Raw genomic sequence first — 115343 nt, 5'->3', positions numbered from 1 at the left:
GCGCGTCCCTGAACTAAGGCGGGCTTTTCTCCTAACCATTCCATTGCTGACGCTTCATCTGTGATAGCAACACCACTAGCGAGCGCCTTCGTCAATGCTTGTGTTAGCGGCTGAGCTTTAAACAGTTGTGGAGTAAGTGCATGCCACAATGCTTCTCTTTCGACAGTATGATCAATATTTTGCTCACTATCCGCTCGTTTCATCGTATCTCGCACTGGCGCCGCGAGAATACCACCTAACTGATTGTTATCAGCTTCTCTCATCAAACGATCGACATCTTCTAGTGCGAAACATGGCCGCGCCGCATCATGTACTAACGCCCATTCGGCGAGTTGATTTTGCTCGATGTACTGCAAAGCGGATAACACGGAATCTGCCCGTTCTTTACCACCTGATACTCGAATGACATTCGGGTGATCTGCTAAAGAAAGCTCTGGATAGTATGGGTCACTGGCTGTGATAGCGACGACCACTTTATTGACCATAGGATGGAGCAAAAGTTTTTCAACAGTATGCTCTAATACTGTATGACCTTGGATCTTGAGGTACTGCTTAGGACGATCCGCTTTCATGCGACTCCCCACACCAGCGGCGGGGACAACAGCTACCACAGACATTTGACGGGTCGAAGACATTTAATTGTCCTCCCCAACGATACGATAGAAAGTTTCCCCTTCTTTGATCATACCAAGCTCATGGCGAGCGCGTTCTTCAATCGCATCAAGCCCTTGGCGTAAATCATCAATCTCCGCAAACATTTCATCATTGCGAGTTTTTAAGTTGCCATTAACTTGGTGCTGAACTTGGGTTTCAGCATTCACGGCCTGAAAATCGGAAATACCATTTTTGCCGAACCACAGTTCAAATTGTAGCCAGCCTAAAACTAAGGTTAGGGTCAGTGCAAAAATCCGCATACCGTCAATCAAAGAAGAGAGATAAAGAAAGACCACATATATATCACAATGTCGCGGTTCAAGCGAGATTGGACTATGTGGTCTAGGTAAAGATTGTGTATCTGTTTGAAAGACTTAGTTCATCATTAAAAACGCGAACAAGCCGACACCTAAAATCAAACGGTAGATAACAAATGGTGTCATGCCCATGCGCGAAATAAGCTTCAAGAAGAAGTGGATACAGATGTAAGCACTAATAAATGAAGTCACAATCCCTGTCAGTAAAAAGCCTAAGTGGATAGGTTCTCCACTCGTCACCAGCTTAAGACCTAGATAACCGCCCGCTAACAAAATGATTGGAATCGACATTAGAAAAGAAAAACGTGCCGCCGCTTCACGGGTAAAACCAAGATACAGAGCCGCAGTGATAGTTGCACCAGAGCGAGACGTGCCAGGGATCATTGCCATTGCTTGAGCGATACCAATAAACAACGCTTTCTTCCAATCTGCTTGATACTCATCATCGGCCAACTTAGAATTTTTATCGACATACCAAAGCAGTAAACCAAAGACGATAGTGGTCGTCGCAATAACCCAAGCACTACGTAAATACAGCTCGATAATGTCTTTCATCAGCAAGCCAAACACACAGGCAGGAATGGTCGCCAAGATAATCATCCACGCTAACTTAGCTTCTTTGCTTCGCTCGCCTCTAAAAATAGAGCCTAAGAATGCTGAGAGTAAGCTGATCACTTCTTTGCGGAAATAGATCACCACCGCAGCTAAAGTACCAACGTGCACTGCGACATCAAACGCTAGCCCTTGGTCTTCCCAACCCAAAACGGCCGACGGTAGAATCAGATGCGCAGAACTAGAAATAGGCAAAAATTCGGTTAGTCCTTGAATCAAAGCAAGAACAAAAGCTTCAAAATAACTCATTAAAATCTCATAACGTCTTCAGGTCTTGTGACCTTAGTTAAACCATAAGGGAATGGCTTCTAAATCGGTATCGAACGAGGTCTGCTGCCAAATTTGCTCAATAGTCCGTCCATCTTGAGGGACAACTAATTGTGGACAAAGCTCAAACAGTGGCTTAAGTACAAAGGCATATTTAAAAATATCACCACGCGGTATCTCAGGCTTAGATGAACAGGTTTGATCACCAAACAAGATAATATCGAGATCGACAGTACGAGGCTCAAACTTGCCAGCGTTCTCAGCTCGCCCCCATTTGAGCTCAATTTTACGCAGCTGTCGTGAAAATTCCGTTAAAGTTAACGATGTTTTCATTTCTACGACAAGGTTGTAAAAAGCATTACTCTCAAAGCCAATAGACTCGCACTCATAAATCGTCGATAGACGAATATCGCGACCGAGCGTGCCCAGTTCAGTAATGGCAGCTTGGATATGTTTGCGCCTGTCAATGTTTGAACCAATACCTATATAGGTGGTGATCATGCAGTGCCTCTTTCAATCACCACACCTACGCCTGCTGCTTGAGGGACTGCCCCCGGTTTAGTAAGACGAATTTTAATCCAAGGAACATTGAAACGAGACATAATCAGTTCAGCGACTTCTTCTGCAACACGCTCGACTAACAGGAATCGACCACCTTCAATATGAGAGAGCACCGCTTGGCTAACCTGAGCATAATCAAGCGCATCAACCACATCATCGCTTTTACCCGCAGGACGGTTATCGTGAGCCATTTCGATATCAAGCACCAGTTTTTGCTTAATCTCTTGCTCCCAATCGTACACTCCAATCGTAGTAATCACTTCGAGTTGCTCAATAAATACTTTATCCATTTGTTGCTTCCTTTAGAGGTCGGATACCCAATTTAAGTAAAAAGTCGTACTATTTGCAGCTCAAACTAGACTGATTTTGTAGTTTGAGAGCGTCAGGCGCGATATGATATCAGTTACTTGCTTGGCTAACACCTGTTTCGGACGAGTTACTCTACTATGACCCCACTAGCACTGATCATGATCATCTTTGCCTATATGCTAGGCTCGATATCGAGTGCTGTGCTTATTTGTCGTGTACTGCGTTTACCGGATCCTCGTGGTGTTGGTTCAAACAATCCTGGCGCGACCAACGTATTAAGAATTGGCGGAAAGAAAGCAGCGGTTGCAGTTCTTCTATGTGACATGTTGAAAGGCACCATTCCTGTCTGGGGCGGTTACTTCCTTGATATTGATCCTATCATTCTTGGCGTTATCGCGATTGCAGCCTGCTTAGGTCATATGTACCCGCTGTTCTTTCACTTTAAGGGCGGCAAAGGGGTAGCCACAGCCTTGGGCGCTATTGCTCCGATTGGATTGGATCTAACGGGTATGATCATCGCAACTTGGCTGAGCGTAGCGTTTTTGTTCCGCTACTCGTCTCTGGCAGCCATTATCACTGTGTTACTTGCACCGTTTTATACGTGGATGGTTAAGCCGCAATACACACTGCCAGTAGCCATGCTGTGCTGCTTGATTATTTTCCGTCATCACCAAAACATTAAGCGTCTATTTGAAGGAACGGAACCTAAAGTAGGTGAAAAGAAGAATGGATTAAATAAAGCCTCATAATTATGAGGCTTTATAGAGGTTTTCTAGTCTAATTAAGAGTATACGCGCTCTAAGAAACTCTTAAGCATCTCAGTAACGAAATCCGCTTGCTCTAGGTTAGAGATATGACCCGCTTTCGGAATCTGAATGAGTTCAGAACCTGAAATTGTATCGTGCATCAGGTATGACTCTAGAACTGGGCGAGGTTTATCTTCTTGGCCTACCGCAATCAAAACGGGTAGAGCGAATTTTTCGATCTCTTCAATTTGGTCGCGACGACCAAATACCATGCGCCCTACACGAGCGACTTCAACCGCTCTATCACCTTTTAAGCTGCGCAAAGATTCAGTGAATCTCTTGACCAATTCAGGGTTATCTTGCTGTGCGTTATTGGCAAAAAACAGTGGCGTCACCGCTTCAACCAATGGTTCTGGTACCGCTTGTAGCTGGCTGATGGTATCGAGCATACCGAAGTATTTCGCATGGGTAACTTCAGGCTCTAGACCAACAAAAGTATCCATCAATACTAGCGACTGAACGCGTTGTGGTACTAGGCTAACCACTTCAGTGCCCCACATTCCGCCCACCGACAGACCGACAATTGAGAAGGATTCGATATCAAGATGATCCATCAATGCCACTATCTGCTTAGCGTAATCCGTTAAAGAACGCGTCGACTCTGGTGCAAAGTCTGATTGGCCATGCGCCCATAGCTCTGGAACGATACAGCGGTAATCTTGGCTCAATGCAGCGACTTGTGGCGCCCACATCTCGCTATCCCAAAGATAACTGTGGCCGAGAACAATCACTGGACCTTGACCAATATCTTGGTACGCCATTTCACGCCCGTCGATCGCAAACTTATTCATCTCTATTTATCCATTTGTTTTATAAAGTCCAAAGCGTAGCACTTTTTACATCGTTAACAGCTCGGAGCTTAGATACAAAAAAGTCGCCTTACTGGGCGACTCTGCTCTTATTCGGCAATTGGTTCTAGTTGATCGATAGGCCAACGTGGTGTCGCTTGAACCGAAAGATCGGCCACTTCACCATTTTTTAGTCGCTGCATACCTGCATACGCGATCATTGCCCCATTATCTGTACAGAATTCCGTGCGTGGGTAGTAAACTTCGCCACCAATTTTCTTTGCTAGCTGCTCAAGATCAGCGCGCAGACGACGGTTGGCGCTCACTCCCCCAGCAATCACGATACGCTTAAAACCTGTTTGCTCTAGCGCTCGCTTACATTTGATCGTTAGAGTCGCACATACGGCTTCTTCAAACGCTAACGCGATATCCGCGCGGGTCTGCTCATCATCACCATTGGCGGCAATCGTATTGGCAGTAAACGTCTTTAGACCTGAGAAACTCATATCAAGTCCTGGTCGATCCGTCATAGGACGTGGGAACTTAAAGCGACCAGGCGTACCTTTTTCCGCAAGTTTAGACAGCAAAGGGCCGCCCGGGTAATCTAAGCCCATTAACTTAGCAGTTTTATCAAATGCTTCACCAGCCGCGTCATCGATTGACTCGCCAAGGATCTTGTATTCACCAATACCTTTCACTTCAACCATCATCGAGTGACCACCAGAAACCAATACCGCAACAAACGGGAAAGGTGGTGGATTGTCTTCAAGCATTGGTGCTAATAAATGTCCTTCCATATGATGGACAGGCACCGCAGGCACACCCCAAGCGTAAGCGATACTGCGGCCTATGGTGGCACCAACCAACAGGGCACCCACAAGACCTGGACCTGCGGTATAAGCGACGCCATCAATATCTTTTGGCGTCAGATTCGCTTCCGCCATTGCCGCTTTAATTAACGGAATCGTCTTTTTAACGTGATCGCGTGAAGCCAGTTCTGGCACTACACCACCATAATCAGCGTGCAGTTTTACCTGACTATATAATTGATGCGAAAGCAGTCCTTTCTCATCATCGTAAATAGCAATTCCTGTTTCATCACAAGAGGTTTCGATACCAATAATGCGCATGGTTTACCTTGGATGTCTCTGTCTAGTATTCAAAATTGGCGCAATCTTACCGCGCCTTCGCTTCTCAAACAAATTTTGTGCAAACTCTACCCAACAAAATACTTTACAAAGCCAGTGTGATCAGATTAAAATTCCGCACCATTTTTGATCAAGCTGATTGTAGACCTAGCTGCTAAGCTAAGTACTGTGAAGTCAGCATTAACGAATTAACCCCTGAGGTGAAAGGCATATGCCAGTAGTTAAAGTACGTGAAAACGAACCGTTCGACGTTGCTCTACGTCGTTTCAAACGCTCTTGCGAAAAAGCAGGTATCCTTTCTGAAGTGCGTCGTCGTGAGCACTACGAAAAACCAACTACAGTTCGCAAACGCGCTAAAGCAGCAGCTCAAAAGCGTCACGCTAAGAAGCTAGCTCGCGAAAACGCTCGTCGCGTTCGCCTGTACTAATAACTAAGTCCTAAAGGATTATAGTTATGGCTCTGATTGACAAACTCAAAGAAGAGCAAAAATTAGCGATGAAAGCCAAGGACAAAATGCGCCTTGGCACTATTCGTTTAGCTCTGTCAGCAATTAAGCAACGTGAAGTCGACGAACGGATCACTCTGGGCGAAGATGACATTCTTGCTGTGTTGACCAAAATGGTTAAACAACGTCGCGACTCTGTGGCTCAATTTGAATCAGCAGGTCGTCAAGATCTTGCAGATGCTGAGAAGGCTGAAATCACTGTACTTGAGGACTTTATGCCTCAACCGCTTACTGACGAAGAAGTCGCTGCGCTAATTGATAGTGCAATTGCTGAATCTAGTGCTGCGGGCATGCAAGACATGGGTAAAGTGATGGGCGTTCTTAAGCCTCAAATTCAAGGGCGCGCAGATATGGGTAAAGTTAGCGGTTTAGTTCGCGCTAAACTGGCTTAATAACCCAACCCAATTGCAACAAGCCGTGCTATCCTTCGGAATGCGCGGCTTGTTTGTATCTACCCTTTCTTATTGTTAGTGCATTTTTCTAAGGTTTTATGGCAGGACACATCCCTCGAAGTTTCATTGATGATCTCCTTGCTCGACTTGATATCGTCGACATTATTGACGCTCGCGTAAAACTTAAGAAAAAAGGCAAAAACTACGGCGCTTGTTGCCCATTCCATAACGAAAAGACCCCATCATTTAGCGTTTCTCAAGAAAAGCAGTTCTATCACTGTTTTGGCTGTGGTGTACACGGTAACGCCATCGATTTTATGATGGAGTATGAACGTCTCGATTTTGTTGAGGCGATTGAAGAATTGGCTTCTTACTTAGGCTTGGAAGTTCCGCGAGAGCAACGCCAAGGCGGCAGCTTTCAATCCAACCAACCCAAAGCTAACTCCGAACAGAAGCGCAATCTGTATGACTTAATGGGCAGCATTGGTCAGTTCTACCGTGACCAACTTAAGCAACCTAAAAGCAAGGTCGCGATTGATTATCTCAAAGAACGTGGCTTGTCTGGTCAAATCGTTCAGAAGTTTGGTATTGGCTATGTAGCCGATGAATGGGACCTTGTACGCAAGAACTTTGGTCAAACACCGCAAACGCAAGAGATGTTAGTCTCTGGCGGTATGCTGATTGAGAATGACAAAGGTAACCGCTACGACCGTTTCCGTGGTCGTGTGATGTTCCCTATCCGTGATCGTCGCGGTAGAGTGATTGGCTTTGGTGGTCGAGTGATTGGTGACGGTACACCAAAATACCTTAACTCTCCTGAAACACCTATTTTCCACAAAGGTAAAGAGCTCTATGGCCTTTACGAGGTAATGCAAGCCTATCGCGAGCCTGCGCAAATCCTCGTAGTGGAAGGCTACATGGACGTGGTTGCGTTGGCGCAATATGGCGTCGACTATTCAGTTGCCTCACTGGGTACTTCAACTACAGGTGATCATATTCAGCTGCTGTTCCGTCAGACCAATACCGTGGTTTGTTGCTACGATGGTGACCGAGCAGGTAAAGAAGCCGCATGGCGAGCGTTAGAGAACGCTCTGCAATACCTAAAAACCGGTAATACGCTTAAATTCTTGTTTTTGCCCGATGGTGAAGACCCAGACAGCTATGTCCGTAAATTCGGCAAAGAAGCGTTTGAGCAACAAATAGAACAAGCAACGCCGCTTTCGAGCTACTTGTTCGACAACTTGATTGAAATCCACAATCTGAATCTTGGAAGCAATGAAGGTAAATCCGCACTTCGAGCTCATGCCAGTGCATTGATTGATAAAATTCCTGATCCTTACTTCCAAGAACTGCTCGAAAAACTATTGGATGAGCGTACCGGCTTTGACAATCGTCTACGCCAGACACGTAAGAAAACCAGCGAAACTCGACCTCAACCGCATAAAGAGATCAAACGTACGCCTATGCGCGAAGTGATCGCTTTGCTTATTCAAAATCCGAGCTATGCTGAAATGGTACCAGACCTCTCTACTGTGAGAGAGTTAACAGTACCGGGACTAAGTTTATTTGTTGAGGTGCTTGATTATTGTCATCAGCATCCCAATATCACTACGGGTCAGTTATTAGAACGCTGGCGAAATAGTAGCCATGAGGCACTTTTATCTCGTCTCGCTGGGTGGGAAATCCCCCTCGACGAAGATAATCAACAAGATATATTTTTAGATTCATTGGACAAGATTCTTGCCCAATGCGTCGAAAAGCAAATTGAAAACCTGCAGGCCAGAGAAAGAAGTGTCGGTTTATCAACCGAAGAAAGAAGGGAGCTGCTAGCTTTGATGCTAGATTTAAAAGCGTAACCCTGTTCGAATAGTCAGCAATAAATAAATTTGTTAAGATGTGTGGTTTGCAACTCGCATACTAATTCCTTCACCAGATACTAAGTTGGATACCGTCTATGGATCAAAATCCGCAGTCACAGCTAAAACAACTTGTCATTAAAGGCAAGGAACAAGGCTATCTGACCTACGCAGAAGTAAACGACCACCTGCCAGCAGAAATCGTCGATTCAGAGCAGGTCGAAGATATCATTCAGATGATTAACGACATGGGCATTCGAGTAGTAGAAACTGCTCCAGATGCTGATGATCTAGCGCTGAACGATGACGATACAATTACCGATGAAGATGCAGCGGAAGCTGCTGCTGCTGCGCTTTCAAGCGTAGAGAACGAAATCGGCCGCACCACTGACCCAGTACGTATGTACATGCGTGAAATGGGTACCGTTGAGCTATTGACTCGTGAAGGCGAGATCGATATTGCAAAACGTATTGAAGATGGTATTAACCAAGTTCAAAACTCAGTGGCGGAGTATCCAGGTACTATCCCATACATTCTTGAGCAATTTGACAAGGTTCAAGCTGAAGAGCTACGTCTAACTGACCTAATCACAGGCTTTGTAGACCCAGACGCTGATGAGACGGCTGCTCCAACAGCAACTCACATCGGTTCTGAGCTTGCTGAATCAGATCTTGAAGATGAAGATGCTGAAGAAGAAGACGCGGAAGAGTCTGAAGACGATGAAGAAGAAGAGGAAGATACAGGCATCGATCCTGAGCTTGCTCTAGAGAAGTTCACGGCTTTACGTAACACATTCCAGAACTACCAGCTTGCTTGTAACGAGTACGGCAATGAAAGCCCGAAAGCGACACTGGCTCATGAGATGGTTATCGACGTCTTCAAAGAGTTCCGTCTAACGCCTAAACAGTTCGACTACCTAGTTGAAGAGCTACGCACTTCTATGGAACGTGTACGTACTCAAGAACGCTTAATAATGAAAGCGTCTGTTGAGTACGGCAAGATGCCGAAGAAATCGTTCATCACGCTATTCACTGGCAATGAGTCAAGCGAAGCATGGCTAGACGAAATCCTATCTTCTGATAAGCCATACGCTGAAAAGATTCGTCGCAGCGAAGACGATATCCGTCGCTCTATCGCGAAACTGAAAGTGATCGAAGAAGAGACATCACTAACTGTTCAGAACATCAAAGACATTAGCCGTCGTATGTCTATCGGTGAAGCGAAAGCTCGCCGAGCGAAGAAAGAGATGGTTGAGGCGAACTTACGTCTAGTAATCTCTATCGCGAAGAAATACACCAACCGTGGTCTACAGTTCTTGGATCTGATCCAAGAAGGTAACATCGGTCTGATGAAAGCGGTAGATAAGTTCGAATACCGTCGTGGTTACAAGTTCTCGACTTACGCGACATGGTGGATCCGTCAGGCAATCACTCGCTCAATCGCAGACCAAGCTCGTACGATTCGTATCCCAGTACACATGATCGAAACGATCAACAAGCTTAACCGTATCTCTCGTCAAATGTTGCAAGAGATGGGTCGTGAGCCGCTACCGGAAGAGTTGGCTGAACGCATGCAAATGCCGGAAGACAAAATCCGTAAAGTACTGAAGATCGCCAAAGAGCCGATCTCAATGGAAACACCAATCGGTGATGACGAAGATTCGCATCTAGGTGATTTCATTGAAGATACGACGCTTGAGCTACCACTAGACTCTGCAACTGCAGGCAGTCTAAAAGTAGCAACCAAAGACGTTCTTGCGGGTCTTACACCACGTGAAGCGAAAGTACTACGCATGCGTTTCGGTATCGATATGAACACTGACCACACTCTAGAAGAGGTGGGTAAGCAGTTTGATGTAACACGTGAGCGTATTCGTCAGATCGAAGCTAAAGCGCTGCGTAAACTTCGTCACCCTAGCCGTTCAGAAACTCTGCGCAGCTTCCTAGACGAGTAAACTCTTCAGTTTTGCTAAGATTGATGAAAAGGTGAGCACTGGCTCACCTTTTTTATTGCCTATCGATTTAAGTGGATAAAATCTAAGCGCATTTACCCTAGATAGCGTCTAGACAGCTAGATCTGCATCCCCTATAATCATTGCCCTACACGGCCCCTTAGCTCAGTGGTTAGAGCAGTCGACTCATAATCGATTGGTCCGCAGTTCAAGTCTGCGAGGGGCCACCATATACAGAAAGGCCTGAGAGCGAATCCGCTTCTCAGGCCTTTTGCTTTTTTAGCTGCTGTGTAGCAAATATGTAGCAGATTTTTCAGCTCAAGTAGAAAAGCGTGTTTAGAGTAGCCCAACACACCCTTCTTAGTTTTACTGCCGAAATTGGAAAGAAGCTACTTTCTTGATTTCAGGCAAGTATTCATATTAATCCTCACACCTATATCTGCTTCTTAATGTAGAATATCGCTCGTTATTAGATAGCTTATCACGAGTGAAAATGAAAATTACATACACTGAAGTTCACGATAACCTGCGTCAGTTATCGACAAGCATTACGCCTGAATCATACGTATATGATTTCCTAAACTGTTTTGGCACAGCAAAAGCATCGATCACTCGATTAAAGAAGAAGTTTGCTGATAGCGATGAAGTTATCTCTAACGGACAAATACACTTTAAGAAAGCCAGCAGTAACCTAGAGCAAGAGCTTGATGCCCTGTCACAACAAAAGTCACTCAAGAAGAACAAGATCCGTTTTGTTTTTGTTACTGATTTTAAAACCGTGTTTGCTCGTGATGTCAAAGCTGACGACACGATTCAACTCAAGATCGAAGAATTACACGATGAGTTCGAGCTCTTCTTACCCCTAGCAGGGATGGAGCGTGCTAGCCTAGCTACAGAGTCAGTTGCGGATGCTAAAGCAGCCGAGAAAATGGCAAAGCTTTTTGACTTACTAAAAGTCGAAAATGCTATCGAAACAGAAGAACAGATCCACGCAATGAACGTGTTTCTGTCTCGTGTATTATTCTGCTTCTTTGCAGAAGATACTGGGATATTCGCCAAAGATCAGTTTACTAAAACACTTGGCTCGCTTTCGCACGATGACGGTTCCAATGTTCATACTGTAATGGAAGAGCTGTTTAATGTTCTCGACACTACCAACCGTGAAAACTGCTCAAATAACTTCAAATCTTTCCCTTATGTAAATGGTGGATTGTTTGCTGAAACGATTTCGATTCCTCACTTTAATACTCGATCTCGTAGGGCGCTTATTGAGTGTGGCTCGTTAGACTGGTCTGCAATCAACCCAGATATTTTTGGTTCAATGATCCAAGCCGTAATGGACGTAAAAAAACGTTCAGAGATGGGGATGCACTACACATCTGTTCAAAATATTATGAAGGTGTTAAGCCCTCTCTTTTTGGACAAGCTAACCGAAGAGTATCTAAAAATCCTAGATACTGACGTTAAAGATGAAACCAAGGTCAAAAATCTAAAAGCTCTTTGTGCAAGGCTCTCGAAGATAAAAGTCGGAGATATGGCTTGTGGTTCAGGTAACTTCCTGATCATTGCGTATAAGGAGCTGCGTCAGCTAGAGATGAAGATCCTTAAAGCGATTCGCCACCTTGAAGGTACTGACGACCAAATGAACCTTATGTTCGGTGCTCCACAGTGTGGAATCTCCCTCGGTCAGTTCTATGGTATCGAGTATGATGATTTCGCTTGTAGTATTGCAATACTCTCTCTTTGGCTTGTTGAGCACCAAATGAACCAACAGTTCAACGAAGAGTTTGGAGCTAGTGAAGCGACCCTCCCTCTAAAATCATTCAATAACATCATTCATGGCAATGCCTTACGCATTGACTGGAATACGGTGATGCCAAATGAAGGAGATGTATATCTTGTTGGCAATCCACCATTTTACGGAACATCCATGCAAACTGCCGAGCAAAAGGCTGATATGGATATTGTTTTTGGTGAAATAAAAAATATCAAAAAATTGGACTATGTCAGTTGTTGGTTCAAAAAGGGTCACGACTATCTACTTGCAAACTCAACATCCAAGTGTGCGTTCATATCAACAGATTCCATTTGTCAAGGAGAGCAAGTTGCTCTTCTTTGGCCTCACATTCTTAAAGTTCCAATAGAGATTGACTTCGCTCACCGTTCTTTTAAGTGGTCAAATAACGCTAAGTATAATGCTGGCGTATCTTGTATCGTTGTTGGGTTAAGAAATACGTCTTCAGACAATAAATACATCTATCAAGGTCAGATAAAACTGAACGCAAAAAATATTAACGGGTACCTTCTTGATGGTAGCAATGTATTTGTAGGGAAAGAAAAAAAGCCTCTCTTTGCTCTTCCTTCAATTGATTATGGAAGTAAAGCAACAGATGGAGGTCATTTGATTATGTCGACAGAGGAGAAAGACGAAATCATTAACAAATATCCTCAATCTTCCCTGTTGATCAAAAAATACCTAGGATCAGACGAGTTGATAAAAGGCAAAGTGAGATGGTGCCTTTGGATATATGAATCTGATCTTGAACTTGCCAAATCAATACCACCGATAGCACAGCGCATTGAATTAGTTAGGCAAATGAGATTAGCAAGCTCAAAAATACAGACACGAAAGTATGCTGAAACAGCATTCCACTTTGAACAAGATAGGTATCAACCTGAGACAGCTCTTTTTATACCCTCAGTATCCTCCGAAAACCGCTTGTATATCCCAATGGAATATCAAGATAAAAACACTGTAGCTAGTAATGCTAATTTTGCTGCGTATAACCTTCCTGAATATGCTTTTGCCATATTAAGTAGTTGTTTACACACCCTTTGGGTAAAAACTGTGGGTGGTGCATTAGAAACACGGCTAAGGTATTCCAATACCTTATGCTACAACACTTTTCCAATACCCACACTGTCAGATCTTGATAAAGAAGAATTGCGTTCATATGCAACCCGCATTATTAGGTCTCGAATTATGAACGGTGGGACATTAGCACAACTATATGATCCAAAAAAGATGCCTGATGACTTGTGCAATGCTCACCGAGAGTTAGACACTTTTGTTGACTCTCTATACCAAAAAGCCACAAATCGCTCGAAGCCTATCACTACTGACGCTGAACGTCTTGAAGTACTATTCAAAATGTATGCTGAAATGAAGGAGCAACAATAATGACTACAAACTTTGTTGAAGTTACATATCAAACAAGCTCCGATAGCGTAAATACAAACACAATGGGTATGAGGGAGATGCAAGCTCGAGCTTATGAAGCTCGTCAGTCACAATACCTATTGTTAAAGTCACCGCCAGCGTCTGGTAAGTCTCGTGCACTGATGTTTATCGCTCTTGATAAAATGCAGAACCAACACATCAAGAAGACGATCATTGCCGTTCCTGAAAAGTCCATTGGTGGTTCATTTTCAGATACCGACCTATCAACTTACGGCTTTTTCGCTGACTGGACTGTCAAAAAAGAAAACAATCTATGTATAGACGCTAGCGATACATCTGGCACTTTCAAAAAGTTTATGCTGTCAGGTGACGATGTTCTAGTTTGTACTCATTCAACCTTACGCAACTCGTTCAAATCTCTTGAACCTTCGGACTTTAACGATTGTTTAATCGCAATTGATGAGTTCCATCACCTGTCTGCAAATGACGACAACATTCTAGGCGGTGTTCTGCAAGCTCTAATGAACTCCTCTAATGCACATATTGTTGCGATGACAGGTTCTTACTTCCGAGGTGATGCAGAGCCTGTTTTACTTCCAGAGTATGAGAATCGTTTTGATAAGGTGACTTACAACTACTACGAGCAGTTAAATGGTTATAAGCACCTAAAATCATTGGGGATTGGCTACCATTTCTATCAAGGTTCTTATCTCTCTGAGATCGAGCAAGTTCTTGATACTGATAAAAAAACCATTCTTCATATTCCTAACGTTAACTCAATGGAATCAACAGGCAATAAGTACCAAGAAGTCGACTATATCATTGACTCAATTGGTGAAATTATTGATGCTCGAAGTATTGACCCTAAAGCCTATGATGCGGGTGTAATTTTTGTTGAGCGCAAAACTGATGGGAAAATTATTCGTGTAGCTGACTTGGTTAATGACAACCCTAAAGAACGTGAAAAAATCCAAGGTTTTCTCCGTGATATATCAAGTGTCGATGATATGGATCTCATCATTGCGCTTGGTACAGCAAAAGAAGGTTTCGACTGGGCGTATTGTGAACACTCGCTAACCATCGGATACAGAGGCTCACTGACTGAAATTATTCAGATTATCGGGCGATGTACCCGTGACTCAGAAAACAAGACTCACGCTCAGTTTACTAACCTCATTGTAAACCCCGATGTTAGTGACACTCTGATCAAAGATTCCGTAAACAATATGCTAAAAGCTATCACTTGCTCTTTGCTTATGGAGCAAATCTTAGAGCCAAGGCTTAATTTCCGCTCTCCACAGTCTAAAGAGAACTCTGACGATAGCATTAACAAAGACAAGTTCGACAACGACTATAAAAAAGAGCAAGAAGCACTCAAGAAATTAAATGAGCAGAAAAAATCTGGGACAGTTGAAATTAAAGGATTTGCAGAGCCATCTACAGACAAAGTTAAGCAGATTATTCAAGAAGATATAACTGAGCTTCAAGCCGCTGTATTGCAAGATAATGTTATGCAGAAAGCAATGGCAGGCAGCATTGACGCTGAAGTAGCAAACCGAGTCCACCTACCTCGAATCATTGCTGAAAAATTCAAAGGGCTAGGCCTATCGGATGAAGAAGTGGAACAGATTCGTCAACACTTTGTCGCAGAAGCGCTGATAAAGCCGTCACGCATTAAAGAGCAGAAAAATGCTGATGGAACAACATCTAGATTCATCGAGATGGCAAACAAGCGATTTGACTTAGATGATTTAAGCATTGACTTGATTGATTCTTGCAACATTTACGAGAACGCTTTTGACGTGCTATCTAAATCTGTTGATGCTCCTGTGCTTAAAGCAATCAAGAATGAAATCGACTCACAGAAAATAACCATTACTAAAGAAGAAGTTCTTATCCTCTTCAAAGAGCATAAAATAGAAGAATTCATGGCGACCCATCAAAGAAAGCCTTCTCTAGAGTCAAGTGATCCGCTAGAAAGAAGGCTTGCAGAAGCAATTGTATTTGTTGAAAAAATGCGCCAGCAACACGGGAGATGATAAATGGATGATTTGTCATTTCTCGATGCTGTGTTAAATGCAGATAAATATGGCTGGATATCTAAGCCCAAAGAGAAAACAAAAGCGGTTAAATCTACCGAATTGGATAGTTTTCTAGAAATCATAGAGTTTTATCGTGAACACCAAAGAGAACCGAACGAATCAGGGGATATGATCGAGTTTAAACTAAGCATAAAACTCGAAAAAATCAGAGGCGACATCGGTAGCCACGAATCCTTGAAAGAATATGATGAGTTCAACTTGTTAGGTGAAAGTGGTAGCTCTGAAGAGGTGTTAGTTCAGGAAGTAGAAGAGTTTGATACGTTCGAAGATATATTGAACTCAAAACTACTAGAACAACTTTCCCCATCGAGTTCTGTTTCAGCGAGTATTTTTGATATTAAAAATGTAACTGATCCTGAACGCATTCGAGAACGCAAAAAAGCGGAACAAGTTGGGCAAACAATGCCTTGTCCAAACTTTGAGGTTTTCGATCCGCTTTTCAAGGACGTTCACAAAGGGTTAACTTCTGAGACGAAAGGCTTAGGTACTACAGCAGAATCAGAATTATCCGTATTTGAGTTCCAAGAAGGAAACTTCTATCTACTTAAAGGAATGTTGCTATTCATTGATCATATGAGTGAAATATTCCGTGGCACTGATCGAGATGATAGAAGACTACTCATTATTTTTGAAAATGGTACTCAATCTACAATGCTCCTCAGATCCTTAACCAAAAGGATACGAGAAGATGAAGGCGCAAAACGAATCTTAAATACTGATGGCTCGGTGTTTAACGCAAAACGTGTGAAATCAGCGGAAGAGTCAGATCCTCGAATGCAGATATACTCTCAGTCGAAATCTACTGGTTACATATACATTGCAAAAACTAACAAGCCCGATTTAAGAGATAAGTACAAACATTTGTACAAAATAGGTTTAACTAAACGAGATGTTAGCGCCAGATTCAAAGAGGCAGCAAAAGATCCAGCTTTTTTGATGTATAGCGCAGAACAGGTCAAAGTTATCCCTCTGAAGGGGCTGAATCTCAACTCAGTGGAAAGTGCATTGCACGCTCTATTTGGGCGAGTCCGTTTAGATATTGATGTTGTAGGAAACGATGGTAAAGCATACAAAGCGAAAGAGTGGTTCAATGTGCCAATTCAAGCTATTGATGATGCTGTGACGCTCATACAAGACCTAACAATACATTTATATCGCTACGACCGAGATTCTCAAAAGCTAGTAAAACGGTAAAGCGAAACCTGACAAAATTATACTACGTACACTTATTCACAGAACTCCAAGTAAAACACCCCTCATCAATGATGAGGGGTGTTTATGTTTACAACTACTTTTTACTAATTTTGGTTAGTGGAAAACAACGAGAAGAACAAACCAAGCTAGTGGTAGGTATTGCGCACTAAAAGCAACCCGCTCTGACGTTCTCTTTGCTACAGACATAACTTTTCACCGTTCTAAGTAACATGAACAAGTAAATACTAAATCTTTAACCAAACCATTTATGCGTACAAGTGCATATAAAACTAATAAGTAAATATTATTTATCGCACTTAGGTGTCTATAGAGCTTGACGCTGTACACACTCGCGCCACTCAAACATTCTTGTCATTAACTCCAAGCCACCGACTACAACGCCCTTTAAAGAACGTATGAGTTCTTCTGAACAGTAACGAGAGGTTTTAACGAGCCCAGTGTCTGTATCAACCGAGAACTCATAATACGGTTGGAATAGTTGCTGTTTTCGAAGGCAAAATACTCCGCCCATGCCTTTGGTGAATTCGCACCAATCACCTTTATCAGCAGCCTCAACTACCTTACGAGCTGGTTCTGGTAGCTGCATAAGTTCTCTGAGTCTTCGTAGCTCTCTCCAGACTGTTACTGAACAACCACCCAGTTGCTGGAACTGCCTTATTCCCCAACACGAAGCCCAAGCGTCAACTCTAGCCGCAGCATCGGTTGGATCCTCTCCATATACTCCAAAATCCAACCCTTCACCATCAATATTCTTCGAGACATATTTAGCGATATAACCTGTAGCCGAGCCCTTGTCTGGATCTATTTTTACTTCCTTGAATCGATGCTCATTAGCACCTAATTCTTCGCGGTCTTCGCGCAATGAGTAATGCCGGATAACGTCCACTAACTTTTGATAGTTTTCTTGCTCAACGAAAAGTAACAAATGCCAGTGAGGCGTACCGTCATGTTGTGGTTCGGCGACACGAAAGCCATAAAATCGAACTTTAAGCCGATCTAACTTCGCACGTATTTGCTGCCAAAGCGTATTTAGGTAGTTTTGCCCATCTAGTGGATTCATACCGTCCCATGAAGGGTTCTTATCACCACTCGCTGAATAACACCGATGGTATTTGGACGGGCATGTGATAGTTAAAAACGTCGCCATGTGCCCGAGCTCTTTCGCTAAATCTTCAAAGCCTCTCGCTCTTACCATAAGCTCTGCTTTACGTAATTTAGGATTGGAGACACTCTTTTGAGATAGTTCGAGCAAGGAAAAAGTTTGCCCGAACTGGTTAGTAACATAAGAGGCTCCTAAAAATTCTTTTTGAAACTCCTTTTGTCTAATTCGAGCACGAAGTGTATTCCTCGAGCAATATAGCCCTTTAATCCGACTAATTTGGTTCATGAGATGGAAAACCGTTTCAACGTGCCTTCTCTGAGTTCGTCGAATCTGTCTTAACCACCATTGCTCATTAGATAATCGTCCTATCTGGCCTCTATGGGAAAAGCTTTCCAACTTTTTCGTAGGAATTCCCTTTTTGCGAAGAAGGGCCTTGATTCCCTGAAATAACAAGTCACTACCGTCAGAGTATAAACGTCGAAGAGAAAGGCATGTATCAACACACCTTTTTGCTTCTTTTCGTAGCTCTTCTTCTGACCAGTCCAGTGAGAGCTCTTTCAAAGGCAGGGTTAGTTTACTTTCTATGGCTTGAATCGTTTCTCGCAAATGACAATTACGCTCGAACTTGTTAGCTATAGAAAGATACTCTTTGAGTAACAAGCGTCTTAATTCCTGGGGGAATGGATTAATCATGTCTCGAACAAACCCCTTATCATCCCAATCAACTTGAGCTAAAAGGTTCGCTACTTGTTCCATGTTCTCCCCCTTTCTGTCAGAGAAAACCTATCCCACCTTATGCCGTGTTTTCTTTGAGTGGTGTATTCAGCAAAACCTTCCTTGATGAGTTTGCATCGTGTCTTTTCAAAGATTCGATGAGGAGGCGGAGAAGAGCAATAAAGTTTCCCCCAATGACTGCAATGTTCACTACAGACTTCAAAATAGTTTCCCTTTTGAAGCCAAATCATGATGGCTTGCTGTTTAGGATTAAGCATGATCACCTCCATTGCATGGGAGATGCTGCAACTTCACCTGTTCACTTAACCATTGATCGAGATCTTCACGCAGATATCGAACTGCTCTTCCTATTTTTATAAATGGTGGGGCAACCTTACGATTATTCCGAATGCCTTCCATTCTTGCTTGGCGCAGATAAGAGCGGCTCATGCCTATGTATTCCGATGTCTCTTCTTCGTTCAGTACACGCTTATCTAAGTTGATAGTTGTCATAATGTGTCCTCCGTTTGACTACGAAAGACACCTTAGAACATTAAAAACGTCACGTGACGCTGAGCGTGACATTATTTTCTTTGAGTTACTTGGAAGCTAAAAACTAGCACCTAGATACTCATTTTTATGTTTCCTCGGATACCGAATACCCAAGCACTGTCTGCCTGAGAGTTAAACGGAAGTGTATTTAGGTACTGAACATTGGGTGTTACCGAGACAAACCCAAACTTCATTCGATAGTAAAGTTCAGAATTGTAGGTATCATCAAACGAGGCGTTAGGCTTAACCCATCCTACAGCTAAGCCAAGAGTTCCTGGTCCTAACCCCAGATAGCCCGTACCAGCTACAACAGACGATTTATAGAGCGCTTCTGGCCCTTTTGCGACACCTGCTCTGAAGAAGGGAACCCAACTCCCCACTTTATAAATCGTTGACCAATTGGCCCCATAGTTCTCAGTGGATTGAGCTTTAGGCCCGTCACTATGCCAAACCGTCAAGTGAGAGTTCTGCATATAAAATGAAGCTTTGCTAGGCACCCACCCTATTTCGAGTGATTTAAAATACTGGTTGTCGCTAAAGAAGTTTTCGAACCCTTCAAACGGTTCGGTTGAGTCTGCTTTTGCATCCGAGAAGCTTAAGTAGGCGTAATAGTTTTCGGACATCATGTGTCGAACAGAAACCCCGAGTGTCGATTCATCAGGAATCGCAATAGAGCCTGAGCCCGTGCTGAATTGGATGTTAGAAAAGCCAGAGTAGGGATTACCAAGCGCGTAAGTATCAATGTAGTCAGTGCTATCTAGAAAACCGACCATCACCTCTGTATCTTGCGCATTAAATTCCTGTTTCCAATATAGGTTAGTCAACCTTAAACCTATGTCACTAAAAGCGGGTTGTATTAAGCCAAAACCACCGACATTCCCCATAACAAACTTAGAAGGAGCATCGTCAGTATAATCATGCTTATGATCGACTCTCAACCTAAATGACCCCGTATCTAAGTCAGTCTTATCCTGATAGGCCAACCAATCGATGGTTACCCTAGCAATCCCAGCCGCAGCACTACTGTCTTTTCCTGAAAGAGTTTCATTGGAAGCTAGTCCAAATACATAGTAGTCACCGGTAACGCCAACAGTTTTCTGTTCCGCACAGCGGGCTTCACTGGTAATAGTTAGTGCAATTGCGGCTACGAAAGTCGTCAGCAATTGCGGTTTTAGTAATAAGTATTCTCTCATTTCAATAGCTTCCTATATTAGCTACTGAGTTGTACGACTTAGCTCAACCGTATTGTTTGAATAAAAAGAAGGACCATTTTGCAGACGTGCAAAATTCAGAGAACATTACAAATTGGATGGACGTGTAAATCCCTTAATTAATACTTAATTAATCATTGGGGTTCATCAGAGTTTAACAATATCTATAGAAGGTTTTTGCAGGGTTCTATTAGATGTGTTTAAGAAAATAATCTTCCATTTCTAAAATTGCGGCTAGCTAGGTACTAGGCATAAGCACTCTAGGTACTTTGCTAACTTAGCAATACACAAATAAAGTCAAGTGTTGGGAAATACCCTAGTTGAGGGGTTAAATTTACTAATGTCAGTTCAGTGACACTCAACAGAACACCAACCATTTCTGATTGGAGTTCTATTGTCGAGACTCTGGATTTAAATTTCTAGAGATTAACCGTTGCGTTTTAGGTACTCACGTTTTATGCGTTCGCGAGTTTGTTTTGAAACACGTTTGCCATCGAGTGATTTATCACGTTTTTTTGCGTAGTCACTATTTTTGATTGCATTAGCCTTTTGTTTACCCGACATGTCATTAAACGTGTTGAATTTTGTTTTTTGCTCTTTGGTACCTAACCCCCAACCATTAACCAATTGGTCTAGGACTGAATCATAACCACCATATTTATTGTTAACACTAATGTTATTCAGAGCACCAAATGCTTTGATTTTGTCACCGCTGGACATAGAACTAATGTCTTTTTGTAAGCCCTGCATTAGCTCCTTAAGCGCTGCATTGCGATCAACATTTGGATCAGCATACTCACCCTGCTTTTCCATAATGTCATGAAACTCTTGAACGCGAGTTACATCCCAACCCAAATCTGCTAACTGTTCATATGCTTCTTTGTCTTTTTTTGACAAAAGAGGTTTTAGATCTAGTTCGTGTTCAAGTGGAACACCACCTACATCTCCATTGTTTAACTTTACGTACCCCTTTACGATTCCCACTATAATTTCTTCACGCGGTGGCAGTTCTGGGTCATTCGGTAGACCTGGCTGAACTGGTACAGGTAACGTTGGCTTTGGCTTTGGCTTAGACCTAGCTTTGTCGCTTGAATTGTTATCAGAAATACTCATAGGAAAAACAAGCGAACCTTTAGCATTGTATGCAATTAACTCTTCACCTACGAGAGCGTAACAAACGTCTGTGTAATAAGTGGCAGTTGGACAGCCCTCACTACCAAACTCACCGACAGTCTCTGTTGTTTTAAGGTCTGCACTCATCGATAGTGAAGATACAGAAAGAAATGCTAAAGCAAAAAGAGATTTATTCATCACACCCACCATTGCATACATGTACGCATAAAGTTTAAAATTTTGGGGAACCGCTTGCTTTGCAGCTCCCCTTCGACATAGCGCATCTTACTTAATTCATACATGTACGCAAGCTTTTTTTTGATTATTTTTTCTCCAATACATACAGTATTGATTTTCCTAGACAAATTTCTAATGCTTCTTGTACTTCTTCTTTTGATATTCTCTCTGACATCAACCTCATAAAGTTCCCTACACCAATTTTTGCACCTTGTTTTTCTCCCGATGCAAAGGCATTCTCAATTAACATACGAACGACCATCATAAACAACTTATCATCCAATGCTTTCATCCATGATTGAATAAAAGCCTCCTTCGAGGATAGATCTAGTTGTTTGATTAAGTGGGGGGCAACCTTTCCCTGCAACGAGCGACCGAAATCAATACGCGATGGGTAATAGCGCTGTAGCGTTGACCTAGGCAGTTTCTTTCCGCCCTCACTCAACTTGTTTGCTACATTTTGGTATGTGACGGCATCCCAACCCTCTGTTATGAAAATTTGATAAACAACTTCATCATACTTTTGCTTGTTTGCTTCCCTCTGCTCAGAAGATATATACGCCATTTCAAACTCCTACATTCATACTTGTACGCAACAGTATAAAAAATGGTCTTCATTGTGAAGTCCTAGTACATTTATTCGATAAATAATCATGCCTGTTGTAATGTGACAGAATAGCAAACTATTGGACAATAGTGGGTTAACTGGAAGTTATACCGGATTGAATTGCGTACATTAGACCACCATGCAATATCAACGCTGCCAGCTTTTGATTGACCTAGTAGAACTTAAAATTTTTCTTCACTTCCACAAGTAAATTTCTAAATCGTCTCCTACCTGTAGTAACAGTACTTTCTCCATCCAAAGAGCGCCTTACTATCTCATTTTGATCCATGCACTCTATAACAAAGTCAGTGTCGTAAATCCGCTCATCCTCATTTTTGACATCAACCCTCAAACATCTCCATACCTGATCTGACGACAAGTCCTTACCTTTATCCTTGAGAATACGCACCATGATCTGCTCTATCGGATTCGTGACAATTCTTTCCTCAGAACCTTTTAGGTTTGGTAACTGCTTATCTTCGGTTAACAAACCGCTTTTTAAACTGTTGGGTAACCGAGAGTGAGCAGTTTTCAAACCACTTGCTAAACCAACATCCAAACCGAAATGCTCGGTTAACTTATCTAATTTAAAGCGAAGGTTTTGCGGTTCTAAAGCCATCTGCACTATATGAACAGATTGCTTATCATCAGCATTTACGTTTTCGAAAAAATCACTAAATGTCCCTGCTGGCTTTTTAGTCGCACGTTTAAGAGCGCCGAACAAATCTTTACCAACCTGAACTTCTCCACATGCATAAAAGGGCTCTTCAGGTAATAAATAGTTATCCTGAACAAATTCAAAATCAGATCTAGAGTAATCCTCAAGGGCTATATACGGCTTTCTGAAGTTTGAGCAACGCCAAGGTTCTTCAATTAAAAAATACTTAACACGTGATTTTTTCTCACGAACTAATAGATCAAATGAGTTTTCTGCACTTAGCTTGATTAACCCCTTGTATGTGAAGTGACCTCGAAGTACCACACTTTGGCCTACTCCTTTCTTAGTCCAGAAATGGACGTAGCCTAAGTTTTCCGCTTTTATCCATGCATGAAGAGATAACCCTTCATTCTCTACTGCATGCTTCAAGTCGCCCAATGTTATCTGGGCAACATCTGATAACTCATCAATTCGATAGTAAGCTCTATTTCTCATCGTAGCCTCTCAGCCTATTAGGTTTACAGCAGCATGTTTATGTTCGGGAGCTAGGTGGGCATACCTCAATGTCATCTTGAGATCAGAATGCCCCAACAGTTCCCGAACTGTATTCAAGTCCACTCCTGCCATTACCAATTTGCTTGCGAAATGGTGCCGCAAGTCATGAAACTTAAAGTCTGATATCTGAGCTTTGTTAAGCAATCGCAGCCATGGTTTTTTGATGTCGCTCAGTGGAGCATCAACGTGGCTTGGAAAAACAAAAGTTTTGTTGAGGTTTTGGCTACGCCATTGCATCAATGCTGAATAGACCGAGTCATTAAGAGGGACAATACGAGTCTTCTTACTTTTGGAGTTTTTAGACGCTACGGAAAGGTATCGCTGATCCAAATTAATATCACTCCAGACGAGTTGTAATAGCTCTCCTCTTCGCAGTCCTGTATTCATCGCGGTTAAAACCAGAGGTTCAACATAATCAACAAACTCTTGAGCGTTAAAAGAGGGAAACAGTTTCTTTCTTCGAATGCTTCTATGCTGGTTCGCTGACTCGCGCTTTCTAACGATCTCTTCATTTCGTAGCTGGATAGCAGATAAGAGCCTCATCTCTTCTTCAACAGATAAGTAGCGAATTCTCGTATTATCAAACTTCAGAGACTTAACTTTCGTTAACTCGTGGCTTTCAATAATCTGCCATTCAACTGCCCTTGATAAAGCACCTTTCAAAGAGTTAACTGCATAGTTGATTGTTGCAGGAGCTCTACCCTGTTTGGTTTTCTTATTCCGCCACAATTCAATGTCCCATGCAGTAATAGCTGTCAGCTCTTTATCGAGGAAATCTCTGAAAGAGGAGCGGATATCTTTAATAATTTTTTCTGCGGTCTTTGGGTTACGTGTGAGCAGGAATGGTTGATACCTTTCAGAGAGAAAGCTACTTAACTTTAGAACTCTCTTTTGGTTTAGAATCGCTTTCTCTTCAAATTTTAGACGTTGAATATCAACCCCTTTGACAACCTCGGCTAACTTTTCTGTTGCAAGATCTCTTGCTTGTGTTGGAGTCAAAACTGAGGCTGGGCCAAGAAAGTAATTTACCTGTCTTCCTTGTATTCGATAGTAGAGATAATATTTAACAGCACCACTTTTTGAAATTCTGGCGTGAAAACCACTAACCACTGTATCGTTAAGACGCTTATCTTCAGGACTAAGCTCCTTAATCGTTTTTGTAGTAATTTTCTGGTTCATCACCATGCAACTACTCCTTGGACACGTTTTCTGTGTAGCAAATATGTAGCAGAAATAATAGAAAGTGATGTACTTCAGTGAATACTAATGAATGTTAATTTATAAAAAACAAAATAAAAAACAACACGTTAAACATCACCATGTAACATGGTCGTTCACCGTAATTTCGCTAAATTATAGACTCATAATCGATTGGTCCGCAGTTCAAGTCTGCGAGGGGCCACCATATTAGAAAAGGCGTAGCAGGTTAATTCCTACTACGCCTTTTTTCATTTTTCCAGTAAGTACCATTCTCTAATACAGCCCTTCTAATGGGTCTCTCTCTGGATAACGTTGGATGATCGTATCAAGTTGGGCTTGGTGCTTACGTAAAGCGTTGACACAATCCGTATCTAGTTTGTTATCAAAAACCATTTTCTCCAGCTCTAAAAGAGCGTAAGGCACGGAACAAGCCTGTTTATAGGGTTTATGGGTGGTAAGGGCATCAAATATGTTAGCAACACACACTATCTTCGCACTGATAGGAATCGCTCCGGCACACAATTGATGAGGGTAACCGCTCCCATCTAAAAATTCGTAGTGAAAAGAAACAATATCGCGAAACAGCTGAGCACTGCGGTGATTGTCAGCTTCAAGCTCAGTGATAAATTTCGCTACTAAATCTTCACCATAGATAACATGGCGACGTAACTCAGCGACTTCTTCCGCTGCAAGCGCTTGCTGCTTACAAAGTAATTCAGGTGATATCATTACTTTACCCAAATCATGATATTGAGAGAACAAAGTTAAGTGTTCCACAAACTCATCGTCAAAGTCGTATCTATCCGCCAACTCTAAAGCAATGAGGTTGGTGTAGCTTGAAACACGCTGCTTATGGCTAATTGATTCTCTTTGATACACAGGAGAGCGCGCCACTAGTTTGTTAGCTTTTTCAACTAACCGGTCAACCAACTGATACTCTGAAAATATGGTCGCTTCAAGCATGTTAAGATAAGGCTTAACAGCTTCAATCCCATTTTCATTAAATGCGTCTTTGTGATGAGAGTTGAGGAAAACAAAACCTCTAAATTGCTGAGCATTAAACGCAGGGATAGCGACTGAAGATTGATAACCGTCTTCGACAAGTGAATTGATATAAGGGGACGAACGCAAACAATCGATATCTGGCAGGATCGTCACTGTTCTACTTTCTATACACTGTTTAAGATACGGTAGTGAACTCAGTGGAGCTTCAAAATGTATCAGACTCAAGGACAGAGAAGAGCTATCGGCATAACTTCTAAGCAGATGATCTCGAGTATCATAAAGTGCAAAACATATTTTATCTAATTTCGGTAGATGGACTTTTATTCGCTCCTGGAGGTGAGCTAACTGCCGATTAAGCAGGTGATGACAAGTGATGTTTGCCTCTACTTTCCTAGTTGTTACTTCCATTGTTTCTAACCGCTCTAGCTTCCATTCAAAGGTAAGTGTAGATGCAGTTTTCTGCTCCTTACCAAGAAGATGCTGCCTAATCTTAGACTAAATTGATCCAACACAAAAAGCGTCATAGAAAGAGCTTCAATAACTAACCATCTAACCGATTAAAACATCGATATATTCGATGATATTACTGTGAGGAAGGGAACAAGAGAGTACTAATTCGTACTCTCTGGGGGGATTTTATGAGTATAAACTAGCAGCGCTCAGAAACCTTTCGTTTTCTTAATCAAATCATAAGCGTTCTGAATTTCTTGCGCTTTTTCTTTTGCAACATTCATCATCTCAGGTGGTAAACCTTTTGCCATCAGTTTGTCTGGGTGATGTTCATTCATCAGCTTACGATAGGCTCGTTTGACTGTTTTCGAATCTGCACTGCCGTCCACGCCCAGCAGCTTAAAGGCATCGCTGAGCTGATCTGCGGTAGAGGCTTGTTGCCAACTGCTCCCTGAGTGATGAGAGTGTTCACCACTCGACTGACCACCAAACCCTCCTTGCTGGAATCGGAACGCCGCTTCCTGCATACGTAAACGTTGCTCAAGTTGCTCTGAGGAAAAGCCAAGCCCGCGAGCAATTTTATGCAATACATTACGTTCACTTGGGTGAATATCGCCATCAGCAAAAGCTGCAGAAATTTGTAGCTCTAAGAAGAATTGCATCAGATCAAAGCGACCAGCAGATGAAATTCGCACTCTTTCTAATACAGTCTCAAGTGGGAAGTCGCTTTCTTTACCTTCTCTGAAAGCATCTTGAGCAGCTTTTCGTTGTTGACCATGAAGATTCATGCGCTCCATCATAGTGGTCGCTAGCTGAATTTCCTCTCGGGTCACTTGCCCTTTCGCTTTTGCGACATGGCCCATCACTGCGAATGCAGCTTTAAAAAACTCTTCCTGACGCTCAGCCTGACTTGGCCCGCTGCCAAAGCTAGAATTAAAGCCCGCTTGACGTAAACGGCGCGCTTTATCGAATTGGTGGCCTATAAATAAACCGAATACAGCACCAAATGGGCCTCCAAATAGGAAACCAAAGAATGTGCCGAGAATTTTGCCAAAAATATGCATTATGTGCTCTCAATCTCTGAATTTTTTCTTCGTGTCGCGGTCTGATAGTGCCGTAAGCTGTAAATTACTTTATTATAAGGGCCGATTTATTTTACGTTCGGTCCCTATTCACCGGATATATCAAGTTCAACAGGATAGTAAAACTCGATGTTACGTTTTCCCCGCACCTTGCTAGCCGCTTCAATCAGTGCAGCTTTCGTAGTGCCTCAGACTCAAGCAGAAACTATATCAGACGATAGTGTGCAGGAACTGCCCACTATAGATCAATGTTTGATCAACGAACCTGAAGCAGAAAATCCAAATCAACTGCCTGTTAACGTTGAAGCAGACAGCTTAGAAGCCATTAACGGCGATAAAGCGACCTATCGTGGCAATGTAGTTGTCGTTCAAGGCAAAAAACGCATGTTGGCTGATAATGTCACCATGCATCAACAAGAAAACATTGTTGTCGCAGAAGGGAACGTAACCTTTAGTGATGGTGAAGTTAAAACCATCTCAGAGAAAGCCACCAATAACCTCAACACCGAAGAAGTCACGCTAGAAAATACCAACTATAAGTTCCTATGTGAACCGGGACGCGGTGAAGCAGTATACGTTGCGAAAACGGGCAAAGCAGTATACGAAATCGAAGATGGCACTATCACTTCTTGTCCTGAAGGGGATAGCTCATGGCGTATGCGCGCATCGAGCATAGATATCGACCAAAATGAAGAAGAAGCGATTTTCTACAATCCGAGATTTGAGATCGTCAATGTCCCAGTGTTCTATCTCCCCTTCTTAACAGTGCCGATTGGCGATACGCGTAAAACAGGCTTCCTATACCCGAAAGTCTCCTACGGTTCTAAAGACGGCTTTGAGATGGAGGTGCCTGTATATTGGAACTTAGCACCCAATTATGATTTGAAGACCACCTTCAAGCATATGCAAAAACGTGGTAACCAGTTGGATAGTGAATTCCGCTATTTGTCTGATTTGGGTTACAGCACGATTAAGTCTGAATACCTGGTTGATGATAAGAAAAACCCTGAGCTCGGCGATCGCTGGGGATTTCAATGGCAACACTCAGGCATTTTCCAGCAAAACTGGAAGTTTGAAATTGACTACTCAAAGGTCAGTGATATTAGCTATTTCTCGGATATGGATTCGAGCATTGGTAAGCAAGAAGATGGTCAACTTATCCAAGAAGGGCGTGCGTCCTACCGATCTGAAAATTGGGATGCATCGCTTTTGGCACGAGATTTTCAAGCCCTAACCACAGGTGCAACTCCGTATCGATTGTTGCCTCAGCTGAGCTTTAATTACTATGCGCCAGAGCTGATGCGCTATTTAGACTTCGATATGATCAGTCACGTTTCGCGTTTCGATACTGATGCCAAAGGTCAACCCTCTGCGACTCGTGTCCATATTGAACCTGGCTTAACCATTCCCGTCGGTACAACTTGGGGGACGTGGACCACAGAAGCTCGCCTACTAGGGACTTACTATCAGCAAGATTTAGAAGGGGTGGATACGACCAACAAACGAATCTGGGATGATTCCTCTAATAAGTACGTAGACAACCCTTACTACGGTTTAGAAGAAACCGTTTCTCGTGTTATTCCGGAGTTTAGAACTCATGCTGGAATTGTCCTAGAGCGAGATACGGTTATTTTTGACAATTATACTCAGACACTCGAGCCTCAGGTTCAATACTTATACGTGCCTGAAAAAGATCAAACCAGCATTGGTAAGTACGATACCACTTTGTTGCAAACCGATTACTATGGGTTATTCCGTAGCCGTAAGTATAGTGGTGTCGATGAAATCAAAGATGCTAATCAATTTAGTTACGGCGCTTCGACACGCTTCTTTGATGACGCCTACAAAGAACGCCTTAATCTCTCGTTTGGTCAAATATTCTATTTGGACCGAGAAAACAAAGCCCCAGGTTCAAAATCTAACTTCTCTGCATGGGCGGTAGAAATGGACTTCAACTACGATGATTACCTTTTCTACCATGGTGGCATTCAATATGATATTGAGTCTAGTGAACTCCAACTCGGTAACAGCACCTTAGAATACCGCTTTAGTGATGGTTATATCCAAGGAAACTACCGCTACGTAACAAGAGAGTATATCGAGGCTACGCTAGGAGATAGTATTGGCAATCTCGACAGTATTACTAAAGATGGTATTTCTCAAGCTGGCTTCTTGGCTGGCTATCAAATTACCCGCAAATGGAATGCCAGCGCACAATATTTTTACGATCTAACAACCCACAACTCCCTTGAATGGTTGGGGAGAATTAACTATACCTCTGACTGCTGGTATATCGGTTTTACCTATAGTAATAAGTTAAAAGCGTGGAATAACCTTAATGACAACGGTTTTCCTAGCTCACCAAATGCGACGCCAGAATATGAAAACAACTTTAGCTTAAACTTTGGTATTATTGGTTTTGGCACCAGAATTGGTGCGGGATCAGGTTTGGCTGGTCTCGATGATGCTGGTAACTCTCTTGGTTATGGCCGTCCATTCTCTTTAAGTAACTAATTGCGTAGCTCGCTGTCTAACCGTAGCGAGCTATTTATTTTTTATAGGATTTTCAATGAAATTTTGGAAACACACTTTACTTGCATTGCTAACGGCGAGTGCAATGAGCACAGTACATGCCGAGCCTGTTCCTCTAGACAAAGTGGCGGTGATCGTTAACGAAGGCGTGGTACTGCAAAGTGATATCGATGTATCAATTAAAACGCTCAAAGCCAATGCAAAGAAGAACGGCCAACAGCTGCCTGATGAAGATGTGTTGATCGAGCAAGTTACCGAGAAACTTATCGTTGATACAATTCAACAACAAGAAGCGGAACGCATTGGTGTACGTATCGATGACAACCGCCTCAATGAAGCGATTACTGAGATCGCCAAAAACAACGACCAAACCGTTGAACAGCTTAGTACTTCAATAGCGGAGGAAGGCTTAAGCTACGCGGAGTTTCGTGAACAAATTCGTAAAGAAATAGCAGCCAGTGAAGCACGTAATGCACTGGTACGTCGCCGCATCAATATCTTACCTGCGGAAGTAGACAATCTAGCGAATATTCTTGCTCAAGAGACGAATGCAACGGTTCAATACAAGATCGGTCACATTCAGCTACGCGTCGATGACGGTGATGATAAGTCAGCGATTGAAACAGAAGCTAACCAACTGGTTAAAGAGTTAAAAAATGGTGCAGATTTTAGCACTATGGCTTACACCTACTCAAAAGGTCCTAAAGCACTGCAAGGTGGTGATTGGGGCTGGATGCGTAAAGAGGAAATGCCAACCATCTTTGCTGATCAAATTAATCTACAAAACAAAGGCAGCATTATTGGTCCATTTCGAAGCGGCGTTGGTTTCCACATTATCAAGATCGAAGATGTTAAAGGCCTAGAGACTGTCGCGGTTACCGAAGTCAATGCCCGCCATATTCTTATCAAACCAACCGTCATTCTTAGCGATGAGGGTGTACAAAACGATCTCAACGAGATAATCCGTCGCATTAAAGCTGGTGAAACAACCTTTGGTGAAATGGCGCAGCAATACAGCCAAGATCCTGGTTCTGCTGCTCAAGATGGTGAGCTAGGCTACCAAACTTCTGATCTCTACGTCCCTGAGTTTAAGCACCAAGTTGACACTTTACCTGTCGGCCAGATTAGTGAACCATTTAAAACGGTTCATGGTTGGCACATTGTTGAAGTTATCGATCGCCGTGAGGTTGACCGTACTGACTCAGCTCTAAAGAACAAAGCTTACCGAATTCTGTTTAACCGCAAGTTCAATGAAGAAGCGAGTGCTTGGCTGCAAGAGATCCGTGCAAGTGCCTTCGTCGAAGTGGTTGAGGAAGACGATCAAAATGACCGTTAAGCGCATTATTGTTACTGCAGGTGAACCTGCAGGCATTGGCCCCGACTTGGTTCTTGCTCTTTCCAAAGAAAATTGGAGCCATCAAATCGTGGTCTGCGCAGACAAACAGATGCTAGCTGAGCGTGCAGCTCAGCTTGGTATTTGTGTCGAACTAATTGACTATCAAGCCAATAGTGACGTGGTCGCTCAAAAAGCGGGAACACTAGTGGTTGACCATATCCCTTTAACTAATCCTGCCGTTGCAGGTCAGCTCGATGAAGCTAACGGTCAATATGTATTAAAAACATTAGAAAGAGCCGCATTAGGCTGTATGAATAATGAATTTGATGCTATTGTCACCGGCCCTGTGCATAAAGGGGTGATAAATCGCGCTGGTGTGGCATTTAGCGGTCATACAGAATTCTTCGCCGAGAAATCCAACACACCACTTGTGGTAATGATGTTAGCGACCGAAGGGCTCAGAGTGGCCTTAGTCACCACACATATCCCACTTGCTTATGTATCGCAGGCAGTTACAGAAGAAAGATTAGAGAAGATCATCAACATCCTAAACAAAGATTTGGTGGAAAAATTCGCGATATCTTCGCCTAAAATCTACGTTTGTGGCTTGAACCCGCATGCAGGAGAAGATGGTGTGCTCGGCATGGAAGAGATTGAAACCATCACTCCAACCCTAAACAGACTGCGCCAAGAGAAAGGTATCAACCTCATTGGTCCTTTGCCTGCAGATACCATCTTCAATGAAAAATATTTGCAAGATGCCGATGCAGTGCTCGGGATGTATCACGATCAGGTACTTCCTGTATTAAAATATAAAGGCTTTGGCCGCTCGGTGAACATTACCTTGGGCTTGCCGTTTATAAGGACCTCCGTTGATCACGGCACCGCACTTGACCTTGCAGGGACTGGCAATGCGGATACAGGAAGCTTTAGAACGGCTTTGGCTCATGCGATAGAGCTAGTCGATAAGAAATCGAATTAATTTGAGAATACTATGAGAAACGATGTCCACTTAGGACACAAAGCAAGAAAACGCTTTGGTCAAAACTTCCTAAATGATCCTTACATCATTGATGGAATTGTCTCTGCAATCAACCCAAAACCTGGTCAGAACCTAGTTGAGATCGGTCCTGGCCTAGGTGCTATAACTGAGCCTGTAGGTAAAGAAGTCGACAAGTTTACGGTTATTGAGCTTGACCGCGATCTGGCAGAGCGTCTACGCAACCACCCTGATTTAGGTGACAAGCTGACTATTCATGAAGGCGATGCAATGCGCTTCGACTTCACTCAGCTAGTAAAGCCAAACAACAAGCTGCGTATTTTTGGTAACCTGCCGTACAACATCTCTACGCCATTGATGTTCCATCTATTTGAGTTTCATAAAGATGTGCAAGACATGCACTTTATGCTGCAAAAAGAGGTAGTTAACCGTTTAGCAGCAGGCCCTGGGACTAAAGCTTACGGCCGTTTAACCGTAATGGCTCAATACTTCTGTAAGGTTGTTCCTGTACTAGAAGTTCCACCTACAGCATTCGTTCCGCCACCAAAAGTGGATTCTGCTGTGGTACGCCTTGTTCCTTACGAAGAGATCCCTCACCCAGTGACAAGCTTAAAATGGCTTGATCGCGTGTGTCGTGAAGGCTTTAACCAACGCCGTAAAACAGTTCGCAACTGTTATAAAGCACTACTTAGTGCTGAGATTCTTGAGCAACTCGGAGTTAACCCGAGTATGCGTCCAGAGAATCTCACCCTAGAACAATTTGTCGATATGGCAAACTGGCTAGACGCCAACCACAAATAAGCGCTATATATTAAGGGTGATAAATTGCAGATTTATCACCCTTTTTTTGGCTTTGCATAGGAGTTTACATGGAAGCTACCCCTTGTATTAAAGTCCAAGTCCATACCAAATACATTCCCGACCAATCTCAACCCGATGCAAAACGCTACGTTTTTGCCTACATCATTACGATCAAAAATCTTAGCCAACAAACAGTACAACTCATCAGCCGACGCTGGCTGATTACTGATGCCAACGGCAAACAAATGACCGTTGAGGGAGAAGGCGTGGTTGGCCAGCAGCCTGTTATCCCAGCAAGTGACGAATACACTTATAACAGTGGTACGGTGATCGAGACTCCTGTTGGCGTGATGCAAGGGCAATACATTATGCATGACCAAGATGGCAATGAGTTCATCGCTGAGATTGAACCATTTAGGCTCGCCATCCCCAATATTCTTAACTAAGGTACATCCGTGGCTACATACATTGTCGGTGACCTACAAGGTTGCCTTGATGAGCTCTTATTATTGTTAGATAAAATCGCCTTCGACTCGGAGCACGACACGCTGTGGATTGCTGGCGATCTCGTTGCCAGAGGACCAAAATCGCTTGAGGTACTGCGCTTTGTTCGTTCTTTAGGTTCCTCTGCCAAGGTCATTTTGGGCAACCATGATTTGCATCTTCTTGCGGTCTCGCTAGGGTTATTCAAAGTTAAAAACAAAGACAAAACTGCGCCTATTTTTGCTGCCGATGATAAACAACAACTGCTTGACTGGTTAAGAGAGCAACCCCTGTTAGCCGAGCACGATGAGTTTGTGATGTGTCATGCAGGCATCTCCCCTCAGTGGTCTTTGGAGCATGCTCGCCAAGCAGCAAGTGAAGTGGAAACCATATTGCGTAGCGAAAAATGGCCTTGGCTGATTGAAAACATGTACTCCAATCAACCAGACCTGTGGCAAGACTCTTTACAAGGTATCGAGCGTTATCGATACATTATTAATGCCTTTACCCGGATGCGTTTTTGCTCAGCAGATAGCCGACTAGATATGGACTGCAAACTTCCACCGAGCGAAATAAATAACGACAATCTCGTGCCTTGGTTCAAGGTGAAAGACAGAGTGCCGCTCGAAAAGACTGTACTATTTGGTCATTGGGCAGCGCTTGAAGGTTATGCCGGAGAAGAGGTGATTGGTTTAGATACCGGCTGTGTCTGGGGCGGTCATCTGACTATGCTGCGATGGGAAGATAAGCAGTTCTTTACTCAAAAGGCGTTAACTAGAAAACTAGAAAACTAGAAAACTAGAAAACTAGAAAACTAGAAAACTAGAAAACTAGAAAACTAGAAAACTAGAAAACTAGAAAACTAGAAAACTAGAAAACTAGAAAACTAGAAAACTAGAAAACTAGAAAACTAGAAAACTAGAGTTTACAACAGCAGTCAACTCTAGTTTTTACTAATGTTAATCCGTTCCAATCAATTTCTCTCAAGCACGACAAAACGCATATCGTAAGCATTCTTCTCATCGGCAGAATACGACTCGGAGTAAGTTTCTTTAAACTCATCACTCCATGCCGGGAACTGGGTATCGCCTTGAACCTCGGCTTCAATATGAGTGACATATAATTTATTGGCTTTAGGTAGGCAAGCCTCATAGATAGTACCACCACCAATGATCATCACTTCCTCGACATCCCCTGCCACTTGCAGTGCTTCTTCAATAGAAGTTACCGTATCAACGCCTTCAATCTCTAGAGATGCATCACGGCTAATCACAATATTTTGTCTGCCCGGTAACGGACGTCCAATTGAGTCATAGGTTTTACGTCCCATCACAACCGGTTTGCCCATTGTTGAGCGCTTAAACCAAGCGAAGTCAGCCGGTAAATGCCATGGCATCTGATTGTCTTTGCCGATAATGCGATCATTGGCCATTGCGGCGATCATGCTGATGATCATTGAGTAACTCCTTGGATTCTAAACGATGGGTTTGCGGCGATAGAATAGCAACCCAGGCATGGCTAAGCCAACTGCTAGTCCCGCGATAATGAACATTGCTTTAAGGAAATTCTCCATCAACATCGCGACAAGCTCAGGACTGTATCCTCGATGGTTCAATTCAACTAAAGCAATCATGGCTTTAAAGGCAAATACACCAGGTACCATTGGAATCAGAGCCGCGACAGTAAACACTTTCGGGTGAGCCAAAAAGCGCGCTGACCAATGAATACCGACCATACTGACGATCATAGCCGCAAAGAAAGTCGCCCATTCAATGGGAATACCAAAATGCATCATCAAATAACGCGAACCATGACCAATAGATCCCCCCAAAGCACAATAAATTAACGCCTTTTGCGGCACATTAAACACCAAGGCAAAGCCGACAGCAGGAATGGCAGCAAACAACATGTCATTGAGTAAGCCCATTGTTAGCTCTAAAGAGATCATGCTACCCACCCCCATACACCCACTAAGCTCATCGCTGCAACGATACCGAGACTTGTTGCCAGAGTCAGTAAACTCGCCATCACAAAGCGTGCTATGCCCATGTTGATATAGCCCTTAAGCATATCTGCGACTGAGTTAATTAGAGGGAAACCGGGGACGAGCATCAAAACCGAAGAGGCCATGACCAGTGAAGGAGAATTACCCAGCTCGTAGATAACCGCTTGCGCTGAAACTACCGTGGTGACAAATGCCGTTGCGGTAAAGTTCATTAATGGATTGAAATGGCGATGACCAATTTCTTGTCTTACTACCATACCGACCGATGAAGCAATAAAAGTCATCGCAAACACGACCCAGTCACCACCCGCTAAGTGACTGAATGCAGCGCATGACAGCCCGATCATAAACACAACTAACCAGCGGTTGTATCGTTCAGGGCTAATCTTATCTAGCTGCTGCTGCGCTAAAGAGTAATCAATAATGCCACGTTCGAGCATAATGCAGATTCGTTGCACCTGAGTAATTGCTCGCATATTAATACCGCGATCAGGGCAACGACGGGCGGTGGTAATACAGTGTTCTTGGTAAACGGTGGTGACGACTAATGAACTTGCAGATAATGAAACTTCAACTTCATCCATACCTGCGGCGAAACCGAAGCGGCGCATAAGATCGCCAACGAGGGTACTTTCAGCGCCATGTGCCAAAAGCATTTGCCCAGCTTGGGCGATTAAACGAGACACCGCCCGTTGTTTAGATGCCATGATTCTATCCTACTCCTTTAGAATGCTCTTTATTGTGCAGAGAAATTCACTGTAGTGATTTGATTTAGACACAAAAAAACCGCAATAGATATTGCGGCTATAAATTTTATGCACTGTTATTCGCGGACGTAGACAACGTGACCGTCATCTTCTTCATCGTCCCAATCATCCCAGTCGTCATCATCTTCAGTGATAACATCGTCACCTGCGATTGCATCTTTATGGTAATCATCCCACATGAAGTCGACTTTCTCTTCTTCAGAGATTTCTTCCTCTTCGCGCGGTAGGCTTTCCATAAAGTCAGCCAGTTTATAACAAAGCTCTTTGGTACCCTGTTTATTCACTGCAGAGATCTTGTAGTAATCCTCTTCCCAGCCTAAAGCATCGATAATATTTTGAATTACTTCGTTCGCTTCTTCTTCAGGCATCAGATCAACCTTGTTGAAGATCAGCCAACGCGGCTTGTCTGCTAGCTTCTCGCTGTATTGCTCTAGCTCATCAATGATAGTTAGTGCATTTTGCACAGGATCGCTTTGATCAATCGGCATAATATCGATCATATGCAGCAGAACGCGACAACGCTCTAAGTGCTTCAAGAAACGGATACCAAGGCCAGCACCATCAGCAGCACCTTCAATCAAACCTGGAATATCCGCAACAACAAAGCTCTTCTCTGGAACAACACTCACTACACCAAGACTCGGGATCAGCGTTGTAAATGGGTAGTCCGCCACTTTTGGCTTCGCTGCAGATACTGAGCGAATAAATGTCGACTTACCTGCATTCGGCAATCCAAGCATACCCACATCAGCAAGTAGCAATAGCTCTAAACGAACTTCGCGAATTTCACCTTTAGTACCTAACGTCTTTTGACGTGGTGCTCGGTTTACTGACGATTTAAAGCGGGTGTTACCCAAACCGTGCCAACCGCCTTTTGCCACCATGACTTTTTTGCCATGTTCAGCAACTTCAGCAACGATTTCATTGGTGTGAATGTCAACAGCACGAGTACCAACAGGCACGCGAAGCACTTTGTCTTTACCACGCTTACCCGTACAGTTACCGCCACGACCATTTTCACCACGCTCAGCTTCATAGAAGCGCTGGAAGCGATAATCAATTAGCGTGTTAAGGTTTTCATCTGCTTGGATGTATACATCACCACCGTCACCACCGTCGCCACCATCAGGGCCACCTTTCGCAACGAATTTCTCACGCCAGAAACTCACTACACCGTTACCGCCATCACCGGCTTGAACTTTTACTACCGCTTCATCAACGAATTTCATCTCTTACTCCGCCCTTGTGCTACTTATCGCAGCTGCGTTGCAAATATCATCTCAAAACACCCTATTTTTTAGGGAGAAGTGAATGATATAAATTCTAGCAGATTCCATTTTCAGATCGATCACCTTGATCTTCGATCGTTCTGCCAACTAGGAATACATATTGAGGGACTTTTTTCAAAGTGCCTTAGTATAGATTCCACGTTTCAAAGCTATCTCTTGAGCTACCATAAATAAAAAACCCCGCCGAATCGGCAGGGCTTTTGAATTCAGCTTGAAAGCTAATAAGTGATTTAAACTAGGTTTAAATTACTCAGCTTCGATGCTAACGAATTTACGGTTTTTAGGACCTTTCACTTCGAACTTCACTTTACCTTCAGTAAGAGCGAATAGAGTGTGGTCTTTACCGATACCAACGTTAGTACCAGCGTGGAACTTAGTACCACGTTGACGAACGATGATGTTACCTGCAAGAACAGACTCACCACCGAAACGCTTAACACCTAGACGTTTGCTTTCTGAATCGCGGCCGTTACGAGTAGAACCACCAGCTTTTTTGTGTGCCATTGTTAAACTCTCCTAATCGATTAAGCGTTGATACCAGTGATTTTCACTTCCGTGAACCACTGACGGTGACCTTGTTGCTTACGAGAGTGCTTACGACGACGGAACTTAACGATTTTAACTTTATCGCCACGACCGTGTTGTACAACTTCAGCAACTACTTTACCGCCCTCTACTAGAGGAGCACCCACTTTAATGTCTTCACCGTTAGCAACAAGAAGAACTTTATCAAATTCAACAGTTGCACCAGTTTCAACGTCTAATTTCTCTAAACGAAGAGTTTGACCTTCGCTTACACGGTGTTGTTTACCACCAGATTGGAAAACAGCGTACATATCTTACTCCGCTTTTTCCGCACAGCCGTATGCTATTTGAGCATCAAGGGTGTGCGCTAAACTAATCATCAATAGGGCGCAGATTCTACAGAAAGGTCGCACCTATGACAAGCCATATTTTGAAAAAATTGGCGAAAAGCTAATCGCCAATGAAAAGTGCCCAGATGATGCCCTTTAACCATGTATTAATCAACGTTTTTTAGTGTATTATTCAGCAATTAAAACAGATAAGAATACCTTACTAGTTCTAACTTCAGCCGGAATTACAATGGATTTTAAAGCTATCCAAGCACTCACCGCCGATGACATGGCAAAAGTGAATGAAACAATTCACGCACAACTCAACTCTGATGTCTCTTTAATCAATCAACTGGGTTTCTACATCGTTAGCGGTGGCGGCAAGCGTATACGTCCTCTTTTAGCTGTTCTGTCAGCTAAAGCACTTGGCTATAAAGGAGAGGCTCATACCACCGCAGCCGCTTTTATTGAGTTTATTCATACCGCGACTCTACTGCATGACGATGTCGTCGATGAATCAGACATGCGACGTGGTAAAGCCACAGCCAATGCTGCCTTTGGTAATGCCGCGAGCGTTTTGGTGGGCGACTTTATATATACACGCTCATTCCAAATGATGACGGAGCTAGGATCATTAAAGATCCTTAAGCTAATGAGTGACGCGGTAAACGTCATTGCTGAAGGTGAAGTTCAACAACTGATGAACTGTAACGACCCTGACACCACCGAAGAAAGCTACATGCAAGTGATCTACTCTAAGACGGCTCGCTTGTTTGAAGCGGCAACCCAGATTGGTGCCATCCTAAATGAAGCACCTGAAGAGGTAGAGCTTGCCTTACAGAATTACGGTAAATACCTCGGAACCGCATTCCAGCTGATTGACGACGTGATGGATTACACTTCTGATGGTAAAGAGATGGGCAAGAATGTTGGGGATGACCTTGCTGAAGGTAAACCGACCTTACCTCTTCTTTATGCAATGCGTAACGGCAGTGCAGAACAAACGGAGATGATTCGTGAAGCAATTGAAAAATCCAATGGCATGGAACGCTTGAACGATATTCTCGAAGCAATGGAACAAACCGGTTCTTTAGAGTACACACGCCAAAAAGCTTACCAGGAGGCAGATAAAGCCATTGCTGAGCTCAAGGTATTGGAAGAGTCTGAATATAAACAAGCACTCGTCACGCTTGCTCACATGGCTGTTCATCGCACGAGCTAATTTTTGCGACAGTAATATAGCAGCATATACAACAACGGGAACCTCTAGGTTCCCGTTTCTCTCTTTATTAGAGAGAGTTCCAGTTCAGCAAATCGAAGGTAAATTGACTGGTTACTATGCATAGAGTCTTTGCGCTCCAAAGCTTTAATAACCTCACCCGCTATTAAAACCTAGCACTAAAGGTTGATCTTTAACATGACCTTAGTACATTTTGTGAGCAATATATTTTTTAGGACGCTTAAATAATTCATTGTTGCATTCTTTGCTCATCACCTCCCCAAGTTCGCCTTTAGTAATCAAAACGTCATAAGGGGATCATCTAACTCTCATCTCGCTGAAGCCTTTCTGCAACATCCCATACCTATCCTCATTTCGACCCACTAACATTTTGAGGATGCTATGGAAGTTTCTAGTCCGTTTCGTTTACCGAAAAAGACCCCATTTCGCTTAGGAGAGAGCTTTACTGAGTGGGCAACTGGTCTCAATAAGCTCGATAAATTTTATGCCCAGCGCCCTGCTGGCTGTGATACTCAAGCCTTTCTTCGCTTCACTCTTGAAGTGCTGGGTATTGACTATCAGGTATGTAAAGGTTCGCTAAGCCATATTCCACAATCGGGGTCGACTGTAATTGTCGCCAACCATCCGCTAGGCTGCGTCGAAGGCGTGATTCTCGCCGAGTTGCTACTGCAAATACGAAGTGATGTTCAGATCCTCGCCAATCAATACCTAAAAACGGTTCCTGAACTCGATGAGCTCTTTATTGGCGTGGATGTATTCGAAGGACAGAATGCTCACAAGGCCAACCTAAAAGCACTTCGTAAAGCCCACCAGCATTTAGAGCAAGGTGGTCTACTGCTGCTGTTTCCTGCTGGAGAGGTCTCACAGTTAGTCGATAGAAAAGCGCAGCGCCTTGAAGACAAAGAGTGGAGTCGCTCAGTCAGTAGTTTGATTCGTAAATCAAGAGCAACCACCATTCCGGTGTTTATCGATGGTCAAAACTCTCAACGCTTTTATCTCGCGGGGAAAGTACATCCTTTACTGCGCACCTTGATGCTTGGCCGAGAGTTGCTCAATAAAACGCATCAGAAGATTCAAATCTCTATCGGCTCAGCGATCAAATACAAAGAGGTCAATGGGCTCACAGACACTCAAATCGTCAACTACCTGCGCTTAAATACCTACTTGTTACAAAGCAAGATACTGACGCAGCAAAAACAAAGCTTACCCTCTAGCTCTTTTCTACCTATCGCCACTCAACTCCCCATTGATGATCTCGAAGCGGATCTCAGCACTATGCCCAAAGATCATTTATTGCTTTCGAGCGCGGAGTTTGACGTCTACTGTACAACCGCCGAGCATATCCCTTCGATATTGCATGAGATTGGGCGCCTGAGAGAATATAACTTTCGCCAAGTTGGGGAAGGAACAGGTCTGGATCTTGATCTCGACGAGTTTGATCGTGATTACTTACATCTCTTTATTTGGGATAGAGAGCATCGATGCCTCGTCGGCGCTTATCGACTAGGACTGGTAGATCAACTCATTAGTAAGCATGGAATTAAGGGGCTTTACTCGAGAACTTTGTTTAACTTTGAACAGCCTTTTATCGATACCATGAGTCAATCTATAGAAATGGGGCGCTCTGTAATCGATAAAAAGTATCAGAAGAGTATGGCGCCACTATTGCTGCTTTGGAAGGGCATTGCTGCTTATGTAGATAGGAACCCAGAGTATACCCACCTGTTTGGCCCGGTCAGTATTAGCAACGATTATAGTGAACAAACACGGCAATTACTCGCAGAGACCATGACTCTTCATCACTATGACTCCGAAAAAGCCGAGTACGTCACCCCTTCTAACCCATTATCAACTAGCACTCCGAGCTGGAATACAAGCATGCTCACAGCCCTTGCCGATCTGCATCTATTATCACGGGTCATTGCCAGAATCGATGATGGCAAAGGCGTGCCTGTTCTATTGAGGCAATACCTTGGACTAAATGGGAAGCTTGTATCCTTTAACGTTGATCCAGCCTTTAATAACGCACTTGATGGCTTGATCATGGTTGATCTTAGAGATGTTCCACTCAAAACCTTAGCGAGATATATGGGTGCTAGCCAAGCTGAGGCTTACTTAAAATCCCATCATCTTGAGATCTAGAGAAGTCATGTCTCCCTCCCCTAAGTGCTGCGTGACCAAGGCAGCACTTTTGTTATCCAGATTATCTGCTTACAACACCTCACTAATCGTTCGATTGCAATAGAAGCGACCTTTACACCTAGGGAATTGAACTGGATGAGAACACAGTTATAGAGATTAAAACTAAGATTACTTTCAGGATCAGTTACAAATGAGATTGACGAAAAAAACAACAAGATAAAAGCTAGGTGAGATAACAAAACACAACAATAAGGAAGTCGCTTAGTTATGTTGCCATCCAAGCTGAAACTGCGCTCACTATTAGCAGGAATGCTAACATTATCACTTGCTCTTAGTTCATTCTCTGCACTTGCAGCAGAGAAAGTCTATCGCTTAAAACTTGCCGAAACTTGGGGACCGAATACCCCCATCTTAGGTGATGCCACCAAGAACATGGCCAAGCTCGCCGAAGAGATGTCAAACGGTCGCCTAAAAATTCGTATTGATTCCGCTAACAAACACAAAGCCCCGTTAGGGATATTCGATATGGTCAAGTCTGGGCAATACGACTTGGGCCACTCAAGCTCCTACTATTGGAAAGGTAAAGTACCTAACACGTTATACTTCTCCTCCATGCCATTTGGTATGATCTCTACTGAGCAATATGCTTGGTTTTATCGCGGTGGCGGTATGGAGTTAATGGAAAAAGTCTATGCACCACACAACCTTCTTTCTTTCCCAGGCGGTAACTCTGACATTCAGATGGGTGGCTGGTTTAAAAAAGAGATCAACTCAGTAGACGATCTAAAAGGACTTAAAATTCGTATTCCAGGCTTTGCTGGTGAAGTGATGGCAAAAGTAGGTGCAAAACCAACCAACATTGCTCCGGGAGAACTCTATACCTCATTGGAGCGAGGAACCATTGACGCACTGGAATGGGTAGGTCCTGCATTTGACCTTAGAATGGGCTTTCAGAAAATCGCGCCTTATTACTACACGGCGTGGCATGAACCGGGTTCGGAAACTCAGTTCTTAGTGAACAAAAAGAAATGGGATTCACTACCTAAAGATCTACAAACAATATTGGAAACAGCATTCCGAGTGGCAGCATTTGATATGTACACTCAGGCAGTCGATGCAAATGCAAATAGTTGGGCGACAATGAGTGCGGAGTACCCAGATATAAAAGTAAGGGACTTCCCACCAGAAGTGTTAAAAGCGATGCAAACCGCAACCACCGAATTGCTTGAACAGCAGGCTAGCAGCGACGCATTAGCGAAAGAAATTATTGAGTCACAAAGACAATACTTAACTAAAGTACGTGCATGGACTGACATCTCTTCTAAAGCTTACCTAGATACCAACTAACTCAACTTTGTGGCAGAGGAGACTCTGCCACGCGATCTGCCTTAAATAGATACAAACTTGCCTGGCTAGGATGTGTTACTTAGTTACAGAAAGAAGCTCAATGTGACATTAGTCACAACAAAGCACCTTTCCTCCCCACAACAAAATCAAACAGAGATCACATTAATAGTTAATTTGAATAATCAAAGAAGATACAAAGTGATCTAAATCACAAAGAATTGGGATATTAAAAAACCAAAAACAAGACATTGATCGATTAATATTTGTTGACAAAAGAGTGAATTCTAATTTGTAAAAAAGTTACACCCAAAATACTTGAACTAGATCGCTTAAATACTATTAGGTAGAAGTGTTTTATTTGCGACTAATCACAAAAAACCCGTTGTCAGTTCCAAAGTGAATTTGTGTGGTAAATTGATTGGGTACTAAGCAATCAAGCGGTTTTGGCGAACCGTACTACTACAATATTCATCAGAACATCGAACGGGGAACTCTTATGATATCACCAGATGCTAAGATCAAGATACAAAATTTTGGTCGTTTTCTGTCTAACATGGTAATGCCGAACATCGGTGCGTTTATCGCATGGGGCTTTATCACGGCACTCTTTATTCCAACTGGCTGGCTACCTAATGAAACGCTAGCGGCTATGGTTGGCCCAATGATCACTTACTTACTACCGCTCCTTATCGGTTATACCGGCGGTAAACTTGTTGGTGGCGATCGCGGTGCGGTTGTTGGTGCCATCACTACCATGGGCGTCATCGTTGGTACTGATATACCAATGTTTATGGGCGCGATGATGGTCGGCCCTCTGGGTGGTTGGGCAATTAAAAAATTCGACAACTACATTGATGGCAAAGTGAAAAGCGGCTTTGAGATGTTGGTCAACAACTTCTCTGCTGGCATCATCGGTATGCTATGTGCAATTTTGGCATTCATGTTCATTGGACCTTTTGTCAAAGTTCTTTCTGGTGGCCTAGCGGCTGGCGTTAACTTCCTAGTCTCAGCACACCTTCTTCCTTTGACCTCTATTTTTGTTGAGCCGGCGAAGATTCTGTTCCTCAACAATGCGATCAACCATGGAATCTTCTCACCACTAGGTATTCAGCAAGCTTCTGAAGCCGGTCAGTCGATCTTTTTCCTAATCGAAGCAAACCCAGGCCCTGGTTTAGGTATTCTGTTGGCTTACATGGTTTTCGGTAAAGGGACTGCTCGTCAAACTGCAGGTGGCGCTTCAATCATTCACTTCTTTGGCGGTATCCACGAGATTTACTTCCCGTATATCTTAATGAATCCGCGTCTTATCCTAGCTGCAATTGCTGGCGGTATGACAGGCGTATTCGTCCTCGTCATGTTTAATGCGGGCATCGTCTCTCCAGCTTCTCCAGGTTCTATTTTTGCCATTCTATTGATGACGCAGAAAGGCTCTATCGTTGGTGTATTAGCTTCTATTGCAGCCGCTACTGGTGTTTCATTTACAGTTGCTGCCTTGCTGATGAAGACTCAAACCTCAACGGAAGAAGATGGCGACAAAGCGGCATTACAAAAAGCTACTTCGCAAATGAAAGAAATGAAGTCTGGCGCAAAATCAGATTCAGCGGTCAACGCTCAAAACAAAGGCAACATCGACCTTGCAAACGTAACCAGCATTATTGTCGCTTGTGACGCAGGCATGGGCTCTAGCGCAATGGGCGCGAGCATGCTGCGTAAAAAAGTCCAAGATGCAGGTCTAAGCATTGATGTAAACAATCTAGCCATTAATAACCTAACTGAGAGCGCTGATATCGTGATTACCCACAAAGATCTAACGGATCGTGCTCGCAAGCATGCTCCGAATGCCCACCATATTTCTCTGACTAACTTCTTAGACAGTGAAATGTACAACCAACTCGTCACTAAGCTTCTTGCCGCTCAAAAAGGGGCTGCCGCAAATGACGAGCACAACGTCAAAGCCTCTGTACTCGCAGCCAACGATGACAGCTATGAGCCTCAGCAGCCTTCTGTTTTCCAAATCGCACCAGAAAACATCCATCTAGGATTAACCGCTAGCAACAAAGAAGACGCGATTCGTTTTGCAGGTAACAAACTGGTTGAAATGGGCTACGTAGAACCAGACTACGTTGATGCCATGTTTGAGCGCGAGAAATTGGTCCCAACTTATTTAGGCGAGTCTATTGCTGTCCCTCACGGTACCATTGAAGCAAAAGACAAAGTAAAGAAAACCGGAATTGTCATCTGCCAATATCCAGCAGGTATTCAATTTACTGATGACCAAGATGATGTCGCCAAACTGGTTATTGGTATTGCCGCTAAAAATGATGAACACATTCAAGTGATCACTACCATCACTAATGCACTCGATGAACCTGAAGCGATTGAAACGCTAACCAGCACTCAAGATGTGGCCAAGATTCTCAATATTTTAGGGAATCCACAAGCCGCTTAATCCTTCACTCAAAACCTTTGCTCCTGAGAGCAAACGAGGTCGACTGTCACCCCCTATGCAGTTGGCCTCACCCTAGAGTCGTTAATTTTTATTCTTTTATTTGGTAGGTAAATTATGAAAAATGCAGTTCATTTTGGTGCAGGCAATATCGGTCGCGGTTTTATTGGAAAGCTACTTGCTGACGCGGATGTTGAAGTCACGTTCGCTGATGTGGATACTCCACTTGTCGATCAACTCAGTCACAAACAAGAGTACAAGGTTAAAGTTGTGGGCACTGAGTGCCAAATCGAGACCGTTACTCACGTGACAGCGGTCAACTCAGCAAGTGAAGATGTGATTGAGCGTATAGCGAAAACCGATTTGGTCACCACCGCCGTTGGTCCAAATGTGTTGGATATCATTGCGAAAACAATCGCAACAGGTATCACAAAGCGCTTTGAATCTGGTAATGAATCACCGCTTAATATTATCGCCTGCGAAAACATGGTTCGTGGCACCACTCACCTCAAAGGTGAAGTCTATAAACACCTAGATAGCTCACTGCATGGTAAAGCTGATGAGTTGGTTGGCTTTGTCGATTCAGCCGTTGACCGCATTGTGCCACCCGCAGAAGCCGCCAACGATGATCCACTTGAAGTCACTGTTGAAAGCTTTAGCGAGTGGATTGTTGACGAGCAGCAGTTTAAAGGTGAAATTCCCGACATTTCTGGCATGGAGAAAACCGATAACCTAATGGCCTTCGTTGAGCGTAAGTTGTTTACTCTCAATACTGGTCACTGCATCACGGCTTATTTAGGTTGCTTGAAAGGCCACCAAACCATACGTCAGGCTATTGAAGACCCAGAAATTAGAGCGGATGTAAAACAAGCAATGTTCGAAAGTGGTGAAGTCCTGATTCGTCGCTATGGCTTTGATCGCGAATTACACATCGCTTATATCGAAAAAATTCTAAGTCGATTCGCTAATCCATATTTGGTTGATGAAGTCGACCGCGTTGGCCGCCAACCAATTCGCAAATTAGGTGCAAATGATAGATTAGTGAAGCCATTACTAGGTACAATTGAGTATGGCACTGAAAATCAAACGCTTTTAAAGGGTATCGCCGCAGCTCTCAAGTATAAGAGTGAGGATGATCCGCAAGCAGTTGAGCTACAAACCTCTTTGCAAGAACATGGCATTCGCCACACGCTAGCAAGGTACACAGGTTTGGATGAAAACAGCGAAGAAGTTGCGCAAATCGAATCCTTTTTCGCAGCACTATAACAACAAATACGGGGAGGAGAGCTCTCCTCCTCTATCAACAAAAAGTTTTAGTTCAGTATATGGCAGACAAAATTAATGAAACCGACATTATAGAGCGATTAAATAGCGCCCCATCGGTACGCGGCTTTTTTATTGCTGCCGTTGACGTATTTAATGACTCAATTGATGCACTAATGCAAAGAATCTTTCAGAAAGATAACTTTGCGGTGCAGTCGGTTGTTGGTCCGTTGCTCCATGACTCCGGTCCATTAGGCGATTTATCTGTCCGTTTGAAGTTACTGTTTGGCTTAGGTGTTCTACCTAATGATGTCTATCACGACATAGAAGACATCATCAAAATTAAAAATGAACTTAACAGTGACGCTGCTGATTATCAGTTCACTGACCCTAACGTTTTACAACCAATCAAAAAGCTCAACTTGGTTAAAAAAATGGGCATGGTACAGCTTGAAGTCGCCGAACCTGATGACGACATAGATCTTGATTTCTACCAGCTACAGCTTCAACGTCAACAACAGATCATAAAATCAGGGCTCTCACTGGCAATTGTCGAGATATGTAATGAACTCGGCAAAGAGAGCCCATTCTAATAACAACGACGACTACCCCTTGTCAGCCTCCTATTGACTTACAACAGGAGACATCATGTTAAAAGCGGTTCTTTTCGATATGGATGGGCTTATCTTTGATACCGAGTCCATCTACAAACTGAGCTGGCAGTATGCCGCTAGTGAACAAAATCTCGACTTAAGCGACGACTTCTATCAGCAATTCATCGGTGTTCAAGACCCTGAATGCGAACGGATTCTCGCGGAATACTTTCAAGATGCACTCGATCTATCTCGCTATAAACAGGCTCGTGACGCCCATTTTCATCGCTTAAGATCCAATGGCATCGCTTTCAAACCCGGTTTTGACCAACTATTCCAAGACATTAAGCGACGTGGACTCGCAACAGCCATTGTCACCTCCTCACACCTTGCTGAGGTCAAATACAATTTCACCACCAGCGACTACTTGCTTCAATTTGATTTAGTCATCACAGCAGAAGATGTAGAGCGCGGTAAACCTTGTCCTGACTGCTACCAAATGGCTTACACTCGTCTCGGCTTCAAAGCTGAAGAATGCTTAGTTTTAGAAGATTCAAATAACGGAGTCAAAGCGGCATTGGCAGCGGGTTGTCCTGTGGTCATGGTGCCAGATCTGTTACCACCCCAGACAGAAATCATCGATAAGATAACCGTAGTAGAGAGCTTGGAACAACTCATCCCGTTGCTTGATTCATTTTAATCTTCACCAATAACAAAAAGCCGAGGCACATTGCCTCGGCTTAATATCGTTATTTAGACTCTTACTCTACCGTGACCGCTTTCGCTAAGTTACGTGGTTGGTCAACATCAGTCCCTTTAATCAAGGCAACGTAGTAAGACAGTAGTTGCATCGGGATGGTGTAGTAAATCGGTGCCGTGATCTCGCTAACGTGCGGCATAGTGATGATCTTCATTGTCTCATCAGCTTCAAAGCCAGCATCTGCATCGGCGAACACGTACAGTAAACCGCCACGTGCACGAACTTCTTCAACGTTCGATTTTAGCTTCTCTAATAACTCGTTACTTGGCGCGACCACAACAACTGGCATATCTGCATCAATCAGTGCCAGTGGGCCATGCTTTAGTTCACCAGCGGCGTAGGCTTCAGCGTGGATGTAAGAGATCTCTTTTAGTTTGAGCGAGGCTTCCATCGCGATTGGATAAAACTCACCACGACCTAAGAACAATGTATGGTGCTTGTCAGCAAAATCTGTCGCCAACTCTTCAATGTCTTTCTCAAAAGAGAGAGCAGCGTTGATTTGCTTAGGTAGTGCATGCAGCGCTTCAACAATCTCTTGCTCTTTTTCTTTGCTGATACGGTTTTGTTGTTTACCTAATGCAGTCACTAACATCAGCAAAGCTGAAAGCTGAGTGGTAAAGGCTTTGGTTGACGCCACGCCAATTTCTACGCCAGCACGTGTCATAAAGGCAAAATCAGACTCACGAACCAGCGAAGAGCCAGCAACGTTACAGATAGTCATTGCAGCCATATAGCCTTTCTCTTTGGCTAGGCGCAAAGCTGCCAAGGTATCAGCCGTTTCACCCGATTGAGAAAGCGTGATTAACAGGCTGTTAGGACGCGTCACAAATTTGCGGTAACGGAACTCAGAAGCAATTTCTACGTCGCAGCTTACGCCAGCAAGATCTTCAAACCAATAACGAGCGGTCATACCTGCATTGTAAGAAGTACCACAAGCAACGATTTGTACATGCTCGACTTTGCTTAGGATTTCCGCCGCGTTAACACCAATGGCTTCGGTTACTACAGAGTCTGATGTAATACGGCCTTCCATGGTGTTGATCAGTGCCGTTGGCTGCTCATAAATCTCTTTTTGCATAAAGTGGCGGTACTGGCCTTTGTCACCCGCATCATGTTCAGCGTTAGACTCGGTAATCTCACGTTCTACGCGCTCGCCTGAAGCATCAAATACAGTTACTTCGCGGCGAGTGATTTCTGCAACGTCACCTTCTTCTAGATACATAAAGCGGCGAGTCACATTAAGCAGAGCAAGCTGGTCAGAGGCAAGGAAGTTCTCACCAACACCAAAACCAATCACGATTGGGCTACCTGAACGAGCAACGACAATACGCGAAGGATCTTTACGATCCAGAGCCACTGTGCCGTAGGCACCTTCAAGTTGCTTTGCGGTCTTTTGTACTGCTTCTAACAGTGTTTCTGAGCTACGCAGCTCCCACTCAACCATATGAGCGATCACTTCAGTATCCGTTTGAGATTCAAAAACGTAACCGCGAGACTTAAGTAGCTCACGTAGTTCTTCGTGGTTTTCAATAATGCCGTTGTGCACCACTGCGATGTCGCCTGACATATGTGGGTGGGCATTCGCCTCAGAAGGTTCACCATGAGTAGCCCAGCGAGTGTGAGCAATACCTGTTCCGCCGACAACTTGTGCCGAATCTACCGCGTCTGCTAGCTCTTGCACTTTACCAAGGCGACGAACGCGAGTTAGGTTTGACTCTCCATCAACAATCGCCACACCCGCAGAATCATAACCGCGGTATTCAAGGCGACGTAATCCTTCTACTAAAATTTCAGCGACATCTCGTTGTGCAACTGCACCGACGATTCCACACATATTCAACTCCAATTTGTTGATTCCGATAGGCAGCAAGCAAAGGCCAGATTCGGAGAAGTAAGATTAAAAAATTTGTTTAACGTTATGCACAAAGCACTTTGACGCCATGAGATTCAATTTTTGTTTTTAACTCTGGGTCTAAGTCTTTGTTGGTAATTAAGATATCGATGGCATCCCAAGCTAACTCTAAGTTAGGGATCTTTCTGCCGATCTTTTCCGACTCGACCATGACGATGACCTCACGAGACACCTCAGCCATCACTTTACTTAGGCCAACGAGCTCATTGAAGGTGGTGGTTCCGCGCTCAAGATCGACACCATCTGCGCCAATGAATAACTGGTCGAAGTCATATGAGCGTAGAACAGATTCTGCAACTTGACCTTGAAACGACTCGGAGTGTGCATCCCAAGTTCCGCCTGTCATCAATAGAGTCGGTTCGCTTTCAAGCTCATTCAGCGCGTTAGCGACATTAAGAGAATTAGTCATCACAACCAAACCGCGCATACCATCGAGCATTTTGATCAGAGCGCCAGTTGTACTGCCACTGTCGATCACAATACGGTTATGCTCGCGGATCAGCTTAACCGCCGCCTCCGCCAATTCGTTCTTTCGAATCGAAACATTTTCGTTCATTTCATCGCTTACCACTTCTTTCGGTAAGGCAATCGCACCACCATAGCGACGAAGAAGCTGACCATTTTTTTCTAGTGAAGCGAGATCCTTTCTAATCGTCACTTCAGAGGTTTCAAACTGAACAGAGAGTGCTTCTACGCTGACCTCTCCTTTCTCATTAACTAGATTAGAAATAGCGTGTCTTCTTAGTTGAGTGTTTCGTTTCGACATTTAATTCATATATTCAAGTTTCGAACTGAAAGGAATTATAGTCAAGTCGAAACATTTATGTCCATTTATTTCGATCCAAAAAATTAATATTTAGCGCAAAAACCTTGTCCTAAGACAATTGTTAAGCAGTGATATTGAAATCATTAGGTGGTAGAATTCGCACCCTAAAAGAAAAAAAATTACAGAATTGACCGTTATTTTTTTGCAATCTAGCCACTATATCCTAGTGTTGTCACAAAATTACGGCGTTGAACGGCATTAAGTTGGTCATAAAATGACTAAACTATGTGAAAGACTTTCAGTTCTGGAGCCAACTAGATGTAATGCTGTCATGAAGAGTTGGCAGGCACAAAATGCCTATTCGACAGCCTTGGTTTCAGACCAATAACCGACTTTCAAATTGTAACTATTATCGACCGGAGAGTATCTTCCATGAAAAAGACCAAAATCGTATGTACGATTGGCCCTAAAACTGAATCTGTAGAGAAGTTAACTGAACTAGTAAATGCAGGCATGAATGTAATGCGCCTGAACTTCTCTCACGGTGACTACGAAGAGCACGGCACTCGTATCGCGAACTTCCGCAAAGTAATGGAAGAGTCTGGTAAGCAGCTTGCTATCCTTCTAGATACTAAAGGCCCAGAAATCCGTACTATCAAACTAGAAAACGGCGATGACGTTGATCTAGTAGCTGGTCAAGAGTTCACTTTCACAACTGATATCTCAGTTGTAGGTAACAAAGATAAAGTAGCAGTGACTTACGCTGGTTTCGCAGCAGACCTAAACGTTGGTAACACTATCCTAGTAGACGACGGTCTAATCGAAATGGAAGTACTTGCTACTTCTGAAACTGAAGTTAAGTGTAAAGTTCTTAACAACGGTGCACTAGGTGAAAACAAAGGTGTTAACCTTCCTGGCGTTTCTGTAAACCTACCTGCACTATCTGAAAAAGATAAGAACGACCTTAAATTCGGTTGTGAGCAAGGCGTTGACTTCGTAGCTGCTTCTTTCATCCGTAAAGCTTCTGACGTTCAAGAAATCCGTGAAGTACTTGCTGCAAACGGCGGCGAGAACATCCACATCATCTCTAAGATCGAAAACCAAGAAGGTGTTGATAACTTCGACGAGATCCTAGAGCTTTCTGACGGCATCATGGTTGCTCGTGGTGACCTAGGTGTTGAAATCCCAGCTGAAGAAGTAATCTTCGCTCAGAAAATGATGATCGAGAAGTGTAACCGTGCACGTAAGATGGTTATTACTGCAACTCAAATGCTTGATTCTATGATCAACAACCCACGTCCTACTCGTGCGGAAGCAGGCGACGTTGCTAACGCTGTAATGGACGGTACTGACGCAGTAATGCTTTCTGGTGAAACAGCTAAAGGTAAGTATCCAGTTGAAGCGGTAACTATCATGGCTCAAATCGCGAACCGTACTGATTCAGCTCTAAAAGCTGAGCTTGGTTCTCGCCTAGACAGCCCACGTCTACGCATCACTGAAGCAGTATGTAAAGGCGCAGTAGATACAGCTGAGAAACTAGCGGCTCCACTTATCGTTGTTGCAACTGAAGGCGGTAAATCTGCACGTTCAGTACGTAAGTACTTCCCAACTGCAAACATCCTAGCACTAACGACTAACACTAAGACTGCTGCACAGCTAGTTCTAACTAAAGGTGTTACTCCAGTTGTAGTTGACTCTATCGAGAACACAGACGCGTTCTACGTAGCAGGTAAAGAACTTGCTCTAGAATCTGGCCTAGGTAACAAAGGCGACATCGTTGTTATGGTATCTGGTGCACTTGTGGCTTCTGGTACAACAAACACTGCATCTGTACACGTTCTATAATAAAACGCATACAATTGCACATTCTATTAAAGAGGGCTTATGCCCTCTTTTTTTATATATTTTTCTTGCCCACCCATTCCGTACGCTGTATTATCAACCAAAATTCAGTACCACATACCGTTTAATAATTATTAGTGGTGTCTTAGCAGTAGTGTAAGTAGTGAGGAATACATCGTGTCTAGCCCGACGTTAACAGACAAAGTCGCTAAAATGATTGTGCAAGATATTTTGAATGGGCAACTTCAACCAGATGAGAAACTGGTGGTTGCAGAGCTTAAACAGAGATACGACGTCGGTGCCTCTCCTATCAGAGAAGCACTGGTACAACTTTCTTGGAGCAAGTATGTCAGCTTACAACCGCAAAAAGGTTGTTGGGTTGCGCCTGTCTCTATTGATGAACTGAACGATCTCTATGAAAGCTTACGCTTTATCTCTTCCATTCTCCTCAAGCAAGCGATTGAAACTGGCGATGAAGGCTGGGAGTTAGAAGTACTGACTTCATTTCATAAATTGTCGCGCGTACAACACGCTAAAGAGGGCTTTGATTGGCAAGAGTGGGAAGAGCGTCAGCATCAGTTCCATATTTCCCTGCTAGAGGGGGCGCGTTCGAAAAACATGCTTGGTTTCTTCAGCGATCTCATCACTCAAATTAAACGTTATCGCTACTACGCAATCGTTAACGGTTTAGACTATGGCAGATCTTGTCTAGATGACTACGAGCAAATTATGAAGCTGGTATTAGCCAAGGATGGAGAAAAAGCCGCTGAGACACTAGATAATCACTTAGACCAGAATCGACAAAAAATCCAAGCCATTATTGATGAACAAGCCGTCGCTGCGTAACGAAGCTAAACAACAATCGAGCCTATAGGCTCGATTTTTATGCCACCTCTTCGGAGCTAAAACAGACCGACACTCGATTGCGACCGGAAGACTTTGAGTCGTACAACGCAATATCGGCGCACTTATAGCAACGTGTGCTATCAGCAATAAAATCGGTCACACCAATACTAACCGTCACTGGTATATTAACTGCTAAATCGATCGCTATACGTAAGCGCTCCAATGCAAGTTCGGCTTCTGTTATCGATGTATGCGGCATAATAATCGCAAATTCCTCACCACCAATTCGAGCCACAAAATCCGTCTCGCGTAAAGCAACTTCAAGCATCTTAGCCACGTTGGTGATCACGCGATCTCCTTCATCATGACCAAGTTCATCATTGATGCGTTTAAAAAAGTCGATATCAAGTAAAGCTAAACAGGCATTCGAGGTTGATGGATAGCGCTCAATAAGACGGGCATAACGACGCAGCTCTAACTCAAACTTACGGCGATTCCACAGCTGAGTGAGCTCATCTCTTTCGCTTAAAATACGCAGGCGCTCTTCCAGTTCCTTGCGATCACTAATGTCGACAATTGAAGTAATGTAATAGCTAACCCGACCTGATTTTGCCAACACACTTTGGACCCTGAGCAAAGCAGTGACAACTCGCTCATCACCTGTTCTGTGAATGCTAATTTCACCTTCCCATAGCTGTTGGTGGGCCACTTGCTCAAAAATCTCTAGCGATAGCTCAATTTGTTCCTCGCCAAGTAATTGCTTAATGATATTACGTGATTGAATATCACGATGTGCAAGTCCGGTGAGCGCACAAAATTGGTCATTAACCATAATCGCACGGTGATTACGATCGGAGATAATCACCGCAGACATACCACTTAGTGCTGCACGGGCTAATTGACTCTCAATACTGCGCTTACGGTAGTGAACCACAAGCAAGGTGCCTGGAATCACAAACGCAAGCATTAAGACAAACACCAAAGTCGCCTCTTGCATCAAGGCTTCACTTTCATGCTTAGTTATCGTCGCTAGTTCAGGCCCTTCAAGCTCAATCACCAGATACAAGGTCTGCTGAGGCGAAAGGTAAATCTGATTGAAGACAATCAGTCCCCCACTCTCCATCAGGTAACCTGACTTATTGTGCTGCATCATCTGCCAGGTTACAGGGAAAGTGCGCGCAAAATTATGCTCATTACGCTCTTTGACCAGGTGACCATATAACTCGCTTAGGCTTGCACCTGCTAAATAAAACCCCTGTTCACCAATGAGCTCAGGGCTAAATCGCTCATCGGGTGAGTAATTTAACCGAGATGAAAGGTAGCGAACATCAATATTGAGGACCAAGTATCCAGCGCGGCTTCCGGCAACATAAACGGGCGTAAGCAAGCGTAATGCAGGCTGATAAGGCTCGACAAGTTTGCCATGTTCGTATTCTAGATCGATTCCCCATACGCCAATATCATTCTCATTCAGAGTTTGGGCATACTGGTAATAATCTCGTTGTGACTTATCTTGAAGATTTATATCGCTCTCTACCTCAGCGTCACCATTGGTGTAGTTAAGGCGAATCTTCTCCATTCCGTTGACGTCTAAAAAACGAATCTGGGTATACCACTTTTGATTGCTCGCAACCGAAGACCAAACCTCTTCAACAACGGCTTTATTTGTTTGCGTCGGCTCAAGCACATACTCATAAAGGTTACGACTGTGTGAAAGCAACTCAATAATTGAGATAAACTGGCTACGAACGCTTTGATATTCACGCTCACTGTAGGCGAGCTGATGAATCGCCAACTCAGCATTTTGAGCTATGATATCTTTTTCAAGTTGTTGATGTTTATTGAAATAGTAAATAGTGACAAGTGAAAAGAAGATCAGCGTAGTGATGAACAGATATGAGAATATGGATTTACGCTGCATTAGGTGAAAAAGGCTCGGGTCGATGTGGCTGAGCAGTATATCATTTAATCGAAATAGGATTAAAGCCCCTACCGAAAGAAGTAGAATAGGGGCGGCTTGATCAGTAATGAAATCGTTTGTCTGATCAGTCGATCTTATAAATCACATCAACGCTATCGCGGATAACAATGGTAGAGTCTTGGTAACTATTCGATTCTGAACGCGCATCCATAGCCATAGAGCGCATCAAAACAGGTTGGTGACCAGACATTTTATAATCAATACGCCAAACACCGTTGAGATCTTTACCAAAGCCCTCTGCGAGCGACTCAGCCTTGCTGTTGGCATCTTTGATGGCTGCCATTCGTGCCTGCTGTTGATACTTAGCTTGGTCTTTGACTTTTAGTTGAATGTTATCAACTTGATTAATCCCTGAGTTTAAGGCCAGATCTAAGTATTGATTTAAGTCGGCTAAGTCTTCGACCGTCACTGTGATACTGCGTGAAGCTCGGTAACCAACCAGCTCTGGCTTACCGTCTTTAGGATAATGATATTGAGGCGTTATATAGAGGTTTGAACTAGTCACATCCTGCTTCTCTACGCCTTCTTTGTTTAATGCATCGAGAAATGTACGGACAACTTTATCAACCGACTGCTTTGCTTGCTCTGCCGTCATGGTTGACTCTACAACCTTAACCGAGAACTGCGCCATATCTGGCTTGGCGATCACTTCACCATAACCTGTTGTTGATAAATGTGGAAAATCGGGACTATTGGCCAACACGCCAAAACTGCTTAAAGACAGCGATAAAGCTGCAACAACTGAAGAGATAGCTTTCATACTCAATTACCATATGCCATTAACTCAATACATCATAGGCATGGAATAAAAAGACACCAAGATATCGCCATCAGTTCTGACAGAGAATTAACTGAGCATTTACGTGGCTACATATCGGCTATTTCGGCAGTAAATCCTCTGTGTATTCGACAATCGCCTGCGTCACCTGTTTTAGCAGACCAGTTTCAAGTTGCCAATGATGCCAGTAAATACGAAAACTCATAAAAAAGCCCGGCATCAAATCCACTAACTTTCCGGAGGCAAGTTCCTGTTCTATTTGCAGCTTAGGGATCAAACAGTAAGCACAGCCCATCAAAGCTAAGTTTACAAATGCCTCTGAGCTTGCGACATGATGATGCGGCACAGAGTTAGGGGATATATTGAAATGCTGCTTAAGAAAGTCACGATGCAATTCATCATGTTGATCGTAAGAGACGGCAGGTGCTTGTTTTAGCCCTTCTCGCGTGACGCCTGCTGGAAAATACTCCTGAGCAAACTCTGGGCTTGCCACACACACATAATCCATCCGACCAATGTATTTCGCCTCGCAGCCGACCATAGCTTTGGGCTCCATGCTTAAAGCGCCCAAGACTTCGCCATTTTTCAATTTATCTAACGTTCTCGCTTCACCATAAACCTCAAGTTCAAACTGAACCCGGCGTGACTTCATAATTGGCGCTAAAGCGGGCAGCAGCCATGTCGCTAAGCTGTCTGCATTAGTCGCAATCGCTGCGGTTTGTAAGCGCTCAGCCGTCTCATTATCTAGCTCTGGTATCAATTCAGATTCAAGCAGCTGAACTTGTTGGTAGAGCGCAAGAAGCTTTTGCCCAATAGGGGTAGGTCGTGGTGGTTGCTCGCGCACTAAAACGGGTTGAGCTAGAAACTTTTCTAGCTGTTTTAGTCGTTGCGATACTGCCGATTGAGAGACAAACAATGCTTCAGCGGCACGCTCAAAATTCCCACTACTGATCACCGCCTCTAGAGCCTCTATCCATCGATAATCCAAGCCACGCATCTTTTATTCCTCTCAATGCTCACTTCATTAGAATCTCTAATATAGTATAAAAATTATTAAATATACTTATTTTGACAGTTTACTTATCTTCTCGCCATATCAGTTAATTTGTTGGAGAGAAAGCCATGAACTTTTGGCTATTACTACAAGGCTTTGGCCTAGGCGCAAGCATGATCATCCCTATTGGCGCTCAAAACGCGTATGTGCTCAATCAAGGTATTAAGCGCCATCACCACCTTACAACCGCGACGATCTGCAGTGTGCTTGATATTGTTTTTATTTCTTTGGGGATCTTCGGCGGTGGCGCTCTGCTATCACAAAATGAAACCTTGCTCATGTTGGTCACTATCGGCGGCATTGCTTTTCTTGCAGTGTATGGCTCATTATCACTCAAAAGCGCATTTACACCTCAAGAGGAAGAAACTCAGCTCAATCAAACGCTAAGAGGCAAGCGTGCTGTCATTCTAGGCGCGCTAGCAGTGACGGTACTTAACCCTCACCTCTACCTTGATACAGTGGTGATTCTCGGTTCAATAGGCGGCCAATTTGAGGGCCAAGATCGTATTGCGTTTGCCATCGGCACCATGATGGCTTCACTGGTGTGGTTCTTCTCTCTTTCAATTGGTGCGGCCAAACTCGGTCCCACTTTGTCACAACCGCGAGTTAAGCAAGGTATTGATATTGTGGTTGCGATTATGATGTACGTGATTGCCGCCTTGTTGGCAAAAGAGTTATTCAATCAGTTAATGTAGGTGAGATATGAACAAGCTGGATGCTATTTATCAGTTCAACAAACAGCTCTTAGAGCAATTGAATGTTGATTATCAAGAGTGGCTACACGAGCCTATATTAGATTTTGCCACCGACGAGAGGGTAGCAGAGCAATTAGGTTGGACAGGCACTCATAGTAAAAGCCTGTTTCTCAAGCTAAAAGGCTCTGGCTATGCGTTGCTTCTCACCGACAAAGATAGTCGTTTAGACACTAAGGGGATTAAAGCCCTAACCGGGAAGCGACCTTCGATAGTCAGCAATGAGGAAATGATTGAGCAGATTGGTTGCGTACCGGGAGCGGTGTGCCCTTTCGGTCTGCCTACTGAAGTAGAAATTATTGTGGATAGCAAACTGTATCAACACAATGAAATCTTATATACACCGGGTAAACCAGAGGTGACCTTTGGCATCCCAGCCAACCAATTAAAAACCGTCTTAAGCTCGCTAGAAAATAAAGTGCTAGAAATGTAAAAAGCGAGGCAGTTTGCCTCGCTTTGTTCAATCTACGCTTAGAGATTATGCGTCCACTTTGTTCATATGAACATCCATTTGTGGGAATGGAATCTCGATACCTTCTTTATCTAAGCCTTCTTTGATCGCTTGCATCAAATCGAAGTAGACATTCCAGTAGTCGGCGGTTTTAACCCAAGGACGCACGACAAAGTTAACTGAAGAGTCAGCTAGTGTATGCACGCCAACCTGTACACCAGGCTCTTTAAGAATGCGCTCATCTGATTCACAAATCTTTGTCAGTAGCTCTTTGGTCTTCTGTAGATCTGCGCTGTAAGAAACACCAATCATCAGATCAATTCGGCGTGTTTCATGGCGTGAGTAGTTAGTGATTGGGCTACCAATTACACTACCATTCGGCACTACGACCATTTTGTTGTCTGGCGTAGTTAGCACGGTTTGGAAAATCTGGATTGAATCTACCGAGCCTGCCACACCACCAATTTCCACGTAGTCACCCGACTTAAATGGACGGAAAGCAACAATAAGCACACCAGCAGCAAAGTTAGAAAGTGAGCCCTGTAGAGCTAAACCTACGGCTAAGCCAGCCGCACCGATAACAGCAACCACAGACGCTGTTTGCACACCTAAACGACCTAGTGCCGCGATCAGTACAATAACAAATAGAAGGTAACGAACCAAGCCATGGATAAACTCAACAACCGCCTTATCCATCTTCTTCTTGTTTAAAACTTTAGCCACACTATTGGCGACCATTTTAACTATGATGTTACCGATAAATAAGATCAGAACAGCGGAAATAATGTTCACGCCATACTGCACCAAAAGATCGGAATTGTTAGTCAACCACTGCTCGGCATGACCTAAACCATCAACTAAAGGAGTTTCAATCCCTGCTGATTCACCTGCCATAATTTCTATCCTCTCAATTAAATGATTCTATGAACCAAACTGCTTTAAATTACCAATCAGAAACAACATCCCTATACATTCACTGAAGCAATGTCAGCTTTTTGGCACGATATCTCATTTTTGACTATTCGCAAAGCTATGTTTATGCAAATATAGCAAAAACAAAAGCTTATCAGAATTCTCTGATATCGGCATATTACAGGTTACGCAACAAATCTCTGTTGTGCCATAGTTTTAATGCTTCACTTGGTTAGCACTTGGTTAGCACTTGGTTAGCACTTGGTTAGCACTTGGTTAGCGTGAGTAAATGACAAATATAAAAAAACCCGCTCAGGGAGCGGGTTTTTATTTAACTTAGTAAAGACGAATTATAGTACGTCTACTGCGTTAAGGTCAGCGAATGCTTTCTCAAGACGAGTAACCATAGAAGCTTGACCAGCACGTAGCCATACGCGTGGATCGTAGTACTTCTTGTTTGGCGCGTCTTCGCCAGTTGGGTTACCGATTTGACCTTGTAGGTAGTCACGGTTGTCAGCTTCGTACTGACGGATACCATCCCAAGTTGCCCACTGTGTATCAGTATCGATGTTCATTTTGATAACACCGTAGCCGATAGACTCTTGGATTTCTGCTTCAGTAGAACCAGAACCACCGTGGAATACGAAGTTTAGAGCGTTAGGTGCAATACCGAACTTCTCTGCACAGTATGCTTGAGAGTCACGTAGGATAGTTGGAGTTAGTACAACGTTACCTGGCTTGTATACGCCGTGTACGTTACCGAAAGATGCTGCGATAGTGAAACGGTGTGAAACAGCGTTTAGCTTCTCGTATGCGTAAGCAACGTCTTCTGGAGAAGTGTATAGCTCAGATGCGTCCATGTGAGAGTTATCTACGCCGTCTTCTTCACCACCAGTACAACCAAGTTCGATCTCGATTGTCATGTTCATTTTAGCCATGCGCTCTAGGTACTTAGCACATGTTTCGATGTTCTCTTCTAGAGACTCTTCAGAAAGGTCTAGCATGTGAGAAGAGAATAGAGGCTTACCAGTTTGAGCGAAGAACTCTTCACCAGCGTCTAGTAGACCGTCGATCCATGGAAGAAGTTTCTTAGCAGCGTGGTCAGTGTGTAGGATAACTGGCACACCGTAAGCTTCAGCAACAGCGTGAACGTATTTAGCACCCGCTACAGCACCAAGGATTTGAGCACCTTGACCTTCAAGTTTAACGCCTTTACCAGCGAAGAAAGCTGCACCGCCGTTAGAGAACTGAACAACAACAGGAGATTTAACTTTCGCTGCTGCTTCTAGTACTGCGTTTACAGAGTCAGTACCAACAACGTTTACTGCTGGAAGTGCAAATTTGTTCTCTTTTGCTACTTCAAATACTTTCTGTACGTCGTCGCCAGAGATAACACCTGGTTTTACGAAATCGAAGATCTTAGACATGGATTTAATCCTATTTATCTGTCGTTTTAAAAATAAAACTTGTTAAGTTTAAATTCTTGCAAACGTTTGCTCACAACTCGCGCTATTCTAGCAAAAAAGTGTGATGTGCAGCAAACAAGAAAGCGGGAGAGTCACTCCCCCGCTTTCGTTTAATTACTTAGCGCGCTCTTCAAGCATCGCAACCGCTGGTAGTACTTTACCTTCAACAAACTCAAGGAATGCACCGCCACCAGTAGAGATGTAAGAAACGTCAGCTTTAATACCAAACTTGTCGATAGCCGCTAGCGTATCACCACCACCTGCTACAGAGAAACCTGCAGACTGAGCGATTGCTTCAGAGATACCTTTAGTACCCGCTTCGAAGTTCTTGAATTCGAACACGCCTACAGGACCGTTCCAAAGGATAGTTTTCGCGTTGCCGATGATTTCAGCTAGAGCCGCTGTTGACTCTGGACCTAGGTCGAAGATCATATCGTCGTCAGCCACTTCAGAAACGTGCTTAATTTCAGCTTCTGCGTTCTCATCAAATGCTTTCGCACATGCAACGTCAGTTGCTACTGGGATTGAACACTCTTTCATTAGCTTTTGCGCTGTTTCAACTAGGTCAGCTTCGTATAGAGACTTACCTACGTTGTGGCCATCAGCTGCGATGAATGTGTTTGCGATACCACCACCAACAACAAGTTGGTCAGCAACTTTAGATAGAGATTCTAGAACTGTTAGCTTAGTAGAAACTTTAGAACCACCTACGATAGCAACAAGTGGACGCTCTGGGTTGTCCATTGCTTTGCCTAGTGCTTCCAGTTCAGCAGCAAGTAGAGGACCCGCACACGCAACAGGTGCGTTCATGCCAACACCATGAGTAGATGCTTGAGCACGGTGAGCAGTACCGAATGCATCCATTACGAAGATGTCACACAATGCAGCGTATTTCTTAGATAGTTCTTCTTCGTTCTTCTTCTCGCCTTTGTTAAAGCGAACGTTTTCAAGAACAACTAGCTCACCAGTGTTTAGCTCTAGGCCATCTAGGTAATCTTTTGCTAGTTTAACTTCGCAATCTAGAGCATCGTTTAGGTAGTTAACAACAGGTTGTAGAGAGAACTCTTCTGCGTATTCACCTTCAGTAGGACGACCTAGGTGAGAAGTAACCATAACTTTCGCGCCTGCTTCTAGACAGTGCTTGATTGTTGGTAGAGACGCTAGAATACGTGCATCAGAAGTCACTTTGCCTTCTTTTACTGGTACGTTTAGGTCCGCACGGATAAATACACGTTTACCTGCTAGGTCCAGGTCAGTCATCTTGATTACAGACATGTTGTGTCCTCTCAAATTTTCAATAAGTAAAGTTTTCAGTAGCCCGGCAACCCTGCCAGACCTATTAATTCTTCAAACGCTGTTGGTATAGTGGAGATGCTCAATATTTATTTCAAGGGTTAAAATAAACATTTCTCCCAGCTTCTGCTTTACAACTTACTCAGCAGATTGCATTGCGAGCGCTGTATCCAACATACGGTTCGCAAAGCCCCATTCGTTATCACACCAAACGAGCATTTTTACTAAGTGCCCATTACTCACTCGAGTCTGTGTACCATCGACAATCGCACTATGGGGATCATGATTAAAGTCGATCGAAACGAGCGGCGCTTCAGTATAGTCAACAATGCCCTGTAATGTACACTGAGATGCGTTAACAATGGTTTGATTTACGTCATTAACTTTCACATTTGTATTAATTGTGACACTTAAATCCATCGCTGTGACGTTTACTGTCGGTACTCTTACAGAAATTGCTTCAAATTTGTTGGAAAATTTCGGGAAGATTCTTTCAATCCCTTTATGCAACTTAGTGTCCACAGGAATGATCGATTGGCTCGCTGCACGGGTACGTCTTAAATCTGAATGGTAGGCATCTATGACTTGCTGATCATTCATGGAAGAATGGATAGTAGTGATTGTGCCAGACTCAATCTCAAATGCATCATCCAACGCTTTAATGATGGGAACAATACAGTTGGTGGTACAGGAACCATTCGAAACTACATTATGCTCCGCTCTGAGCGTCTCATGATTGACGCCATAGATAATAGTGTTATCTAGATCGTTAGCCCCTGGGTGTGAAAACAAGACTTTCTTGGCTCCTGCTTTGATGTGTTCCTGGCCATCAGCTTGAGTGCCAAATACACCTGTGCAGTCGAGAACTAAATCCACTTCGAGATCACGCCAAGGCAGTAGCTCAATATCATTAAGATGAAGGATACGGACGGAATCAAACTCACCAGTGCCTTGATGAGGAGTATCATGGTGGATATAGATGTGCTCTTGATCGTTGGTCACTTTTCTACCAAAACGACCATGACTAGTATCATATTGAAGTAGATGGGCCATCGCATCCGGTTGCGCCAGTTCATTCACCGCCACTACCTTTATTTGTTGGTTTTTGCCACTTTCATATACCGCTCGCAAAACATTACGGCCAATACGTCCAAACCCGTTGATCGCAACTTTCAGCATAACTCCATCGCCCTACATCATTTTCGTGTCACAAATACTACCCGATAGTAGGCCAAAGCGCATTAAGTTAGTGATGTGTGCCGAACAATTGAAACTGTATAACTTGATTAATAAGCCAGCAATATAGATAGTCACTGTGTGAGGTTGTTTTCCTTATGGCTGTTTCTTATCTAGTTTCATCAACCAAAGGAAATGACTATGTCTGGGTACCCAGCCACTCACTTTTGTAAACAGTGCGAACAAGAAACACCCCATAGTGAAATGCTTGTAAGAAAGACCAGCAGCTACGACACGGATACTTCTTTGTTAGGTAGAGTCAAACTGATGGCTCATGCCTTTATTAATGGTGGTCACTACTATGACATGGACAGATATGTCACGTGTAAAATCTGCGGCCACAAAGAGAAGGATAATTGGGGTAACGAGTTTGAGTAGTCGCTACTTATTCTCAGATTGAACGCATAAAAAACCGAGCCACTAGGCTCGGTTTTCATTGTCCAGCTACTCAAATTATTGGAGCTGCAATTACGCTGCAGCTTCAACTATCAAGAGCATACTAAGCAAGAAGCTCTTTTGCTGTTTTTACTACGTTTTCCGTAGTGAAACCGAACATCTTGAACAATTCACCTGCTGGCGCAGATTCACCGAATGTAGTCATACCGATGATCTTGCCACCAAAGCCAACATACTTGTACCAGAAGTCAGCGATGCCAGCTTCAACAGCGATACGAGCCGTTACGTCAGATGGAAGTACAGCTTCACGGTACTCAGCGTCTTGCTTGTCGAATGCGTCAGTTGCAGGCATAGATACTACGCGTACCTTCTTGCCTTCAGCTGTAAGTTCAGCAGCCGCGTTAACCGCTAATTCAACTTCAGAACCAGTTGCGATAAGGATTAGCTCTGGCTTGCCTTCACAATCTTTCAGGATGTAACCACCGCGAGCGATGTTTGCTACTTGCTCTTCGCTACGCTCTTGCTGTGCAAGGTTTTGACGGGAGAAGATTAGCGATGTTGGACCATCTTTGCGTTCGATAGCCAGTTTCCAAGCGACTGCAGACTCAACTTGGTCACATGGACGCCATGTGCTCATGTTTGGCGTTAGACGTAGAGAAGCCATTTGCTCAACCGGTTGGTGAGTTGGGCCATCTTCGCCAAGACCGATAGAGTCGTGCGTGTAAACTTGGATGTTCTGAACTTTCATCAGAGCAGCCATGCGCATTGCGTTACGAGCATATTCCATGAACATTAGGAAAGTTGCACCGTATGGTACGAAACCACCGTGCAGAGCGATACCGTTCATGATAGCTGTCATACCGAATTCACGTACACCGTAGTGGATGTAGTTACCAGACGCATCTTCAGCAGACACAGACTTAGAACCAGACCACATAGTTAGGTTAGAAGGCGCAAGGTCAGCAGAGCCGCCTAGGAATTCTGGTAGCATAGCACCAAACGCTTCTAGCGCATTTTGCGATGCTTTACGTGATGCGATGTTTGCAGGATTCGCTTGAAGGTCAGCAATGATTGCGTTTGCTTTCTCTTCCCACTGTGCTGGTAGTTCACCGTTTAGGCGACGCTTAAGCTCTGCTGCTTCTGCTGGGTATGCCGTTGCATAAGCATCGAACTTAGCATTCCAAGCTGCTTCTTTAGCTGCGCCTGCTTCTTTTGCATCCCACTCAGCATAAACGTCAGCAGGAATTTCAAAAGGACCGTACTCCCAACCAAGTTCTTTACGAGTCGCTGCGATTTCTTCAGCGCCTAGTGGTGCACCGTGACAGTCGTGTGAACCAGACTTGTTTGGTGAACCAAAGCCGATAATCGTTTTAGTACAGATTAGAGTTGGGCGTGGGTCAGATTTCGCTGCAACGATAGCCGCGTTGATCGCTTCTGGATCATGACCGTCTACTGCTGGGATTACGTGCCAGCCGTACGCTTCAAAACGCTTAGGCGTATCGTCAGAGAACCAACCTTCAACTTCACCATCGATTGAGATGCCGTTGTCATCCCAGAAAGCGATTAACTTACCAAGACCTAGCGTACCGGCTAGAGAACATGCTTCGTGAGAGATACCTTCCATTAGACAGCCGTCACCCATGAATGCATAAGTGAAGTGGTCAACGATGTCGTGGCCTTCTTTGTTGAACTGTGCTGCAAGTGTCTTCTCAGCTAGCGCCATACCAACAGCGTTAGTGATACCTTGACCTAGTGGACCCGTAGTTGTCTCGATACCTGGTGCGTAACCGTACTCTGGGTGACCTGGTGTCTTAGAGTGTAGTTGACGGAAGTTTTTCAGATCATCGATAGACAGCTCGTAACCAGCTAGGTGCAGTAGCGAGTAAATCAGCATTGAGCCGTGGCCGTTTGATAGTACGAAACGGTCGCGGTCAGCCCACTCTGGGTTAGCTGGGTTATGGTTTAGATGTGAGCGCCAAAGAACTTCAGCGATATCAGCCATACCCATAGGTGCGCCTGGGTGACCAGAGTTAGCTTGTTGAACACCATCCATGCTTAGAGCGCGGATTGCATTAGCGAGATGTTGACGAGAAGACATGTCAGCTCCTGAGTGCATTAAGCGAATCGAAATAAAATGGGCGATAATTCTCTCAAAGCGCCACCAGCACTGCAATCGTTTTCCAAGTCAAAAGCTCACAAATTTCCTAGCTTTCGCAGCAAATCGATAAAAGTTACTAATATTTCGTACAATTAAAGCAAACGATTGTCTTGTTAGGTTTTGAAAAAGAGCTTGTAATTCGAGCGATAAAAATTAGAATAGACGTCTAGATGTAGATACACCTACAGATATCAAGATTATTTATAAGTGTTCCACGATTGATAACGGAGCACTCTCTAAAATTAAAAGTGGAGCTCACATGGCTAAGCACCTGTTTACTTCTGAGTCTGTTTCAGAAGGTCATCCAGATAAAATCGCAGACCAAATCTCTGATGCAGTTCTAGACGCAATCATCGAGCAAGACCCAAAAGCACGTGTTGCGTGTGAAACTTACGTCAAAACCGGCATGGTGATGGTTGGTGGTGAAATCACGACATCAGCATGGGTCGATATTGAAGAGCTAACTCGCCAGACTGTTCGTGAAATTGGTTACGTTCACTCTGACATGGGTTTCGATGCTGACTCTTGTGCAGTTCTAAACACCATCGGCAAACAGTCTCCAGACATTAACCAAGGTGTTGATAAAGCTGACCCTAAAGAGCAAGGCGCTGGTGACCAAGGTATCATGTTCGGTTACGCGACTAACGAAACTGACATCCTAATGCCAGCTCCGATTACTTACTCTCATCTTCTTGTTCAAAAGCAAGCTGAAGTACGTAAAAACGGTACACTGCCATGGTTACGTCCTGACGCGAAGTCTCAGGTAACTTTCCAGTACGACCAAGGTAAGATCGTTGGTATTGATGCAGTTGTTCTTTCTACCCAGCACTGTGATTCAATCTCGACTCCTGACCTACGTGAAGCAGTAATGGAAGAGATCATCAAACCAGTACTGCCTTCTGAGTGGATCAACAAAGAGACAAACTTCTTCATTAACCCAACCGGCCGTTTCGTAATCGGTGGTCCTATGGGTGACTGTGGTCTAACAGGTCGTAAGATCATCGTTGATACCTATGGCGGCGCAGCTCGTCACGGTGGTGGTGCTTTCTCTGGTAAAGATCCATCAAAAGTAGACCGTTCTGCAGCATACGCAGCACGCTACGTTGCGAAAAACATCGTTGCTGCTGGCCTAGCGGATCGTTGTGAAATCCAACTTTCTTACGCAATCGGTGTTGCTGATCCAACATCTATCATGGTTGAAACCTTCGGCACTGAAAAAGTATCGCAAGACGTTATCGTTGAAGCTGTACGTCAAAACTTCGACCTACGCCCATACGGTCTACAAGAGATGCTGAACCTACTTCAGCCTATCTACAAGAAGACTGCGGCATACGGCCACTTCGGTCGCGAAGAGTTCCCATGGGAAGCGACAGATAAAGCCGCTCTTCTACGTGAGTTCGCTGGTCTGAAGTAATCTTTGATTAAACTATAAAAATATTGAGAACGTCTGGATTACCAGACGTTCTTTTTTTATGCGCAAAAAAACATCAAGAAATTTGTATTTTTTTGCCATGCGGTCAATAGTTAAAAATATGTTAACGAACAAATCGAAAATCGACTTTGTTTCGTAAGCTGTTTAACTGATGCGCCGCTTACATTATTAGAGGTCGCCAAGCCGGGCATCGAGTTTCGTTCACTGTCGCTCAAGAGCACAGTGTAGGTAGAGAATCGATCAAGGAGGATATATGCCTCGTACGGTGAATCCACACGACTTCGATGACAAGAAAAAAGAAGTCAAAGACTCAGAATACGCCCGCACGATTCCGTGTAATCAGGTCAGTATTTCTGCCCCGTTCCACTGGTTGTCGCTCGGTCTGCATGACTTTGTCCGCATGCCACTTATCAGCGCCTTTTACGGTTTGTGCTTTATGGCCGCCGCAATAGGTATTGTTTTACTTGTCCAATGGCAGGGCACTCACTTAGTCGTGATGCCAAGTCTCGTTGTGTATATGCTTATTGGTCCTTTCTTGGCGCTTGGTCTTTATGACGCGAGCTGGGAAAGAGAAAAAGGCCATAGTGCAAGCCTACTTCACTCAATGAAAGCGATTGGTCGCAACTCCTCTTCTCAATGGGCATTCGCCGTGTTACTGGCGGTATGCATGATCTTCTGGATGAGAATTGCAGCACTTCTACACGCTCTATATCCATCCGTCCAAGGCGCACCGCTAACAGAGTTTCTGCCTTTCTTAGTCATAGGGTCACTGGTTGGTTTTGTCTTAGCATGTGTCGTATTCAGTATCTCCGCGTTTTCCATTCCATTAATGATGGAGCGCCGAGTTGATATGATGACTGCAGTTTTCTCAAGCTTTAATGCAGTGAAATCGAATATTCCAGCCATGATTGTCTGGGCTGCCCTCATTTGTGGCGGTATTCTCGTCGGCTTTGCGACCTATGGAATCGGAATGCTGTTTACCATGCCAATTCTTGGTTATGGTACTTGGCATGCTTATCACGAAACGATCAAGAAAAAGCATCACCCATAAGTCGCGCTCTAAGCTGAACCAGTATATGATTCGCCTCTCACTATAGAGGCGTTTTTATTTGGGGTGTGCGTTGGATTTGGAACTTGAATACCGAGCAAATAAGGTCATGGCTGACTGTATCCAGACCGCATCACAAACATTTAAGCGCTCATTTCCTCTCCCGCAATTGAGCTTCAATCTACGCGGCAAAGCGGCAGGTAAAGCCTATTTACAGCTGAATGAGATTCGCCTCAACCCTGTTTTGTTCACAGAGAACCAGCAAGCATTTTTAGCGGAAGTTATTCCTCATGAAGTTGCTCATCTGATTACCTACCAAGTCTATGGCCGCGTTCGACCACATGGTAAAGAGTGGCAAGGAGTGATGGAAGCCGTATTTAACGTGCCAGCCCGCACCACCCACAGCTTCGAAACAACATCAGTACAAGGGAAAACCTTTGAGTACGACTGTGGCTGTAGCACTTATCCGTTATCCATTCGTCGTCACAACAAAGTGCTACGTAATCAAGCAAGCTACCGTTGCCAGCAGTGCCAACAACCACTCAGCTTTACCGGCAAGCAACTGTCATAATTAAGTAAAGCATCATTAATTTATAGCTAGATTTGCGTGTTAAACTGTAGTTATTACTACTTTTCTAACACTTATTCATGAACAAATCTCTGTGGTTATCTGCTATCGGCTTGTTGTGCACTACTGCTGTACTTGCTGCGCCCCCTTCATCTTTCTCTAAAGCCAAAAAAGAAGCGGTAAAGATTTACGCTGACCATCCAACCAGTTTTTACTGTGGCTGCAATATTTCATGGCAAGGTCGCAAAGGAATACCTGACTTAGAATCGTGTGGTTATCAGGTACGTAAACAGCAAAAACGAGCATCACGCATCGAATGGGAACATGTTGTTCCGGCTTGGCAGTTTGGTCACCAACGTCAATGTTGGCAAAATGGTGGACGTAAGAACTGCACCAAGAATGATAAAGCCTTCCGTATGATGGAGGCTGACTTACATAACCTGACTCCTGCGATTGGTGAAGTTAACGGTGACCGTTCCAATTACAACTTCAGTCAGTGGCATGGTGTCGATGGCGTAAGCTATGGTCGCTGTGAAATGCAGGTCAATTTTAAGCAGCGCAAGGTGATGCCACCGGATCGCGCTAAGGGTTCCATCGCCCGTACCTATCTGTACATGAGCCAAGAATATGGCTTTCGCCTCTCTAAGCAGCAAACACAGTTAATGAACGCATGGAATAAGCAGTTCCCTGTCGACCTTTGGGAATGCGAGCGTGAACAACGCATCTTCAAGATTCAAGGCAATCACAACCCATTTGTGTATCAAGCTTGCCAAGCGTTATAAGTTAGCTCAAAAGAGTTTCTGGTAATTAGTTGGAAACTCTTTCTAACCCTTGTTTTTTAAACCTAAAGCATCCATGTTAGAGAGAACTTCAAATCTCTTGTTGGAAATCGAGACACCATGCGAATCCCACGAATTTACCACCCAGAAGCCATTTCTCAGTTAGGCTCTTTGATGCTCAGTGATGACGCTGCTGGCCATATCGGCCGCGTGCTGCGCATGAAGGAAGGACAAGATATTTTACTGTTTGATGGTAGTGGGGCTGAGTTTCCAGCAACCATAGCGAATGTGTCGAAGAAATCAGTAGAAGTCGACGTCACGGAACGAATCGAACGCAGCTCTGAATCACCGCTCGACCTACATCTTGGTCAAGTCATTTCACGCGGTGACAAAATGGAGTTCACCATTCAAAAATCTGTTGAGCTGGGTGTAAACACCATTACTCCTCTCATATCAGAACGCTGTGGCGTTAAGCTTGATCAAAAGCGTTTTGAAAAAAAACTCGCTCAATGGCAAAAAATTGCTATTAGTGCTTGCGAGCAATGCGGACGTAACACCGTACCTGAAATTCGCCCAATTATGCAGCTTGAAGAGTGGTGCGCTGAAGAGTATGACGGCTTGAAGCTCAATCTTCACCCTCGCGCAAAATACTCAATCAATACCCTACCCGCACCTGTTGAAAAAGTGCGCCTGTTGATTGGCCCTGAAGGTGGGCTGTCCGCAGAAGAAATCTGCATGACTGAAGAATACAAATTTGAAGAGACGCTGCTTGGACCGCGCGTATTACGTACAGAAACAGCGGCTCTCACTGCAATTACAGCCTTGCAAGTTCGTTTCGGCGATCTTGGTTAAACGGAGAAAATACATGATCAAATTAGGTATCGTAATGGACCCAATCTCGTCCATTAACATCAAAAAAGACTCTAGCTTTGCCATGATGCTTGAAGCGCAGCGCCGCGGCTACGAAATTCACTACATGGAAATGCACGACCTACATCTAGATCAAGGTGTAGCCATCGCAGATACCAAAGTTGTTGAACTAAAAGAAGATCCAAACGCTTGGTATGAGTTCAAGTCGGAGCAAACTATTGAACTGTCTGAGTTAGATGCCGTATTGATGCGTAAAGATCCTCCGTTTGATACTGAGTACATCTACGCGACATACATTCTAGAGCGCGCTGAAGAGCAAGGTACATTGATCGTCAACAAGCCGCAAAGCCTACGTGACTGTAATGAAAAGCTATTCACGGCTTGGTTCCCTGAGCTCACTCCGACTACGATTGTGACGCGTAAAGCAGATAAGATTAAAGCTTTCCGTGAAGAGCATGGTGATGTGATCCTAAAACCTCTTGATGGCATGGGTGGCGCTTCGATCTTCCGCGTTAAAGAGAACGATCCTAACGTTTCGGTGATCATTGAAACCTTGACCAATCATGGTCAAAACTACGCAATGGCACAGACTTTCGTTCCTGATATCAGCAACGGCGACAAGCGTATTCTTGTCGTTGACGGCGAACCAATGCCTTACTGCTTAGCACGAATTCCAGCCAAAGGTGAAACTCGCGGTAACTTAGCGGCAGGTGGTACAGGTGAAGCTCGGCCACTTAGTGAGACAGATAAAAAGATCGCTGAGGCTGTAGCGCCTACACTTAAAGAAAAAGGACTGATCTTTGTTGGTCTCGACGTTATTGGTGACAAGCTGACAGAAATCAATGTAACAAGCCCAACATGTATTCGTGAAATCGAGGCTGCATTCGATGTGTCAATTACAGGCAAGCTAATGGATGCCATTGAGCGCCGCTTAAAGGCCTAATCATATTTGGGCAACGCTATTGGTTGCCCTCCTTTTGTAAGTGGGAGTCTTTATGAATTTAACCAACCATTTTTTAGTGGCAATGCCGGGGATGAAAGATCCCTACTTCCAGCGCAGTGTTATCTATGTGTGCGAGCACAATGAAGATGGCGCGATGGGTTTAATGATTAATGCTCCTATCGATATCACCATAGGTAAAATGTTGGAACGAGTCGATGTAGAGCCCTCTCACCCGAAACTTGTGACCGAGAGTTTAGACAAGCCAGTGCTTAACGGCGGCCCTGTCTCTGAAGATCGCGGTTTCATTCTTCATCAGCCTAAAGATGAATATGAATCGAGCATCAAGATGACGGATAACATCTCTGTCACCACCTCTAAAGATATTCTTGGCGTACTTGGGACAGAGGCTGAACCAAACCACTATATCGTCGCTTTAGGTTATTCAGGCTGGGAAGCTGGTCAGCTAGAAATTGAGCTCTCTGAAAACTCTTGGTTAACCGTAGAAGCGGATCCAAACGTGATGTTCGATACTCCAATCAATGAACGTTGGCAGAAAGCGGTGCAAATGCTAGGTATTGACGTCTCGCAGCTCTCAAGTGATATCGGCCACGCATAACAAATAAGATACCTTTTTATGTCTAGAACAATTATGGCCTTTGATTTCGGCACCAAAAGCATTGGTAGTGCGATTGGGCAAGAGATCACAGGCACAGCTTCACCACTAAAAGCATTTAAAGCCAATGATGGCATTCCAAACTGGGATGATATCGAGAAACAGATTAAAGAGTGGCAACCCAATTTACTGGTTGTTGGCTTACCCACCGATCTGTATGGCAAAGATTTAGAAACCATTACGCCAAGAGCAAAAAAGTTCGCCAACCGCCTACATGGACGTTTTGGTCTGCCTGTTGAACTTCATGATGAAAGGCTATCTACCATGGAAGCACGCGCCGATCTGTTCGAGATGGGCGGCTATAAAGCCTTGAGCAAAGGCAATGTTGATTGCCAATCTGCGGTAGTCATTTTAGAAAGTTGGTTTGAAGCCCAATGGGGTGAGTAATCACTTACACCACTATTTGCAAAACGACAAAAGCTGGCACCGATGCCAGCTTTTTCATTCAACTAAGCCTATAAGTCCTGAGCTTCAATCCAAAGTACAGCGTCTTGCGATAGCTCTTTGCCTTTAAACTCGGTATCTGGACCAGAACCTAGACAAGCGAAGCCCCACTTGCCTGCTGTTGGGATGCCGAAAGTGAACATACCGTTGTCGTCTGTAATCGCAACGATAGCAGAAGCTGGAGTCGCACGGTGAGTGTCTTTACCAAACGCATTTGCTTTAGTATCGATATCAGTGTTGAGGAATTCAATCTCACACTCAACGCCAGCTGCTGGCTTACCCTCAGATAGAAGTTGACCAGTGAATGTGCTGCCTGCAAACACTTGGTAAGGCTTGTTCTTAGGAACGATTTCTGTCTTAAGGCCTAGGGGCTCTTCCCAACCTGTTGGCATTGCACCTTTGTTGATGTAGCGTTTAGTGATCTGTTGGATATAAATGTCTTCGCCACCTTCATAATAAGGTGCTGGTACTAGACCAAAGATGTAATCGCCGTTACGACGGATTTTGTAGTCTACCTTGTATGCATCTGCTTTGTTATCGTGTCCAGCCCAAGAGATTTTCTTCAAATCTTTTAGTAGATCTGTCTTTTCACCTTTGAAGCTTACAAAGAACTCTTCTGGTTGACCCATGTCCATCACGTGACCATTTTCCATCGGGTGACCAAACACAAGTTTCATGTCGACAGTTGCTGGTTTTTCAAGCTGAGAAGTTGGTGTATACATCAATTGAAAGTGTGCTTGAGAAACTGCGGATAAAGAGAGTGCTGCCATACCAACAGCTAAAGATAGCTTTTTCATTTTTTATTTCCCTAAATATCAATAACTATTCAACAATATCTTTGCCATCGACTTCGATGGAGTGTCCTGGACCTGCATTAAACAGCACTTTGTAAGCGCCTTCAGGCTTATCAAATTCAATTTCACCATCTTGGTTAATTTCAGTTTTGATTAACTCTGTACCTGAACCATCAACAACTAGGATCTCTACACCAGCAGCAGAGGAACCATCGGAGAAGCCACCTTCACAAAGAATGGTGTTATCTCCGAAGTCATAACAGGAAAATAAAGGAGTATGTGCAAGTGCCATGCTAGGTACAGCTGCACTAATCAGTAGTAGCAGGGTCGATTTTTTCATTGTTAATTCCACTTTAAGCTTACGCAAATAGACAAATATTGAGATTAACTCTCAGCTTGATTGAGTGAAGACTAACGATCTAACCCTTTAAATGAAAGTGAGAATAATTCTTAAACTCACCTTCTTTGATTTAAATCATGTTTTTTAGGTTTATTTTTGATTTAATAACAGCCACCTTAATTACAATATTGAAATGAAACTAATAAAAAATAACGTTTATGGAAACCACTCTAAGCCGACTACCCATTAAGGCGCATGCAACTATCACTGCTCACCAGTCCAGTGGAGCGATTCGTCAACGCTTACTCGATTTAGGACTAATTCCACAAACCACTATTGAATTTGTGCGTAAAGCACCTCTAGGCGACCCACTAGAGTTTCGCGTCGGAGCCACCAGCGTCGTGATCAGAAAAACAGAAGCAGACACTGTAATCGTGCGTTTAGATTAAGCGCTGGTAGTGAGGAAGAGTAATGCAACGGAAAAAAGTATTATTAGCTGGCCAACAAAATGCCGGAAAATCAACCATTTTCAACATGCTGACAGGAGCAAGGCAGCATGTCGCCAATTACCCTGGAGTGACCGTAGACAAGAAAACTGGATACTTCTCTAACGATAATGGTGCCTATCAACTCATCGATTTGCCAGGCACCTACAGCTTAAGCTGCTTTTCACTTGAAGAAAGGGTCGCTCGCGACGCATTGCGAAACGAAGCGGCAGATGTGGTCTTGAATGTTGTTGATTCCGCAAACCTTAATCGCTCTTTACATCTCACCATGCAGTTACTTGAGATGGAACTCCCACTCGCCCTCGCGCTCAACATGATGGACGTCGCACAAGCCGAAGGAATTACTATCGACTCACACTCTTTAAGTCAGGAACTCGGCGTCCCTGTCGTTGAATGTATAGGCCGAAAAGGTAAAGGCGTAGAGGGCATCACTACTGCGTTAGTAGAGGCCCAAATTGGCTCAACACCTGTTGAATATCCTCTCTTAGAGCCAGAGCTTACCTCTTTAACCCAGTGGATAGATACCTATATTGAGCCACAGACCTACAGTAACCGCTGGCTTGCTCTACGACTACTTGAAGGTGATAGCCACATCGGAAAGTGGTTAGAAGATTTGATGCCCGAGCCACAGCTTAAGCAGCTAAGTACTAGAGTTGAACAACACTTAGACAAAATTACACAGACATTGAGTGGGACCGTCAGCGATTATATCGTAGCTCAGCGCCATCAGCGTGTATCAACAATTATTCAGCGCTGCACAACTCAATCCCTACACCAAAGTAATCAGCTTTCACTCACCGACAAAATCGATAGGGTGGTTCTCAACAAGTTCGGTGCCCCGCTGTTCTTAATTGCCACTGTGTCTATCATTTACCAGAGCTCTATTGTCTACGGCTATGAGCTGACCAACTATTGGTGGCCATACCTTGCTGCATTTCGTGAGTTGGTGGCAAGCTTACTTCCCGAAGCGGGCTTCTTGCACGACCCTTATGTTCGCTCACTAGGGCTATGGATCGTCGATTCAGCCAACACTCTACTCAACTACATCCCGATCTTTTTGATCCTTTTTGCCCTAATCGCAATATTGGAAGACTCGGGATATATGGCTCGAATCGCGTTTATTTCTGATCGAGTCTTGAACCGATTCGGCCTCCATGGACAAAGCACCCTACCGATGATTTTAGCCGGCGTATTCGCCGGAGGGTGCGCAGTACCCGGCGTTATGGCAACCAAAGGGATACCGGATAACCGAGCCCGTATCGCGACCATCTTAACGGTTCCTTATATGAACTGTTTGGCTAAAGTTCCCCTGTATACACTACTGCTCGGGATCTTCTTTGTTGAAGATAAGTCGTTGATGACATTTTATATTTCAACAATTTCTATTATTGCCGCCCTACTGGTCGCTAAACTACTGACGAAATCGGTGCTGCGACGTACTGAACAAGCACCATTTGTCATGGAACTGCCGCGCTACAACCTGCCTACAGCTCGCAGTGTCGTGACTCGTGCTATGGAGCGAACTTGGATGTACGTTCGCAAAGTCGGGACCATAGTGCTTGCGGTTTCAACCGTCATCTTCGTTCTGCTCCAGTTCCCGGGTATTCCTCAACAGGAGCTCAATGATTATCAACTACGCGCAGAAAAAGCAGTGGCTCAATTCCAAAAAGCAGCCAACAAAACGCAATATGCTGATGCTTTTAATCAACAGACTTTGACGGATCTGGTCAACTTCTACACCGACTATCGTCAAGCAAAACTGAATGCCAAAGGCGCACAAGCCTCGCAGAAGGTAAACGCCGATTTTCAAGCTAGCAATGAGCTCTACTTTGCGATTACTGCTCGTAAGGGTGATAAAGATGCCAAGAAGCTTAACAAACCACTGCGCAAGCTTGCTTCCGAACGTAAGAAAATTCGTCGCGAAATGAAAGAGCGACGCTTAGAAGCTTCCTTACTGGGTAGTTTTGGTCGCTCCATTGAACCTGTGACGCAATTTGCTGGCTTTGATTGGAAAATCAACGTCGCGCTGTTCTCTTCCTTTGCAGCGCGCGAAAGCAGTGTCGCAACCTTAGGGGTGCTGTTCCAACCAGAAGAGGACAGTAATCAAAAGCTTGAGCAACGAATGGCAGAATCAGATGAACTGGCGGGCCATGGTGAGGTTGCGGCAGTGGCACTTATTCTGTTCTTCATTCTATACCCGCCTTGCCTAGCGACCGTGATGATGATTAAGGTCCAAACGGGTCAGTACAGATGGCTGCTGCTATCGATTTTCTTACCCACTTTACTCGGCTTTACTGTTGCAACAGCGGTGTACACCATTGGGACTCGCTTCGCACTCAGTGGCATTCAAGTCATGTCGCTGACTTACTTCTCCGCTCTATTGGCATTACTTATGGTAGGTATACGCGATAGTGCACAACAGAAAAAGCAGGGTAAACCGATCCCAATTCAGATGATTGAGAAATAGCCATGTATCAACAAAACGTAGAAATGTGGGACATCCTAACCCTAGTGGTCGTTGTCGCCATCGCCGTGGGTTACCTCTACTTCCGTTTGGTGAAAAAGAAAGGTAGTTGTGGCAATGGATGTGGCGGTGACTGCGCCTCTCAAACTAAAAAGAAGTAACAACTTAAACGAGAAAACCCAGCCAGTACGGCTGGGTTTTATTTTAATATCACAGAGTTAAAAATAGTAATCGCTAGAGGCTAGAAGACTAGTCCATATCAATCTTCACGCCACTGAGTGATCCTGAGCTAGATACATCACCACGTTGTGTTTTAAGCATTAGGCGTAAATCATTAGCTGAATCCGCACTGTGCATGGCATCTTCTTCACTGATCTTGTCTTCAACTACCAGCTGATAAAGCGCCTGATCAAAGGTTTGCATGCCAACCTCTTTCGATTTAGCCATGGTCGCTTTGAGCTCATGCAGCTCGCCACGACGGATCAGATCCGACACGCGTGGGCTGTTGAGTAAAACTTCAAACACGCCGTGCCGACCTTGACCATTTTTATCTCGAATAAGTTGCTGACCTATCACACCACGTAGGTTCATCGATAAATCAAATAGAAACTGCTCTTTTTGTTCCTTAGGCACCAGATGGAGGATACGCTCTAACGCTTGGTTGGCATTGTTTGCATGAAGGGTTGCCATACACAAATGCCCAGTTTCAGCAAAGGTCATCGCGTATTCCATCGTCTCACGTGTACGAATCTCACCTATTAAGATCATATCTGGAGCTTGGCGCAGTGAGTTCTTCAACGCCACTTCATAGCTTTCGGTATCTAACCCCACCTCACGTTGCGTCACAATACAACGCTGATGCTCATGAACAAACTCTATCGGGTCTTCCACCGTCAAAATATGCCCTGTCCGCTGACTATTACGAAACCCAGTCATTGCAGCCATGGTTGTTGACTTACCCGAACCCGTCGCTCCAACCACCAGCACCAAACCCCGTTTCGCAATCGATAAGTCTTGCAAAACATCCGGTAACTTAAGCTCATCAAAGGTCGGTATCTTGGTTTCAATTCGGCGAATCACCGCCCCGGGCAATTCGCGCTGATAAAATGCAGAGACACGGAATCGACCAAAGTGACGCACAATGGCAAAGTTCGCTTCCTTGCTCGAATGAAACTCGTGTTGGCGATCATGATCCATAATCCCATCCAACAAAGAGCTCACAACAGCGTGCGATAGTTTGTCCCCGTGTGCACGCAGCTCTCCATCGACACGGTAAAGAATTGGCGCATCAACTGTGATGTAAAGATCAGACGCATTCTGGTCGATCATCTGTTGCAAAAAAACATCAATATCCATAACTCTTTCCGCCTAACTAGAACATTGAAGTTTCAAGTTCGATCTTCTTCGCTACTTCATCTTGATCAACAAGACCTTGTGCAATCAACTGCTTGGCATTTTGCTCCATGGTTTGCATGCCATGTGCCGCACCGGTTTGAATCACAGAAAACATCTGAGCAACCTTGTCTTCACGGATCAAGTTACGGATTGCCGGTGTGGCCATCATGATCTCATGGCACGCGGTCCGGCCACCGCCAATTCGCTTCAGCAGCTTTTGTGCAATAACTGCGCGTAATGACTCAGAAAGCATAGAGCGAACCATGTCCTTATCACTCCCCGGGAAAACATCGATAATACGGTCGATGGTTTTTGCCGCTGAACTGGTATGCAAAGTACCAAACACCAAGTGCCCGGTTTCTGCTGCTGTCAGTGCTAGGCTGATTGTCTCTTGGTCACGCAACTCGCCCACTAAGATCACGTCTGGATCTTCACGCAATGCACTGCGCAGCGCATTATTAAAGCTATGGGTATCTCGGTGGACTTCGCGTTGGTTGATTAAGCACTTATTATTGCTATGAACAAATTCAATTGGGTCTTCAATCGTCAGAATATGTTTATTGTGGTTGCGGTTGATATGGTCAACCATCGCCGCCAAAGTAGTGGACTTACCCGAGCCTGTAGGGCCCGTCACCAGTACCAAGCCTTTTTCCATATTGGAGATGCTTTCGAAGATTTGCGGGGCTGACAATTGCTCTAAGGTCGGAATCTCGGTCGGGATGGTACGAAATACCGCTGCGCAACCACGCGCTTGGTTAAATGCATTAACACGGAAGCGACCAACATTCGGCAGCTCAAAAGAAAAGTCGACCTCAAGGCGCTCTTCAAATTCACTGCGTTGACCATCATTCATAATTTCGAATACTAAACGATGCACATCTGCATGGCTAAAAGCAGGTACGCCAAGCTTTCTTACTTCACCATCTATCCGTACCATTGGAGATACTCCGGCAGAAAGATGTAGATCTGAAGCATTATGCTTTACACTAAAATCCAGTAATTCGGCGATATCCATTTAAAATCCTTAAGTAAAATCTGCTATGACTAGTATTCAACAAAATATTGAACAGATCACCTCACAGATTGAGGGCGCACAACAAAAGTGTGGACGCGGTCGAGACACAGTGCAACTTCTGGCAGTCAGTAAAACTAAGCCAGTCGAGGCAATTTTAGAGGCAGCTCAAGCCGGGCAAGTCTCTTTTGGCGAGAACTATGTGCAGGAAGGCGCAAACAAAGTCGAGTATTTTGCCGAGCACCATCCACAGTTAGAGCTTGAGTGGCACTTTATCGGTCCAATTCAGTCGAATAAATCACGCCATGTTGCTGAGAGCTTTGCTTGGGTTCATACCGTTGATAGAGCCAAGATTGCTAAGCGCCTCAACGAACAAAGGCCAGATGGTATGGCACCAATACAAGTGCTAATCCAAGTTAACACCAGTGGTGAAGATTCGAAGTCAGGCATCAATGATGATGAAATCTTTGAGCTAGCAGAGTTGATTTCTAGCCTGCCCAACCTCACTTTAAGAGGATTGATGTCAATTCCGGCTAACGTCTCAGACTATGCCTCTCAGCTAGACGCCTTTACTCAGCTAGCTCAACTCAAAGAGAAGCTTGCGCAGCGTTTTCCAGAGCAAAACATCGATACCTTATCAATGGGGATGAGCGGCGATATGCAAGCAGCAATTGAAGCTGGCAGTACTATGGTACGTATCGGCACAGCGATATTTGGCGCACGAGATTACAGTAACAAAGCGTAAGCGGTTCACAAGGATCACAACAGTAATGGAACATAAGAAAATTGCCTTTATCGGCGCAGGAAACATGGTTAAAGCCATAGTGTCGGGCTTAGTGGCTGATGGTTATCCAGCGGAGCTCATTACAGCGACTGCGCCGTCAGAGACACGCCGAGTGCCTTTAGAGCAAGAGTTTGGAATTCGTACCACCGATGACAACACCCTAGCTGCGCAGCAAGCAGACGTTGTCGTACTGTCGGTAAAACCTCAAATGATGGAAGAAGTGTGTAAACCACTGCAAGACATCAATTGGTCACAAAAACTGGTGATTTCCATTGCTGCTGGTATTCAAAGTGCTCGCTTTGACCAAATGCTTGATTGTGAACTTAACCTTGTACGCGTCATGCCGAACACGCCTTCGCAACTCGGACTAGGTATGAGTGGCCTTTATGCGCCAGAAAAAGTATCGCAGCAAGACAAAACCTTCGCCGCTGCGCTAATGGAATCATGCGGCAAAGTATGCTGGGTTGAACATGAATCTGGCATCAACAATATTATTGCGGCGGCCGGCAGCGCACCTGCGTATTTCTTCTTGTTTATGGAAGCAATGCAAGCTGAAGCCATCGCTCAAGGTTTTGATAAACAAACGGCTCGCTTGCTGGTACAACAATCGGCTCTTGGCGCTGCTAGCATGGTTGAAGGTAATCCCGATACTGAACTTTCAACCCTGCGTGAGAACGTGACTTCAAAAGGTGGCACCACCGCAGAAGCGCTGCGAACATTCAACCAACATCAACTTTCAGATATAGTAGCCAAAGCGATGCAAGCCGCGGTTTCACGCGCTGAAGAGATGGAAAAATTATTTTAAATGACCAGAGCAATAGTCTCTAGACAATAAGGGTAACCTATGAATTCAATGAGTTTTCTGATTTCCACCCTGTTTGATCTCTACATCATGGTGGTGATCTTACGTATTTGGTTACAAGCTGCCCGTGCAGACTTCTATAACCCGTTTTCGCAATTTATCGTCAAGGCTACTCAACCAGTGATTGCACCGCTACGTCGTGTAATCCCTTCTGTCGGCAGCCTTGATTTAGCGACTCTGCTATTTGCCTATGTGCTTTGTGTGCTTAAATTTGTCGCGCTTATTCTAGTCGCTTCAAATGGCTCCGTTTCATTCAGTGCTGACTTCCTATTCTTAGGCCTATTGTCATTGGCTAAAGCAGCAGGCGGCTTATTGTTCTGGGTGCTATTAATCCGCGCAATTCTAAGCTGGGTGAGCCAAGGCCGTAGCCCGATTGAGTATGTTTTCCATCAGCTAACAGAGCCTATGCTAGCGCCGATTCGTCGTATTATTCCTGCGATGGGTGGCTTTGACCTAAGCGTACTGGTGCTGTTTATTGCGCTACAGTTTGCCAATTTCTTGATGGGTGACCTGATCGGCCCTATCTGGTTCCAACTATAATGTCACAAGCAGCTTGGTTTGATGGTGAAGACCTTGTTATTCGGCTCTATATTCAGCCGAAAGCAAGTCGAGATAAGATTGTAGGTCAACACGGCGAGGAGCTGAAAATAGCGATTACAGCGCCTCCTGTCGATGGTAAAGCCAACGCTCATCTGAGTAAGTATCTCGCCAAGCAATTTAAGGTGGCAAAGGGATTAATAACAATAGAAAAAGGCGAGCTGGGCAGACATAAACAAGTCCGAATCAGCTCTCCATCCCAAATACCTAACGAGATAGAAGCCATCCTGTGATGGCTTTTTATTTGTGTTCATCTAGAGCACACGCCCAATACAAAGGAAGCATTATGAAACAATGGATCACTCTTATTCTTGCTACAGCCTTAGCCCTACCTGCATGGGCAGGTCAGTTTAAAACCATTAAAGATGTTGAAGTACATTATTCAGCCTTTAACTCAACCTTTTTAACCCCTCAAGTCGCGCGCAGCTACAAACTCAAGCGTAACGGTTACTCAGCTATTCTCAATATAAGCGTGTTAGATAACTCTCAAGTGGGCAAACCTGCGATCACCGCAGAGCTTTCTGGCAGCGCAAAAAACCTGATTGGTCAAACGCGCGAACTCAGCTTCCGCGAAGTGAAAGAAGGCAGTGCTATTTACTATCTTGCTGAGTTTCCGATCTCAGACGAAGAGCGACTCACCTTCAACATTGACGTTAGCGCTGGTAATAAAGGCGCAGGGGCATTAAAGTTCACCCAAAAATTTTATGTCGAAGAATAGAAATCGACAGTCGAGAAATAGACAAGGCGATACGATGAAAAGCAATAAGATTGTTCTAGCGACCGGTAACCAAGGCAAAGTTCGCGAAATGGCGGATTTACTGTCTGACTTTGGTTTTGATGTTGTTGCTCAAAGCGAGTTCAATGTGTCTGAAGTAGCAGAGACAGGAACAACATTCATTGAAAACGCTATCATCAAAGCGCGTCATGCTGCTAAAGAAACTGGGCTTGCCGCTATCGCCGATGATTCCGGTCTCGAAGTTGATTTTCTCAAGGGTGCTCCTGGTATTTACTCGGCTCGTTATGCAGGTGAAGATGCGAGTGATCAGCAGAACCTAGAAAAACTGCTTGAAGCAATGAAAGATGTCCCAGAAGAACAACGCACTGCTCGCTTTCACTGCGTGCTAGTGCTGATGCGTCATGAGCACGACCCAACCCCAATCGTCTGTCACGGTAAATGGGAAGGCCGTATCTTAACTAAAGCACACGGCGAGAATGGCTTTGGCTACGACCCTGTATTCTTTGTGCCTGAAGATAATTGCGCTTCAGCAGAGCTAGTACCTGCACGTAAAAAGCAGCTTTCGCACCGCGGCAAAGCATTGAAACAGCTTTTTGCGACGCTATCTGAGCAAGCGGTCTAGGTCATCTTTTTCACCACTATGAATCAGTTAATTCCACCAGCACTGAGTCTTTATGTACACATCCCGTGGTGTGTACAAAAGTGCCCTTATTGCGACTTTAACTCGCACGCGCTCAAAGCAGATATTCCAGAGCAAGAGTACATTGCGGCCCTGCTACAAGATTTAGATGCAGATATTGAGCGCTACCAGATTGCAGACAATCAGCGCCAACTGCACTCGATTTTTATTGGTGGCGGAACGCCAAGTCTGATTTCAGCCCAAGGGATCGCAGACTTGTTGCAAGGTATCGAGGCACGAATTCCATTCAAGTCAGACATCGAAATCACAATGGAAGCCAACCCCGGAACCATAGAAGCAGAGCGTTTTGCTGGCTACCAAAAGGCGGGGGTGACTCGAATATCTGTTGGTGTACAAAGTTTTGAGCAGCAGAAACTAGAAAGGCTTGGCCGCATTCACGGTCAAGATGAAGCGGTAAATGCAGCTAAGCTTGCCCATAAAATTGGCCTCAACAGCTTCAACCTCGATCTTATGCATGGCTTACCGGATCAGTCTGTCGGTCAAGCACTAAGCGATCTGGAAAAGGCGATCGAACTCGATCCCCCACACTTATCTTGGTATCAGTTGACGATCGAGCCAAACACCATGTTCTACTACAAGCAGCCAACTTTGCCTGACGACGATGATTTGTGGGATATCTTTGAGTTAGGGCATAAAAAGTTAGCTGACGCAGGCTATGTGCAGTACGAGATATCTGGCTACAGCAAGCCCGGTTATCAATGTCAGCATAATCTCAACTACTGGCGTTTTGGTGACTACCTCGGGATTGGTTGTGGCTCGCACGGTAAGATAAGCTTTGCGGATGGTCGCATTGTACGTACTACCAAGATTAAGCACCCTAAGGGCTATCTTGCCGCGTACGATAATATGGTTAAGCCTTATCTCAACAGCGAGCAAGAAGTCGCTTATGAGGATCGCCCTTTCGAGTTCTTTATGAATCGCTTCCGCCTGATAGAAGCATGCCCAAAACAAGACTTCTTAGATACGACAGGGCTTGGCTTTGCAGCCATTCAAGAGACCATAGACTGGGCTATTGAGATGGGCTACATCTACGAGAGTGAGACCCACTGGCAGATCACCGAGAAAGGCAAACTGTTCCTCAATGACTTGTTAGAAGCGTTTATGGTGGAAGAGTAGAGCGTAAATAGGGTGCGCGGACTTCGTCCTATGGAGAGCGGAAGAGTTTGAAGGGTTGGCGTTTTGCGCTAGCCCTTTATTTTTTGTCATCCCCAAGAACGAGGAACGAGTGAGTTGGGGATCTCTTGAAGCGAATCGAACTTTTAATGAGATTCCCTACTCGCTCCTTCGTCACTCTATGGAATGACCGATTAATAACACGGAGATTCTCTCGAAGGGCGAAGCCCGTTCCCGATTCTCGCGGGCGCAGCCCGATCTCGGAGCAAAGCGTTCTTCAAACCTCTAAAAAATCGAGCGCCCAATACGCTCTGCTAACAGTTCTAGCGCTTTGGTTCCTGCTAAAGAGTTTCCTGATGGATCCAGTTCTGGTGACCAAACAGCAATCGTCATTTCGCCGGGAACAACGGCCATAATGCCGCCACCGACACCCGATTTACCTGGCATGCCCACTCGGTAGGCAAACTCACCTGCACCATCGTATAGACCACAGGTCGCGAGCAAAGCATTCAGCTGCTTGGTTTGCGTTGGTGTAATCACTGGCTTTCCGGTTTGAACTGAAGTTCCTTTGTTAGCAAGGTAGCTAAAGGTTTTCGCCAAATCGACACAGCTCATCTTAAGTGCACACGCGTGGAAATAGTTGTTTAGTACAGGGATGACTTCATTTTCAAAGTTACCAAACGAGCGCATTAGATAGGCAATTGCCGCATTGCGGTCGCTGTGCATCATCTCTGAGGCAGCCACAACCTTGTCGTAACAGATGTGAGTATCACCAGACAACTGGCGAACAAACTCCAATAAACGCTGGCGAGGAGCCGACAAGCGGCTATTGAGCAAATCCGCCACCACAATGGCTCCGGCATTGATAAACGGATTGCGTGGAATGCCCTGCTCCATTTCAAGCTGAATAAGAGAGTTAAATGCTTGGCCTGAAGGCTCTTTACCAACACGAGCCCAAATCTCTTCAGGTTTATACAAACACATCGCTAGCGTCAGGCTAAGCGCCTTAGAGATTGACTGAATAGAAAAAGCTTCATCCGCATCGCCCGCTTTGATCACTTCACCTTGATTGGTAAAAACAGCAATACCAAATTTTGAAGCTGGTACTTTCGCCAAAGCAGGAATGTAGTTAGCAACCTTACCTTGACCGATAAGTGGGCGAACCTCTTCTAGAATCTCTTGTAATATTTGTTGTGTCGGTTTCATCAGCAACCTTAAAAATCAATCAGTTATTATTATTTTCTTGTAGGGTCAAAAAAGCCAACATAGGCATGTTGGCTTTTAAATTCTATTCGATGCGCTGCTCTCGTCTTCAGAAAGCAGTCATTGCATTCGTTTTGGTTATTTTACGCGTTTAAACTTAATATCCCAAACGCCATGACCTAAACGGTGACCACGTGCTTCAAATTTTGTTAGCGGGCGCTCATCTGGACGAGGTACAAAATCGCCTTGTTCTGCAATATTTTCGTATCCCGGCGCTTCGTTCATCACTTCAATCATATGCTCAGCGTAGTTCTCCCAGTCTGTTGCCATGTGGAAGATACCTTCACCTTCGATAAGCTTCTGACGAACCATCTCAGCAAAGTCTAACTGAACGATACGACGCTTGTGGTGACGCTTTTTGTGCCATGGGTCTGGGAAGAATAGCTGTAGAGTCGCTAAGCTGCTGTCAGGAATCATGTTAGCGAAAACTTCTACCGCATCGTGACACATTACGCGCAGGTTAGTAATGCCTGCGTCACGCGCATCTGAAAGACATGCACCAACGCCTGGACTATGCACTTCAATACCGATGAAGTTCTTCTCAGGAGCGTTTTTCGCCATTTCTACTAGCGACGCGCCCATGCCAAAACCAATTTCTAGAACGACAGGGTTGTCATTACCAAACACTTCTTTCCAATCAAGAAGCTGTTCTTGGTAATCAATACCCATCGTCGGCCAGCACTCATTCATCGCGTTTTCTTGACCCTTGGTCAAACGACCTTCGCGTCGAACAAAGCTGCGAACTTTGCGTATCAGTTTACCGTCTTCGTTGTACTCGTTAGTGGTCACTTCACTCATGATTTTGCCTGTTTAAAAATTGGTCTCGCCTCAAAGGGATTGTGATTATCCAAAGAATTGCTATCGGTGCAAGTTTTTTAGCGAATTTCAGCTTGGTTCGCTTATATCCTTACTCTTTATCGGTTGTACTTTACCCTCAACTTATGATGCAATTTTGTTTAATTACACAACTATAATATTGAGCATATCGTGACCCCATTTGCCAGTGCCATCTTAGATTGGTACGAAAACTATGGACGTAAGAGCCTACCTTGGCAGCAGGATAAAACTGCTTATAGCGTATGGCTATCAGAAATCATGTTGCAGCAAACTCAGGTTGCGACCGTGATTCCCTATTACCAACGGTTTCTAGAGCGCTTTCCGACCGTTGTTGATCTTGCCAATGCAGAGCAAGATGAGGTTCTTCACCTCTGGACAGGTTTAGGTTATTACGCTCGTGCTAGAAACCTGCACAAAGCCGCCAAAATTGTCGCGCAAGAATATGATGGTCATTTTCCATTAGATATCGAGAAGATGAATGCCTTGCCGGGAATCGGCCGCTCGACCGCTGCGGCTGTCCTATCATCGGTTTACAAACAGCCTCATGCTATTTTAGATGGCAACGTCAAAAGAACCCTTGCGCGAAGTTTTGCCATCGAAGGCTGGCCAGGGCAAAAGAAGGTCGAAAATCAACTTTGGCAATACGCCGAAGAACACACACCGGATGTCGATGTCGATAAGTATAACCAAGCCATGATGGATATGGGGGCGATGGTCTGCACGCGCAGCAAACCAAAATGTACATTGTGCCCGGTTGAATCTTATTGCATCGCTAATAAGCAAGGTAACCCACTCGATTATCCGAGTAAAAAACCTAAGAAAGACAAGCCAATAAAAGAAACTTGGTTTGTCATGCTGCACTACCAAGGGCAAGTTTGGCTAGAACAGCGCCCTCAATCCGGTATTTGGGGTGGTTTGTTCTGCTTCCCTGAAAATCCAGATGCAGAGCTTGCGCATCAGCTTGATATTCGAGGAGTGTCTTCGAAAATGATTGAGCAGCAAACTCAGCTGATTGCCTTTCGCCATACCTTTAGCCATTACCACCTCGATATCACACCAATTTTGGTAGACCTATCAAAGCAACCTCATGTGATAATGGAAGGAAGCAAAGGTCTTTGGTATAACTTATCGCAACCTGAAGAGATTGGCTTAGCCGCACCAGTAAAACAGTTACTGGAAAGCTTACCATTCGAACTTCAAAGCTAATTATTGTTAAGGAGTCGTTATGAGCCGCACTGTATTTTGTGCTCGACTACAAAAAGAAGCCGATGGATTAGATTTCCAACTTTATCCAGGCGAGCTAGGCAAACGTATTTTTGATAACATTTCAAAACAAGCTTGGGCTGAGTGGCAACACAAGCAGACCATGTTGATCAATGAAAAGAAGCTCAACATGATGGATCCTGAGCACCGCAAGTTGATCGAAACCGAAATGGTTAACTTCCTGTTTGAAGGTAAAGACGTTCATATCGAAGGCTACACTCCACCAAGCGAGTAACGAATAGCCCAAGTTGAAACAGAGAAATGACATCATTGCCCGCAGTGATGTCATTTTTTTAGGAGAGTTATGAGAAAGTTAGCATACTTTTTAATTGCAGTGACACTGACAGGCTGTAGCCGCGAGTTTGTTGAAAGCCTTTATGATGTCAATTACGAACCGACCAATAGATTTGCAAAGAACCTTGCAGAGCTACCGGGGCAATTTCAGAAAGATACTGCAGCTCTCGATGCGCTCATCAGCAGCTTTTCTGGCAACATTGAAAAACGCTGGGGACGAGGCGAAATTAAATTTGCTGGCAAAAGCAATTACGTAAAGTACATCGATAACTATCTTAGCCGCTCCGAAGTCAACTTTGATAAAGGCTTAATTACTATAGAAACCGTCTCTCCGACTGACCCAAAGAGACATCTTAAAAACGCGATCGTTACCACTCTTCTCACTCCTGATGATCCCGCTAACGTCGATCTGTTTTCTTCCAAAGACGTCAAACTTGAAGGACAACCTTTTCTCTACCGACAAGTGGTCGATCAAGACAAAAAGGCAATTCAATGGTCTTGGCGCGCCAATCGTTTCGCTGATTATCTGATCGCTAATAAGCTAAAAGTGAAAAATGTCGACTTTAAGAAAGCGTATTACGTTGAAATTCCGATGGTCGAAGAGCAATTTGAGATCCGTAGTTACAAATACGCCGACATTGTTCAGCGCGCTTCACGTAAATATGACATCCCAGAAGACCTGATCTACGCAATCATCAAAACAGAAAGTAGCTTCAATCCATATGCGGTTAGCTGGGCGAATGCGTATGGCTTGATGCAAGTCGTGCCAAAAACAGCCGGAAAAGACGTCTTCAAGTTAGTAAAGAAAAAATCGGGGCAACCTTCACCGGAATACCTGTTTAATCCAGAGAACAATATCGATACAGGTACCGCCTATTTCTATATTCTCAAAAATCGCTACCTAAAGGATGTCAGCCACCCACTTTCTTTGGAGTACAGCATGATTTCTGCTTACAACGGAGGCACAGGTGGGGTACTCAATACCTTCAATCGCAATGACCGTAAACGTGCAATGCGCGATCTTAACTCCCTGCAACCCAATCAAGTTTATTGGGCATTAACCAAAAAGCACCCTAATGCGGAAGCACGTCGTTATCTCGAAAAAGTTACCAAATTCAAAAAGGATTTTAACTCAGGCAAAACATAATCATCAAAAACGCCTAAATAATCGGCACTCAACCACTTTTTTGAATTTTTTTCTAAAAACAAGTTGACGGCAAGACCGAAAATCCGTTTAATAGCGCTCCGTCGCCCGGATAGCTCAGTCGGTAGAGCAGAGGATTGAAAATCCTCGTGTCGGTGGTTCGATTCCGCCTCCGGGCACCACAATTTGATTGTTGGTGTCTAAGACATCAATAAGTTAGCAAAAAGAATATTAGTGTGCCGACTTAGCTCAGTAGGTAGAGCAACTGACTTGTAATCAGTAGGTCACCAGTTCGATTCCGGTAGTCGGCACCATTCTTTTGCCTCGATAGCTCAGTCGGTAGAGCAGAGGATTGAAAATCCTCGTGTCGGTGGTTCGATTCCGCCTCGAGGCACCATTATTTGGTGCTTAACAAATAGTGGTCTTAAAGACCTGTTGTTAACACAAATAATTCCCCCTTAGTTCAGTTGGTAGAACGGCGGACTGTTAATCCGTATGTCGCAGGTTCGAGTCCCGCAGGGGGAGCCACTTTCTAGAAGCCAAGTCGAAAGACTTGGCTTTTTTCGTATATCCCCCAAAGTATTCATTTCCCATTGCCAAGATTCACCGTCGTTGTTTCACCTTGGCTTGTCGTTCTACTCAATTCTCTTACTATTAAAATTGCCACCTACGTCGAGTTTATGCTTGTGCTGTCGTAAAAAACGACTTATTTCACGCTAAAAATTTAATCTAAATCATAGTTTGAACTCAGTCTGCTATTAGGTTTAGAGCATCTCAAATAAGATGACAAGAATATTACAATAAGACACCAACTTCGTTTTCGTTCGAAATCGACCTATTGATGAGCAATTTTTATGAAACTTAAGACACAAGCTTATTTATTATCAGGAATTATCTTGATCGCCTTGCTTGCGTTAACCGCAACAGGTCTCTGGACTCTTCGCGTGGCAAGTAACTTAGACAACAAGGCTCGCGTAACAGAATTGTTCCGCAGCGCCTACAGTATCCTTACTGAAGTCGAACAGATGGCGATCGACGGTACGCTTGAAGAGCAACAAGCTAAAGCACTAGCAACACGCTTACTGCGCAACAACATCTACAAAGACAATGAGTATGTTTACGTTGCCGATGAGAAGATGACCTTTGTGGCCACCCCTCTTGATCCGCAGCTTCATGGAACGAGTTTCCATGACTTCAAAGATGGCGACGGCAACAGCGTTGGGCAACTCATTCTCGACGTACTAGGGCGCAAAACTGGACAGATGGTTGAGTATACTTGGACGCAGAAACAACCAGATGGCAGCATCGAAGAGAAACTGTCTATCGCGGAGAAAACACCTCATTGGGGTTGGGTGGTAGGCACAGGTATCGGCTTTAATGAAGTCAATGCTCGCTTCTGGTCTACGGCGCAATGGCAGCTAGTGCTCTGTTTGGGTATTGCGGGCGCTATCTTAGCCACATTAATTGTGTCAATCCGCCGCATGCTCACTCTTCTTGGTGGCGAGCCACAAGAAGTGCGCCGAGCGGTTCAAGAAGTCGCGAAAGGCAACATCCAGACAACGTTTGAAAATCAAGCAGATGATGGCAGTATTTACCAAGCGGTTCAGCAGATGAGCCAGTCTTTAGCTCAGCTAGTAGGTAATCTTGAAAGTTCTATGCATGATTTACGCAGCGAGTTGGCGAGCGTAGAAGATCGCGCGGGAAGTATTGCGCAGCTAACTGATTCTCAGCAACAATCTACTGCAATGATCGCTACAGCAATGACAGAAATGGCCTCTTCAGCAAGCAATGTTGCCGATTCAGCCAGTGATACTGCAAGAAACACCGATGAAGCTGACAAACAGAGCCAACATACTCAGCACCTGATTCATAATACTGTCGATAATATTCAAGGGTTAGCCACTCAATTAGGTACAGCGAGCCAAGCGGTGGCAGATCTAGATAACGATGTAAACAATATCGTTAAGGTTCTCGATGTTATTGGTGATATTGCCGAGCAAACTAACCTGCTAGCGCTTAATGCGGCTATCGAAGCAGCCCGCGCTGGTGAGCAAGGCCGTGGTTTCGCAGTGGTTGCCGATGAGGTTCGTAACCTAGCGGGTCGAACCCAAGACAGCACCAAAGAAATTCAGCAGATGATTAGCAACCTGCAAGAAGGCTCACGCAACGCAATCCAGACTATGGAAGTCTGTGCAGAAACCAGTGAAAGCACTGTTCAAGAGTCGCAAAATGCTTCTGAGGCATTGCAGCAAATCGTTGTCGCTCTAGAGTCTATTACCCAGATGAGTCAGCAAATTGCCACTGCGGCGGCAGAGCAGACTCAAGTGAGTGATGATATTTCTCAACGAATCAACATGATTGAAGAGAGCGGCAACCAGTTAAGTGGCGTCGTTACTGAGAGTCATAACAGCACTCAAAGCCTAGCAAGATTAGCGAATGAGCTAGAAAACTGGGTTAGCAAGTTTACTGTTAAGCACTAATTCCGCTTGGAGTAGCAAAAAGCACGCCTCTTCGCGTGCTTTTTTGTTGTCTAAACTGGACTATTTCACCTATTAGAGCGTATAACGCCTGTTGTCCTCTATACATTTAATATCCAAAATGGATAAAAACAGCCCATTAAGTATAGAAAAACAACAAACGATATTTTTTTTGCATTTTAATGTTGACCTAAAGCACGAAAAGCCGTTTAATACACCTCGTCGCCCGGATAGCTCAGTCGGTAGAGCAGAGGATTGAAAATCCTCGTGTCGGTGGTTCGATTCCGCCTCCGGGCACCACAATTTATTTGTTGGTGTCTAAACAAGACAACAACAAGAAAAGAAATAACGTGCGCCGACTTAGCTCAGTAGGTAGAGCAACTGACTTGTAATCAGTAGGTCACCAGTTCGATTCCGGTAGTCGGCACCATTTCTTTTCCTAATGGACAATTCCTCCTTAGCTCAGTTGGTAGAGCGACGGACTGTTAATCCGCAGGTCGCTGGTTCGAGCCCAGCAGGAGGAGCCACTTTTAGTGTGCCGACTTAGCTCAGTAGGTAGAGCAACTGACTTGTAATCAGTAGGTCACCAGTTCGATTCCGGTAGTCGGCACCATTTATTATCTTTAAGAATTCGTTCTTAAAGCATAATTCCCCCTTAGTTCAGTTGGTAGAACGGCGGACTGTTAATCCGTATGTCGCAGGTTCGAGTCCCGCAGGGGGAGCCACTTTCAAGAAGCCAAGTCGAAAGACTTGGCTTTTTTCGTTTTTAACTGCGACTTACTTGTACCAAGTAAATGTCTCAGAGCTAGCCGCCCGCATTGAGTCCCGGCAGGGGGAACCATATTAGAAAAAGCCTCATCGCAAGATGAAGCTTTTTGTTGTCAGCCCTCCCTCACCTACCCCATTGTCGGTAATTCCTTAAGCACATTGGAAAAAGCCATCTTAGCTTCCTATATTTACTCCATAATATTTATAAGGAAATATCATGGCTAGGAAGCAACTGTTTGTCATTGCTGCGGAGATCTCTGCAGAACTTAATCGTGGTGTACTTATTGCGAAACAGCTCCAGCTTGTTGCAAGCAATGCCCGCGCCTTGGCTTTACGTGCTGGGGAAAGTGCGGCTGGTTTCCACCCTATCACTGATTCCATTGACGAACTTGTACGCCTTACTCTCAATGCTTCTAGCAGCATCAATCTAAAGGCGCAGAGGCTCAGCAAGATAGCCACCGCTGAAGCGCGCTCTCGTACTGTTCTGAATCATTTTGAAACCGTCTATGCGCGCTCACAAGGGGCGGCTTACCTTCATAGCCTTGATACTACCCGCTCTCGATGTTTTGAAGAAGCAGAGCAGCTCAGTCAGACCTTTGTCCAAGACTCTAAAGAACTCAGCACACTTCTTAATACGCTCCATAGCGAGCTGAGAGTTGCCTTAATTATTTCAACCTTGCTAAGCGTTGAAGCCTCACAAGTGGAAGAGCGTTTTAAAGGGCAACTGAACTCTATCGCCGACAGTGTCCAAGAGTCTGCGGAAGCTATCCGTAGCCATGTTCTGCAATCCCTCAAATTATTCTCGTTGTTCGAGTAAAGGAATACTATGCAATCTAAAGTCTTATTTAGAGATGATGAACACCGTTGGATCATGTTTGCCCGCGATCCTCATAAACCGGAAAAGATCATCGATACCAATCAATATATGATCGTCAACAAACAACAAGCGATTCTGCTTGATCCCGGTGGTATAGAGATGTTTTCTTCCATGCTCAGCAGCGTCGTCAAGGAAGTACCGACGGATCAAATTAAGTATTTATTCGCTTCTCACCAAGATCCGGACATCATCTCCTCTCTCGGCTTATGGGATAAAGCTTTGCCAAGCGCAACCTTATACTCTCCTTGGCTATGGGAAGGCTTTATCCGTCACTTTGGTATGGAGTCTATCTCGTTTTCACCAATCAAAGATGAAGGTGGGCGCTTATCTCTTGCTGACATAGACATCGAGTTTATTCCCGCGCACTACATGCACTCATCAGGGAATTTCTCCGTCTATGATCGTAAAGCCAAGATTTTAATGTCGGGGGATATTGGGGCGGCGCTCGATGTGCCCAATGCGCCCTTGTTTGTCGAAGACTTTGAAGCTCATATTCCAAAGATGGAGTACTTCCATCGACGTTGGATGCCATCAAATAAGGCCAAGAGCGCTTGGATTGAACGAGTGCGACACCTTGATATCGATATGATTTGTCCGCAGCACGGTGGGATTTTTAAAGGTGATAATGTCCAGTGCTTCTTAGCTTGGCTTGATGAGCTCGATGTGGGCATTGCGGTGTAGACGATGAGACACAAAAAAGCCAGTCACTCTGGACTGGCTCTCTATTCGCTTGCTCTAGGCTAGGCTTTCACACCTTGCTGTTGGTTTAGCATAGCGACCTCTTTATCAAGCGACTCTAGCTTAGCTTTCATCTGCTCACGACATGTATTCGCGAGTTCACGAACATTCTCTTTGCCGTAATCTTCTACTTGTACTGGAGGCAACATTTCAATAATAACGTGGCCATTGTTCCAACGGTTGAGTTTAACACCACCTGTCGAGCTACATACAATAGGAATGATTGGTAGCTTAGCGCCAATAGCTGCATGGAAAGCACCTGTTTTGAAAGGTAGTAGACCACGGCCTCGCGAACGAGTCCCTTCTGGGAACATCCAAACAGATACGTCACTGTTGTTGAGGCTATCGACTACCTGATCGATCGTCCCTTTTGCTTTAGAACGGTTAGCACGGTCGATAAGAATGTTCCCCGTTAGCCAGTACAACTGACCAAACAGCGGCATCCAAGCTAGGCTCTTTTTACCTACTGTCACAACTTTCGGTGTTACCGCTGATGAGACAGTAAACAAATCCCAGTTGTTCTGGTGGTTGGCGATATAGATATGCTGACCACGTTTATAAGCGTCTTCAGGAATGCGCAGTTCAAGCTTAATACCGAACACTCTCGACATTTTTCCGAATAGACGACCAAAGGTAAACACGTGCTTTGGATTACGTGGGCTCAGTAAGCAATAGCCACAGCCAAAAATAAACATCACAATTGCAAATATCGCAACAGCCAATACACGTAATAGTGCAATCATTGTGGTTCTCCAAAATAGAGAGTCATTTATCAGTTGAGCAGACTCTAACTGATCTATCATTCATAAAAAAGCCGAAACTCGCGTTTCGGCTTACAAGCGTTAGCTGATTCTATCTTTAATCGCGAAAACGTTCAATATTTGCGCCTAAGGCAGACAGCTTGTCTTCAATTTTGTCGTAACCACGATCAATGTGGTAGATACGGTCAACAATGGTTTCGCCATTCGCAATACAACCGGCGATGACCAAACTTGCTGAAGCACGAAGATCGGTTGCCATCACTTGTGCACCGCTTAGCTCATCCACGTCACCACAAATAACAGTATTGCCTTCAATCTCTGCTTTAGCGCCCATACGCATCAGCTCAGGCACATGCATAAAGCGGTTCTCGAAGATATTTTCGGTGATAACACCACCGCCTTTGGCCATTAGATTAAGCAGCGTGAACTGAGCCTGCATATCGGTTGGGAAGCCTGGGTGTGGCGCAGTGCGAACTGTCACCGCTTTTAGGTCTCTACCCGTCATATCGACAGTGATCCAGTCTTCACCTGTTTCAACCATTGCGCCTGCTTCTTCTAACTTAGCCAGTACCGCTTCAAGCAAGTGCGCTTTGGTGTTGCGACACGTTACTTTACCGCCTGAAACCGCTGCCGCGACTAGGAAAGTACCCGTTTCAATACGGTCTGCAACCACTGAGTGCTTACCACCACCTAGGCGCTCGACGCCTTCAATAGTGATGGTATCTGTGCCTGCGCCAGAGATCTTGGCCCCCAGCTTGTTAAGGAAGTCAGCAGTATCAACAATCTCAGGCTCACGCGCAGCGTTATCCAAAACTGTTTTACCTTCCGCCAAAGTAGCTGCGCACATAATTGTAATCGTTGCGCCAACACTGACTTTGTCCATAACAATGTGAGCACCTTTAAGGCGACCATCAACATTCGCTTTAACGTAGCCGTCTTCAAGCGTAATCGTCGCGCCAAGCTGCTCTAGACCGTGAATGTGCAAATCAACCGGACGAGCACCAATCGCACAGCCACCAGGTAATGAGACCTGACCTTGACCGAAACGAGCCACTAATGGACCTAAAGCCCAAATTGAAGCACGCATCGTTTTAACTAATTCGTAAGGTGCGCAGTATTCATTAATACAGCTTGGATCAACATGAACCGAGCCATTGCGCTCGACTTTAGCACCGAGTCGCTCTAGTAGCTCCATCGTTGTGTCGATATCACGCAAGCGAGGCACATTGGCCACTTCAACTGGCTCTTCAGCCAAGATAGACGCAAATAAAATTGGTAGTGCAGCGTTTTTTGCACCAGAAATGGTTACTTCACCTACAAGAGGTTTGTTAGAACCTGTAACTCGAAACTTTTCCATTATTAAACCTTACAGTGACATCAACTTCTTATCACGAGCCCACTCTTCTGGAGTGAATGCCTTGATAGAGACGGCGTGGATGTCATTTCTTTGGATGTATTCCATCAGTGGTGCATAAATTAGCTGTTGTTTTTTAACGCGACTCATTCCATCGAAACAAGCATCAACAGCAACTACTTCATAATGACTGCCTTCGCCTTTCACGTGCAGTTCTTCTAATTTAAGTGCTTCGTTTAAAATCTGTTGTACTTTTGCGCTATCCACAATTCACCCCTGTAGTATTCTTTAAATGCCCTGCAATGAGTTCATCGACATTGCTCAACTGAAATAATGTGCGCAGTTGTTCCGGCACGAAACTGAGCATTATATGACAGTTTTGTTTTTTTGCATTCTCAATTAGATGAATTAGCATCACCATTCCAGCAGAGTCTATTCTTGTTAAGCCCTCAAGCGAGACTTCAACCCGCTCGCTAGCGAGCTGTAACGTTTGAAGAGACAGCCACAGCTTAGGCACAGTATCTCGATTTAGGTCACCGGTTAGTGAGTACTGACCGTCATGATTTTTCTGCCATTTCGGTTCCATCATTGAGTTTTACTCTCAAGCCGAATTGGTTGCTTCGCGAGCTCTTCAAGCTCTTGAGCGACTGACAGAATGCCCTCTTGGCGAAGCTTAGTACTCCACTCTGACTGTTTGCTAGAAAGAAGGCTGATCCCTTCGGCAATCATGTCAAATGCTTGCCACTCGCCACTTTTCTTGTCACGACGTAGCTTAAATTCCAACTTAATGTTTGGTCTTGGTGTATCAACGATGTCGACTTTGATGCTGGTAATGCTCTTTTTAGGGTCAAGCTTTGGCTCTGGACCAAACTCGATCGTCTGATCAGTATATTGGGTCAATACTTGCGCGTAAGAGCTAACTAAGTAGGCTCGAAATGCGACGATAAACTTCCCTACATCCTCACGTTTTGCCCCTTTTAAATTAGGGCCAAGTAGTTTCAAAGCCGCATACTTTTCGTTGACGTAAGGCATTAATTCTTCATCAACAATTACTTTGAGATGATTAGGATCTTGTTGCACCTGATCTTGCTCTGCTTTTAAGCGAGCGAAAGCATGCTCTGATACTTGTTTCATCATCTGATAAGGTTGAGTCTTATCAATTGGCTGCGCAGAAGCATTAAACGCCAAAAACATTGAAAACAGAGTAAGTACTAACTTTCTCAACATCATTCTCTCCTTACTCTTCAGAGCCACCAACGCTATACAAAACTTGTCCAATCAAATCTTCTAGCACCAAAGCGGACTTGGTATCTTCGATATAGTCGCCTTCCACCAGCATTTGCTCATCTTCAAATACAAAGCCCGGCGTTAAACCAATGTACTGCTCGCCAATTAGACCTGAAGTTAAAATCTTCACGCTCGACGTTTCTGGAAACTGGTTGTATGTGCTGTTGATTGCCATAGAAACCACAGGGAGTAAAGATTCACTATTCAGACCAATACTAGTCACGCGCCCGACTACCACTCCGCCTACCTTAACTGGGGAACGTACTTTTAAGCTGCCAATGTTATCGAACTCGGCTTTGAGAGTATAAGTATCGTTAGAGCCGAGCCCCTTTACGTCAGCAACTTGAAAAATCATCACCAGAATTGCGCAAATTCCAGCGAGAACGAAGCTACCAACCCATAATTCAATCTTGCGAGTTTGTTGCATGATTAGTTCCCAAACATCATTTAATTACCAAACATCAAGGCCGTTAGTACGAAGTCTAGACCAAGTACAGCCAATGAAGAGTGGACAACGGTGCGAGTCGTCGCACGACTGATCCCTTCCGAAGTCGGAATCGCATCGTATCCATTAAAAAGCGCTATCCAAGTAACAGTTATTGCGAACACTAAGCTCTTAATCATACTGTTACCAATATCTTGTCCAAGTTCGACGGAAGCTTGCATTGCCGACCAGAAACTACCGTGGTCAATCCCTTTCCAATCAACCCCGACTAACTGACCACCCCAGATGCCGACAGCCATAAAAATCATCGCCAGCAGTGGCATAGAGATAACGCCAGCCCAGAACCGAGGCGCGATGACTCTTTTAAGGGGATCAACCGCCATCATTTCCATACTCGATAGCTGCTCAGTCGCTTTCATCAAACCAATTTCAGCCGTTAACGCAGAGCCTGCGCGCCCAGCGAACAATAATGCTGTTACTACAGGCCCCAACTCTCGAAGCAAAGAGAGCGCAACCATCTGGCCTAAAGCACCTTCAGCGCCAAAGTCGACCAAGATGACATAGCCTTGCAGACTCAACACCATACCGATGAAAAGACCTGACAAAACAATAATAATCAGAGATTGAACGCCAACGCTGTAGAGTTGTTTAACCAGTAGAGGTAAATTTTTGAGCGGCTGGGGCCGACTCGCTAATGCGCCAAACAGCATCAAGCTTGCTCTACCAAATGCTTCACACACCGACATAGTGCGGCGGCCAATCGAAGCTACGAAATTCGCTAAGCCCATTATAAGAACAGCTCCTTAGCTAAAGGTTGAGATGGGAAACGAAATGGCACTGGACCATCCGCATCCCCTTTAAGAAACTGCTGCACTTGTGGATCCATATTGGCACGTAACTCTTGTGGCGTTCCGCTCGCAATCACTTTACCGTTGGCCAAAATATACACCCAGTCCGCAATACTCATCACTTCAGGAACATCATGCGACACGACTATAGAGGTAACACCTAACGCCTGATTTAAGTTACGAATCAGCTCCACCAACACGCCCATCGTTATCGGGTCTTGGCCAACAAAAGGTTCATCGTACATGATGAGATCGGGGTCGAGTGCGATCGCTCGAGCTAAAGCAGCACGTCTTGCCATACCCCCAGAGAGTTCACTTGGCATTAACTGCGCCGCACCACGTAATCCGACAGCTTCTAATTTAAGCAGGACTAAAGTGCGAATAATCGACTCGTCCAACTCGGTATGTTCACGCAAAGGAAAGGCGACATTGTCAAACACTGACAAGTCAGTAAACAAGGCTCCAGATTGGAACAACATGCTCATTTTCTTACGTTCTTGATAGAGCTTGCGTCGGCCTAAAGTGGGGATATTGTTACCATCAAACCAAATATCGCCGCTCTCAGGGTAGATTTGGCCGCCGATAAGACGCAGCAAGGTTGTTTTACCAATCCCTGATGGACCCATGATCGCAGTCACTTTACCTTTAGGTACACGTAGACTGACGTTGTCAAAGATCTTGCGCTCGCCACGAGAAAACGTTAGCTGCTTAACGGTGACTAGGTCTTCAGATTCCATGCTGGACTCATATTTGTTCCTTTAAGAATGGGCAATCATAAGCACATTCAAATTGAATTTAAAGCACTGTTCAATTAAATGTGAGTTATTCGAATTCTCACTCTATCGCCCGCCTACTCTACCTTAGTCGCTCTAATTACGTATTTGGTTAACAATTAATTGAATGAACTGCTTTTCTTTTTACCCCCAAACCGTCAAAATTAACGGTTAAATTCTCTCGTTGTATATTGATTAGGAATCATCATGCTTGAAGCCGTTGTGTTTCTCATTATTGGATTGGTATTTTTGGTTTGGAGTGCCGACAAACTGGTGTTTGGTGCTGCTGCCCTGGCTCGTAACGTAGGTATTTCTCCTCTCGTTATCGGTATGACCATCCTTGCTATGGGCTCTTCAGCACCTGAAATGATGGTTTCTGCCACTGCAGCTCTCGATGGTAAAACGGATACTGCTGTAGGTAACGTCCTAGGCTCGAACATTGCCAATATCGCATTAATCTTAGGCATCACCGCGCTAATTAAGCCACTCTCAATCAGCTCAGGTGTTCTACGCCGCGAATTACCTTTGATGATCGGAGTAACGCTATTAGCGGGTGTTCTATTGTGGGATAGCCACTTGGGCTTCTATGAAGGTGTATTACTGTTTGCACTTTTTGCCGCTTTTATCCTCACTATGCTGCGCATCAGCCGCAACGAGAAAAAGAACGGCGATGCATTCATTGAAGAGCAAGAATCCGAAGTACCAGAAGGCGTAAGTAACGGCAAAGCGGCGATGTGGGTAGTGATAGGCCTGATTGTTTTGCCTCTGGCTGCTGATGTATTAGTCGACAATGCAGTAATCATTGCTCAATACTTTGGCATGAGCGATCTAGTGATAGGTCTGACGATTATTGCGGTTGGTACTAGCTTACCTGAACTAGCGGCCTCTCTTGCTGGCGTTATGAAAGGCGAAGATGACATGGCAGTCGGTAACATCATCGGCTCGAACGTTTTCAATATTCTCGCAGTCATGGGTATCCCTGGCATTCTAAATCCATCAATTTTAAGTGAATATGCAATGGGACGTGATTTCTGGGTCATGCTTGGTGTCTCACTACTGCTTGTTGCGATGGCGCTAGGTAAGTCTCGTAGCATTAATCGTTTTGAAGGTGCAGCCCTATTCTGCTGCTTTATTGGCTACCAAGCCTACTTAATTATGAACATGACTGCCTAAAACCCTGTTGGAGTTCTGTATGTTTGACTATCGCTCTGCGGCACTAGAAGTACTAAAAACCGAGATCGCAGCACTAGAACAGCTCGACCAATATCTAAACCAAGACTTTATCAAAGCATGTGAGCTTATCCTTGCCAACAAAGATGGCAAGGTCGTGGTCATGGGTATGGGTAAATCTGGTCATATCGGCAACAAAATTGCTGCGACACTTGCCAGTACAGGCACCTCATCCTTTTTTGTTCATCCAGGCGAAGCTGCTCACGGCGATCTAGGCATGATCGAGCCCGGAGATATTGTGCTAGCGATTTCCAACTCAGGTGAATCTGGAGAAATCCTTGGGCTTTTCCCAGTATTAAAACGCCTCAATATTAAAATCATCAGTATGACTGGCAAGCCGAAGTCGAACATGGCAAAACTGGCTGATATTCATCTGCAAATCACAGTGCCAAAAGAGGCTTGTCCAATCCAACTTGCGCCAACATCTAGCACCACGGCAACCCTAGTAATGGGCGATGCGTTAGCAATGGCACTGATGCAAGCACGCGGTTTTACAGCAGAAGACTTTGCCCTATCTCATCCAGGTGGTGCGTTGGGAAGAAAGCTGCTGCTTAAGCTATCTGATATCATGCACGTAGGTGAAGCCTTACCACTCGTCACTCCGAGCACTGTTGTTCGTGATGCGCTGCTCGAAATCAGCCAAAAAGGGCTGGGTATGACGGCTGTTGTCGATGACCACCAGCAACTGGTTGGCATTTTTACCGATGGTGATTTACGCAGAATATTAGATAAGCGCATTGATATTCACACTGCGCTGATCGGTGATGTGATGACAGTAAACCCAACGGTTGCTGCGCCCAATATGCTCGCGGCTGAAGGGCTAAACTTAATGCAAGACAAAAGCATTAATGGCCTTATCCTATGTGACGATGGCAAAGTGGTTGGCGCGCTCAACATGCATGATTTATTGAAAGCTGGAGTGATGTAATGTCGAAAATGATTGAAACTTTATATCAACCAGTGGAACAATCCATTCTAGATATTGCCAAAGACATTAAACTATTGATCTGCGATGTCGATGGCGTCTTCTCTGACGGCCTGATTTACATGGGCAACAATGGTGAAGAACTGAAAACATTTCATACCCGTGATGGCTATGGCGTAAAATCGCTAATGAATGCGGGGATTGAAATCGCCATTATTACTGGTCGACGCTCTCAGATCGTCGAAAACCGTATGAAGGCATTAGGTATAAACCTGATTTACCAAGGGCAAGATGACAAAATCAAAGCCTATCAGGATATTTGTACCAAGCTCGACATTGCACCTGAACAAACTGGCTATATTGGTGATGACCTAATTGATTGGCCAGTGATGGAGCAAGTTGCTTTAAAAGTATGTGTGGCTGATGGACACCCACTACTGGCACGTCGAGCAAACTACGTGACCTCTATTCGAGGTGGACATGGAGCAGTAAGAGAAGTCTGCGACCTAATTCTACAAGCACGAAACGAACTCGATGTTCATAAAGGTCTAAGTATATGAGTCTATCTCGTATTGGATATCTCATCCTGACTTTCATAATATGCTGGTCTGCTTACTATCTTTTCGATAAGCAGCAGGGTTATGATATTCAGGTAGAACCAGATACAGAGCTCCCGATGTTCAGTGGTGAAGGTCTAGTCAACACCTCATACAATGAGGAAGGCATTCGCAGCTACGTAATAACATCGGTAAATCTTGACCACTTCGCAAGAAGTGGCGATACCATTTTTTATCAGCCAGTCCTTAAAGTTTATAAGGAAGGCACCACTCAAGAGTGGGAAGTGACAGCAGTCCGCGGTGTTTTAAGCCAAGATCATGTTTTGACGCTTTATGAAGATGTTTTAGCGACAAACTTATTACCTGATTCAGGCTTTGACACCCTGTCTACCGATGTTATGAACATCCAGCTAGACAGTAGAGACTTTTGGGCAGACAACCAAGTAATCATGGTTGGGCCTCAATTTGAAACAGTAGGGCAAGCGATGACGGGTAATTTCGCCGATAATCACGCTACCCTCTACAATCACGTACAAAGTAGATATGAAACTCTCACACCTTAGTCTGATTTCTTGTTTATTACTGTCTAGCCAAGCGATGGCTTTGTCGACCGACCAAGATCAACCGGTTTATATCGACTCAGATAGCCAACAGCTAGATATGCAGAGCAATAAAGTTACTTTCCTTGGTGACGTAAAACTCAAACAAGGCAGTATCAATATCAATGCTGACAAAGTTATTGTTATCCGTGATCCCAAAGATGGCTCAATCCAAGAGATTGAAGGGTACGGAGACCTAGCAACATTTTCTCAGTTAACGGATGATGGAAAAACGCTTTACGGTGAAGCAAAAGAGCTTTACTACGTCATGGTTGATGACCAATTGACTATGATCGATGAAGCCATGCTTTCACAAGATGACAGCGTGATTCGCGGTACGAAAATTCGCTACAAAATTTCATCTCAGAAGCTGATTGCTGACGGTAAACAGAAAGGCGATCGCGTCTCTACCGTACTTCAGCCACAAGCAGTACAAGAATAATTATGGCAATACTTAAAGCTGAACACTTAGCCAAAACTTACGGCAATCGTACCGTTGTTACCGATGTAAGTTTGCAAGTGGAATCGGGGCAGATTGTTGGTCTTTTAGGTCCAAACGGGGCAGGTAAAACAACCTCGTTTTATATGATTGTTGGCCTAGTCGCACGTGACCAAGGTGCGATTACTATCGACGGCGAAGACATCAGTATCCTGCCGATGCATAGCCGCTCACGCATGGGTATTGGCTATCTTCCTCAGGAAGCTTCTATCTTCCGTAAATTGTCCGTTGAAGACAACATTATGGCGGTTTTGGAAACTCGTGAAGAGATGACTCGCGAAGAGCGCCAAGACAAGCTAGAGGATTTGTTAGAAGAATTCCACATTCAGCACATACGCCACAGCGCGGGTATGGCATTATCAGGGGGTGAGCGTCGCCGTGTAGAAATTGCACGAGCCCTAGCAGCCAACCCTCAATTCATTCTGTTGGATGAGCCGTTTGCAGGTGTTGACCCGATCTCTGTTATCGACATTAAAAAGATCATTGAACATTTAAGAGATCGTGGACTAGGTGTACTGATTACTGACCACAACGTTCGTGAAACACTGGATGTATGTGAAAAAGCTTACATTGTAAGCCAAGGTCACCTCATCGCAGAAGGTACACCAGACCAAGTGCTCAACAACGAGCAAGTGAAACAAGTTTATCTCGGCGAACAATTCCGTCTATGATTAAAGGGAAGAACGGTAAGATTCTCCAGCATTAAGGCAAGTAATACTGAATGAAACCCTCATTACAACTCAAGCTAGGACAGCAGTTAGCGATGACACCTCAATTGCAGCAAGCGATTCGTTTGTTGCAGCTGTCGACGCTAGATCTTCAACAAGAGATTCAAGAAGCTTTGGATTCAAACCCTCTACTAGAGGTTGAAGAAACCAGTGATGAGCCATCTGCTGAAGAAACAAGCCGCAATGAAGAGAAAGAGCCCACCGTTGAGCTTGCAGAAACAGCAGAACCTGATGTTAAAGACAGCTCAGAGCTGATTGAAAAATCTGAAATCAGTAACGACCTCGAAATTGATACCACTTGGGAAGATGTCTACAGTGCTAACACGGGCAGTACCGGTATTGCTCTTGATGATGACGCCCCTGTTTACCAAGGTGAGACTACTCAGTCTCTGCAAGACTACCTGATCTGGCAATTAGACCTTACGCCATTTAGTGAAACAGACCGTACTATCGCCTTAGCACTGATCGATGCCATTGATGACTATGGCTACTTAACCGTCTCAACTGAGGACATCCTTGAAAGTTTCAATAACGAAGAGATTGAGATCGAAGAGATTGAAGCGGTACGTAAACGTATCCAACAATTTGATCCACTCGGCGTTGCCTCTAATAACCTCCAAGACTGTTTGTTACTTCAGTTAGCTACCTTCCCAGAAGATACACCTTGGCTAACAGAAGCTAAGTTAGTACTGACTAATCATATTGATCAGTTAGGTAACCGTGATTACAAACTGGTCATAAAAGAGACTAAGCTAAAAGAAGCAGAGCTACGTGAAGTGCTCAAGCTAATTCAACAGCTTGACCCAAGACCGGGAAGCCGCATAGCCCCTGACCATGCTGAATATGTCATTCCAGATGTGTCCGTATTTAAGGACCACGGAAAATGGGTAGTCACCATCAACCCTGATTCAGTACCAAGATTGAAGGTCAACCAGCAATATGCCGCGCTGGGTAAAGGTAATAATGCGGATAGCCAGTACATTCGCAGTAATCTGCAAGAAGCAAAATGGCTAATTAAAAGCTTAGAAAGTAGAAATGAGACGTTACTCAAAGTTGCTAAGTGTATTGTTGAACATCAACGCGATTTCTTTGAGTATGGTGAAGAAGCCATGAAACCAATGGTGCTTAATGATGTTGCGTTAGCTGTCGACATGCATGAGTCCACCATTTCTAGGGTGACAACGCAGAAATATATGCATACCCCTCGTGGCATTTTTGAACTGAAGTACTTCTTTTCAAGCCATGTCAGCACCGACAATGGCGGAGAGTGCTCATCAACTGCAATCCGCGCACTGATTAAAAAACTCGTCGCTGCAGAGAACAGTGCGAAACCACTCAGTGACAGTAAGATTGCAGCTCTACTCGCTGACCAAGGGATTCAGGTCGCTCGTAGGACGATAGCGAAATACCGAGAGTCTTTAGGAATAGCCCCTTCAAGTCAGCGCAAACGCCTGCTTTAGGCCTACAACCGAGAAGGAAAGTCTATGCAAATCAATATTAATGGCCACCACGTTGATCTAACCGATTCAATGCAAGACTACGTAAACGAAAAGTTTCAGAAGCTCGAACGCTTTTTTGACCATATCAACAGTATTCATGTGGTATTAAAAGTTGAAAAACTCCGTCAAATCGCGGAAGCTACCCTTCACGTAAATCAAGCTGAAATCCATGCCTCTTCAGAAGATGAAAACATGTATGCAGCGATCGATTCGCTCGTCGACAAACTTGTTCGACAGCTTAACAAGCACAAAGAAAAGCTAAACGCCCACTAAAACCATGCAACTAAGCGAAATCCTTACATTGAACTGCACCAAAAGTGCAGTTCAATGTACTAGTAAAAAACGAGCCCTTGAAATGATCAGTGAACTTGTTGCTGAACAAACGGGGCAAAACTCAACCGAACTTTTTGAATGTATGCTCAGTCGTGAGAAAATGGGCAGTACTGGCATTGGAAATGGAATAGCCATTCCCCATGCTCGTATGCAATCAAGCGATAAAGCTGTCGCGGTATTGCTACAGTGTGAATCGCCTGTTGAGTTTGACGCAATTGACAATCGCCCTGTCGACCTACTTTTTGCTCTACTCGTGCCAGATGCACAATGTAAAGAGCACCTAAAAACACTTTCGAGTATGGCGGAACGTCTAAACGATAAACAGATCCTCAAACAACTGCGTAAAGCTCAGTCAGACCAAGAGCTCTACGACATCATGGTTAACCAATAATGCGCCTTATCGTTGTTAGCGGTCAGTCCGGTGCAGGTAAAAGCGTTGCGTTACGCGTACTGGAGGACTTAGGTTACTACTGCGTAGATAATCTGCCAGTCGACCTGCTTGAAGTCTTTGTTCAATCGGTACAAACCAGCAAACAGAATGTCGCCGTTAGCATCGATATCCGTAACTTACCGACTGAACCAAACTTAGTCGAAGACGTGTTAACTAAGCTTAAGAAAAGCTCTGACGTCAGCGTGCTATTTTTGGATGCCAATAAAGAGACGCTGCTAAAACGCTACAGCGAAACACGTCGAATTCATCCTTTATCACTCAGCATTGAAAACACCTCGTTAGAGCAGGCGATTGAGAAAGAACGCTGTATCCTCTCTCCTCTCAAAGAGCATGCTGATTTAGTGATCGACAGTAGTAATCAATCTCTGCATGAACTGAGTGAAACGGTACGTATGCGCGTTGAAGGGCGAGAACGCAAAGATCTTGTGATGGTCTTTCAGTCTTTTGGTTTCAAGTACGGTCTGCCAAGCGATGCCGACTACGTGTTTGATGTGCGCTTCTTGCCTAACCCGCACTGGGAACCTGATTTAAGGCCATTAACTGGCTTAGATGCGCCAATCAAATCCTTCTTGGAAGGTCATCATGAAGTGATGGAGCTCAAGCAGCAAATTCAAAAGTTCATTGAACACTGGTTGCCAATGCTAGAGAAGAACAATCGTAGCTATCTCACCGTAGCGATTGGTTGTACTGGCGGCAAACACCGCTCTGTCTACCTGACTCAGCAAATCGGCGAATACTTTGCACAGATGGGACATCAAGTTCAGATTCGTCACGCTTCACTAGAGAAAAACCACAAGGAATAGTTTATGCAGCAGCAAAGCCGTACTGTCTTAATCCAAAATCGTTTAGGTCTTCACGCTCGTGCTGCTGTAAAACTAGTCGAACTGGCTCAATCCTTTGATGCCATCCTTACTATTCAAAATCATGAAGGCAAAGAAGCGACAGCAGACAGCGTGATGGGACTGCTGATGCTCGAATCAGCGCAAGGCGAGCATGTCACAATCAGCGCTGAAGGCAGTGATGCACACCCTGCACTAGAAGCTGTTTGCCATCTTATTGAAGACAAGTTTGACGAAGACGAGTAATTCGCGACCAATTAGCACTAAATAACCCTCCTTCACAATAACTTATTAAATACATTCTAAAATTAAGTTACTATTCACAGCATTGTAAGCATAGAGAGTCAGGGGGAATGAATGGCAGAGCAAATAGAATTCGATCAAGCTCACCAAGCCCTCCAAGAAGTTACCGAAGCTCTAGAAAATGGTCGTTTTGTCCATGTCCGCCGCCAACTTCAGGACATGGAACCAGAAGATATTGCCCATCTCTTAGAAGCCTCTCCACGTAAAAGTCGTGAAGTCCTTTGGCAACTCACCGATCCGGAAGATTACGGTGAAATTCTTGATGAATTAAACGAAGACGTTAAAGATGATCTGGTGTCTAAGATGGCGCCGGAGATGCTTGCTGAAGCCACAGAAGGTATGGAAACGGATGACGTCGCTTACGTACTCCGAAGCCTTCCTGATGACGTCTCGCGCGAAGTCTTATCCCAAATGGATGCTGCTGAGCGTCTATTGGTTGAAACGGCCCTTTCTTATCCGGAAGACACTGCTGGTAGTTTGATGAACACCGACGTTATCACCATTCGTGGTGATGTCGACGTCGATGTTGTGCTTCGTTATTTGCGTATGAAAGGAGAGCTTCCAGAAGCCACCGATGCTTTGTACGTGATTGATGAAGAGAGCCGTCTGATTGGCGAACTGCCGATCACAACCCTTCTAACCACTCAGCCTGACGTTAAGATCAGCGATGTGATGGAAGATGCCGATGAAGCTATCGATGTCACCATGAGCGACTCTGACATTGCTAGCCTGTTTGAACGACGTAACTGGGTCTCGGCACCTGTTATCGATGAGAACCAACACTTGGTCGGTCGTATCACTATCGATGACGTGGTCGATGTTATCCGTGAAGACGCTGAGCACTCTATGATGAGTATGGCGGGTATGGATGATGACGAAGATACTTTCGCCCCTGTAGTAAAATCAGCGCGTAAACGAAGTATCTGGCTAGGAGCTAACGTTCTCGCTGCCCTTGCTGCCGCATCCGTATCAAATATGTTTGAAGCGACGCTTGACCAAATGGCGGCAATTGCTGTCTTGATGACCATAGTTCCTTCTATGGGCGGCGTCGCGGGTAACCAAACTGTTGCTCTTGTGATCCGTGGTTTAGCACTTGGTCATATCGGTGATGCCAACAAACGTGAACTGCTGATGAAAGAGGCTGCAATCGGCCTGCTCAATGGCATCATGTGGGCATTGATTATTGGCGGTATCGTTGTCGCTTGGAAAGGAAATTGGATGTTGGGTGGCATTATTTCCGCCGCAATGCTGACCAATTTACTGGTCGCAGGTGTGGCTGGGGTAACCATCCCTATTCTGCTCAAGAAGATGAACATCGACCCGGCACTGGCAGGAGGCATGGCGCTCACAACAGTGACTGACGTTATCGGCCTATCGGTCTTCCTTGGCTTAGCAACCATCATGATTTAACCAGACTTTCAGAGACTAAAAAGCGCAGCTCATAAGCTGCGCTTTTTGTTTCTTTATTTAGAACTAGTTAAGGTTTGGCCCTAACCATTTCTCGGCTTCGAGCATATCCCAACCTTTACGGTCCGCGTAGCTTTGCGCTTGATCCTGTTGGATTTGCGCGATCGCAAAGTAACGAGAATCTGGGTGAGAGAAATACCAACCAGAAACAGACGCGCCTGGCCACATCGCATAGCTTGTCGTCAGTGACATATCGATGGTCTCTTCAACTTTAAGCAGATCCCACAGAGAGCCTTTCTCAGTATGTTCAGGACAAGCTGGGTAACCAGGAGCAGGACGAATCCCCTGATACTTCTCACGGATCAGTTCATCGTTCGATAAGTTCTCATCTGCAGAATAGCCCCAGATTTCTTTACGTACCTGCTCATGTAAGTACTCGGCAAATGCCTCAGCTAAGCGATCGGCCACCGCCTGAATCATGATGGCGTTATAGTCGTCACCAGCCGCCTTATACTGGTCAGCGAGTTCGCGCTCACCAATACCACCCGTCACGGCAAACGCACCAATCCAGTCCTTCTTACCTGACTGTTTAGGGGCAATATAATCAGATAGGCAGTAGTTAAAGCCTTTTGGCTTCTCTGTTTGCTGACGCAGGTTATACAACACTTTGGCCACTTCAGTGCGTGACTCATCGGTGTACACCTCAATATCATCGCCAACACTTGCTGCAGGGAACAGCGCACACATGCCCCGTGCTTTAAGTAGACCTTCTTTCTCTACTCGATCTAACAGATCATTGGCATCTTTAAACAGACGCTTCGCCTCTTCACCGACTTCTTCATGATCTAAAATCGCTGGGTACTTACCGACAAGCGACCAAGTCATAAAGAAAGGCGTCCAGTCAATGTAGTTGCGCAGTGTGGCAACATCAAAATCATCGAACACATGAACACCCGGCTTAGCAGGCTCTGGAGGTGTATAGCTCTCCCAATCAATCGCCACTTTGTTAGCACGCGCTTGTTCAAGAGTCACAGGCTTAGTTCTTGGCTTCTTACGATTGTGTTGGTCACGAACACGGACGTAGTCAGCATCTAACTTCTCGACGAAAGCAGGACGCAGCTCATCTGACAGCAGTGAAGTACACACACCAACTGCTCTCGAAGCATTGTTTACATACACCACGGGATGTTTGTAGTTTTGCTCAATCTTAACCGCAGTGTGGGCTTTCGATGTCGTCGCGCCACCAATAAGCAGTGGCAAGTCAAAGTCGAGACGCTCCATCTCTTTTGCCACATGAACCATTTCATCCAATGAAGGAGTAATCAGGCCGGACAGACCAATAATATCGACATTTTCTTCTTTGGCGACTTTGAGGATCTGCTCACACGGCACCATTACACCAAGATCGATGATCTCGTAGTTATTACACTGTAGAACAACACCAACAATGTTCTTACCAATATCGTGAACATCACCTTTTACTGTCGCGAGAAGAATTTTACCGTTCGACGAGCCCGCTTGCTTAGAGGCATTAATAAAAGGTTCTAAGTGAGCCACCGCCTGCTTCATCACGCGGGCAGACTTAACTACCTGAGGTAAGAACATCTTACCTTCGCCAAACAGGTCACCTACCACGTTCATGCCGTCCATTAGTGGACCTTCAATCACCTCTAACGGCTTGCTCGCATTAACTCGCGCCTCTTCGGTGTCTTCAACAATAAACTCGGTGATACCTTTAACTAGCGCATGCTCTAAACGCTTCTCAACTGACCAAGTACGCCATTCAAGCGCCGAGGCATCTTCTTCTTTTCCGACGCCTTTACCTGCATATTCAGCGGCAATATCGAGCAGTCGCTCTGTACCATCATCGCGTCGGTTTAGAACCACATCTTCCACCGCTTCACGCAATTTGTCGGGTACGTTGTCGTAAATTTCAAGCTGACCTGCGTTAACGATGCCCATGTCCATACCGTTCTTGAAACAGTGGTATAAGAACACCGCGTGAATCGCTTCACGGACGTAGTTATTGCCGCGGAATGAGAATGAAACGTTCGAGACACCGCCAGAGATCATCGCGTAAGGTAGGTCACGCTTGATGTCCGCAACCGCTTCAATAAAGTCTACTGCATAGTTGTTATGTTCTTCGATACCAGTGGCAACAGCAAAAATGTTCGGGTCGAAGATGATATCTTCAGGTGGGAAACCAATTTCATCAACCAAGATATTGTACGCATTAGTACAGATTTCCAGTTTTCGTTCACGCGTTTCTGCCTGACCAACTTCATCAAACGCCATCACGATAACAGCCGCACCATAGCGACGAATCAGCTTAGCTTGCTCAACAAACTTCTCTTTACCTTCCTTGAGTGAGATGGAATTCACGATGCCTTTACCCTGAATACACTTCAAGCCAGCTTCGATAACCTCCCACTTAGAGGAGTCGACCATGATAGGCACTTTGGAAATTTCTGGCTCAGAGGCACACAGGTTGAGGAAACGCACCATACATGCTTCAGCATCAAGCATGCCTTCATCCATGTTGATATCGATGATTTGCGCACCATTCTCGACTTGCTGGCGTGCAACCTCTAACGCCTCATCATAAAGCTCTTCTTTGATCAGACGTTTAAAGCGCGCAGAACCCGTTACGTTAGTTCGTTCACCAACGTTAACAAACAGGGTTTCTTTTTCAATCGTAAGTGGCTCAAGACCAGATAGACGACAAGCCGTAATAAGCTCTGGTAATGCGCGCGGTTTTACTCCTTCTACCGCGATAGCCATTTGGCGGATATGCTCTGGAGTCGTACCACAACAACCGCCAATCAGGTTTAAGAAACCACTCTCAGCCCACTCTTTAACATGCACCGCCATATCTTCAGGCGATAAATCATACTCACCAAAGGCGTTAGGTAAACCCGCATTAGGGTGAGTCGAAACAAATGTCTCTGAAATACGTGAGAGCTCTTCTACATACGGACGTAGCTCGTCAGGGCCTAACGCGCAGTTCAAACCAAATGAGATTGGATTGACGTGACGAAGGGAGTTGTAGAAAGCTTCGGTTGTTTGACCGGAAAGCGTTCGACCTGAAGCATCGGTAATCGTGCCCGATATCATCACTGGCAGTTTGGTACCCAACTCTTCAAACACAGTGTCTACCGCAAAGGCACACGCTTTAGCGTTCAAGGTATCGAAAATGGTCTCGATCAGAATTAAATCTGAGCCACCTTTAATCAGAGCGCGAGTCGACTCTGAATACGCTTCGACGAGCTCATCAAAGCTAACGTTTCGATAGCCGGGATCGTTTACATCGGGTGAAATAGAACATGTGCGGTTGGTTGGGCCCAATACACCTGCAACGTAACGAGGTTTTTCTGGCGTTTTTGCCGTCCACTCATCAGCCGCCTCACGTGCGAGTTTGGCTGCGGCGAAGTTGATCTCTTCGCTTAGGCTTTCCATCTCATAGTCAGCCATTGCAATAGTGGTTGCGTTGAAGGTGTTGGTTTCGAGGATATCTGCACCTGCCTCTAGATAAGCAGAATGGATATCTTTAATAAGCTGAGGCTGAGAAAGAACGAGTAAGTCGTTATTACCTTTTAAATCGCAATGCCAGTCAGCAAAGCGCTCACCTCGATAATCTTGCTCTTCTAATTTGTAATCTTGAATCATGGTGCCCATACCACCATCGATCAGCAAGATACGTTGTTTTAATTGAGCTTCAATCTGTTGCCTTACATTACTTCCCACGGTACAGCCTCATTCCTTTAGTTATCACTCCATCCTATCACACATTAAAAAGGAGTCTAGACGTCTAAAAGACTAAATTGATGACTTAGTTATGACAAAAAAATGTTTGCTATTTGTACATAGTAGGCAGAAAATTCCCATTCATAATTTGTTACATGTCGAGAATCTAATGTCGGTCTATTACACGCTCTGTTTCCTATCAGCTGCAGCTATGTTGATTGCTTTTGTAAACAGCAAGATAGGTAAAATGCAAACCACTATCGCAATCACTGCTGGATCGATGATGCTGTCGCTGTTGATTCTTGTAGCAGGCCAAAATGATTGGTTTCATTTAACAGAAATCGCTTCAAACACAGTGGCGAGCATTAACTTTGAAGATTTCCTACTTAAAGGCATATTGGGTTTTCTCCTTTTTGCCGGTGGTCTAGGTATCAAGCTACCCAATCTCAAAGATCAAAAATGGGAAATCACAGCCTTAGCTCTGGGCGCGACTCTATTCTCGACCTTCTTTATTGGCTTTGTCCTTTATGGTTTCTGTCAGTTTATCGGTATTCAGTTTGACCTAGTTTACTGCCTACTGTTTGGTGCGCTTATCTCACCAACCGACCCAATCGCTGTACTGGCTATCGTTAAAAAGCTCGACGCTCCTAAACGCATCTCTACTCAAATCGAAGGCGAATCTCTATTTAACGATGGTTTTGGCCTAGTTATCTTTGTCACTATCTTTACCATAGCCTTTGGTACCGAAGCGCCTACGGTTGGTAGTGTTACCATGCTGTTTATCCAAGAAGCGCTGGGCGGCATCTTATATGGATTTGCTTTAGGTTTATTGTTCCACTATCTAATCAGCTCTACCGACGATCACTCAATGGAGCTCTTGCTAACCATAGGTATACCAACAGCAGGCTATGCCTTTGCCGAAGTTCTGCATGTTTCTGGACCATTAGCTATGGTCGTATCTGGCATTATGATTGGTAACTGGACCAGATTTATCGGTTTCTCCAAAGAGAGTGAAGATCACCTCGATCACTTCTGGGAACTCGTTGACGAATTCCTTAACGGAGTTCTATTCTTGCTGATTGGTATGTCGATGCTGTTGTTTGAATTCCATAAAGAAGACTGGATTCTAATGGCTTTCTCAGTACCTCTAGTCTTGTCAGCTCGCTACCTAAGTGTTTTCTTGTCATACATTGGCTTTAAGCGTTTTCGAAAATATAACCCTTGGTCGGTCAAGATTCTTACGTGGGGTGGGTTAAGAGGTGGACTGGCATTAGCCATGGCGCTGTCAATTCCATCTGGTATCTGGGTTATTCAAGATAAACTAATCGATGTAAAAGAGATTGTCCTAGTCATGACCTACTCAGTAGTAGTGTTCTCGATATTAGTCCAAGGCTCAACCATCACACCAATGATCGAAAAAGCCAAGCTTGCCCAAAGAGAGATGGACTCCGATAGCAAAGAGGCAGAGTAAGAATAGTAATTTCGAACATTTACAAAGCAAAGGCAGCTAACAAAGCTGCCTTTTTAGTATCTAGAGCTTTTGGATCATAGGTAACATAAAGCTACTTTTCAGTGTTTTCCGTGGCTAGTTTTATTATCGATTTACGCAGTTTAATTAGGATAATACTAGAAAGTGCAGCGCATAAGGTGATGACTGGCGCAGCCATAAGCCTCGCTGTGATGTAACAAGTGTCGCAATGATAGAAGGTCGGCCGTTGTGTTGAGCAACGATACTAGGATGCGGGAACGGACTTCGTCCTACGGAGAACTGGAGAACTGGAGAACTGGAGAACTGGAGAACTGGAGAACTGGAGAACTGGAGAACTGGAGAACTGGTTGATTGTGTCTTCTAGGAGGTAAGTTCTGTCAACACACTTATATTCTGCACCACTCTTCGCCCTACTTCCACCTCTCGCAGGGCGAAGCCCGCTCTCGCATCTCAAGCGAAGCGTTCCCGAGGACGCAGTCCGTTCCATTCCTCTTAAACGCAAGAAGCCCGTTGCGTCAGCAACGGGCTTTTAAAACGACGAAAGCCTAGTCGTGAGACTAGGCTTTCTGAATAAATGGCTGACGGCCGGGCTTTCGGGCAAGCGGGACTCGTTGGTCGCAGACCAAAATAATGCCGCAGATACAAAAAGACCTCAGCATTACTGCTGAGGTCTGGAATAAGTGGCGGAGCGGACGGGACTCGAACCCGCGACCCCCGGCGTGACAGGCCGGTATTCTAACCAACTGAACTACCGCTCCGCACTGGTTAGACTCTTGAGTCTAAATTTAAAGCCTGGCGATGTCCTACTCTCACATGGGGAAGCCCCACACTACCATCGGCGCTAATTCGTTTCACTTCTGAGTTCGGCATGGAATCAGGTGGGTCCAAATCGCTATGGTCGCCAAGCAAATTCTTTAATTCGGAAAGCTGCTATTGTGTTCTCTACACATTCAATTCTGTTCTTGCTTTGAGTCCATCAAAACCCTTTGGGTGTTGTATGGTTAAGCCTCACGGGCAATTAGTACAGGTTAGCTCAACGCCTCACAACGCTTACACACCCTGCCTATCAACGTTCTAGTCTCGAACAACCCTTTAGGACCCTCAAGGGGTCAGGGAAGACTCATCTCAGGGCTCGCTTCCCGCTTAGATGCTTTCAGCGGTTATCGATTCCGAACTTAGCTACCGGGCAATGCGTCTGGCGACACAACCCGAACACCAGAGGTTCGTCCACTCCGGTCCTCTCGTACTAGGAGCAGCCCCCTTCAATCTTCCAACGCCCACGGCAGATAGGGACCGAACTGTCTCACGACGTTCTAAACCCAGCTCGCGTACCACTTTAAATGGCGAACAGCCATACCCTTGGGACCGACTTCAGCCCCAGGATGTGATGAGCCGACATCGAGGTGCCAAACACCGCCGTCGATATGAACTCTTGGGCGGTATCAGCCTGTTATCCCCGGAGTACCTTTTATCCGTTGAGCGATGGCCCTTCCATACAGAACCACCGGATCACTATGACCTGCTTTCGCACCTGCTCGAATTGTCATTCTCGCAGTCAAGCGGGCTTATGCCATTGCACTAACCTCACGATGTCCAACCGTGATTAGCCCACCTTCGTGCTCCTCCGTTACTCTTTGGGAGGAGACCGCCCCAGTCAAACTACCCACCAGGCACTGTCCTCAACCCGGATAACGGGTCT

The 115343-nt window shown here is 44.6% G+C and carries 110 protein-coding genes, 11 tRNA genes and 2 rRNA genes (1 of these 123 running past the window's edge); 73 read left to right on the top strand and 50 right to left on the bottom strand.

The annotated features are described in order from the left end of the window. The 5 genes from ispD to folB all read right to left on the bottom strand — a co-directional run. On the bottom strand, positions 1-635 hold the 5' portion of the coding sequence (gene ispD, locus AC6R16_RS20220) for a 2-C-methyl-D-erythritol 4-phosphate cytidylyltransferase (RefSeq protein WP_500675540.1). 73 nt of this gene lie to the left of the window's left edge; 635 of the gene's 708 nt are visible here — the first part of the coding sequence; the start codon lies at positions 633-635; its stop codon lies off the left edge, out of view. After that, positions 636-914, bottom strand: coding sequence for a cell division protein FtsB (ftsB, locus tag AC6R16_RS20215; RefSeq protein WP_004742582.1), 279 nt, complete (start codon positions 912-914; stop codon positions 636-638). 114 nt (positions 915-1028) lie between these two features. After that, the gene (locus AC6R16_RS20210; protein WP_500675539.1) at positions 1029-1832 is read right to left on the bottom strand and encodes an undecaprenyl-diphosphate phosphatase; all 804 of its coding nucleotides are present in this window, start codon (positions 1830-1832) and stop codon (positions 1029-1031) included. A 33-nt stretch (positions 1833-1865) separates the two neighbouring features. Beyond that, positions 1866-2351: a 2-amino-4-hydroxy-6-hydroxymethyldihydropteridine diphosphokinase gene (folK, locus tag AC6R16_RS20205; protein ID WP_239850760.1), complete on the bottom strand. Its 486-nt coding sequence runs from the start codon at positions 2349-2351 to the stop codon at positions 1866-1868. Beyond that, positions 2348-2701 (bottom strand): bifunctional dihydroneopterin aldolase/7,8-dihydroneopterin epimerase, encoded by a 354-nt coding sequence (folB, locus tag AC6R16_RS20200; protein WP_004742579.1) that lies wholly within the window; start codon positions 2699-2701, stop codon positions 2348-2350. Before folB ends, folK begins: the two co-directional genes overlap by 4 nt. Positions 2702-2857: 156 nt before the next feature. Between folB and plsY the strand changes: the two genes are divergently transcribed. Continuing rightward, positions 2858-3469, top strand: coding sequence for a glycerol-3-phosphate 1-O-acyltransferase PlsY (plsY, locus tag AC6R16_RS20195; RefSeq protein ID WP_500675538.1), 612 nt, complete (start codon positions 2858-2860; stop codon positions 3467-3469). A gap of 32 nt (positions 3470-3501) precedes the next feature. Here the strand turns inward: plsY and AC6R16_RS20190 are convergent, their stop codons facing one another. Both AC6R16_RS20190 and tsaD read right to left on the bottom strand, forming a co-directional pair. Further along, the gene (locus tag AC6R16_RS20190; protein WP_500675537.1) at positions 3502-4317 is read right to left on the bottom strand and encodes an alpha/beta fold hydrolase; all 816 of its coding nucleotides are present in this window, start codon (positions 4315-4317) and stop codon (positions 3502-3504) included. 107 nt (positions 4318-4424) lie between these two features. Continuing rightward, on the bottom strand, positions 4425-5444 hold the full coding sequence (gene tsaD / locus AC6R16_RS20185; protein WP_004742576.1) for a tRNA (adenosine(37)-N6)-threonylcarbamoyltransferase complex transferase subunit TsaD: 1020 nt from the start codon (positions 5442-5444) through the stop codon (positions 4425-4427). A 229-nt stretch (positions 5445-5673) separates the two neighbouring features. On the opposite strand from tsaD, the gene rpsU reads away from it, so the two are divergent. The 8 genes from rpsU (at position 5674) to AC6R16_RS20145 (ending at position 16644) form a co-directional block, all read left to right on the top strand. Next, positions 5674-5889, top strand: coding sequence for a 30S ribosomal protein S21 (gene rpsU / locus AC6R16_RS20180; RefSeq protein ID WP_001145625.1), 216 nt, complete (start codon positions 5674-5676; stop codon positions 5887-5889). A 26-nt stretch (positions 5890-5915) separates the two neighbouring features. Beyond that, entirely contained in the window at positions 5916-6359 is a 444-nt protein-coding gene (locus AC6R16_RS20175) for a GatB/YqeY domain-containing protein (protein WP_500675536.1), read from the top strand. A gap of 98 nt (positions 6360-6457) precedes the next feature. Next, on the top strand, positions 6458-8215 hold the full coding sequence (gene dnaG / locus AC6R16_RS20170) for a DNA primase (RefSeq protein ID WP_500675535.1): 1758 nt from the start codon (positions 6458-6460) through the stop codon (positions 8213-8215). A gap of 98 nt (positions 8216-8313) precedes the next feature. After that, complete coding sequence (gene rpoD, locus AC6R16_RS20165) at positions 8314-10170, top strand: RNA polymerase sigma factor RpoD (RefSeq protein WP_171324730.1); 1857 nt, start codon at positions 8314-8316, stop codon at positions 10168-10170. Positions 10171-10321: 151 nt separating this feature from the next. Continuing rightward, positions 10322-10397 (top strand) — tRNA-Ile (locus AC6R16_RS20160). 263 nt (positions 10398-10660) lie between these two features. Continuing rightward, positions 10661-13348, top strand: a complete 2688-nt coding sequence (locus tag AC6R16_RS20155; protein ID WP_500675534.1) for a class I SAM-dependent DNA methyltransferase — start codon at positions 10661-10663, stop codon at positions 13346-13348. Continuing rightward, positions 13348-15387 (top strand): DEAD/DEAH box helicase, encoded by a 2040-nt coding sequence (locus AC6R16_RS20150; protein ID WP_500675533.1) that lies wholly within the window; start codon positions 13348-13350, stop codon positions 15385-15387. The genes AC6R16_RS20155 and AC6R16_RS20150 overlap by 1 nt, the downstream gene beginning before the upstream one ends. 3 nt (positions 15388-15390) lie before the next feature. Next, entirely contained in the window at positions 15391-16644 is a 1254-nt protein-coding gene (locus AC6R16_RS20145) for a GIY-YIG nuclease family protein (RefSeq protein ID WP_500675532.1), read from the top strand. A gap of 325 nt (positions 16645-16969) precedes the next feature. On the opposite strand, the gene AC6R16_RS20140 is transcribed toward AC6R16_RS20145, so the two are convergent. From AC6R16_RS20140 to djlA, 9 genes are all read right to left on the bottom strand, one after another. Next, complete coding sequence (locus AC6R16_RS20140; RefSeq protein ID WP_500675531.1) at positions 16970-18523, bottom strand: replication endonuclease; 1554 nt, start codon at positions 18521-18523, stop codon at positions 16970-16972. A gap of 228 nt (positions 18524-18751) precedes the next feature. Next, positions 18752-18994: a helix-turn-helix transcriptional regulator gene (locus AC6R16_RS20135; RefSeq protein ID WP_500675530.1), complete on the bottom strand. Its 243-nt coding sequence runs from the start codon at positions 18992-18994 to the stop codon at positions 18752-18754. A 110-nt stretch (positions 18995-19104) separates the two neighbouring features. After that, positions 19105-20226: a carbohydrate porin gene (locus AC6R16_RS20130; protein ID WP_500675529.1), complete on the bottom strand. Its 1122-nt coding sequence runs from the start codon at positions 20224-20226 to the stop codon at positions 19105-19107. Positions 20227-20670: 444 nt separating this feature from the next. Continuing rightward, on the bottom strand, positions 20671-21555 hold the full coding sequence (locus tag AC6R16_RS20125) for a hypothetical protein (protein WP_500675528.1): 885 nt from the start codon (positions 21553-21555) through the stop codon (positions 20671-20673). 124 nt (positions 21556-21679) lie between these two features. Next, on the bottom strand, positions 21680-22159 hold the full coding sequence (locus AC6R16_RS20120) for a TetR/AcrR family transcriptional regulator (RefSeq protein ID WP_367938033.1): 480 nt from the start codon (positions 22157-22159) through the stop codon (positions 21680-21682). Positions 22160-22373: 214 nt separating this feature from the next. Then, complete coding sequence (locus AC6R16_RS20115; RefSeq protein ID WP_500675527.1) at positions 22374-23354, bottom strand: hypothetical protein; 981 nt, start codon at positions 23352-23354, stop codon at positions 22374-22376. A gap of 9 nt (positions 23355-23363) precedes the next feature. After that, a complete protein-coding gene (locus tag AC6R16_RS20110) occupies positions 23364-24599 on the bottom strand; it encodes a site-specific integrase (protein ID WP_500675526.1) in 1236 nt (411 codons plus the stop codon). Between the two features lie 288 nt (positions 24600-24887). Continuing rightward, the gene (locus AC6R16_RS20105; protein ID WP_500675525.1) at positions 24888-25772 is read right to left on the bottom strand and encodes an HD-GYP domain-containing protein; all 885 of its coding nucleotides are present in this window, start codon (positions 25770-25772) and stop codon (positions 24888-24890) included. 506 nt (positions 25773-26278) lie between these two features. Then, positions 26279-27133: a co-chaperone DjlA gene (djlA, locus tag AC6R16_RS20100; protein ID WP_500675524.1), complete on the bottom strand. Its 855-nt coding sequence runs from the start codon at positions 27131-27133 to the stop codon at positions 26279-26281. Positions 27134-27280: 147 nt separating this feature from the next. On the opposite strand from djlA, the gene lptD reads away from it, so the two are divergent. The 6 genes from lptD (at position 27281) to apaH (ending at position 34097) form a co-directional block, all read left to right on the top strand. Beyond that, entirely contained in the window at positions 27281-29665 is a 2385-nt protein-coding gene (lptD, locus tag AC6R16_RS20095) for an LPS assembly protein LptD (protein WP_500675523.1), read from the top strand. A gap of 55 nt (positions 29666-29720) precedes the next feature. Further along, a complete protein-coding gene (gene surA, locus AC6R16_RS20090; RefSeq protein ID WP_500675522.1) occupies positions 29721-31019 on the top strand; it encodes a peptidylprolyl isomerase SurA in 1299 nt (432 codons plus the stop codon). Then, a complete protein-coding gene (gene pdxA, locus AC6R16_RS20085; RefSeq protein ID WP_500675521.1) occupies positions 31009-32001 on the top strand; it encodes a 4-hydroxythreonine-4-phosphate dehydrogenase PdxA in 993 nt (330 codons plus the stop codon). The genes surA and pdxA overlap by 11 nt, the downstream gene beginning before the upstream one ends. Positions 32002-32013: 12 nt before the next feature. Further along, entirely contained in the window at positions 32014-32820 is an 807-nt protein-coding gene (rsmA, locus tag AC6R16_RS20080; protein WP_171324741.1) for a 16S rRNA (adenine(1518)-N(6)/adenine(1519)-N(6))-dimethyltransferase RsmA, read from the top strand. A 68-nt stretch (positions 32821-32888) separates the two neighbouring features. Further along, positions 32889-33266 (top strand): Co2+/Mg2+ efflux facilitator ApaG/CorD, encoded by a 378-nt coding sequence (gene apaG / locus AC6R16_RS20075; RefSeq protein ID WP_272283180.1) that lies wholly within the window; start codon positions 32889-32891, stop codon positions 33264-33266. Positions 33267-33275: 9 nt separating this feature from the next. After that, positions 33276-34097, top strand: coding sequence for a bis(5'-nucleosyl)-tetraphosphatase (symmetrical) ApaH (apaH, locus tag AC6R16_RS20070; RefSeq protein ID WP_500675520.1), 822 nt, complete (start codon positions 33276-33278; stop codon positions 34095-34097). A gap of 179 nt (positions 34098-34276) precedes the next feature. Here apaH and folA read toward each other — a convergent pair whose 3' ends face one another. The 6 genes from folA to rplU all read right to left on the bottom strand — a co-directional run bounded on the left by folA (position 34277) and on the right by rplU (position 38200). Further along, positions 34277-34759, bottom strand: a complete 483-nt coding sequence (folA, locus tag AC6R16_RS20065; protein WP_500675519.1) for a type 3 dihydrofolate reductase — start codon at positions 34757-34759, stop codon at positions 34277-34279. An 18-nt stretch (positions 34760-34777) separates the two neighbouring features. Further along, positions 34778-35266 (bottom strand): threonine/serine exporter family protein, encoded by a 489-nt coding sequence (locus tag AC6R16_RS20060; RefSeq protein ID WP_500675518.1) that lies wholly within the window; start codon positions 35264-35266, stop codon positions 34778-34780. Further along, positions 35248-36015, bottom strand: a complete 768-nt coding sequence (locus tag AC6R16_RS20055; RefSeq protein ID WP_239826785.1) for a threonine/serine exporter family protein — start codon at positions 36013-36015, stop codon at positions 35248-35250. Before AC6R16_RS20055 ends, AC6R16_RS20060 begins: the two co-directional genes overlap by 19 nt. 116 nt (positions 36016-36131) lie before the next feature. Continuing rightward, a complete protein-coding gene (gene cgtA / locus AC6R16_RS20050; protein ID WP_171324753.1) occupies positions 36132-37304 on the bottom strand; it encodes an Obg family GTPase CgtA in 1173 nt (390 codons plus the stop codon). Positions 37305-37610: 306 nt separating this feature from the next. Next, positions 37611-37868: a 50S ribosomal protein L27 gene (rpmA, locus tag AC6R16_RS20045; protein WP_004409945.1), complete on the bottom strand. Its 258-nt coding sequence runs from the start codon at positions 37866-37868 to the stop codon at positions 37611-37613. 20 nt (positions 37869-37888) lie between these two features. Continuing rightward, a complete protein-coding gene (gene rplU, locus AC6R16_RS20040) occupies positions 37889-38200 on the bottom strand; it encodes a 50S ribosomal protein L21 (protein ID WP_000271393.1) in 312 nt (103 codons plus the stop codon). 268 nt (positions 38201-38468) lie between these two features. Here rplU and ispB point away from each other — a divergent pair, with 268 nt between their 5' ends. The 7 genes from ispB to AC6R16_RS20005 all read left to right on the top strand — a co-directional run bounded on the left by ispB (position 38469) and on the right by AC6R16_RS20005 (position 47949). Next, positions 38469-39440: an octaprenyl diphosphate synthase gene (ispB, locus tag AC6R16_RS20035; RefSeq protein ID WP_171324755.1), complete on the top strand. Its 972-nt coding sequence runs from the start codon at positions 38469-38471 to the stop codon at positions 39438-39440. Between the two features lie 399 nt (positions 39441-39839). Beyond that, entirely contained in the window at positions 39840-41600 is a 1761-nt protein-coding gene (locus AC6R16_RS20030) for a bifunctional lysophospholipid acyltransferase family protein/GNAT family N-acetyltransferase (protein WP_500675517.1), read from the top strand. A gap of 267 nt (positions 41601-41867) precedes the next feature. Next, positions 41868-42947 (top strand): TRAP transporter substrate-binding protein, encoded by a 1080-nt coding sequence (locus AC6R16_RS20025; RefSeq protein ID WP_500675516.1) that lies wholly within the window; start codon positions 41868-41870, stop codon positions 42945-42947. A 496-nt stretch (positions 42948-43443) separates the two neighbouring features. After that, a complete protein-coding gene (locus AC6R16_RS20020) occupies positions 43444-45396 on the top strand; it encodes a PTS mannitol transporter subunit IICBA (protein WP_500675515.1) in 1953 nt (650 codons plus the stop codon). Positions 45397-45510: 114 nt separating this feature from the next. Further along, entirely contained in the window at positions 45511-46659 is a 1149-nt protein-coding gene (locus tag AC6R16_RS20015; RefSeq protein WP_500675514.1) for a mannitol-1-phosphate 5-dehydrogenase, read from the top strand. Between the two features lie 59 nt (positions 46660-46718). After that, positions 46719-47249: an MltR family transcriptional regulator gene (locus tag AC6R16_RS20010; protein WP_069667632.1), complete on the top strand. Its 531-nt coding sequence runs from the start codon at positions 46719-46721 to the stop codon at positions 47247-47249. A 55-nt stretch (positions 47250-47304) separates the two neighbouring features. Next, entirely contained in the window at positions 47305-47949 is a 645-nt protein-coding gene (locus AC6R16_RS20005) for an HAD family hydrolase (RefSeq protein WP_500675513.1), read from the top strand. 61 nt (positions 47950-48010) lie between these two features. Here the strand turns inward: AC6R16_RS20005 and glmS are convergent, their stop codons facing one another. After that, positions 48011-49843, bottom strand: coding sequence for a glutamine--fructose-6-phosphate transaminase (isomerizing) (gene glmS / locus AC6R16_RS20000; protein ID WP_500675512.1), 1833 nt, complete (start codon positions 49841-49843; stop codon positions 48011-48013). 82 nt (positions 49844-49925) lie between these two features. Beyond that, entirely contained in the window at positions 49926-50687 is a 762-nt protein-coding gene (locus AC6R16_RS19995; RefSeq protein ID WP_004742540.1) for a DeoR/GlpR family DNA-binding transcription regulator, read from the bottom strand. Between the two features lie 432 nt (positions 50688-51119). On the opposite strand from AC6R16_RS19995, the gene pykF reads away from it, so the two are divergent. Together pykF and AC6R16_RS19985 are read left to right on the top strand one after the other, a co-directional pair. Further along, positions 51120-52532: a pyruvate kinase PykF gene (gene pykF / locus AC6R16_RS19990; RefSeq protein WP_004742539.1), complete on the top strand. Its 1413-nt coding sequence runs from the start codon at positions 51120-51122 to the stop codon at positions 52530-52532. A 174-nt stretch (positions 52533-52706) separates the two neighbouring features. After that, positions 52707-53375 carry a GntR family transcriptional regulator gene (locus tag AC6R16_RS19985; RefSeq protein WP_500675511.1) on the top strand — a complete coding sequence of 223 codons (669 nt, stop codon included), beginning with the start codon at positions 52707-52709 and terminating at the stop codon, positions 53373-53375. A gap of 37 nt (positions 53376-53412) precedes the next feature. Here AC6R16_RS19985 and AC6R16_RS19980 read toward each other — a convergent pair whose 3' ends face one another. The 3 genes from AC6R16_RS19980 to AC6R16_RS19970 form a co-directional block, all read right to left on the bottom strand. After that, on the bottom strand, positions 53413-55296 hold the full coding sequence (locus tag AC6R16_RS19980; RefSeq protein ID WP_500675510.1) for a sensor domain-containing diguanylate cyclase: 1884 nt from the start codon (positions 55294-55296) through the stop codon (positions 53413-53415). A gap of 124 nt (positions 55297-55420) precedes the next feature. Then, positions 55421-56116 (bottom strand): oxidative stress defense protein, encoded by a 696-nt coding sequence (locus tag AC6R16_RS19975; protein WP_500639201.1) that lies wholly within the window; start codon positions 56114-56116, stop codon positions 55421-55423. A gap of 118 nt (positions 56117-56234) precedes the next feature. After that, on the bottom strand, positions 56235-57131 hold the full coding sequence (locus AC6R16_RS19970) for a LysR family transcriptional regulator ArgP (RefSeq protein WP_500639200.1): 897 nt from the start codon (positions 57129-57131) through the stop codon (positions 56235-56237). A gap of 125 nt (positions 57132-57256) precedes the next feature. Here AC6R16_RS19970 and AC6R16_RS19965 point away from each other — a divergent pair, with 125 nt between their 5' ends. Both AC6R16_RS19965 and AC6R16_RS19960 read left to right on the top strand, forming a co-directional pair. After that, positions 57257-57883, top strand: coding sequence for a LysE/ArgO family amino acid transporter (locus AC6R16_RS19965; RefSeq protein ID WP_500675509.1), 627 nt, complete (start codon positions 57257-57259; stop codon positions 57881-57883). A 7-nt stretch (positions 57884-57890) separates the two neighbouring features. Next, on the top strand, positions 57891-58373 hold the full coding sequence (locus AC6R16_RS19960) for a YbaK/EbsC family protein (protein ID WP_500675508.1): 483 nt from the start codon (positions 57891-57893) through the stop codon (positions 58371-58373). Positions 58374-58418: 45 nt separating this feature from the next. On the opposite strand, the gene mscS is transcribed toward AC6R16_RS19960, so the two are convergent. The 4 genes from mscS to epd all read right to left on the bottom strand — a co-directional run bounded on the left by mscS (position 58419) and on the right by epd (position 63241). Then, complete coding sequence (mscS, locus tag AC6R16_RS19955) at positions 58419-59285, bottom strand: small-conductance mechanosensitive channel MscS (protein WP_500675507.1); 867 nt, start codon at positions 59283-59285, stop codon at positions 58419-58421. Between the two features lie 368 nt (positions 59286-59653). Beyond that, entirely contained in the window at positions 59654-60730 is a 1077-nt protein-coding gene (gene fbaA, locus AC6R16_RS19950) for a class II fructose-bisphosphate aldolase (protein WP_394145729.1), read from the bottom strand. A 153-nt stretch (positions 60731-60883) separates the two neighbouring features. Further along, entirely contained in the window at positions 60884-62044 is a 1161-nt protein-coding gene (locus tag AC6R16_RS19945) for a phosphoglycerate kinase (RefSeq protein ID WP_038163979.1), read from the bottom strand. Between the two features lie 156 nt (positions 62045-62200). Then, positions 62201-63241 carry an erythrose-4-phosphate dehydrogenase gene (gene epd, locus AC6R16_RS19940; RefSeq protein ID WP_500675506.1) on the bottom strand — a complete coding sequence of 347 codons (1041 nt, stop codon included), beginning with the start codon at positions 63239-63241 and terminating at the stop codon, positions 62201-62203. Between the two features lie 198 nt (positions 63242-63439). On the opposite strand from epd, the gene AC6R16_RS19935 reads away from it, so the two are divergent. Continuing rightward, on the top strand, positions 63440-63676 hold the full coding sequence (locus AC6R16_RS19935; protein WP_500675505.1) for a hypothetical protein: 237 nt from the start codon (positions 63440-63442) through the stop codon (positions 63674-63676). 121 nt (positions 63677-63797) lie between these two features. On the opposite strand, the gene tkt is transcribed toward AC6R16_RS19935, so the two are convergent. Further along, positions 63798-65792: a transketolase gene (tkt, locus tag AC6R16_RS19930; protein ID WP_500675504.1), complete on the bottom strand. Its 1995-nt coding sequence runs from the start codon at positions 65790-65792 to the stop codon at positions 63798-63800. A 319-nt stretch (positions 65793-66111) separates the two neighbouring features. Between tkt and metK the strand changes: the two genes are divergently transcribed. The 8 genes from metK (at position 66112) to ruvX (ending at position 72552) form a co-directional block, all read left to right on the top strand. Next, complete coding sequence (gene metK / locus AC6R16_RS19925) at positions 66112-67266, top strand: methionine adenosyltransferase (RefSeq protein WP_171326133.1); 1155 nt, start codon at positions 66112-66114, stop codon at positions 67264-67266. A 271-nt stretch (positions 67267-67537) separates the two neighbouring features. Beyond that, positions 67538-68335 carry a DUF2189 domain-containing protein gene (locus tag AC6R16_RS19920; RefSeq protein ID WP_500675503.1) on the top strand — a complete coding sequence of 266 codons (798 nt, stop codon included), beginning with the start codon at positions 67538-67540 and terminating at the stop codon, positions 68333-68335. A gap of 70 nt (positions 68336-68405) precedes the next feature. After that, the gene (locus tag AC6R16_RS19915; RefSeq protein WP_500639192.1) at positions 68406-68903 is read left to right on the top strand and encodes a SprT family zinc-dependent metalloprotease; all 498 of its coding nucleotides are present in this window, start codon (positions 68406-68408) and stop codon (positions 68901-68903) included. Between the two features lie 77 nt (positions 68904-68980). Continuing rightward, positions 68981-69682, top strand: a complete 702-nt coding sequence (locus tag AC6R16_RS19910; protein WP_500639191.1) for an endonuclease — start codon at positions 68981-68983, stop codon at positions 69680-69682. A gap of 117 nt (positions 69683-69799) precedes the next feature. Beyond that, positions 69800-70531, top strand: coding sequence for a 16S rRNA (uracil(1498)-N(3))-methyltransferase (gene rsmE / locus AC6R16_RS19905; RefSeq protein ID WP_500639190.1), 732 nt, complete (start codon positions 69800-69802; stop codon positions 70529-70531). Between the two features lie 13 nt (positions 70532-70544). Next, the gene (gene gshB / locus AC6R16_RS19900; protein ID WP_239826808.1) at positions 70545-71492 is read left to right on the top strand and encodes a glutathione synthase; all 948 of its coding nucleotides are present in this window, start codon (positions 70545-70547) and stop codon (positions 71490-71492) included. 52 nt (positions 71493-71544) lie between these two features. Further along, positions 71545-72108, top strand: a complete 564-nt coding sequence (locus tag AC6R16_RS19895; protein WP_004742520.1) for a YqgE/AlgH family protein — start codon at positions 71545-71547, stop codon at positions 72106-72108. Between the two features lie 18 nt (positions 72109-72126). Continuing rightward, entirely contained in the window at positions 72127-72552 is a 426-nt protein-coding gene (ruvX, locus tag AC6R16_RS19890) for a Holliday junction resolvase RuvX (RefSeq protein ID WP_045957217.1), read from the top strand. 68 nt (positions 72553-72620) lie between these two features. Here the strand turns inward: ruvX and AC6R16_RS19885 are convergent, their stop codons facing one another. Then, a complete protein-coding gene (locus AC6R16_RS19885) occupies positions 72621-73406 on the bottom strand; it encodes a DUF4198 domain-containing protein (protein WP_171326114.1) in 786 nt (261 codons plus the stop codon). 25 nt (positions 73407-73431) lie between these two features. Next, the gene (locus tag AC6R16_RS19880; RefSeq protein ID WP_494505482.1) at positions 73432-73743 is read right to left on the bottom strand and encodes a hypothetical protein; all 312 of its coding nucleotides are present in this window, start codon (positions 73741-73743) and stop codon (positions 73432-73434) included. Between the two features lie 218 nt (positions 73744-73961). Here AC6R16_RS19880 and AC6R16_RS19875 point away from each other — a divergent pair, with 218 nt between their 5' ends. Genes AC6R16_RS19875 through AC6R16_RS19865 form a run of 3 tightly spaced genes read left to right on the top strand, consistent with a single transcriptional unit; the run spans position 73962 to position 76874 of the window. Then, on the top strand, positions 73962-74192 hold the full coding sequence (locus AC6R16_RS19875; RefSeq protein WP_500675502.1) for a FeoA family protein: 231 nt from the start codon (positions 73962-73964) through the stop codon (positions 74190-74192). A gap of 22 nt (positions 74193-74214) precedes the next feature. Next, a complete protein-coding gene (gene feoB / locus AC6R16_RS19870) occupies positions 74215-76716 on the top strand; it encodes a ferrous iron transport protein B (RefSeq protein WP_500675501.1) in 2502 nt (833 codons plus the stop codon). Positions 76717-76718: 2 nt separating this feature from the next. After that, complete coding sequence (locus AC6R16_RS19865) at positions 76719-76874, top strand: FeoB-associated Cys-rich membrane protein (RefSeq protein WP_004742514.1); 156 nt, start codon at positions 76719-76721, stop codon at positions 76872-76874. 88 nt (positions 76875-76962) lie between these two features. On the opposite strand, the gene AC6R16_RS19860 is transcribed toward AC6R16_RS19865, so the two are convergent. Next, positions 76963-78069 (bottom strand): PilT/PilU family type 4a pilus ATPase, encoded by a 1107-nt coding sequence (locus AC6R16_RS19860; protein WP_500675500.1) that lies wholly within the window; start codon positions 78067-78069, stop codon positions 76963-76965. 16 nt (positions 78070-78085) lie between these two features. Next, entirely contained in the window at positions 78086-79123 is a 1038-nt protein-coding gene (locus AC6R16_RS19855; protein ID WP_004742512.1) for a type IV pilus twitching motility protein PilT, read from the bottom strand. Between the two features lie 25 nt (positions 79124-79148). On the opposite strand from AC6R16_RS19855, the gene AC6R16_RS19850 reads away from it, so the two are divergent. The 7 genes from AC6R16_RS19850 to hemW are packed head-to-tail and all read left to right on the top strand — an operon-like array spanning position 79149 to position 83915. Continuing rightward, on the top strand, positions 79149-79865 hold the full coding sequence (locus AC6R16_RS19850; protein ID WP_500675499.1) for a YggS family pyridoxal phosphate-dependent enzyme: 717 nt from the start codon (positions 79149-79151) through the stop codon (positions 79863-79865). A 25-nt stretch (positions 79866-79890) separates the two neighbouring features. Then, positions 79891-80709 (top strand): pyrroline-5-carboxylate reductase, encoded by an 819-nt coding sequence (proC, locus tag AC6R16_RS19845; protein ID WP_500675498.1) that lies wholly within the window; start codon positions 79891-79893, stop codon positions 80707-80709. 39 nt (positions 80710-80748) lie between these two features. Beyond that, entirely contained in the window at positions 80749-81306 is a 558-nt protein-coding gene (locus AC6R16_RS19840) for a YggT family protein (RefSeq protein WP_004742509.1), read from the top strand. Further along, the gene (gene yggU, locus AC6R16_RS19835) at positions 81306-81596 is read left to right on the top strand and encodes a DUF167 family protein YggU (protein ID WP_004742508.1); all 291 of its coding nucleotides are present in this window, start codon (positions 81306-81308) and stop codon (positions 81594-81596) included. Before AC6R16_RS19840 ends, yggU begins: the two co-directional genes overlap by 1 nt. Positions 81597-81649: 53 nt before the next feature. Further along, positions 81650-82081 (top strand): DUF4426 domain-containing protein, encoded by a 432-nt coding sequence (locus tag AC6R16_RS19830; protein WP_049845523.1) that lies wholly within the window; start codon positions 81650-81652, stop codon positions 82079-82081. A 34-nt stretch (positions 82082-82115) separates the two neighbouring features. After that, a complete protein-coding gene (locus AC6R16_RS19825) occupies positions 82116-82721 on the top strand; it encodes an XTP/dITP diphosphatase (protein ID WP_500675497.1) in 606 nt (201 codons plus the stop codon). An 18-nt stretch (positions 82722-82739) separates the two neighbouring features. After that, a complete protein-coding gene (gene hemW / locus AC6R16_RS19820) occupies positions 82740-83915 on the top strand; it encodes a radical SAM family heme chaperone HemW (RefSeq protein ID WP_500675496.1) in 1176 nt (391 codons plus the stop codon). Positions 83916-84197: 282 nt separating this feature from the next. Here hemW and glsB read toward each other — a convergent pair whose 3' ends face one another. Continuing rightward, entirely contained in the window at positions 84198-85118 is a 921-nt protein-coding gene (gene glsB / locus AC6R16_RS19815; RefSeq protein ID WP_500675495.1) for a glutaminase B, read from the bottom strand. Positions 85119-85253: 135 nt separating this feature from the next. Further along, a complete protein-coding gene (trmB, locus tag AC6R16_RS19810) occupies positions 85254-85973 on the bottom strand; it encodes a tRNA (guanosine(46)-N7)-methyltransferase TrmB (RefSeq protein WP_239826820.1) in 720 nt (239 codons plus the stop codon). Between the two features lie 189 nt (positions 85974-86162). Here trmB and mutY point away from each other — a divergent pair, with 189 nt between their 5' ends. The 15 genes from mutY (at position 86163) to AC6R16_RS19735 (ending at position 93516) form a co-directional block, all read left to right on the top strand. Beyond that, the gene (gene mutY, locus AC6R16_RS19805) at positions 86163-87218 is read left to right on the top strand and encodes an A/G-specific adenine glycosylase (protein WP_500675494.1); all 1056 of its coding nucleotides are present in this window, start codon (positions 86163-86165) and stop codon (positions 87216-87218) included. Positions 87219-87237: 19 nt separating this feature from the next. Beyond that, positions 87238-87510 (top strand): oxidative damage protection protein, encoded by a 273-nt coding sequence (locus tag AC6R16_RS19800; protein ID WP_004742501.1) that lies wholly within the window; start codon positions 87238-87240, stop codon positions 87508-87510. Between the two features lie 69 nt (positions 87511-87579). Continuing rightward, on the top strand, positions 87580-88716 hold the full coding sequence (mltC, locus tag AC6R16_RS19795) for a membrane-bound lytic murein transglycosylase MltC (RefSeq protein ID WP_004742500.1): 1137 nt from the start codon (positions 87580-87582) through the stop codon (positions 88714-88716). Between the two features lie 103 nt (positions 88717-88819). After that, positions 88820-88895: transfer RNA gene (locus AC6R16_RS19790), tRNA-Phe, on the top strand. A 56-nt stretch (positions 88896-88951) separates the two neighbouring features. Further along, positions 88952-89027, top strand: a tRNA-Thr gene (locus AC6R16_RS19785). A 7-nt stretch (positions 89028-89034) separates the two neighbouring features. Further along, positions 89035-89110, top strand: a tRNA-Phe gene (locus AC6R16_RS19780). Between the two features lie 55 nt (positions 89111-89165). Continuing rightward, positions 89166-89241: transfer RNA gene (locus AC6R16_RS19775), tRNA-Asn, on the top strand. A 326-nt stretch (positions 89242-89567) separates the two neighbouring features. Beyond that, complete coding sequence (locus AC6R16_RS19770; protein WP_500675493.1) at positions 89568-91193, top strand: methyl-accepting chemotaxis protein; 1626 nt, start codon at positions 89568-89570, stop codon at positions 91191-91193. Between the two features lie 221 nt (positions 91194-91414). Continuing rightward, a tRNA-Phe gene (locus tag AC6R16_RS19765) sits at positions 91415-91490 on the top strand. 54 nt (positions 91491-91544) lie between these two features. Beyond that, positions 91545-91620, top strand: a tRNA-Thr gene (locus AC6R16_RS19760). Between the two features lie 21 nt (positions 91621-91641). Further along, positions 91642-91717: transfer RNA gene (locus tag AC6R16_RS19755), tRNA-Asn, on the top strand. A 10-nt stretch (positions 91718-91727) separates the two neighbouring features. Then, positions 91728-91803 (top strand) — tRNA-Thr (locus AC6R16_RS19750). Between the two features lie 36 nt (positions 91804-91839). Next, positions 91840-91915, top strand: a tRNA-Asn gene (locus tag AC6R16_RS19745). A 260-nt stretch (positions 91916-92175) separates the two neighbouring features. Next, on the top strand, positions 92176-92775 hold the full coding sequence (locus AC6R16_RS19740) for a chemotaxis protein (protein ID WP_500675492.1): 600 nt from the start codon (positions 92176-92178) through the stop codon (positions 92773-92775). 9 nt (positions 92776-92784) lie between these two features. Further along, positions 92785-93516, top strand: a complete 732-nt coding sequence (locus AC6R16_RS19735; RefSeq protein ID WP_500675491.1) for an oxygen-binding di-iron domain-containing protein — start codon at positions 92785-92787, stop codon at positions 93514-93516. 59 nt (positions 93517-93575) lie between these two features. Here AC6R16_RS19735 and AC6R16_RS19730 read toward each other — a convergent pair whose 3' ends face one another. From AC6R16_RS19730 to mlaF, 8 genes are all read right to left on the bottom strand, one after another. Then, positions 93576-94316: a 1-acylglycerol-3-phosphate O-acyltransferase gene (locus AC6R16_RS19730; protein ID WP_004748583.1), complete on the bottom strand. Its 741-nt coding sequence runs from the start codon at positions 94314-94316 to the stop codon at positions 93576-93578. A 115-nt stretch (positions 94317-94431) separates the two neighbouring features. Beyond that, entirely contained in the window at positions 94432-95691 is a 1260-nt protein-coding gene (gene murA, locus AC6R16_RS19725) for a UDP-N-acetylglucosamine 1-carboxyvinyltransferase (protein WP_500675490.1), read from the bottom strand. A 9-nt stretch (positions 95692-95700) separates the two neighbouring features. Then, the gene (gene ibaG / locus AC6R16_RS19720; RefSeq protein WP_049845512.1) at positions 95701-95955 is read right to left on the bottom strand and encodes a BolA family iron metabolism protein IbaG; all 255 of its coding nucleotides are present in this window, start codon (positions 95953-95955) and stop codon (positions 95701-95703) included. Further along, positions 95948-96277, bottom strand: coding sequence for an STAS domain-containing protein (locus AC6R16_RS19715; RefSeq protein ID WP_494505469.1), 330 nt, complete (start codon positions 96275-96277; stop codon positions 95948-95950). Before AC6R16_RS19715 ends, ibaG begins: the two co-directional genes overlap by 8 nt. After that, positions 96274-96915: a phospholipid-binding protein MlaC gene (mlaC, locus tag AC6R16_RS19710; RefSeq protein WP_494505468.1), complete on the bottom strand. Its 642-nt coding sequence runs from the start codon at positions 96913-96915 to the stop codon at positions 96274-96276. The genes AC6R16_RS19715 and mlaC overlap by 4 nt, the downstream gene beginning before the upstream one ends. A 10-nt stretch (positions 96916-96925) precedes the next feature. Continuing rightward, complete coding sequence (gene mlaD / locus AC6R16_RS19705) at positions 96926-97402, bottom strand: outer membrane lipid asymmetry maintenance protein MlaD (protein ID WP_239854263.1); 477 nt, start codon at positions 97400-97402, stop codon at positions 96926-96928. Between the two features lie 20 nt (positions 97403-97422). Further along, complete coding sequence (gene mlaE / locus AC6R16_RS19700) at positions 97423-98208, bottom strand: lipid asymmetry maintenance ABC transporter permease subunit MlaE (protein ID WP_004748592.1); 786 nt, start codon at positions 98206-98208, stop codon at positions 97423-97425. After that, positions 98208-99005, bottom strand: coding sequence for a phospholipid ABC transporter ATP-binding protein MlaF (gene mlaF / locus AC6R16_RS19695; RefSeq protein WP_239826825.1), 798 nt, complete (start codon positions 99003-99005; stop codon positions 98208-98210). Before mlaF ends, mlaE begins: the two co-directional genes overlap by 1 nt. Positions 99006-99248: 243 nt before the next feature. Between mlaF and AC6R16_RS19690 the strand changes: the two genes are divergently transcribed. The 12 genes from AC6R16_RS19690 (at position 99249) to mgtE (ending at position 108414) form a co-directional block, all read left to right on the top strand. Then, positions 99249-100214: a calcium/sodium antiporter gene (locus tag AC6R16_RS19690; RefSeq protein ID WP_004748594.1), complete on the top strand. Its 966-nt coding sequence runs from the start codon at positions 99249-99251 to the stop codon at positions 100212-100214. A 19-nt stretch (positions 100215-100233) separates the two neighbouring features. Continuing rightward, positions 100234-101199: a KpsF/GutQ family sugar-phosphate isomerase gene (locus AC6R16_RS19685; protein ID WP_486786839.1), complete on the top strand. Its 966-nt coding sequence runs from the start codon at positions 100234-100236 to the stop codon at positions 101197-101199. Continuing rightward, complete coding sequence (kdsC, locus tag AC6R16_RS19680) at positions 101199-101756, top strand: 3-deoxy-manno-octulosonate-8-phosphatase KdsC (protein WP_486794742.1); 558 nt, start codon at positions 101199-101201, stop codon at positions 101754-101756. Before AC6R16_RS19685 ends, kdsC begins: the two co-directional genes overlap by 1 nt. Next, positions 101753-102316, top strand: coding sequence for an LPS export ABC transporter periplasmic protein LptC (gene lptC / locus AC6R16_RS19675; protein WP_171382702.1), 564 nt, complete (start codon positions 101753-101755; stop codon positions 102314-102316). Before kdsC ends, lptC begins: the two co-directional genes overlap by 4 nt. Next, complete coding sequence (lptA, locus tag AC6R16_RS19670) at positions 102297-102794, top strand: lipopolysaccharide transport periplasmic protein LptA (protein ID WP_171382701.1); 498 nt, start codon at positions 102297-102299, stop codon at positions 102792-102794. The genes lptC and lptA overlap by 20 nt, the downstream gene beginning before the upstream one ends. Positions 102795-102796: 2 nt before the next feature. Beyond that, the gene (gene lptB, locus AC6R16_RS19665) at positions 102797-103522 is read left to right on the top strand and encodes an LPS export ABC transporter ATP-binding protein (RefSeq protein ID WP_004748600.1); all 726 of its coding nucleotides are present in this window, start codon (positions 102797-102799) and stop codon (positions 103520-103522) included. Between the two features lie 50 nt (positions 103523-103572). Further along, positions 103573-105039 (top strand): RNA polymerase factor sigma-54, encoded by a 1467-nt coding sequence (locus AC6R16_RS19660; protein WP_171326062.1) that lies wholly within the window; start codon positions 103573-103575, stop codon positions 105037-105039. Positions 105040-105063: 24 nt separating this feature from the next. Further along, on the top strand, positions 105064-105351 hold the full coding sequence (gene hpf / locus AC6R16_RS19655; protein ID WP_069667687.1) for a ribosome hibernation promoting factor: 288 nt from the start codon (positions 105064-105066) through the stop codon (positions 105349-105351). Positions 105352-105355: 4 nt separating this feature from the next. Further along, complete coding sequence (gene ptsN / locus AC6R16_RS19650) at positions 105356-105802, top strand: PTS IIA-like nitrogen regulatory protein PtsN (RefSeq protein ID WP_171326059.1); 447 nt, start codon at positions 105356-105358, stop codon at positions 105800-105802. Next, entirely contained in the window at positions 105802-106665 is an 864-nt protein-coding gene (gene rapZ, locus AC6R16_RS19645) for an RNase adapter RapZ (protein WP_272786200.1), read from the top strand. The genes ptsN and rapZ overlap by 1 nt, the downstream gene beginning before the upstream one ends. Before the next feature lie 3 nt (positions 106666-106668). After that, on the top strand, positions 106669-106947 hold the full coding sequence (locus tag AC6R16_RS19640; RefSeq protein WP_004409805.1) for an HPr family phosphocarrier protein: 279 nt from the start codon (positions 106669-106671) through the stop codon (positions 106945-106947). A 111-nt stretch (positions 106948-107058) separates the two neighbouring features. After that, entirely contained in the window at positions 107059-108414 is a 1356-nt protein-coding gene (gene mgtE / locus AC6R16_RS19635) for a magnesium transporter (protein ID WP_004748609.1), read from the top strand. Between the two features lie 63 nt (positions 108415-108477). On the opposite strand, the gene metH is transcribed toward mgtE, so the two are convergent. After that, complete coding sequence (metH, locus tag AC6R16_RS19630; protein WP_500675489.1) at positions 108478-112155, bottom strand: methionine synthase; 3678 nt, start codon at positions 112153-112155, stop codon at positions 108478-108480. A gap of 169 nt (positions 112156-112324) precedes the next feature. On the opposite strand from metH, the gene AC6R16_RS19625 reads away from it, so the two are divergent. Beyond that, positions 112325-113626, top strand: coding sequence for a cation:proton antiporter (locus AC6R16_RS19625; protein ID WP_500675488.1), 1302 nt, complete (start codon positions 112325-112327; stop codon positions 113624-113626). A 699-nt stretch (positions 113627-114325) separates the two neighbouring features. On the opposite strand, the gene AC6R16_RS19620 is transcribed toward AC6R16_RS19625, so the two are convergent. The 3 genes from AC6R16_RS19620 to AC6R16_RS19610 form a co-directional block, all read right to left on the bottom strand. Then, positions 114326-114402 (bottom strand) — tRNA-Asp (locus tag AC6R16_RS19620). Between the two features lie 32 nt (positions 114403-114434). Next, positions 114435-114550 (bottom strand): 5S ribosomal RNA (gene rrf / locus AC6R16_RS19615). Between the two features lie 91 nt (positions 114551-114641). Then, positions 114642-115343 (bottom strand): 23S ribosomal RNA (locus AC6R16_RS19610); the annotation flags it as partial.

The organism is Vibrio sp. R10-SG3-ISO10, assembly GCF_059834185.1.
Note: the sequence above shows the minus strand (reverse complement) of the source record. Positions and strands in the feature narration are given on the sequence as shown.

Coding starts and splice junctions, on each gene's coding strand:
- AC6R16_RS20140 (WP_500675531.1), bottom strand. CDS start 18,523: ATGGAACAAGTAGCGAACCTTTTAGCTCAAGTTGATTGGGATGATAAG.
- AC6R16_RS20110 (WP_500675526.1), bottom strand. CDS start 24,599: ATGGTGATGAACCAGAAAATTACTACAAAAACGATTAAGGAGCTTAGT.
- ptsN (WP_171326059.1), top strand. CDS start 105,356: ATGCAACTAAGCGAAATCCTTACATTGAACTGCACCAAAAGTGCAGTT.
- lptC (WP_171382702.1), top strand. CDS start 101,753: ATGAGTCTATCTCGTATTGGATATCTCATCCTGACTTTCATAATATGC.
- AC6R16_RS19980 (WP_500675510.1), bottom strand. CDS start 55,296: ATGCAGCGTAAATCCATATTCTCATATCTGTTCATCACTACGCTGATC.
- AC6R16_RS20060 (WP_500675518.1), bottom strand. CDS start 35,266: ATGGGGGTGGGTAGCATGATCTCTTTAGAGCTAACAATGGGCTTACTC.
- AC6R16_RS19640 (WP_004409805.1), top strand. CDS start 106,669: ATGCAGCAGCAAAGCCGTACTGTCTTAATCCAAAATCGTTTAGGTCTT.
- mltC (WP_004742500.1), top strand. CDS start 87,580: ATGAGAAAGTTAGCATACTTTTTAATTGCAGTGACACTGACAGGCTGT.
- AC6R16_RS20025 (WP_500675516.1), top strand. CDS start 41,868: ATGTTGCCATCCAAGCTGAAACTGCGCTCACTATTAGCAGGAATGCTA.
- lptD (WP_500675523.1), top strand. CDS start 27,281: ATGTTACGTTTTCCCCGCACCTTGCTAGCCGCTTCAATCAGTGCAGCT.
- AC6R16_RS19830 (WP_049845523.1), top strand. CDS start 81,650: ATGAAACAATGGATCACTCTTATTCTTGCTACAGCCTTAGCCCTACCT.
- AC6R16_RS19910 (WP_500639191.1), top strand. CDS start 68,981: ATGAACAAATCTCTGTGGTTATCTGCTATCGGCTTGTTGTGCACTACT.
- AC6R16_RS20125 (WP_500675528.1), bottom strand. CDS start 21,555: ATGAATAAATCTCTTTTTGCTTTAGCATTTCTTTCTGTATCTTCACTA.
- AC6R16_RS19850 (WP_500675499.1), top strand. CDS start 79,149: ATGACTAGTATTCAACAAAATATTGAACAGATCACCTCACAGATTGAG.
- AC6R16_RS20135 (WP_500675530.1), bottom strand. CDS start 18,994: ATGACAACTATCAACTTAGATAAGCGTGTACTGAACGAAGAAGAGACA.
- murA (WP_500675490.1), bottom strand. CDS start 95,691: ATGGAAAAGTTTCGAGTTACAGGTTCTAACAAACCTCTTGTAGGTGAA.
- AC6R16_RS19875 (WP_500675502.1), top strand. CDS start 73,962: ATGGAAACCACTCTAAGCCGACTACCCATTAAGGCGCATGCAACTATC.
- AC6R16_RS20020 (WP_500675515.1), top strand. CDS start 43,444: ATGATATCACCAGATGCTAAGATCAAGATACAAAATTTTGGTCGTTTT.
- metK (WP_171326133.1), top strand. CDS start 66,112: ATGGCTAAGCACCTGTTTACTTCTGAGTCTGTTTCAGAAGGTCATCCA.
- feoB (WP_500675501.1), top strand. CDS start 74,215: ATGCAACGGAAAAAAGTATTATTAGCTGGCCAACAAAATGCCGGAAAA.
- AC6R16_RS20055 (WP_239826785.1), bottom strand. CDS start 36,015: ATGGCATCTAAACAACGGGCGGTGTCTCGTTTAATCGCCCAAGCTGGG.
- AC6R16_RS20115 (WP_500675527.1), bottom strand. CDS start 23,354: ATGAGAAATAGAGCTTACTATCGAATTGATGAGTTATCAGATGTTGCC.
- AC6R16_RS19895 (WP_004742520.1), top strand. CDS start 71,545: ATGAATTTAACCAACCATTTTTTAGTGGCAATGCCGGGGATGAAAGAT.
- lptA (WP_171382701.1), top strand. CDS start 102,297: ATGAAACTCTCACACCTTAGTCTGATTTCTTGTTTATTACTGTCTAGC.
- dnaG (WP_500675535.1), top strand. CDS start 6,458: ATGGCAGGACACATCCCTCGAAGTTTCATTGATGATCTCCTTGCTCGA.
- AC6R16_RS19970 (WP_500639200.1), bottom strand. CDS start 57,131: ATGCGTGGCTTGGATTATCGATGGATAGAGGCTCTAGAGGCGGTGATC.
- AC6R16_RS20145 (WP_500675532.1), top strand. CDS start 15,391: ATGGATGATTTGTCATTTCTCGATGCTGTGTTAAATGCAGATAAATAT.
- ftsB (WP_004742582.1), bottom strand. CDS start 914: ATGCGGATTTTTGCACTGACCCTAACCTTAGTTTTAGGCTGGCTACAA.
- folK (WP_239850760.1), bottom strand. CDS start 2,351: ATGATCACCACCTATATAGGTATTGGTTCAAACATTGACAGGCGCAAA.
- rplU (WP_000271393.1), bottom strand. CDS start 38,200: ATGTACGCTGTTTTCCAATCTGGTGGTAAACAACACCGTGTAAGCGAA.
- hemW (WP_500675496.1), top strand. CDS start 82,740: ATGAATCAGTTAATTCCACCAGCACTGAGTCTTTATGTACACATCCCG.
- tsaD (WP_004742576.1), bottom strand. CDS start 5,444: ATGCGCATTATTGGTATCGAAACCTCTTGTGATGAAACAGGAATTGCT.
- rpmA (WP_004409945.1), bottom strand. CDS start 37,868: ATGGCACACAAAAAAGCTGGTGGTTCTACTCGTAACGGCCGCGATTCA.
- rsmE (WP_500639190.1), top strand. CDS start 69,800: ATGCGAATCCCACGAATTTACCACCCAGAAGCCATTTCTCAGTTAGGC.
- AC6R16_RS19690 (WP_004748594.1), top strand. CDS start 99,249: ATGCTTGAAGCCGTTGTGTTTCTCATTATTGGATTGGTATTTTTGGTT.
- mlaD (WP_239854263.1), bottom strand. CDS start 97,402: ATGCAACAAACTCGCAAGATTGAATTATGGGTTGGTAGCTTCGTTCTC.
- folA (WP_500675519.1), bottom strand. CDS start 34,759: ATGATCATCAGCATGATCGCCGCAATGGCCAATGATCGCATTATCGGC.
- AC6R16_RS19770 (WP_500675493.1), top strand. CDS start 89,568: ATGAAACTTAAGACACAAGCTTATTTATTATCAGGAATTATCTTGATC.
- mlaF (WP_239826825.1), bottom strand. CDS start 99,005: ATGGAATCTGAAGACCTAGTCACCGTTAAGCAGCTAACGTTTTCTCGT.
- yggU (WP_004742508.1), top strand. CDS start 81,306: ATGTCACAAGCAGCTTGGTTTGATGGTGAAGACCTTGTTATTCGGCTC.
- pdxA (WP_500675521.1), top strand. CDS start 31,009: ATGACCGTTAAGCGCATTATTGTTACTGCAGGTGAACCTGCAGGCATT.
- proC (WP_500675498.1), top strand. CDS start 79,891: ATGGAACATAAGAAAATTGCCTTTATCGGCGCAGGAAACATGGTTAAA.
- mlaC (WP_494505468.1), bottom strand. CDS start 96,915: ATGTTGAGAAAGTTAGTACTTACTCTGTTTTCAATGTTTTTGGCGTTT.
- AC6R16_RS20130 (WP_500675529.1), bottom strand. CDS start 20,226: ATGAGAGAATACTTATTACTAAAACCGCAATTGCTGACGACTTTCGTA.
- AC6R16_RS19855 (WP_004742512.1), bottom strand. CDS start 79,123: ATGGATATCGCCGAATTACTGGATTTTAGTGTAAAGCATAATGCTTCA.
- gshB (WP_239826808.1), top strand. CDS start 70,545: ATGATCAAATTAGGTATCGTAATGGACCCAATCTCGTCCATTAACATC.
- rsmA (WP_171324741.1), top strand. CDS start 32,014: ATGAGAAACGATGTCCACTTAGGACACAAAGCAAGAAAACGCTTTGGT.
- kdsC (WP_486794742.1), top strand. CDS start 101,199: ATGTCGAAAATGATTGAAACTTTATATCAACCAGTGGAACAATCCATT.
- djlA (WP_500675524.1), bottom strand. CDS start 27,133: ATGCATATTTTTGGCAAAATTCTCGGCACATTCTTTGGTTTCCTATTT.
- ruvX (WP_045957217.1), top strand. CDS start 72,127: ATGTCTAGAACAATTATGGCCTTTGATTTCGGCACCAAAAGCATTGGT.
- AC6R16_RS20155 (WP_500675534.1), top strand. CDS start 10,661: ATGAAAATTACATACACTGAAGTTCACGATAACCTGCGTCAGTTATCG.
- AC6R16_RS20175 (WP_500675536.1), top strand. CDS start 5,916: ATGGCTCTGATTGACAAACTCAAAGAAGAGCAAAAATTAGCGATGAAA.
- plsY (WP_500675538.1), top strand. CDS start 2,858: ATGACCCCACTAGCACTGATCATGATCATCTTTGCCTATATGCTAGGC.
- cgtA (WP_171324753.1), bottom strand. CDS start 37,304: ATGAAATTCGTTGATGAAGCGGTAGTAAAAGTTCAAGCCGGTGATGGC.
- AC6R16_RS19865 (WP_004742514.1), top strand. CDS start 76,719: ATGTATCAACAAAACGTAGAAATGTGGGACATCCTAACCCTAGTGGTC.
- AC6R16_RS19920 (WP_500675503.1), top strand. CDS start 67,538: ATGCCTCGTACGGTGAATCCACACGACTTCGATGACAAGAAAAAAGAA.
- glmS (WP_500675512.1), bottom strand. CDS start 49,843: ATGTGTGGAATCGTCGGTGCAGTTGCACAACGAGATGTCGCTGAAATT.
- mscS (WP_500675507.1), bottom strand. CDS start 59,285: ATGGCAGGTGAATCAGCAGGGATTGAAACTCCTTTAGTTGATGGTTTA.
- mlaE (WP_004748592.1), bottom strand. CDS start 98,208: ATGGGCTTAGCGAATTTCGTAGCTTCGATTGGCCGCCGCACTATGTCG.
- AC6R16_RS19800 (WP_004742501.1), top strand. CDS start 87,238: ATGAGCCGCACTGTATTTTGTGCTCGACTACAAAAAGAAGCCGATGGA.
- AC6R16_RS19625 (WP_500675488.1), top strand. CDS start 112,325: ATGTCGGTCTATTACACGCTCTGTTTCCTATCAGCTGCAGCTATGTTG.
- AC6R16_RS20210 (WP_500675539.1), bottom strand. CDS start 1,832: ATGAGTTATTTTGAAGCTTTTGTTCTTGCTTTGATTCAAGGACTAACC.
- surA (WP_500675522.1), top strand. CDS start 29,721: ATGAAATTTTGGAAACACACTTTACTTGCATTGCTAACGGCGAGTGCA.
- AC6R16_RS19975 (WP_500639201.1), bottom strand. CDS start 56,116: ATGAAAGCTATCTCTTCAGTTGTTGCAGCTTTATCGCTGTCTTTAAGC.
- pykF (WP_004742539.1), top strand. CDS start 51,120: ATGAAAAAGACCAAAATCGTATGTACGATTGGCCCTAAAACTGAATCT.
- AC6R16_RS19685 (WP_486786839.1), top strand. CDS start 100,234: ATGTTTGACTATCGCTCTGCGGCACTAGAAGTACTAAAAACCGAGATC.
- AC6R16_RS19840 (WP_004742509.1), top strand. CDS start 80,749: ATGAATTCAATGAGTTTTCTGATTTCCACCCTGTTTGATCTCTACATC.
- rpsU (WP_001145625.1), top strand. CDS start 5,674: ATGCCAGTAGTTAAAGTACGTGAAAACGAACCGTTCGACGTTGCTCTA.
- AC6R16_RS19880 (WP_494505482.1), bottom strand. CDS start 73,743: ATGAAAAAATCGACCCTGCTACTACTGATTAGTGCAGCTGTACCTAGC.
- AC6R16_RS19825 (WP_500675497.1), top strand. CDS start 82,116: ATGAAAAGCAATAAGATTGTTCTAGCGACCGGTAACCAAGGCAAAGTT.
- apaG (WP_272283180.1), top strand. CDS start 32,889: ATGGAAGCTACCCCTTGTATTAAAGTCCAAGTCCATACCAAATACATT.
- hpf (WP_069667687.1), top strand. CDS start 105,064: ATGCAAATCAATATTAATGGCCACCACGTTGATCTAACCGATTCAATG.
- mgtE (WP_004748609.1), top strand. CDS start 107,059: ATGGCAGAGCAAATAGAATTCGATCAAGCTCACCAAGCCCTCCAAGAA.
- rapZ (WP_272786200.1), top strand. CDS start 105,802: ATGCGCCTTATCGTTGTTAGCGGTCAGTCCGGTGCAGGTAAAAGCGTT.
- AC6R16_RS19860 (WP_500675500.1), bottom strand. CDS start 78,069: ATGGATATTGATGTTTTTTTGCAACAGATGATCGACCAGAATGCGTCT.
- AC6R16_RS19735 (WP_500675491.1), top strand. CDS start 92,785: ATGCAATCTAAAGTCTTATTTAGAGATGATGAACACCGTTGGATCATG.
- AC6R16_RS19960 (WP_500675508.1), top strand. CDS start 57,891: ATGAACAAGCTGGATGCTATTTATCAGTTCAACAAACAGCTCTTAGAG.
- AC6R16_RS19995 (WP_004742540.1), bottom strand. CDS start 50,687: ATGTCGAAACGAAACACTCAACTAAGAAGACACGCTATTTCTAATCTA.
- AC6R16_RS20190 (WP_500675537.1), bottom strand. CDS start 4,317: ATGAATAAGTTTGCGATCGACGGGCGTGAAATGGCGTACCAAGATATT.
- AC6R16_RS20150 (WP_500675533.1), top strand. CDS start 13,348: ATGACTACAAACTTTGTTGAAGTTACATATCAAACAAGCTCCGATAGC.
- lptB (WP_004748600.1), top strand. CDS start 102,797: ATGGCAATACTTAAAGCTGAACACTTAGCCAAAACTTACGGCAATCGT.
- AC6R16_RS19730 (WP_004748583.1), bottom strand. CDS start 94,316: ATGATTGCACTATTACGTGTATTGGCTGTTGCGATATTTGCAATTGTG.
- trmB (WP_239826820.1), bottom strand. CDS start 85,973: ATGAGTGAAGTGACCACTAACGAGTACAACGAAGACGGTAAACTGATA.
- AC6R16_RS19935 (WP_500675505.1), top strand. CDS start 63,440: ATGTCTGGGTACCCAGCCACTCACTTTTGTAAACAGTGCGAACAAGAA.
- AC6R16_RS19885 (WP_171326114.1), bottom strand. CDS start 73,406: ATGAAAAAGCTATCTTTAGCTGTTGGTATGGCAGCACTCTCTTTATCC.
- epd (WP_500675506.1), bottom strand. CDS start 63,241: ATGCTGAAAGTTGCGATCAACGGGTTTGGACGTATTGGCCGTAATGTT.
- AC6R16_RS20030 (WP_500675517.1), top strand. CDS start 39,840: ATGGAAGTTTCTAGTCCGTTTCGTTTACCGAAAAAGACCCCATTTCGC.
- rpoD (WP_171324730.1), top strand. CDS start 8,314: ATGGATCAAAATCCGCAGTCACAGCTAAAACAACTTGTCATTAAAGGC.
- glsB (WP_500675495.1), bottom strand. CDS start 85,118: ATGAAACCGACACAACAAATATTACAAGAGATTCTAGAAGAGGTTCGC.
- AC6R16_RS19945 (WP_038163979.1), bottom strand. CDS start 62,044: ATGTCTGTAATCAAGATGACTGACCTGGACCTAGCAGGTAAACGTGTA.
- fbaA (WP_394145729.1), bottom strand. CDS start 60,730: ATGTCTAAGATCTTCGATTTCGTAAAACCAGGTGTTATCTCTGGCGAC.
- AC6R16_RS19740 (WP_500675492.1), top strand. CDS start 92,176: ATGGCTAGGAAGCAACTGTTTGTCATTGCTGCGGAGATCTCTGCAGAA.
- AC6R16_RS20005 (WP_500675513.1), top strand. CDS start 47,305: ATGTTAAAAGCGGTTCTTTTCGATATGGATGGGCTTATCTTTGATACC.
- AC6R16_RS20120 (WP_367938033.1), bottom strand. CDS start 22,159: ATGGCGTATATATCTTCTGAGCAGAGGGAAGCAAACAAGCAAAAGTAT.
- folB (WP_004742579.1), bottom strand. CDS start 2,701: ATGGATAAAGTATTTATTGAGCAACTCGAAGTGATTACTACGATTGGA.
- AC6R16_RS20015 (WP_500675514.1), top strand. CDS start 45,511: ATGAAAAATGCAGTTCATTTTGGTGCAGGCAATATCGGTCGCGGTTTT.
- AC6R16_RS20010 (WP_069667632.1), top strand. CDS start 46,719: ATGGCAGACAAAATTAATGAAACCGACATTATAGAGCGATTAAATAGC.
- AC6R16_RS19965 (WP_500675509.1), top strand. CDS start 57,257: ATGAACTTTTGGCTATTACTACAAGGCTTTGGCCTAGGCGCAAGCATG.
- tkt (WP_500675504.1), bottom strand. CDS start 65,792: ATGTCTTCTCGTCAACATCTCGCTAATGCAATCCGCGCTCTAAGCATG.
- ispB (WP_171324755.1), top strand. CDS start 38,469: ATGGATTTTAAAGCTATCCAAGCACTCACCGCCGATGACATGGCAAAA.
- AC6R16_RS19660 (WP_171326062.1), top strand. CDS start 103,573: ATGAAACCCTCATTACAACTCAAGCTAGGACAGCAGTTAGCGATGACA.
- AC6R16_RS19715 (WP_494505469.1), bottom strand. CDS start 96,277: ATGATGGAACCGAAATGGCAGAAAAATCATGACGGTCAGTACTCACTA.